Genomic DNA, 113,290 nt, shown 5'->3' on the forward strand with positions numbered 1-113,290 from the left:
GCCGATGGCCGCCTACGTCATGAAGCCCCGCCGCCGGTCCTCAAACCCCACCACTCCAGGGGACTCTCTTGTCACCGGACACTCACTGCGCGCCGGACACGCCACCACCGCCTCCCGCAACCTCGGCCTATGACAGGTCCAGGGGGAGCGGACCACTGTCTCTCGGCAGCGGCGGCGAACAGCCTCGGGGTCCTGACATCGCGGTGCCTGCGACAGCAGTCGGTGAACGGCCGTGGCGAGGAGGCTGCGCTGCTGCGCCGCGGCATCATCAGGGAGGGCTCTGAAGAGGAGGGGGTACGACCCCAGCCGGCTTCTGGAGCCCACCTCCCCGGCCAGGGCCTTGCCGGCATGAGCCCGAGAGATCCGGGCCGCACGTCGACTGCTTGCGCACTACCCGCGGCGGTGCGGCCCAGCCCCGCAGCGAGACCACCAGTTGTGAGGCGAACCCAGGCGTACGTCCGAAAAGGTTGACGCGGGTGGCTTTTCTGAGGACTGTCAAGGAGTCAAGTCTTCGAGCCGCAGCAATCTTGCCGGTCGCGACCGGATCTCGGGTCACTCGCACCGGGGGCGCGCCTGAGCCGAGGTCGAACTCGCTACCGTCAGGACCGGTACCCCCCCAATGAGCACTGCACCGCAGATGCGGATCACGATCGTCGACGACCACGTGCTGTTCGCCGAATCGGTTGCCTTGACGCTGGAACACCACGGATACGCAGTCCGACGTCTCGACCTGGCGGATCCTCGCGCCACGCTCGCCTCGGTGCTGTCGGCGACACTGCGCACCGTCCCGCGTCTGGTGCTGTTGGACCTGTGCCTGGGCCGGGTCGGTGATGGGACCCGGCTGGTGGCGCCGCTCGCGGCGTCCGGAGTGCTGGTCGTCGTTCTCACGAGCAGCCTCAGTCGTCCGGAGCGGGGCGAGTGCCTACAGCGGCGCGCGCGTGCGGTCCTGGCGAAGTCGGCGTCGTTGCCCATGCTCGTGGGGACGGTCCGGCGGGCGCACGATGGCGTAGCCCTGATGACGCCCGAGGAGCGCGCGGCGTTGATCGATGCCGCATCCCAGCACCGGTTCGAGAACGGGGACATCGCGAGCCGTCTGGAGCATCTCACGCGTCGCGAGATGGAGATCCTCGGGGCTTTGATGCGGGGCATGCAGGTCGGCGACATCGCTCGGGCAGGGGTGGTCTCCGAGGCAACTGTCCGCACCCAGGTCAAGACCATCCTCGCCAAGTTGGAGCTGACCTCGCAGCTGGCGGCAGTCGGCGCCGCCCACAAGGTCGGTTGGCGCTGCCCCCGGGACTGAGCAGCCGCTGCGCGGCGGCTCACCCGCCTCGACGTACCGTGGAGTGAGGAGCTCGTGCAGCACGTCCGGTGCGGTGGTGAGCGCGACGAGAGGCGGCGCCATGGGTGCGCTCAAGTTCCACTACCCGCACAGGTACCCCGACGCGCTCGGTCTCTTGCGGCTGCGCTTGGCCGATCTCCCGCGCGGCGCCCTCGCCGACGGGATCTGGCTCGCCTATAGCCGCGACCTGGTGCGCGAGGGAGCGCACCTGGTCGATGAGTTCCCCGCACACCGGGGTCGCATCGACCGCCTCGCCTACGCCCCGGGCGACTGGGAGCAGGCAACGCCGGAGATCTTCACCCGGCACGGTCGGGTCAAGGTGGGTTTCCTGCCGCAGGCGCGCGGTCGAGGGATCGTGCTGATCCGTCTGCACACCTCCGAGGTGCTGCGGATCCGGGTGGTCTGGCCGGGCAGGGTTCTCGAGGAGGTGTTCGACCTGGACGGTTCCGGGTCGAGCCCGGACGGCATCCCGGGGGACGCTGGGGACGCGGGCTAGTGTGGAGGGTGACTGGTCGCCCTGAGGCCTCCATCCGGACACCCGGACCGGTCGAGAGGTGGCCGTCATGACGACGCCAGGCACACCCGTCCCTCCCGCCCGTGATCTCGCGGCGAGCCGAGTTCCCGATCGGCAGCCTCTCCGGCTCCGCACGGGTCCGACCAGGGAGCCGGCCGGCTCCGAGCCGGTGTTCCGGCCGACTGCGAGAGTTCCGCTGCGGATCCTGCTCGACAACGGGTTCCCGTCGGGTCCGCTCGACGGCGCGTGGTGGCCTCAGTCGCGAGACCTCCAGGTCGAGTGTGCTGACCTGGTCGACCACCTCCCCGGCTTGGTCGGTCTGCCTTCCCGACTGCTTTTCTCCCGACCGGACTGGGACGCCATCGCGGAGGGCGCTTCGGAGCGCCTGATCACGGCGAGCCATGGCACTGTCGCGGTTGGCTCCTTCCCCACCGACGACACACACCTGCTGACCGTCGTGACGTCCTCGGGGGAGCGTCTTCACCTGCTCGTGATTCCCAGCGCGACGGAGATCGATGTGGCTGAGGATCTGATGCGTCGAGCCGCCGACGAGCGGAACGTGAGTTCGGCACGTGTCCTCCTGGAGACGGCGCGTAGCCACTTCGGTGGCGTTGTGCCGTTCGAGGTGGATGTGTGGGAGGACGACGGCGGCGCTGGGAGCCGTGATCTCTCCTAGCCTCGGCAGGTCCCCGATCCCTCGGGGCACGGTAGCCATCTGCGGGTGGGACTAGCGAACGCCGCGTTCAGTCCCGGTCCACCTTGTCGCGCCTGGTCATCTGGTCATCTGGTCATCTGGTCATCGGGGGGCGCCGGGTTCGCGCGCCGGGCGATCGAGATCCATGCCGTGGCGACGATCGCGGTCCACAGCAAGGCTCCGAGGATCCACAGCCAGGCGGTCATGCCGGCAACACCCGCGGTTGGTTCCGGGGTGAGCCGGGTGGGCGCCAGGATGCTCGATGGGCGGCGCCTACGGCTGCGATCTGTGATTGCAGCTCGAGCTTGGTCAGGATCGACTTGACCTGGGTCCGCACTGTTGCCACGGCGACGACGTTTGTGCGGGCGATCTCTTGGACCGGGTCGCCGTTCATTAGTGCGCCGAGGACCTCTTTCTCGCGTTGGGTCAGCCGGTCCAGTCGGGCTCGTATGGCCCGTGACTCGTCCCGGTCGGCGCGGGCTGCCTCGATCAAGGTGGCGCGCTGTTCTCTGCTCATCAGCGGCAGGCCGTCACGGACCCGTCGGGCCGTGTCCACCAGCTCCTTCAGCGAGCACGTCTTGTGCAGGACGTCCTTGGCGCCCAGATGCACCGCAGTCCCCCATCGGGCCCGGTCGGTGGTGTCGGTTAGGAGCACCACTGTCGCCCCGGATGCGGTGAGGGGGGCGACGAGTCGGAGTCCGTCGCCCACCAGCCCCAGGCGATGCTCGAGTAGGACGAGCCGGCCAGTGCTACGTAGTGCGGCGGCCAGCACGGTGGCCAGCGACGCGTGCTGCTCACCAGGGTCGATCACCGTGACGATGAAGCCCTCGGGGTCCAGCGCCATCGCGAGGGAGTCAGCGAAGAGAACGTGATGGTCGATGACGGTGATCCGCACAGGTCGCGGGTTGCCGCCGTACCGCACTGCCTCCGCGGTCGCCGTCCCGTGGTTCAGTACGTGACCTTCTGGTTGCCGTGAGGCTCGTCCGGACGCCGTCGGCATCAGCCCCGACATCGCCGACAGCTCCGATATACCCGACACGTGATTCCCCCTGGCGTTCCAGCACGGAACTCGCGGGGTCCAGGCGGGTCTGTATCGACCTTCATATCACCTCAGTTCACCCCTGCGCTAGGAGCTCGCGGAGCGTCGGGCTCGAGGCAGGGTCCGTCCGGCGGGTGCGTGGGTCGTGCCATCGCGATCAGGGACGGGTGAGCAGTTCCTACCCGACGGGCACTCCCGAGCAGCAGGCGCGGCCTGCCAGTCTCGGCTCTGTCCGCTCGACAGCGCGGTTGTCAGTCAGGCGTAGAGTGGTGGTGACTGCCCAGTTCCGGACCCTACCGGCGTGGAGCAGTCCGAGAGGCGGACGTCATGACGACGTCGAACTGTCCCGTCCATGCTTCCTTGCCTGCGCGTGGGTCGGTGCGGCTCCGGATGGTGGAGCACCCCGGACGAGACCGTGTGGATGGCGGGTGGTGGCCTCGTAGCCACGACCTGGTGGTCGAGTTGGCCGATCTGGTCGACCACTTCCCGGCGCGGTTCGGCAAGGTGGGGTGGGTGTCGGCGTCGCGCCCGGATTGGGCCGTGGCATCGACGCGTGTCGCTGTCGCCGATGGTTATGTGAAGGTGGGTTGGCTTCCCCAAGCCGACGATCACGTCGTGACGCTCAAGACAGCAGAGCGAGCCGTGTTCTACCTGCTCGTGGTCCCGCCCGACTTCACCGATGACCAGGGCGCGGAAGCGCTGCTGGCCGCGTCGACGAACGGAAACAAACATAGTGCCGCGGACATTCTTGACCTCGTCACCGAACACCCCGACGTCGATCCTGCTGATCGTTGGACCGACAACGGCGCGACATGGTGGGGGCCCCACGTCGTGGCACCGTCATTCCGGTTAGGAAGGTAGCCCGTGTCCTACCTGATGCTTTACGGGAGCGGCTGGACCCAGCGGTGGAGGATCGCCGCGGGTATGGAGGACGACGTCCGGTCGCAGATCTCCCAGGTCGGCAACGAGACGACCGGAGTGCTCAAGGTCCTCGATCCTGGCTCGGACAACGAAGCAACACTGGTGGTGTCGTGGGCCCGGGTCGCGGCGGCCGTCGTCCTCGACACGGCAGCCGAGGAGACGAGGAGCTCGACCGGGCAGTACGCGTGAGGTGCGATCGATCGGTACCGGGCGTAGTGATCCGGTGTAGACACTGGAAGCGGTGACGAGCCGCGACGTTGCGGGCGGAGAGAACCCGCTTTTGACGAGCTGCCCCCGATGAGCTGCCCCCGATGAGCTGCCCCCGATGAGCTGTCTCAGATGGTGGCTGTTTCGATCAGGTTCGCGCCGCGTCAGGAGCGGCGTAGGTGCTCCACGCTCAAGGTGCGGTTCACGACCTGGCGGGCGACGTCCTTGACCGGGTGGTTGTTGCGGCGGCTGTATTCGCGCATCAACCGGAATGCTTGGTCGACGTCGATCTCTGCGCTTGCCATGAGCACGCCCTTGGCCTGCTCGATCAGGACCCTGTTGTCGAGTGCGGTCTGGAGTTGCTCGGCGATCAGCCCGGACTGGCGGACGGCGCGCTCCTGGAGGAGCCCGATGGTCGCGATGTCGGCGAGCGCTTGGCCCATGGCGACGTCGTCCTCGCTCAGGTGGGAGCCGGCCGCGCAGAACAGGTTCATCGCACCGACCACGGAGTCGCGTAGGCGCAGGGGGATCGCGTGGGCGGACGCGAAGCCGACCTCGGCGAGGGCAGTGCTGAACCGCGGCCACCGCTCCCGGGACTCTCTGCCGCCCACGTTGACGACCGGACGCGCGCTCTGGAGGCAGTCGAGGCACGGGCCCTCGTCGTTTTGGAGTTCGAGGAGCTCGAGGAGTTGGGCCTGGTCGCTCGTGGACGCGACCACGTGGAGGACGCCTTGAGCGTCGGCCAGGATCACACCGGCGGCATCGGTGTTGAGCAGCTCGACGCTCCGCTCGGTCAGGGTGGAGAGGAAGTCGAGCGTGTCGAACTCGTCGACGAGCGTGTCGGCGAGCTCGACGAAGACTCTTGCCAGCCTCTGCTCACTCGTCATGGTCGTCTCCTCCACTGTCGCGACCCCGGCAATGGTGCGCCGTTGCCTGTGTCAATCATCCTCGTTCTCCTCGGGGTGGATGCGAAGTCGTCCCGCGAGGACGTCGCGGGCAACCTCGAGCAGCGAGCGGTCAGCGGCGAACGCGTGGGCGCGCAGGAGCAGCATGGCCTCGGTCATGCCGACTGAGGCCTTGACCGAGAGGAAGCCCGTGGCTTGGTGTATCTCGGCGCGGTGCGTGACCGGTGCACGGAGGTCGGGGTGCAGACCGTCGAGGGGGTCGTGGGCTGGGTCGGGGGACGGGATGCGTTCTTGCAGGTGGAGGAGCACGACCACGGCGGCGCCGCTGTAGGCGTGGGCGGTCGCTCGTTGGTGCTCGTCGAGGCGTCCGGGGGAGGAGCGGTACATGCTCAGGCTGCCGAGCCGGACCCCGTGGACGCTGAGTGGGACCGCCGTGACGGCGTTGATCCCGGCCGTCAGTGCGGCCGGGGCGAAAGCCGGCCAGCGCGGCAGCATCCCGTCCTTGAGTTCGTCGTGGAGGTTGTCGCTGCCGACGGTGCGGTTCGTGCGTGAGGCGTCGAAGTTCGGGCCCTCGCCGAGGTCGAACTGGATCTCCTCGAGACGGGAGGCGACGGCGCCCGAGGTACCGATCACCGTCTGGTGGCCGGCTGCGTTCATGAGTGTCATTCCTACGCCGGCCAGCCTCAGCGACTCGTTGCAGTCGATACACAGGAGGTCAGCCAGCGACTGCCCGGCGCGGTGCCGCGCGCCGATGGCCGCGAGGATCTGCATCGTCGTCGTCACACCGTGCCCACCCTCTGCCCCTAGGACTGCAGGAGTAGCCTCGAAACAAAGGCCACCTCGGACCCCGGCGGCGCGATCTGCGACAACCGGGAGTAGTCATGTCGACCAGTGATCCTCGAGGCGCGGTGCTCCGCAGCGACTACGGCGAGTTGGTGCGGGAGATCCGGCAACGAGGACTACTCCACCCTAGACCCGCCTTCTATATTCGCCTCGGCATCCTCGCGCTGGGGGCGCTCGTGGCCCTCGTGCTGCTCCTGTTCCTGCTGCGCGACTCGTGGTGGGCCCTCCTGCTCGCGCCCGCGTTCGGTGTCGTCTCGGCACAGATCGCGTTCCTCTCCCACGACGCCGCGCACCACCAGGTCGTCCGCAGCCGCCGGCTCACCACAGCGCTGTGCCTGACCCTCGGCAACCTGCTCAACGGGCTCAGCTACGGATGGTGGACTGCCAAGCACGACGCGCACCATGCGCACCCCAACGACCTGGACTCCGATCCGGACGTCGCCGCCGGGGTGTTCGTCTTCGACGCAGACCAGGCGGGCGGACGCCGCGGTGGGTCAGCTTGGATGACCCGGCACCAGGCCGCCCTGTTTTTCCCGCTGCTCACGCTCGAGGGGTTCAATCTGCGGGCCGAGGGCATACGTGCGCTCCTGCGGCCCGGCATCGCGCACCGATGGGCCGAGGGCCTGTTGCTGTTCGGCCACCTTGTGCTCTACCTGACCCTCGTTGTCAGCGCCCTGACCTGGCTCCAGGCAATCGTCTTCGTGGTCATCCACCAGGCCGTGCTCGGCGTCTACCTCGGCAGCTCCTTCGCCCCGTCCCACAAGGGAATGCCGGTGCCCACCGCCGAGGAGGCCGCGGACCCGCTGCTGCGCCAGGTGCTGTGCTCGCGCAACATCCGCGGCGGCCCGTTCACCGACCTGGCACTCGGCGGGCTCAACCTGCAGATCGAACACCACCTCTTCCCCAACATGCCTCGCCCCAACCTCAGGCTCGCCCGGCCGGTCGTGCGCCAGCACTGCCAGGAACGAGGGATCCCCTACGCCGAGACGACCCTGCTCGCGTCGTACGGGCTGGCGCTGGGGCACCTCCACCAGGTCGGGCTCGCCGCACCTGGACCGTCAGCACCACGAAAGAAGGCAACGCCATGACCACCTCCGACCGGGCTCCGCTCAGAATCTCGATCAACCCCAGCTCATCTACCCGGCGTCTCGACGGTGCCTGGTGGCCCCAGTCGCGCGACCTCCAGGCCGAGGGGGCCGACCTGATCGACAACTTCCCGAGCAACATCGGCCGCCCGGCGCGCCTGCTGTTCTCCCCGCCCGACTGGGACACAGAGCCCGACCGGCCTTCCCCCCGCCGGATCAAGGCGCGGCGCGGGCTCGTCAAGGTTGGCTCGTTCCCCGAGGATGACACCCACCTGATGACCGTCATCTTGTCCTCGCGCGAGCGCCTCGAGCTGCTCGTGATCCCCAGCGGCACGGACGCCGCGACCGCGCGGACCCTGATGGAGGAGGCCACCGACGAACGCAACATCCTCTCGGCCGCCGGCCTGCTGGCGACCGCAACCGCCCGTCGTGCCGGCGGACGAGAGGGGGCCGCGGAATCGACCTGGGAGAACGAGGGCGGCACCCGCCGTCAAGTGTCCTGAGCCGACGCCCCGGTCAGTCGCGGGGGAACTGCCGCTCGGGCACCTCGGCGTTGGGGTGCCACACTCACGATGGCGCGCGTGAACGGCCATGGCCATGGCCATGCGGAAAGGAAGAAGGGGGTGACGACCAGTCGGCGGAATCCCACGAAAGTCCGAGATCAGCAGGTTCAGATGTGGCGCCTGCGGTGAGTCCTGGTGAGATTCGACATCAGGCCGCGTCGCCGACGACAAGGGGAGTAGAACGCCCGACTGAGGTGAATGGTCGCGGGCAGCATCTGCCGCGCTAGGGACCAGCGCCACACCCTCAAACTCCTCGTCAACCGCTGATCCAGGTCGGCTCGTGCTGCCGGACCGGCGACAAATTCGACCGCAGCCTCGAAGTCGACTGTCATCGCCGTGGTCGCGAAAATGGCCCAGTTTGGCGTCACGAACACCATCGAGGCCGGACCAGAGCGGCCAAGCTTCAACGTACAATCAGTGGCGTCTTTGTTCCTCGCTCGGAGCGAAAGCCCTGGTCACAGCGATGCAGGCCGAGGATCGGCAAGATCGGTCGAGACCTGATCGCCGTGCAGACCGGTCCAGGGGGTCAGGGGTTCGAGTCCCCTCACCTCCACCGAGAGTCAGACAGAAGGCCGGACCCGCCAGGGTCCGGCCTTCTGCGTTCCGCCTGACCACCCGCCGGGATCCGTGGGAGGATCAGCCTCCCGTCGGCCCCTCGGGCCAGTAGTAGTGGTCGGGGGTCGAGCGGGCGCCGAAGATCGCCTGGCCCACGCGGACGCAGCCGGCCCCCTCCTCGACGGCGACCTCGTAGTCGCCGGACATGCCCATCGACAGCTCGCCGGGGCCGATCAGGGCTGGGTCGGTCTCCCGGGCCCGGTCGCGCAGCGTGCGCAGCAGCCGGAAGCAGGCCCGGACCCGGGCGGTGTCGGTGGTGAAGACGGCCAGGGTCATCAGCCCGCGCACCCGGAGGTGCGGGTAGCGGGGGAGTGCGGCGAGGAACGCCGGGAGCTCCTGGGGCGGCATCCCGAACTTGGAGTCCTCGGCCGAGGTGTTGACCTGGACGTGGACGTCGAGGGTGCGCCCCGCCGCCTCGAGCCGTCGGTCGAGGGCCTCGGCGACCTTGAGCCGGTCGAGGGCCTGGAACTCGGCCGCGAACGCGGCGACGTCCCGGGCCTTGTTCGACTGGAGGTGGCCGATCACCGACCACGCCACGGGCAGGTCGGCGAGCGCGCGGTGCTTGCGCAGGGCCTCCTGCACCTTGTTCTCGCCGAGGAGCGTCACGCCGGCGGCGACGGCGAGTCGCACCCTCTCCTCGGGGACGGTCTTGCTGACGGGCAGCAGCCGGACCTCGGCCGGATCGCGTCCGGCGCGCCGCGCCGCCACGTCGAGACGTCTGCGCACGACGGCGAGGTTGCGCTCGACGTCGGCGACCGTGTGGGCCGTCGGGTAGTCCGGGGAGGGGGTGGAGGGCGCTGGCATAGGTCATATGTTAGCTTTGACCTATGCCAAAAGAGCAGGATCTCGGAGGGCGGCCCAGCGTCCCGATCACCGGTGCCACCGCGGGCGAGATCGCGGCGAGCGTCCGGGACCACGTCGACAGCGGCGCCCTCGCTCCGGGCGCCCCGTTGCCGCCGGTGCGCCAGCTCGCCGAGGTCCTCGGCGTCAACCGCAACACCGTGGTGGCGGCGTACCGGCAGCTCGTCCAGGCGGGCGTCGCCCAGACCCACGGCCGCGCCGGCACCACGGTCGCCGAGCCCCAGGAGAGTGCCGAGGAGGGCTTCGCTCGCGACACCGTGCTGCGCGACGTCGGGCACGGCAACCCCGCGCCCGGCCTGCTGCCCGACCTGTCCGCCGGCCTCGCGACGGCGTCCCGGCCGCCGACGCTGTACGGCGAGCCGGTGATCGATCCCGAGCTCGCCGAGTGGGCGACCCGGTGGATCGCCAGCGACCACCCGCGCGACTTCCGGCTGACCCTCACCCACGGCGCGGTCGACGCCGTCGAACGGCTCCTCGCCCAGGCGCTCACCCAGGGGGACGCGGTCGCCCTGGAGGATCCGTGCTTCCTGGCCAGCATCCACACCGTGCGCCTGGCCGGCTACCGCACCGTGCCGGTGCCGATCGACGAGGAGGGGATGACCGTCCTCGGCCTGCGTGCGGCGCTGCGTGCCGGTGTACGCGCGGTCGTGTGCACCCCGCGCGCCCACAACCCGACGGGGGCGAGCCTGAGCGCGGCCCGCGCCGCCGAGCTGCGCGCCGTCCTCGCCGAGCACCCCTACGTGCTGGTGATCGAGGACGACCACTACTCCCGGCTCGCCACGACCGGCTACCACAGCATCATCGGCGCGGAGCACGCCCGCTGGGCGCTGGTCCGCTCCGTCTCGAAGTTCCTCGGCCCCGACCTGCGCCTCGCCTTCGTCGCCTCCGACCCGGAGACCGCGCGCCGGTTGGCCACCCGGATCAGCCCCGGGACGACATGGGTCAGCCACCTGCTCCAACGGCTGGCGCGCACGTTGCTCCTCGACCCCGCCGCCGGCCACCAGGTGGCCGCCGCTGCCGCGCACTACGTCGAGCGCAACGCCGCCTTCGTCGCCGCGCTCGCGGAGCACGGCATCACCGCCCGGGCGGGCGACGGCCTCAACGTGTGGGTCGACGTGCAGGGCGACGCGGCAAGAGTGGGACGGCGCCTGATGCGGCGGGGCTGGCTGGCCCGGACCGGGAGCGACTTCGCGCTCGGCACGGCGGGGAGCGCCGCCCGGCACCTGCGGCTGACCGTGCACGACCTCGACGCCGACGCGGCCGACCGGCTCGTGGCCGATATCGCGGAGGCGGTGACCGGCCGCCCGACGGCGGGCCCGGCGGCCTGAGCGTCACCCCGGTGGAGTGGCCGAGTGGCGAGGCCGCGGTCCGCAGCACCGTGCACGCAGGTTCGACTCCTGCCTCCACCTCGACATCCCCCTGCCCGGAGAGGACACCATGACCGTCGCCGAACCCCGCCCCACCACCCGCGTGCTCACCGCCGATCTCGGCGAGCTCGACCCCGCCATCGCCGACGTGCTGGACGCCGAGCTGCGCCGCCAGCGCGCCGGACTGGAGATGATCGCCAGCGAGAACGTCGCGCCTCGCGCCGTCCTCCAGGCGCAGGGGTCGGTGCTCACCAACAAGTACGCCGAGGGCTACCCCGACCGGCGCTACTACGGCGGCTGCGAGCACGTCGACGTGGCCGAGAAGCTCGCCATCGAGCGCGCGCAGGCGCTCTTTCGGGCCGCCCACGTCAACGTGCAGCCGCACTCCGGCGCGCAGGCCAATGCCGCGGTGCTCGCCGCCGTGGCCCGGCCCGGCGACGTGCTGCTCGGCCAGGAGCTCTCGCACGGCGGCCATCTGACCCACGGCATGCCGGCGAACTTCTCGGGCAAGCTCTACGCCGCGCGCTCCTACGGCGTCGACCCCGCGTCGTACCGGCTCGACATGGAGCACGTCCGGGAGCGCGCGCTCGCCGAGCGGCCCCGGGTGCTCGTCGCGGGCTGGTCGGCGTACCCGCGCCACCTCGACTACGCCGCGTTCCGGTCGATCGCCGACGAGATCGGCGCCGTCCTGTGGGCCGACATGGCCCATGTCGCCGGACTCGTCGCGACCGGGCTGCACCCCGACCCGGTGGCGTACGCCGACGTCGTCACCACGACCACGCACAAGACCCTCGGTGGACCGCGCGGCGGGCTGATCCTGTGTGGTGCCGACCTGGCCCGCAAGGTCGACGCGGCGATCTTCCCCGGCCAGCAGGGCGGCCCGCTCATGCACGTCATCGCGGCCAAGGCGACGGCGCTGCTGCTCGCCGGCACGCCGGAGTTCCGCGAGCGCCAGGAGCGTGTGCTGCGCGGCGCGCGGATCGTCGCCGAGCGGCTCACCGCGCCCGACCTGGCCGCGGCCGGGATCATGGTGCTCACCGGCGGCACCGACGTCCACTTGGTGCTGCTCGACCTGCGCGACGCCGCCCTGTCCGGGCTCGACGCCGAGCGCCGTCTCGGCGACCTCGGCATCACCACCAACCGCAATGTCGTCCCCCTCGACCCGCGCCCGGCCGCGGTGGCGTCGGGGCTGCGGCTCGGCACGCCGGCGCTCGCCGCGCGCGGCTTCGACGACGCGGCGTTCACCGAGATCGCCGACATCGTCGCCCGAGCGCTCCTCGGCGCCGACCCCGACGTCCTGCGCACCCGTGTCGACCGGCTGGTCGCCGAGCACCCGCTCTACGACGCTGCCTGAGTCTTCCCGAACACCCACGACCCCCGGAGAACCGCATGTCCCTCGTCAACACCACCGTCCCGCCGTTCCGCGTCCACGCCTATCAGGACGGCGCCTTCCTCGAGGTCACCGACGACGACCTGCGCGGGCAGTGGAGCGTGCTCGTCTTCTACCCCGGCGACTTCACCTTCGTCTGCCCGACCGAGCTCGAGGACCTCGCCGACCGGTACGACGAGTTCCGTGCGCTCGGCGTCGAGGTCTACGGCGCCTCGACCGACAGCCACTTCGCGCACAAGGCCTGGCACGCGTCGTCCGCCGCCGTCGGCAAGGTCCGCTACCCGCTGCTGGCCGACCCCACCCTCCGGCTCTCCCGGGCCTTCGACGTGCTCGTCGAGGAGGACGGACAGGCGCTGCGCGGCACCTTCGTCATCGACCCCGAGGGCACCATTCGCACCGTCGAGGTCCATGACGCGGGCATCGGCCGCGACGCGGCGGAGCTGCTGCGCAAGGTCAGGGCGGCGCAGTACATCACCGCGCACCCGGGCGAGGTCTGCCCCGCCAGGTGGGACGACGGTGCCGACACCCTCACCCCGTCGCTCGAGCTGGTCGGGAGGATCTGATGCTCGACCCCGCGCTGCTCGCCCAGATCGGTACGCACCTCCAGCGGCTGCGGACGCCGGTCGAGCTGGTCGCCGGCCTGGACGACGGCGCGGCCTCCCGACGCACCTGGGAGCTGCTGGGCGAGCTCGCCGCAGCGAGCCCGCTGGTCAGCGCCGTGCGCGCGGATCCCGAGCCGGGCCGGCGGGTCCCCTCCTTCCTGGTCACGCGACCCGGCGAGGACACCGGCGTCCGCTTCGCCGGCCTGCCCCTCGGCCACGAGCTCGGCTCCCTCGTGCTGGCGATCCTGCACGTCGGCGGGCACCCGCCGAAGGAGGGGGACGACGTCCTGACCCGGGCGCGGGCGCTGCGCGGGCCGCTGCACTTCGAGACCTACTTCTCGGTGACCTGCCAGAGCTGCCCGGACGTCGTGCAGGCCCTCAACACCCTGGCCGCACTGCATCCGGACGTCACGCACACTGCCATCGAGGGCAGCTCCTTCGCCGCCGAGATCGAGGAGCGCGGGGTGCTGAGCGTGCCGTCGGTCTTCCTCGACGGCGAGCCCTTCGGTCAGGGGAGGATGGGGCTGCCGGAGATCCTCGCCCTCCTCGACGGGCCGGCGGGGACGGGCGACGTCGCGGACCTCACCGGCCGCGCGCCGTACGACGTGCTGGTGATCGGTGGCGGCCCGGCCGGCGTGACCGCGGCGATGTACGCCGCCCGCAAGGGCATCCGCACCGGGCTGCTCGCGGAGCGGCTCGGCGGTCAGGTCCTCGACACCGCCGGCATCGAGAACTTCCCGTCCGTGCCGCGGACCGAGGGGACGCACCTGGGTGCGGCCCTGGAGCGCCACGTCCGCGGGCACGATATCGACGTGGTTGCGGCGCACCGGGCGACGGCGATCCGCCCACCCGCCGTCACGGGCGACCCGATCGCCGTCGAGCTGAGCAATGGCGCGACCCTCGCCTCGCGCGCCGTCGTGATCGCGACCGGTGCGCGCTGGCGCACGCTCGGGGTGCCTGGGGAGGAGGAGTACCGCAATCGCGGCGTCACCTTCTGCCCGCACTGCGACGGGCCGCTGTTCCGCGGCAAGCGGGTGGCCGTCGTCGGGGGCGGCAACTCCGGGGTGGAGGCCGCGATCGACCTGGCCGGTCTGGCCGCGCACGTCACGCTGCTGGAGTGGGACGAGCGCCTACGCGCCGACGAGGTGCTGCAGCGCACCCTGCGCGGGCTGCCCACGGTCGAGGTCGTCACCGGTGCCGCGACGGAGGAGGTGCTCGGCGACGGCCGCCGGGTCACCGGCCTGCGCTACGCGCGCCGCGACGACGGCAGCGTGCACGAGGTGCCGGTGGACGGGGTGTTCGTCCAGATCGGGCTGCAGCCGGCCACGGAGTGGCTGGCCGGGGTCGTCGGGTGCAACGAGCGCGGTGAGGTGCTGGTCGACCATCGCGGTCGCACCGACGTCGTCGGCGTGTTCGCGGCGGGGGACTGCACCGTGGCGCCGTACAAGCAGATCGTCACCTCCGCCGGCGACGGGGCGACGGCCGCGCTGTCGGCCTTCGACCACCTGATCCGCTCGGCCTGAGCCGCCTCTCGTCTCCTATCCTCGACGCCGTGGGTATACAGGCGGCGTACACGCTGGTCGATGAGGCGACCCTCGACCGCCTGGTGGCCTCGGCGCCGGAGGAGCTGGGCGCTGCATTGGAGGCGCTGGAGGCCGGAGGAGCGCCCACGGTCTACCTCGACAAGCTGTGGGACGGTCTGCACTTCCTGTTGACGGGGGAGTCCGCCGACGTGCCGATCGCCGGGGATCCGCTGAGTGAGGCGGTGGTCGGCGTGCACGTCTTCGAGGCGGAGGACTACGTCGGCTGCACGGAGCACGACGAGCTGTCGGCGGTGGTGGCGGCGCTGGAGGCCGTCGATCTCCCCGCGGCGCTGGCGGATGCGCGTTTCGAGTCCTTCAGCGCGGCGGACGTCTATCCGCGGATCTGGTCGGGCGATCCCGGTGCCCTGCGTGCCGAGTTGGCCGAGGCGTTCGGCGTGCTCCTCGACGTGCACCGTGCCGCCCTCGCCGGCGGGCAGCACGTCGTGGTCAGCATCCTCTGAGTCCGCGGTCTAGGCCGTGTCTCCCAAGTCCCCGCCTGCTCCGCGACGTTTCCGACTCGATCTGGCTGCGTTGGCGTCGCTCGAAGGGCGATCCGGCACGACATCGCTCCGCCGCCTTGCCAGATCGGCCGGAAACGCCGCTCGCGACGGCGCTGACTTGGGAGACACGCCCTAGCTGCGACGGGCTACTAGGCTCGCCCGGTGAGCAGCGCGCGCAGGACCGGCGGGGTGTCGTACTGGTGGGCCGACCTCGGCCTCCCGGAGCCGCGGGACCCGCTCGCGGGCGACGAGGAGGTCGACGTCGCCGTGGTCGGCGCGGGCTACACCGGGCTGTGGACGGCGTACTACCTGCGTGAGCTGCGCCCCGACCTCGACATCCGGGTCGTCGAGCAGCGGTTCGCCGGCTACGGCGCGTCCGGGCGCAACGGCGGCTGGCTCTCGGCGTCGGTGACCGGCGGGCTGGACGGCTACGCGCGCACGCATCCCCGCAGCGAGGTGGCGCGCTTCCAGCTCGCCATGAACGATGCCGTCGACGAGGTCATCCGGGTCGTCGAGCGGTACGGCATCGACGCGGAGGTACGCCGCGGCGGCACCTTGCTGGTCGCGCGCAACGCCGCGCAGGCGACCCGGGCCCACGCCGCGGGCGCGACCGCGCGGCGGTGGCCGGAGACGGGGGCGCGACTGCTGGACGCGGACGCGGCGGACGCCAGGATCCGGGTCGCCGGCACGCAGGTGGCGCTCTGGGAGCCGCACTGCGCGCGGATCCATCCGGCGCGTCTGGCCCGGGGTCTGACCGACACGGTCCGTGCTCGAGGGGTCCGGATCCACGAGGGCACGACGGTCCGGGTGATCGCCCCGGGCCGGGTGGAGACCGACCGCGGCACCCTCCGTGCGCGTCACATCATCCGCGCGACCGAGGGGTTCACCGCCCGACTGGCCGGCGAGCGGCGCACCTGGGTGCCGATGAACTCCTCGATGATCGTGACCGACCCGCTGCCCGAGGACGCCTGGGCCGCCATCGGGTGGGAGCACCACGACACGCTCGAGGACTTCGCCCATGTGTATTCGTACGCCCAGCGCACCGCCGACGGCCGGATCGCCATCGGCGGCCGTGGCCACCCCTACCGCTTCGCCTCGCGCACCGACCTCGACGGCGACATCCCCGACCGCACCGTGCAGCACCTGCGCGACGTCCTGTGCGCGTGGTTCCCGCCGCTGCGCGAGATCGGCGTCGCCCACGCGTGGAGCGGAGTGCTCGGCGTGCCGCGCAACTGGCGCGCGACCGTCGGGTACGACGCCGCGAGCGGTCTCGGCTGGGCCGGCGGGTACGTCGGCACCGGCGTCACGGCGACGAACCTCGCCGGCCGCACCCTCGCCGATCTCGTCGCGGGGGAGCGGACCGAGCGCACGACCCTGCCCTGGGTCGACCAGCGGGCACGGACGTGGGAGCCCGAGCCGCTGCGCTGGCTGGGCATCCACGGCCTCTATCGGGCCTACGGCCTCGCGGACAGGCGGGAGGCGCGGGGCGCTCGGCGTACCTCGTGGATAGCCCGGATGGGTGACCGGATCAGCGGACGGGGCTGAGCCGGCCACCCCGACCGCGTGTGAGGTGCGTCATGTCGACTGGACCTCAAGTGTGCTTGAGGTTCTATGCTCACTCCGTGTGAAGGGAGAGTCGATGACGCACGCCGCCTCGCATTCGTTGGCCGACCAGTTCAAGGCCGGCTTCCGCCGCCACGCGGCGGGGGTCGCGATCGTGGTCGGGGAGACCGCGGAGGGCCCGGTCGGAGCGACGGTGTCCAGCGTCGCGTCGGTCAGCGCCGCCCCACCGCTGCTGTCGTTCTCGCTCGCCCGCGCCAGCACTGTCGGCCCGCAGCTCGTCGGCTGCGACGACCTCTCCGTCTTCCTGCTCGCCGAGTCCCAGGTCGATCTCGCCCGGGCGTACGCCGACCGGCGGGCCGAGCGCTTCACCGCGGCCCAGGGCTGGGTCCGCGAGGAGGGCGGCCTGGTGCTGCCGGAGGCCGTGGCGACCTTCCACGGCCGCCCCACGCGCGTCATCCCTGCCGGCGGCTCCTGGCTGCTGCTGCTCGAGGTCGACCGGGTCGACGAGGGCTCCGCGGCGGCGCCGCTGGTCCACCACGACCGCGACTACTGGATGCCCACCCCGCTGCCCGAGGTCCGCGCCCTCCGCGCGGTCGAGGGCTGATCCCGCGCTTCGGCCGGGTCCCGCCGTTCGTGCCCGCGCTCGTTCCCACCACCCGCACCCATCGAGAGGAAACACGCATGCGCCTGTTCGCCCCGACCGTCGAGGTCTCCGCCCACTGCGACCTGCCCTGCGGCGTCTACGACCCCGCCCAGGCCCGCATCGAGGCCGAGTCCGTCAAGGCCGTGATCGCCAAGGCCCTCGACAGCGACGACCCCGACTTCCGCACCCGCGCCATCCTCATCAAGGAGCAGCGCTCCGAGCTCGTCAAGCACCACCTCTGGGTGCTGTGGACCGACTACTTCAAGCCCCCGCACTTCGAGGCCTACCCCCAGCTCCACACCCTGGTCAACGAGGCCACCAAGCTCGCCGGCGCCACCGGCACCAAGGGCACCCTCGACCCGGCCAAGGCCGACGAGCTGCTCGCCAAGATCGACGAGATCGCCGAGATCTTCTGGGCCACCAAGAAGGCCTGACCCGCAGAACGTCCCGACGGCACACGGCCGGCCCCGCCGATGGCGGGAGCCGGCCGTGTTCCTTGTCGGGAGGTGGTCAGGTGTCGCTCGGGCGCCGGTGCTGCGGGTCGACGTGGAGCCGCTCCCGGCCGGGGTCGGCAGAGTCGGCCGGGTCGGCCGGATCGGTCGGCGGGGTGTGATCGGCCCGGTCGGCGTCGGGCTCGACGCGCTCCGGGTCGTGGGCGACCTCCTCGTTGCGGCGACGGTCGGCGACGAACGCCCAGACCAGGCCCAGGACGATGAACGCCGCGACGACGACGCCGATGATCAGCCAGCCAGGTGACATGTCCATGCCGAGGCGGTACCCGCGGGCCGCCGCCGCAGTCGGGGTGGTCGCGCCGCGACACACCCTCCGGGATCTTGACTGATTCAAGAAAAGTGGCATGCTGGACCTATGCCCGCGCCCGACTTCCAGCAGCAGCTGCGCGAGGTGGCGCTGCGGGTCACCCGGCCCCGCCTGGCGGTCCTCGAGGCGGTGCACGCACACCCGCATGCCGACACCGAGTCGATCATCGCGGCAGCCCGGGCGCTCCTGCCGGAGGTCTCCCACCAGGCGGTGTACGACTCGCTGCACACGCTGACCGGCGCCGGCCTGGTGCGCAGCATCAAGCCGGCCGGCTCGGTCGCGCGCTACGAGACGCGCACCGGCGACAACCACCATCACGTCGTGTGCCGCTCCTGCGGCGAGATCGCCGACGTGGACTGCGCGGTCGGCCACGTGCCGTGCCTGACCGCCTCCGACTCCCACGGCTTCGTGATCGACGAGGCCGAGGTCATCTATTGGGGCCTCTGCCCCGACTGCACCACCCGCCCCCAGTAGGTACGACAGGTCCCCGGAAAGGTTCCCGAATGCCCGACAACAACCAGCACACCGAGCCCCTCGTGACCGAGGAGCCGCAGGACGCTCAGCAGGCGGCCGGCAAGTGCCCGGTCATGCATGGTCTGACCCACCCCACCCAGGGCTCGGCCAACCAGCAGTGGTGGCCCAACAAGCTGAACCTGAAGATCCTCGCCAAGAACCCGGCCGTCGCCGACCCGTTCGCCGGTGACTTCGACTACAAGGCCGCCTTCCTCGCCCTCGACCTCGAGGCCGTGAAGGCCGACATCAAGACGGTGCTGACCGACTCCAAGGAGTTCTGGCCGGCCGACTTCGGGCACTACGGCCCGCTCTTCGTCCGCATGGCCTGGCACGCGGCCGGCACCTACCGCGCCACCGACGGCCGCGGCGGTGCCGGGCACGGTCAGCAGCGGTTCGCACCGACCAACTCCTGGCCGGACAACGGCAACCTCGACAAGGCGCGCCGTCTGCTGTGGCCGGTCAAGAAGAAGTACGGCAAGTCCCTGTCGTGGGGCGACCTGATGATCCTGGCCGGCAACGTCGCCCAGGAGGACATGGGTCTGCCGATCTTCGGCTTCGGCGGCGGTCGCCCCGACGTGTGGGAGCCGGACGACGACATCTACTGGGGTCCCGAGGCCGAGTGGCTCGAGGACGAGCGCTACACCGGTGAGCGCGACCTCGAGGACCCGCTGGCCGCGGTCCAGATGGGTCTCATCTACGTCAACCCCGAGGGCCCGAACGGCAACCCCGACCCGCTGGCGTCGGCCGTCGACATCAAGGAGACCTTCGGTCGGATGGGCATGACGGTCGAGGAGACCGTCGCGCTCATCGCGGGCGGACACACCTTCGGCAAGACCCACGGCAACGGCCCGGCCGAGGCCGTCGGTCCCGAGCCGGAGGCCGCACCGATCGAGGAGCAGGGACTGGGCTGGAAGAGCTCGCACGCGTCCGGCAAGGGGATCGACGCGATCACCTCGGGCCTCGAGGTCACGTGGACCTACCACCCGACCCGCTGGGACAACGAGTTCTTCCACATCCTCTTCGGCTACGAGTGGGAGCTGTTCGAGTCGCCCGCCGGTGCGAAGCAGTGGCGCCCGAAGAACGGCGGCGGCTCCGACATGGTGCCCGAGTCGTTCGGTGACGGGAAGCGCGAGCCGCGCATGCTGACCTCCGACATCGCCCTGCGCGAGGACCCGGAGATGCGCGCCATCTCGCTGCGCTTCAAGGACGACCAGGACGCCTTCACCGACGCCTACGCCCGCGCGTGGTTCAAGCTGACCCACCGCGACATGGGCCCGAAGTCGCGCTACCTCGGCGCCGACGTCCCGGCCGAGGACTTCATCTGGCAGGACCCGGTCCCGGCCGGCACGGCCCTCACCGACGCCCAGGTCGCCGAGCTCAAGAAGGCGATCGCCGGAGCCGGCCTGACCGTGTCGCAGCTCGTGTCGACGGCGTGGGCCTCCGCGTCGACGTACCGCAGCTCCGACAAGCGCGGCGGCGCCAACGGCGCGCGCATCGCACTCGAGCCGCAGCGGTCGTGGGCGATCAACCGGCCGGCCGAGCTGGCGCCGATCCTGGCGACGCTGCAGGAGATCGCTTCCGCCCAGGGTGCCTCCCTGGCGGACACGATCGTGATCGCCGGCTCCGTCGGCGTCGAGCAGGCCGCCGCCGCGGCGGGCGTGAACGTGACCGTCACGACCACCACGGGGCGCGGCGACGCCACCCAGGAGCAGACCGACGTCGAGTCGTTCGGCTACCTCGAGCCCAAGGCCGACGGCTTCCGCAACTACCTGCCGAAGTCGAGCAAGTTCCCGAGTGAGTTCGCCCTGATCGACCGCGCCAACCTGCTGGGCCTCAGTGCGCCGGAGCTCACCGTCCTCATCGGCGGTCTCCGCGTGCTCGGCACCAACTGGGACGGCTCGGACCTCGGTGTGTTCACCGACAGCCCGGGCGTGCTGACGAACGACTTCTTCGTCAACCTGCTCGAGCTCGACACCACGTGGACCGCCACCGACGCCTCCGAGGAGGTCTTCGCCGGCACCACCGCCGACGGCCGCACCTGGACGGGCAGCCGCAACGACCTGGTGTTCGGGTCCAACTCCGAGCTGCGTGCCCTCGCCGAGGTCTACGCCAGCGACGACGCCCGGGAGAAGTTCGTCCGCGACTTCGTCGCCGCCTGGACCAAGGTCATGGACGCCGACCGGTGGGACCTGCGCTGACCGCGTGACCCGTCGACCGGAGGCCGCCCCCGTGGGGCGGCCTCCGTGTCTTTTCTCCAGGCGACCGGCAGGATGGGCACCATGACCGACGCTCCGGACAACAGCGGCATCACCTACGTCCACGTGCCCGAGAAGCACCGCTACGAGATCCGCGACGGCGAGACGCTCGCGGGATTCACGCAGTACCGCCTGCCCGACGACGTGCACGTCGACTTCGTGCACACCGAGGTCGACGACGCCTACGGCGGCCGCGGGCTGGCCGGCGAACTGGTGGCGGCGGCGCTGGCCGACGTCCGAGAGCGGGGCAAGCGGATCATCGCGCACTGCCCCTACGTCGCGAAGTGGCTCACCAAGCACCCCGAGTACGACGACATCAACGACCCCGTGGCGTGAGCCGGTGAGCGCACCCCTCTACCTCGACAAGGCCGTCCCCGCCGCCTACGCCGCCGCGACCGATCTCGCCCGCGAGGCCGGAGTCGCGGCGGAGGCGGCCGGCCTCGACCGCATCCTCGTCGAGCTGGTCAACCTGCGGGTGTCCCAGATCAACGGCTGCGCGTTCTGCATCGACCTGCACCAGCGGCGCGCCGTCCGCTCCGGCGAGTCGGAGCGGCGTCTCGCACTCCTGCCGGCCTGGTCGGAGACCGACCTGTTCACCGTTCAGGAGCGAGCGGCGCTCGCCCTCGCCGAGTCGGTCACCCTCCTGCCGGATCCGGACCGGCGCCGGCGCACCGAGGCGGAGAGCCGGACCGTCCTCGGCGACGACGCCTTCGCCGCGGTCGCCTGGGTCGCGCTGACCATGAACACCTTCAACCGGATCTCGATGACCAGCCATCACCCCGTGAGATAGCGGCCCACGCCGACCGCCGCGCCGACGGTCCTTCACGGGTGCGTCACCGACGGGTCGGGCGGCGTTCACCGGGCTCTGGTCGCCTACCGTCATGACCTCTGTGCGCCCCGAGAACCGGCCGTTGCTCGCCCTCGCTGCCGAGGGCACCCGGCACGGTTCGCGCTCCCACATGACCTGCTTCTTCCGGTGCGGCAACGCCTGCGACCAGCCGGAGCCCAACCCGACCGATCACGTCCACGTCAGGGACGAGATCGCGAAGGCCGTCGGCCGCCGCAGCTTCCTGCGCGGCGGCACCATCACCGCCGGAGCCCTCGTCGTCGGCGGTGTCGTCCAGTCCGGCGGTCTCGCCGCCGCGGCGACCCGGGCGCCCCGCCGGCCGGGCGCGCCGAGCGGGCACGGCTCGCTCGGCCAGGCCGTCTTCGCGCCCGTCGAGCCCAACAAGCGCGACGCCTTCGTCACCGCGAAGGGCTTCGACCACGAGGTCGTCATCCGGTGGGGCGACCCGGTGGTCAAGGGCGCACCCGAGTTCGACCCGCATGCCCAGTCCGTCGCCTCCGCGCGCCAGCAGTTCGGCTACAACTGCGACTACGTCGGACTCCTGCCGCTGGACGGCGACGAGGCGCTGCTGGTGGTCAACCACGAGTACACCGACGAGAACCTCATGTTCCCGACCGGCGCCTACTCCGCCGACGACATCAAGCGGATCGCGATCGCCAGCCACGGCATGTCCGTCGTCAAGCTGCGCCGGCACAAGCCGGCCGGCTCCTGGAAGCGCGCGGGGCTCGGACACTCCCGGCAGAACCGGCGCCTCCACGACGCCACGGTCTTCGAGCTCACCGGCCCCGTCGCCGGCGACGCGCGGGTGCGCACCAGCGCCGACCCGACCGGCAGGAAGGTGCTCGGCACGCTCAACAACTGCGCCGGCGGCACCACGCCGTGGGGCACGGTCCTGTCCGGTGAGGAGAACTTCAACCAGTACTTCGACAAGGGAGCCGGTCTCGATCCCCGCTACGCCGCCCAGTACGCGCGCTACGGCATCAACGGCTCGGGCAAGGGCTGGGCGAGCGTGGACCCGCGCTTCGACCTCTCCAAGGAGCCGCACGAGCCCCACCGCTTCGGCTGGATCGTGGAGGTCGACCCGTACGACCCGACCTCCACGCCGCGCAAGCACACCATGCTGGGCCGCTTCAAGCACGAGGGCGCGAACATCGCCCTCGCCGACGACGGCCGCGCCGTGGCCTACCTGGGCGACGACGAGCGCGGTGACTACCTCTACAAGTTCGTCTCAGCCGGCCGGTACGACGGCCGGGGCACCCGGGCGGCGCGGGCGCACAACCTCGCCCTGCTCACGACCGGCACCCTGTACGTCGCCCGGCTGGTCGGCGACGGCACCGAGGACGGACGGTTCGACGGCACCGGCAGCTGGATCCCGCTGGCCAGCGACACCCAGTCGTTCGTACCCGGCATGTCGGTCGCCGACGTCCTGCTCTTCACCCGCCTCGCCGCGGACAAGGTCGCCCCGACCAAGATGGATCGTCCCGAGGACGTCGAGCCGAACCCGGTCAACGGCAAGGTCTACGCGGCCCTCACCAACAACTCCAACCGGGGCAACGCCGCGATGCCGGTCGACGAGGCGAACCCGCTGGCCGCCTCGCAGGTCCGGGCCAGCATCGGCGCACCGCTGTCCAACGCCAGCGGCAACCGCAACGGCTACGTCCTCGAGATGACCCCGGACGGCGGCGACCACGCGGCGACCACCTTCACCTGGGACCTGTTCCTCGTGTGCGGGGACCCGGCGGCGCCGGAGACCTGGTTCGGTGGCTTCGACAAGTCCAAGGTCAGCCCCATCAGCTGCCCGGACAATGTCGCCTTCGACAGTGCCGGCAACCTGTGGATCTCCACCGACGGCAATGTGCTCGGGAGCAACGACGGTGTCTTCCGGGTGCCGGTCGCGGGCCCGAACCGCGGCCAGGTGCAGCAGTTCTGCACGGTGCCCAAGGGGGCCGAGGCGTGCGGACCGCTGATCGCCGACGACGACCGATCGCTGTTCGTGGCGGTGCAGCACCCGGGGGAGATCGACGGTGCCACCTTCGAGAACCAGGCCAGCACCTGGCCGCACACCGACGCGTTCCCGCGCCCGTCGGTGGTGGTGGCCTTCAAGGCCCGCTGACGGGTCGATCAGGTGATGGTGAGCCCGCCGTCGACGGCGAGGGTCTGGCCGGTGACGTATCCGGCCGCGTCGGAGGCGAGGTAGACGACCGTCGCGGCCAGCTCGCGCGCGTCGCCCTTGCGGCCGGCCGGGATGCGCTGCTTCTGGGCGTCGAGGTAGCCCGGCGGGTAGGTGTCGGTCATCTCGGAGGCGAAGAAGCCCGGCGCGATCGCGTTGACCCGGATGCCCTTACGGCCCGTCCACTGCTGCGCGAGATCGCGGGTCAGGCCGATGATGCCCGCCTTGGATGCGGCGTACGCGGCCTGGGGCAGCCCCGCGGTGGTGATGCCGAGGACCGAGGAGATGTTGATGATGCTCGAGCCCGGCGCCATCACCCGGCCGCAGGCCTGGGCCATCCAGTAGCTGCCGTTGAGGTTGATGTCGATGACCTGACGGAACTCGTCCGGGGTCTCGCGGGTCGCGGGCACCGCGGTGCCGATGCCGGCGTTGTTGACGAGGATGTCGACCTTGCCGAACTCGGCGACGGCGGCGTCGACGAGGGCCTGGCACGACGCGGGGTCCGCGACGTCGGTCGCGACGCCGAGGGCGCGCCGGCCGGCCGCCTCGACGAGGGCGGCGGTGTCGGCGAGCCGGTCGACCCGGCGGGCGCCGAGGGCGACGTCGGCGCCGGCCTCGGCGAGGGCCTTCGCGAAGTCGACGCCCAGGCCGGAGCTGGCGCCGGTGACGACGGCGACCTTGCCGTCGAGGCGGAAGAGGTCGGTAACGGTCATGTCCGCACGGTAGTGGGTGGCGACGCGACCGGCAGGCGGACCCCCGCGCCGGCGCCGCGCCGAGGGTCCCTAAGGTATGCCTCACCTCAGCATGCGGCAGCGCCGACGTGGTCCGCCGGCCAGGACCGCAAGGAGATCCGATGACACGGCACACGCACGGCCCGGCGTACGACGGCTCGCGGGGTCTGCTGCGTACCGCCGTCACCGCCCAGCCCTGGCGGGTGACACTCGCGACCCTCTGTGCGATCGGCCACCAGTCGGGCGAGGCGCTCGTGCCGGTGGTCGTCGGCCTCGCGCTCGACCGCGGCGTCAGCGCCCGCGACGACCAGGCCCTCCTGCTGTGGCTGGTCGTGCTCGCCGCCACCTTCGCGCTCCTGTCGTTCTCCTACCTCTGCTTCGACCGGACGGCGACCCGGGTGGTCGCCGACGCCGAGGTCGCCCTGCGGGACCGGGTGACGGTCCACCTGCTCGACGTCCGCGGCGTCGGACCGCACGAGGCCGGCTCCGGCGGCCTCGCCGAGGTCGCCTCGTCCGACGTCCGGGCGGTGGCGGAGACGTCCGGGGTGATCCAGATGTTCGTCGCCGGCCTCGCCGGGATGGTCGTGGCCGTCGTCGCCCTCCTGCGGATCCATCCGGTCGTGGGCATCGTCGTCGTGGTCGGTGTCGTCGTCGTGGCCGCGCTGCTACACCGGGCGTCCGCGATCCTGGAGCGCCGGATCGTCGCCGACCGCCGGGCGGGTGCCGACGCGGCCGACGCGGCCGCCGACCTGCTCACCGGCCTCCGCGTCCTCAAGGGACTCTCCGCCGAGGACGCCGCGGGTCGGCGCTTCCGGAGGGTCAGCGCGCGCGCCCTCCTCGCCTCGCTGCGCAGTGCCCGAGCGAACGCCGGCTTCGAGGCACTGGCGGCCCTCGCGCCGGCCCTGCTGGTCGCGGCGACCGTCGCCGTCGCCGGGGCTCTCGCCCTCGACGGGCGGCTGAGTCTCGGCGCCCTCGTCGCGGCGCTGGGCCTGGCGCAGTTCCTCGCGGGTCCGTTGCAGATGGTGGCCTACACCTTCGCCGAGCTGGCGACCGTGCGGGCCGCCGCGGCGCGGGTCGCGGCCGTGCTCGAGACCGCACCGCCGGCGTACGGCGACATCGAGGTGCCGTCGCATCCGCAGCCCCTCGAGGTGGACGGTGCGGTCGTGGGGCTGGCCGGGCACACGCTGCGCCTGCGGGCCGGGGCGACGACCGGCGTGGTCGGCAGCCCCGAGCAGCTCGAGCGGCTGGCCGCCGCGCTGACCGGGGAGCCCCGCCCCGACGGCGACCGGGCTCGCCTCGGGGGCCTGCCGCTGAGCGCTGCCGAGCCCGCTGCCCTGCGCGCGGCGCTGGTCGTCGCTCCGCACGACGTGCGGCTGTTCACCGGCACCCTCGCGAGCAACGTCGACGGGGTCGGCCGGGACCCGGCCGCGGTCGAGGCCGCGCTCGCGGCGGCCGCGGTCACCGACGTCGTCGAGGTGCTGCCGGGCGGTCTCGACGCCGAGGTGGGGGAGGGCGGGCACCTGCTCTCCGGCGGGCAGCGGCAGCGGGTGGGTCTCGCCCGCGCGCTCGCACTGCAGCCTCCGGCCCTGGTCCTGCACGAGCCGACGAGCGCCGTCGACTCCGTCACCGAGGCGCTCGTCGCGGAACGCACGGCCGCGCTCCGCGCCGGCCTGACGACCGTGATCCTGACGACCAGCCCCGTCCTCCTCGACGCCTGCGACGAGGTGGTGTGGCTCAGCGACGGTCTGCCCGTCGACACCCACCACGCCCTCCTCGACCGCGCCGGCTACGCCGCGGCGGTGCTGCGATGACGGCCGCGGAGAGCGCGCCCGCGACGGCCCTGATCGGCGTCGCGTCGGGCCGCGCGACGCTCCGCGCGCTGCGCCGGGTCCTGCGTCCGCGCGCCGGCATCGCCGTCGCCGCCCTGCTGATGATGGTCGTCGCGGCAGCTGCCGGCATCGCGGTCCCCGTCGTCATCGGCCGGGTCGTCGACGACGTGTTCGCACCGGGTGCGGCCGGCGGCTCCGTGGTCGGGCCAGTCGTCGTGCTGGTCGGCCTCGCGGCGCTCGCCGGCCTCGCCGGGCTCCTCGCCGAGCTGCTCATCGCACGGGTCGGCGAGCCCGCCGTCGCCGAGCTGCGGGAGGAGGTGCTCGACCATGCCCTGCACCTGGAGTACGGCGTCGTGGAGGACTCCGGCACCGGCGACCTGCTCGCCCGGGTCAGCCAGGACGTCCGGGCTCTCGCCGACGTCGTCCGCGCCGTGCTCAGCCGGTTCGGCGGCGCGGCGATCACCCTGCTGCTGAGCCTGGTCGGTCTCGCGGTGGTCGACTACCGGTTCGCGCTGGCCGCGCTGCTCGCCGTACCGATCCAGGTGTGGGCCACCCGCGGCTACCTGCGCCAGGCCGGCCCCACCTACCGCGCCCTGTCCCGCGCCGAAGGTGCCGAGGTGCAGCAGCTCCTCGAGTCCGTCCAGGCCAGCGCGACGGTGCGCGCGCTCGGGCTCGGCCAGCGGCATCGCGCGTCGGTCAGGGACCGGGCATTGACGACCAGGGGGCTGCGCCTGGACGCGGTGCGGATGCGGACGGTCTTCTTCCAGCGCCTCAACCTCGCGGAGTACGTCGGCACCGGCGCCATCCTCGCCGTCGGCGGTTGGCTCGTGGCGCGTGACGCGGTGACGGCGGGCGCGGCGACCGCGGCGGCGCTGATGTTCATCCGGCTCTTCAACCCGATCAACATCGTGCTCGCACTGCTCGAGGACGTCCAGTCGGCGGCGGCCGGCCTCGGCCGTCTGGTCGGTGTCCTCGAGGTGCCGCGCCGCACGGTGCCGCCGGGCGAGGTCGTCGTGGCCGACCGGTCGGTGCGGTTCGACGCGGTCGGCTTCGGATACCACCCCGATCATCCCGTGATCCACGACCTCTCGCTCGAGGTCGCGCCGGGGGAGCGGCTGGCGGTCGTCGGACCGAGCGGAGCCGGCAAGAGCACGCTCGGTGCGCTCGTGACGGGCCTGAGGCTGCCGACCGAGGGCAGGGTCTGGCTGGGCGGCGCGACGACGGCCGACCTGTCGCCCGAGGCGCTGCGGCACACCGCAGCCCTGGTGACCCAGGACGTCCACCTCTTCCGCGGCAGCCTCCGAGAGGACCTGCTCCTGGTCGCCCCGGACGCCACCGACGCCGACCTGTCCGCCGCCCTCGACCTCGTCGGCGCGCGGGCCTGGGTCAGCGCACTGCCCGACGGGATCGAGACCGCCATCGGCGCCGGCGGACACCCGCTCACCGCGCTGCAGGCCCAGGAGGTCGCGCTGGCCCGGCTCGTGCTCGCCGACCCGCCCGTCGTCGTGCTCGACGAGGCGACGGCGGAGGCCGGCAGCGCCGGCGCCCGACAGCTCGAGACGGCCATCGAGCGGGCCACCGCCGGGCGGACGACGATCGTCGTCGCGCACCGACTCAGCCAGGCCGCGCGGTGCGACCGGATCGCCGTCATGGAGGACGGTCGCCTCGTCGAGCTCGGCACGCCCGAGGAGCTCGTCGGCGCCGGTGGCGTCTACGCCCGGCTCTGGGCGGCCTGGGCCCGCGGCGCGGCGGAGCCGGGCGACGGGACGGAGTGACCCGCCGGCGTACGTCCGCCCACGGCGCCGCGCGGAGCAGGCCGGGGTGCGCGGCCGCGCGAGCAGCTGGGAGGAAGGCGGCCGGGAGGAGAGCGGCCGGGCGGAGGAGTAGGATGAGCGCGTGCGGATGATCCTGCTCCTTACCTAGCCGCGTCGGCGACCAGACCGGTCGACGCGGCGGCCCCTCCCTGTCGAGGGGCTTTTGCATGTCCGGAGCGTGGTCTGCGCGGCAACGGGTGCGGGACCGAGACGAGAGAGTTGAGATGAGCAGCGAGAACGACGTCCACTACGACGTCCACGCCGTCGAGGAGAAGTGGCTGCCGGTCTGGGAGTCGCTCGACCCCTTCCGCGCCGACGACCACGCCGTCGTCTCGGGGGAGCGGGAGAAGCGCTACGCGCTGACGATGTTCCCCTACCCGAGCGGCGACCTGCACATGGGCCACGCCGAGGTCTTCGCGATCCACGACGTGATCGCCCGCTACTGGCGGCTGCGCGGCTACGAGGTCCTCAACCCGATGGGCTGGGACTCCTTCGGACTGCCCGCCGAGAACGCCGCCATCAGGAACGACGAGCACCCGGCGACGTACACCTACGCCAACATCGAGACGCAGTACTCCTCGATGAAGCGCTACGGCGTCAGCTTCGACTGGTCGCGGCGGCTGCACACCTCCGACCCCGAGTACTACAAGTGGACCCAGTGGCTGTTCCTGAAGTTCCGGGAGCGCGGCCTGGCCTACCGCAAGAACTCGCCGGTCAACTGGTGCCCCAACGACCAGACCGTGCTCGCCAACGAGCAGGTGCTGGCCGACGGCACCTGCGAGCGCTGCGGCGCGGTGGTGACCAAGCGCGAGCTGACCCAGTGGTACTTCAAGACCACGCAGTACGCCCAGGAGCTCTACGACTGCCTGGACGATCTCCAGGGCTCGTGGATCGGCAAGGTCGTCAACGCCCAGCGCAACTGGATCGGCCGCTCCGAGGGCGCCCACGTCACCTTCGAGGTCGAGGGCCACGAGCCGGTCACCGTCTTCACGACCCGCCCCGACACCCTGTTCGGAACGACCTTCATGGTGGTCGCCGTCGACGCGAAATTGGCCGACCAGCTGGTCACCGACGAGCACCGTGCCGCCTTCGAGGCCTACCGCGACGAGATCCGCAAGGCCAGCGACATCGACCGGCTGGCCACCGACCGGCCCAAGACCGGGGTGTTCCTGGGTGTCCACGCGACCAACCCGCTGACGGGCGCGAAGCTGCCGATCTGGGCGACCGACTACGTGCTGGCCGACTACGGCACCGGCGCCGTGATGGGCGTGCCCGGCGGCGACCAGCGCGACTGGGAGTTCGCGACCGCGTTCGACCTGCCGATCGTCCGCACGACCCAGCCGCCGGCCGACTGGGAGGGCGAGGCGTTCAACGGCGAGGGACCGGCGATCAACTCGCCCGCGCCCGGCGTCGACTCCGCGCTCGACATCAACGGCCTGCCCGTCGCCGAGGCCAAGCGCGCGACCATCGCGCACCTGACCGAGATCGGGGCCGGCGACGGCACCGTGAACTTCCGGCTGCGTGACTGGCTGCTGTCCCGCCAGCGCTACTGGGGCGCGCCGATCCCGATCGTCCACTGCCCGTCCTGCGGCGAGGTGGCCGTCCCCGAGGACCAGCTGCCCGTCGAGCTGCCCGAGCTGCGCGGCGCCGACCTCAAGCCCAAGGGCACCTCGCCGCTGGGCGCGGCCACCGAGTGGGTCAACGTCTCCTGCCCGCAGTGCGGTGGCCCGGCGACCCGCGACACCGACACGATGGACACCTTCGTCGACTCGTCGTGGTACTTCTTCCGCTACCTGTCGGCCCACGACTCCACCCAGGCGTTCGACCCGGCGCTGGCCAAGGCCTGGGGCCCGATCGATCTCTACATCGGCGGCGACGAGCACGCCGTCCTGCACCTGCTCTACGCACGCTTCTTCACGAAGGTGCTGCGCGACATGGGCCTGATCGACTGGGACGAGCCCTTCTCGGCCTACCTGTCGCAGGGCAAGGTCATCAACAACGGCCGCAAGATGAGCAAGTCGCTGGGCAACGGCGTCAGTCTGGGGGGACAACTCGAGGAGTTCGGTGTCGACGCCGTCCGGCTGACCCTGGTCTTCGCGAGCCCGCCCGAGGACAACGTCGACTGGGCCGACGTGTCGCCGACCGGCTCGGCGAAGTTCCTGCAGCGAGCGTGGCGGCTGGCGGGCGACGTCGCCTCCGCTCCGGGCACGGATCCGGCGGCCGGCGACATCGCGCTGCGCAAGGTCACCCACAAGACGATCAACGACGCGCAGCAGCTCCTCGAGTCGTACCGCTTCAACGTCGTGGTCGCGCGCGTGATGGAGCTGGTCAACGCCACCCGCAAGGCCATCGACTCCGGCTGCGGCCCCGAGGACCCCGCGGTGCGCGAGGCCGCCGAGACGGTCGCCGTCCTGCTCTCGCTGGTGGCGCCGTTCACCGCCGAGGAGATGTGGGAGCGGCTGGGTCACCGGCCGTCGGTCGCCCAGGCGCCGTGGCCCGCCGTCGAGCCCGAGCTGCTGGTCGACGACGCCGTCACGGCCGTCGTCCAGATCCAGGGCAAGGTGCGGGGGCGGCTGGAGGTGTCGCCCGACATCAGCGAGGCCGACCTGGAAGCCGCGGCGCTCGCCGACCCGGCGGTGGTGAAGGCGATCGACGGTCGCGCCGTGCGCAAGGTGATCGTCCGCGCGCCGAAGCTGGTCAACATCGTCGTCTGACGCGGCCGGGCGCGCTGAGTCCGGCCGGCTGGGTCCGGCCGGCTGGGTCCGGCCGGCTCAGCCGGGCGTCGCGGCTGCCAGGGCTTGGTCGCGAGCCTGTCCTCTCGGGCCGGGAGCGCCCGAGCCGATAGCCTCTGCGACATGTCGATCGTCGTGGTCACCGACTCCACCTCGACCGTCCCGGCGGAGGTGGCCGCGGCCAGCGGCGTGCATGTCGTTCCGCTGCAGGTGGTCATCGACGACGACGTCTACGACGAGGGCGCGGAGGAGGTCACTCCCGAGCGCCTCGCGGTGGCCCTGCGGGAGAAGCGTGCCGTCAGCACCTCGCGGGCGGCGCCGGCGGTCTTCGCCGACCTCTACGCCCGGCTCGCGGCCGAGGGCGCCACCGCGATCGTCTCGGTGCACCTGTCCGCGGAGGTCAGCGGCACCTTCGAGTCGGCCCTCGTCGCGTCCCGGGACGCTCCGGTGCCGGTGACCTGCGTCGACACCCGGCAGGTCGGGGTCGCCACGGGGTACGCCGTCGAGTCGGCCCTCGACGTCATCGGGTCGGGCGGCACGGCGGTGGAGGCGGCCGAGGCCGCCCGCCAACGGGCGGAGGCGGCGACCTCGCTGTTCTACGTCGACACCCTGGAGTACCTCCGGCGCGGTGGCCGCGTCGGCGCGGCCGCGGCCGTCTTCGGCGGGGCGCTGGCGGTCAAGCCGCTGCTCGGCATCGTCGACGGCGTGATCTCTCCCCAGGCGAAGGTGCGCACCGCGGCCAAGGCGATCGCGCGGCTCGAGGCGCTCGCCGTCGAGGCGGCGGGGGAGCAGCGGGTCGAGGTCTGCGTCGCCCACCTGGCCGCCGCGGAGCGCGCCGAGGCGATGGCCGCCCGACTCGTGGAGCAGGTCGGCGAGCGGCTCGTCCCCGCCCGGTCCGGTGAGCCGGTGCGCTGCGTCGAGCTCGGCGGGGTGCTCGGCGCGCACGTCGGTCCCGGCATGCTCGCGATCTGCGTCGCCCCCGTGCTGCCGTAGGCGGGCGCTGCGCCGCGTCGCGGCGGCGGAGCTCCCTGAGCTGCTGGACCTGCTGGGGTCGGCCCGGGCGCACCGGTCCCGGGAGTCACGGCGCGTGACCTCGTTCCTCCCCAGGCCCACTCCGCCGGGTGCCTGTCCACAGGACGACCGGCCGTGGTCGCCCCGGTGAGCGGCCGCGAACCTAGCGTGCCCCCATGCCCGTCCGCCGCCCTGCCCCTCGCCCCGACCCTCCCGGTGCCGACGCCGCTGCGCGCCGCCTGGCCCTGATCGCGGCGGACCTCGGGGTCGCCCGGCCCACGCCGCCGGCGGAGACGGGCGGCGGGGCGGCCGAGCCGTGGTGGGCCGACCACACCAGGGTGGCTCCGCGACGCGCCGTCGCGGCTGAGGAGACCGGGCCCGGGCGGACCGAGCCGGGACGGACCGGCCCCGCCCGGATCGGGCCCAGTGCCGCCGGCGAGGGCGACGCGGTGCCGGAGCTCCCGCTGCCGGGGCGCCACGCGGCCCGACGTCGCCGTGGGCGGGTCCCGCGGTCCTCGCTCGGCCCCCTCGCCGACCGGCTGCCCGCGCTCGGCATGCCGCAGGTCGCGGTCGTCGCCATCGCGGTGGCGCTCGGGTTGGCGGTGACGACCTGGTGGGTGCTGCGCGACCGGCCCGGTCCGCTGGCGCCCGTCTCCGCGGCGCCGGCCGCGCCCCTGGTGACGCCGCCGCCGACCGCAGTGGGCTCCCCGCCCGCGCCGTCGTCCTCGCCGGCGCCGGGCTCTGCGGGAGCGGCGCGGGGCGCCGCGGCGACGGTGACGGTCGACGTGGCCGGCAAGGTGCGCCGGCCCGGGATCGTCGTGCTCGACGCCGGTGCCCGGGTCACCGACGCGATCGAGGCGGCCGGCGGCGCCCGCAAGGGGGTCGACCTGACGCCGCTCAACCTCGCCCGGGTGCTCGTCGACGGGGAGCAGGTGGTGGTCGGTGCTCCGGCGGCCGCGGCGTTCTCCGGGGGCGCGGGTGCGAGCGGCAGTGGCCCGTCCGGCCCGCTCGTCAACCTCAACACCGCCGGCCAGGCCGAGCTCGAGTCATTGCCCCAGGTCGGGCCGGTCACCGCCCAGGCGATCATCGCCTGGCGGGAGTCCCGCGGGGGCTTCACGAGCGTCGACGAGCTGCTCGAGGTCGACGGCATCGGCGACAAGACGCTCGCCCAGATCTCCCCGCACGTGACCGTATGACCGGGCAGCAGCCGGCGGGCGCACCGGCCGACAGCCGGCTCGCGGAGCCCGCGCCCGACCTGCGGATGCCGCTGTTGGGCGCGGCGGCGTGGCTGGGTGGCATCGCCGCCCACCGCGTCGACGCCACCGCCTACGCCGGGCTCGCGGTGCTGGGCGCCGTCACGGCGTTGCTGCGCCCGCGGCTGCCGGCCGGGGCCGTGCGCCTGGCCGCGGCCGGGCTGCTCGTCGCCGGCGCGGCGGTCACCGGCACGATGCTGCGTCACGACGCGGTCCGCGGGTCGCCCCTGCGCGACCTCGCGAGCGACCGGGCGAGCGCCGACATCGTGGGCACCGTGGCGTCCGATCCGCGTGCGATCGACGGGCGCAGCGGTCCCCAGGCGGTGCTCCGGCTCCGGGTGCGCGAGGTGACCGCACGGGGTCACCGGTTGCGCGCCGGCGGCGTGATCGTGGTCATCGGCGACCCCGCCTGGGCCCGGGTCGGCCTCGGGGAGCGGGTGCTCGCCGAGGGCAGGCTCGCGGCCGCCGACGACCCCGCGACCGCCGCACTGCTGGTCGGAGCGCGCGCACCGGTGCGGATCCGCGGGCCCGATCCCTGGTGGCGCGCGTCGGCGGCCGTGCGGGCCTCGATCCGTCGTGCCGTCGAGCACTGCCCGCCGGACCAGGCGGGGCTGGTGCCGGCGCTGGTCGACGGTGACGACGCCGGACTGCCGGAGGAGGTCGAGCGGGACTTCCGGACCACCGGGCTCACCCACCTGACGGCGGTGAGCGGCACCAACCTCACCCTCGTCGTCGGATCGGTGCTGTTGCTCGCCCGGGCGATCGGGGTGCGCCGGCGCTGGCTGACGCTGGTCGGTCTGGCCGGGATCGCCGGATTCGTGCTGCTGGCGCGCACCGAGCCGAGCGTGCTCCGGGCGGCGGTGATGGGGACGGTCGGGCTCTTCGCGTTCGGCCCGGACGGGCGTCGGCGGGGCCTGCGCGCCCTCGGTGTCGCCGTCGCCGGCCTCGTGCTGGTCCAGCCCGGCCTCGCGGTCACCGCGGGGTTCGCCCTGTCGGTGCTCGCCACCGCGGGGATCGTGCTGCTCGGCCCCGCGCTGGCCCGGTCCCTCGGCCGCTGGCTGCCGCGCGGCCTCGCCGAGGCGGTCGCGGTGCCGACCGCCGCCCAGTTGGCCTGCACCCCGGTGATCGCGGGCCTGTCGGGCGAGGTGAGCCTGGTGGCGGTCGGTGCCAACCTGCTCGCGGGACCGGCGGTCGGTCCGGCCACGGTGCTGGGCCTGGCCGGTGGGCTGATCGGACTCGTGTGGCCCTGGGCCGGACGGCTGTGCGGCATCCTCGCCGGGGTGAGCGTCGGCTGGATCATCGCCGTCGCCGAGCGGGGTGCCGACCTGCCCGGCGCGGCGATCGGGTGGGGGAGCGGCGCGCCGGCGATCGGCGTGCTGACGCTGCTCTGCCTGGCGATCGGGCTCGGCCTGCCGCGACTCGCCCGCTCCCGGACGGCGGGGGTGCTCCTCGCCGTGGCCCTGCTCGTGGTCGTGCTCGGCGTCCCGGAGCGTCTCCGGTCGACGGTGGCCGGCTGGCCGCCGCCCGACGGGGTGCTCGTGGCGTGCGATGTCGGCCAGGGCGATGCGTTGGTCGTCCCCGTCGGTCCGCGGTCGGCGATCGTGGTCGACGCGGGACCCGACCCACGGCTGGTCGACGACTGTCTCGACGACCTGGGTGTCGAGCGCGTGCCGTTGGTGGTGCTGACCCACTTCCACGCCGATCATGTGGACGGGCTGCCCGGAGTCCTCGACGGGCGCCGGGTGGGCGGGGTGGAGACAACCGCCGTGGCCGACCCGCCGGGCGGGGTCGGGCTGGTCCGGCGCGTCGCGCAGGAGGCCGGGATCCCGGTGGCGGTGGCTCCGTACGGCACGACCAGGCGCATCGGTGCGGCGGTCGTGCAGGTGCTCCATCCGGCCCTCCCGGCGGTCGTGGAAGGACCGGGCGACGGCAGCACCGCCAACGATGCCAGCGTGGTCCTGTTGGTCGAGGTGGCCGGTCTGCGGCTGCTGCTCACGGGCGACCTGGAGCCGCCCGGACAGGCGGAGGTCGCCGCCCTGACACCGGGACTGGACGTCGACGTGCTCAAGGTCCCGCACCATGGCAGCTCCCACCAGGCTCTCGACTGGCTCACCGCGTTGCGCCCCGAGGTGGCGTTGGTGTCGGTCGGCGCGGACAACGACTACGGCCACCCGTCCCCCGAGATCGTGCGGGGGCTGGAGAGGGCCGGCGCGCGGGTGCTGCGGACCGACCGGGACGGCGCCGTCGCGGTGGTGCCCGACGGCTCCGGGGGCGTCCGCACGCTCACCCGGCGCTGACCGGGTGGAACGCCGCGCGCTGACGCCTCGAGCTGGGCAGCGGGCGCTCCGTGACGGCGACGCGAGGTCGCGCGGATCGTGTCGGCGGGGTGTGGGAGGCTGGTCGCATGCGGGCCGAGGACGTGTTGGGGCGGGTCACCCTGGTCACCGGCAAGGAGGAGTTCCTCGGCGCGCGGACCGTCGACGACGTCCGGGCGGCGGTGCGCGGCCACGATCCCGAGGCCGAGTTCGCCGACAGCGCCGCGTCCGACCTCACCCTCGCCGCGCTGGGCGAGATGGCCGCGCCGTCGCTGTTCTCCGCGGTGCGCTGTGTGGTCGTCCGCGGTCTGGAGAACCTGCCGGACGAGTCGGTCGACGGCCTGGTGGCCTATGCCGGCGCGCCGGTCGAGGACGTGGCGCTGGTCCTGGTGCACGGTGGCGGCCAGAAGGGCAGCGGCGTGCTCACCAAGCTGCGCAAGCTGCCGGCGGTCACCGAGCACAAGTCCGAGGAGCTCAAGGCGTCGGACTACCCCGGGTTCGTGGCCGCCGAGGTGCGCCGTCTGGGCGCCGGGATCGACCGCGAGGCCGCGGATGCGCTGATCGAGTCGATCGGCCGCGACCTGCGCTCGCTGGCCGGTGCGGCCCACCAGCTGACCAACGACTTCCCGGGCGAGCGGATCAGCGAGGCACAGGTCCGCCGCTACTTCGGCGGCCGGGCGGAGGCCAAGTCGTTCGCGGTCGCCGACGCCGCCTTCGCCGGACGCGACCGGGTCGCCCTGGAGGAGCTGCGCTGGGCGCTCGACTCCGGGACGGCCGCGGTGCTGATCACCTCGGCGTTCGCGGGCAGCGCCCGCGGCCTGGCCCGGCTGGTCAGCGCGCCGCGGGGGATGCGGGACGCGGACCTCGCTCGCGAGGTCGGTGTCCCGCCGTGGAAGCTGCGCTCGCTGCGCGACCAGGCCCGCGGGTGGAGCGACGCCGGCCTGGCCCGCGCGATCCGCGCGGTCGCCCAGGCCGACGCCGACATCAAGGGCGCCGCCAGCGACGCTTCCTACGCCCTGGAGCGGCTGGTGCTCACCGTGACCGGCCTGCGTCGCGGCTGACCGCACCGCCGCAGGCGTGGCCCGGGCCCCTGGGCGGGCCGCTGGAAATCACGAAGGGAGTCCCCGGACGGGGACTCCCTTGTCGTGATGGCTCAGGACCGAGAGCCAGCAGGGTGGTCTCAGAGAGAGGCGGCCTGCTTCGCGATCGACGACTTGCGGTTCGCGGCCTGGTTCTTGTGGATGACGCCCTTCGAGGCCGCCTTGTCGAGCTTCTTGCCGGCCTCGCGGGCCAGGGCGACGGCGTTGTCCTTGTCGCCGGCCTCGGCGGCCTCGCGGAACTTGCGGATCGCGGTCTTCAGGCCGGACTTGACGGCCTTGTTGCGCTCGTGGCGCTTCTCGTTCTGCTTGTTGCGCTTGATCTGGCTCTTGATGTTCGCCACGTTCTACTCGCCTCTGTGTCAGGTGGGGGATGCTGGTTCTGGTCCGGAGCGCGCCTCGGTCGCCGTGGTCCTGACCCCGGCTTCGTCACCGAAGGGCGGGCAGGCGGGAACGCGGAGACGCGACCAGCAAGGCTAACAGCGGGTCGACATCCCGCCCAAATCAGCGTCCGCCCGGCCAGCCGCGGCGCTCGGCCAGCCAGTGGTCGATCACGTCGCGCTGCCAGGCCTGCGCCGCTCGGATGTGGGGCGAGGTGGGCGGGACGGGCTGCTCGGCGCTCGCGGTGAAGTAGCCGAGGACGAGGGCGAGAAAGACGTCGATGTGGTCGGCGGGCACGCCGGCGAGCAGGGGATGTGCCGCGATGTGGGCCTCGACGTCGAGCCCGTCGCCCCGCGGCCCGATGAGCAGGAGCAGCGAGTCGAGCCAGGCGGCGCCGACGATCGGCCAGTTCCAGTCGCACAGCAGCGCAGTGCCGTCGGGGCGGAGCAGGATGTTGTCGTCGCGGATGTCGGTGTGGACCAGCGTGTCGCCGGCGACGATCTCGGCGTACCGCTCGGCCAGGGCCTGGATCTCGGCTCCCCGAGGGTGGGCGATCCGGTTCCACAGCCCCGGCCAGGAGGCGAACTCCTCGACCGCGCTGTCGAGCCCTCCGGGAGCCGGGGTGAGGGTCTCCGCCATGGAGACGGCCATGGCCGACGCCGCGGCCAGGTCGCCGTCGCGCCACGGGCGGTGCGGTGCCCGGGCCTCGACGTACTCCGTGGCGAGCAGGAACCACTCGGCGACCTCGTCGGTCCACAGCAGGCGGGGAGCCGGTACGCCGGCCGGCAGGACGGCGAGCTTGCGCGCCTCCTCGCGGTAGGCGTCCGCGAACACGCGCTGGGCCTTGACCGAGGCAGCCTTCACGAAGATCCGCGTGCCGTCGGCACCGGTGAGCACCGAGGCGAAGCCGGGCGTGAACCCGCCGTCCTGCGAGACCGCCTCGGCGACCCGGGTGCCGAGCCGGCGTTCGATCGCGCGCCGGACGAGCGGCGGCAGGTGTGCCCAGGCCAGGCGCCGGGCGGTCCGGCCGTGGGGGATGACGGTGGGGAACACGCGCCCCATCATGGCCGACCGGTCGTGACCCGCCGCGACGGTGCGGCTCCGGGTTTAGCGAACCGGAGCGGCATCCGGGACAATGGGCGGCACCATGCCAGCCTCCGTCCCGCAGCCGGGTCACACCGACCCCGCGATCATCCGCAACTTCTGCATCATCGCGCACATCGACCACGGCAAGTCGACGCTTGCCGACCGGATGCTGCAGCTGACCGGCGTCGTCGGCGAGCGCGAGGCGAAGGCGCAGTACCTCGACCGGATGGACATCGAGCGCGAGCGTGGCATCACCATCAAGAGCCAGGCCGTGCGGATGCCGTGGACGGTCGACGCCGACAACGAGGCGGGTGCCGAGCCGGGCACCTACATCCTCAACATGATCGACACCCCGGGGCACGTCGACTTCACCTACGAGGTGTCCCGCTCCCTGCAGGCGTGCGAGGCCGCGATCCTGCTCGTCGACGCCGCCCAGGGCATCGAGGCGCAGACGCTGGCGAACCTCTACCTGGCCATGGGTGCCGACCTCCACATCATCCCGGTGCTCAACAAGATCGACCTGCCCAGCGCCAACGTCGAGAAGTACGCCGCCGAGCTGGCCAACCTCGTCGGCTGCGAGCCCGACGACGTGCTGCTGACGTCGGCCAAGACCGGCGTCGGCGTCGAGCGGCTGCTCAACGAGATCGTCAAGCAGGTCCCGCCGCCGGTCGGCGACGCCACGGCCCCGGCCCGCGCGCTGATCTTCGACTCCGTCTACGACACCTACCGGGGCGTGGTGACCTACGTCCGGGTGGTCGACGGGGAGCTCTCGCACCGCGACAAGATCAAGATGATGTCGACCGGTGCGCTGCACGAGATGCTCGAGGTCGGCGTGATCAGCCCGGAACCGATGAAGGCGGCCAAGCTCGGCGTCGGCGAGACCGGCTACCTGATCACCGGCGTGAAGGACGTGCGCCAGTCGCGGGTCGGTGACACGGTCACGGTCAACGCGCGCCCGGCGGCGGAGCCGCTCGGCGGCTACGAGCACCCGAACCCGATGGTGTTCGCCGGCCTCTATCCCATCGACGGCGACGACTACCCGACGCTGCGCGACGCGCTGGAGAAGCTGCAGCTCAACGACGCGGCGCTGACCTTCGAGCCGGAGACCTCCGGCGCGCTGGGCTTCGGCTTCCGCTGCGGCTTCCTCGGACTGCTGCACATGGAGATCACCCGCGAGCGGCTGGAGCGCGAGTTCAACCTCGACCTCATCTCGACCGCCCCCAACGTGGTTTACGAGGTCGTCATGGAGGACGGCACCCAGTTCACGGTCACCAACCCGAGCGAGTACCCCGACGGCAAGATCGCCGAGGTGCGCGAGCCGGTCGTCGACGCCACCGTGCTCGCCCCGGCCGACTACATCGGCACGATCATGGAGCTGTGCCAGCAGAAGCGCGGCAGCCTCCAGGGCATGGACTACCTCTCCGAGGACCGGGTCGAGATGCGCTACACGCTGCCCATGGGCGAGATCGCCTTCGACTTCTTCGACCAGCTCAAGTCCAAGACCAAGGGCTATGCCTCCCTCAACTACGAGTTCTCCGGCGACCAGGCCGCCGACCTGGTGAAGGTCGACATCCTGCTCCAGGGCGAGCCGGTCGACGCGTTCTCCGCGATCGTCCACAAGGACGCTGCCTACTCCTACGGCGTGATGATGGCCGGCAAGCTGAAGGAGCTGATCCCGAGGCAGCAGTTCGAGGTGCCGATCCAGGCCGCGATCGGCGCTCGGGTGATCGCGCGCGAGAACATCCGCGCCATCCGCAAGGACGTGCTCGCCAAGTGCTACGGCGGTGACATCACCCGCAAGCGCAAGCTGCTCGAGAAGCAGAAGGAGGGCAAGAAGCGGATGAAGATGGTCGGCCGGGTCGAGGTGCCCCAGGAGGCCTTCGTCGCCGCGCTGTCCACCACCGGTCCCGCGGGCGACAAGCCCAAGAAGTAGCCGGCAGCCGGGTCAGGGCTCCCACACGGCCGCGTCGTGGGCGAACACGACGCGGCGCGGGTCGAAGGCCAGGAGCCGCTCGAGCCACGGGCTCGGTGCGGGCAGCGGCGACGCGTGGCCGAGCTCCCGCGCCCTGGCGGCGAGGACGTCGGCCGAGAACGCCGACGCCGTGTCGTGCGCCTGCCCGGCCAGCACGACGCTGCCGTCCTCGCACACCACGACGACCGACTGGTGGCCGTCGACGTGCCCCGGCGTCGGTACGACGTGCACACCCGGGGCGATCTCGGCCTCGCCGTCGAGCTGCTCGTAGCGAGCGCCGGCGAAGTCGACGAGCGCCGGCACCGTGTAGTCGTCGACCGTACGCGCGGTCGCGAGCTCGGCACGCTGCGCGACGATCGGCGTCCCCGGGAAGCGCGGGTTGTTGCCGACGTGGTCGAAGTGCAGGTGGCAGTTCACGACGACCGCGACGTCGGCGGCCGTCAGGCCCACGGAGCCCAGCGCGCGCTCCACGGGGACCCGCCGCGGCCGGTACCACTCCTCGACCTCCGGGCCGGCGTCACCGAGCCCGGTGTCGAGCAGCAGCGGTCCGGCAGAGGTGCGAACGACGTACCCGTAGACCGCCTCGACGCGCGGTCGACCGGTTCCCGTCTCGGCGGCCGGGCGCACGAAGGAGCCCAGGTCGATGCGCCGGACGTCGTCGATCCGCATGACCCGCACGGTAGCTCGGTTGGTCCGCCCTGGTGGGATGATCGCGTGCGTCCCGCCGTCGTCGTCCCCGCCGAGCTCGACGGCCAGCGCGCGCTCGGACCGACGTGGGCGGCCTGGTTGGACCGGCTCCCGGCGATCGCGCGGTCCGTCCTCGACGACTGGCGGCTCACGCCCGAGGCGGACAGCTGGCACGGCTTCTGCTCGCTGGTCCTCCCGGTCACCACCGACGACGGCACGCCCGCCGCGCTGAAGATCGGCCTGCCCGACGACGAGTCCGAGCACGAGCACCTCGCACTGCAACGGTGGAGCGGTCGTGGCGCGGTCCGGCTGCTGAGGGCAGACCCCGGCCGCCGGGCCCTGCTGCTCGAGCGGCTGGACCGCGAGGACCTCACCGAGAGCTGGGACCTCGAGGCCTGCGAGGTGGTCGCGCGGAGGTATGCCGACCTACACGTCGCGCCGATGCCGCAGCTGCGTGCGCAGGCGTCGTACGTCGAGAGCTGGCTGACCGCGCTCGAGCGCGACGCCCAGGACGTGCCGATCCCGCGGCGACTGGTCGAGCAGGCGCTCGGCCTCGGCCGCGAGCTGGTCGCGGAGCCGGCCACGGCGGTGATCCACGGCGACCTGCATTACGGGAACGTGCTGCGCGGGCGGCGCGAGGGGGAGGAGACCTGGCTGGTCATCGACCCGAAGCCGACCAACGGCGACCCGCACTACGAGCTGGAGCCGATGCTGCGCGACCGGTTCGAGGAGTACGCCGCGCCGTGGGCGGCCGGGTCGGTCCGCGACGGGATCCGGCGGCGCTTCCACGCCCTGGTCGACGCCGCCGGCTTCGACGAGGGACGCGCCCGCGACTGGGTCGTGGTCCGCTCGGTGCTCAACGCGCACTGGGCCCACGAGGACGCCGTCCGCGCCGACCGCCCGCTCGACGCGGACGAGCGCGAGCACGTCACGGCGTGCATCACCGTGGCCAAGGCCGTGCAGGACTGACGCCCGGGGCCGCCGCCGGGCGGAAACGGGCAGGACCCGCCGTCGGCCCGCCGGTAGTCTCCCCGCATGGCGTTCGTTCGGACCATCAGCGTCGGCATGCCGAAGGACAGGGAGTGGGCCGGCATCGGGCGCACCTCGATCGACAAGCGTGCCGTCACCGGGCCGGTGGCGGTCCACCCGCTCGGCATCGAAGGGGACCAGGTCTCCGACACCCGGCACCACGGTGGCCCGGACCAGGCGGTCTACGCCTACGCCCGCGAGGACCTGGACTTCTGGGAGCAGGAGCTCGGGATGCCCATCCGCGACGGCCTGTTCGGCGAGAACCTCACCACCGAGGGCATCGACGTCAACGCGCTGGAGATCGGCAGCCGGCTGCGGATCGGCGAGCCGGGCGTGGGGATCCTCGTCGAAGCGGTCTACGTCCGGACCCCCTGCAACGACTTCAAGGGGTGGATGGGGGAGTGCGGCTACGACCCGCGCGCCTGGGTCAGGCGATTCACCGCCGAGGCCCGCCCCGGGCCGTACCTGCGGGTGCTGGAGCCGGGCACCATCGCGCCCGGCGACACGGTCGAGGTCGTCCACCGGCCGGGCCACGGCCGGACCATCCGCGACCTGTTCGTCGCCCTCAACACCGACCGGGCCCGCCTGCCCGACCTCCTCGTGGTCGACGGCCTGCTGCCCAAGGTGCGGGCGAAAGCGGAGGAAATCGCGGCGAGGACGTCCGGATCCCTACCCCCCGCGGAGCCGGTGGCTTAGGTTACTGCCCAGTTGCCCACGACCCGCGGGTCGTGGACACGACGGTCTCGGACGAGCAGACGCAGGGAGCGCCATGCCCATCAACCACGACACCACCTTCCTCGAGCGGATGCCGAGGAACTGCGCGGTGCAGTTCCTCGACCGGGTCGAGCAGAGCGCGGACCGGGAGGCCTTCCGGTTCCCGCGCGGCGACGCCTGGGAGTCGGTGACCTGGCGCCAGGCGGGCGACCGGGTACGCCGCCTCGCCGCGGGCCTGCTCGCGCTCGGCCTCGAGTCCGAGCAGCGGGTCGGCATCGCGTCCGCCACGCGCTACGAGTGGATCCTGGCCGATCTCGCCGTGATGTGCGCGGGCGGTGCCACCACGACCGTGTACCCGTCCACGGGAGGCGACGACACGGCGTACATCCTCGGAGACGCCGAGTGCCGGTTCGTCTTCGCCGAGGACGAGACCCAGCTGGCGAAGCTGCGCGAGCACCGCGCGGAGCTGCCCGCCCTGGCGAAGGTCGTCAGCTTCGACGACGCCCTGGCCGACGGCTCCGACGGGGACTGGGTGATCTCCCTCGACCAGCTCGCGGAGCTGGGGGCCGCCCGCCTGGCCGAGCAGCCCGACGCGGTCGACACGGTCGCCCAGGGCATCGAGCCCGACCAGCTCGCGACGCTGATCTACACCTCGGGCACCACGGGCAAGCCCAAGGGCGTGCGGCTCCTGCACCGCACCTGGGTCTTCGAGGGCGAGGCGATCAAGGCCCAGGACATCCTCCACGAGGACGATCTGCAGTTCCTCTGGCTGCCGATGGCCCACTCCTTTGGCAAGGTGCTGCTCTCGACACAGCTCGCCTGCGGCTTCGCGACCGCGATCGACGGCCGCGTCGACAAGATCGTCGACAACCTGGGCGTGGTGAAGCCGACCTTCATGGGCGCGGCGCCGCGGATCTTCGAGAAGGCCTATGCGCGCATCGTCACCATGCAGGCCGCCGAGGGCGGTGCCAAGGAGAAGATCTTCCTCAAGGCGTTCGAGGTCGGCCGCAAGGTCGATGAGCTCGAGCTCGCGGGAAGGTCCGTCCCGCTGCCGCTCAGGCTCCAGCACAAGCTGTTCGACAAGCTCGTGTTCAGCAAGGTGCGCGAGCGCTTCGGCGGCCGGGTGCGCTTCTTCATCTCCGGCTCGGCGGCGCTCAACGCCGACATCGCCGCCTGGTTCCACGCGGCCGGCATCCTCATCCTCGAGGGCTACGGCATGACCGAGAACGCGGCCGGTGCCACGGTCAACCACCCCGACGCCTACAAGCTCGGCACCGTCGGCCAGCCCTTCCCCGGCACGGAGGTGCGCATCGGCGACGGTGGCGAGGTCCAGCTCAAGGGCCCGCACGTGATGGCCGGCTACCACAACCGCGCCGACGCCACGAAGGAGGCGCTGACCGACGACGGCTGGCTGCGCACCGGCGACAAGGGCGAGCTGGACGCGGACGGCTTCCTCACCATCACCGGCCGGATCAAGGAGCTCTTCAAGACCTCCGGCGGCAAGTACATCGCCCCGCCCGCGATCGAGGCCAAGTTCAAGGCGATCTGCCCCTACGTCAGCCAGTTCATGGTCTTCGGCGCGGAGCGCAACTTCGTCTCCGCGCTGATCACCCTCGACCCGGACGCCATCGCCGGCTGGGCCGCGGAGAACGGCAAGGAGGGCAAGGACTACACCGCCCTGGTCAACGACGACGCCGTGCAGGCGATGGTCGGGGAGTACGTCGACGAGCTCAACGCCCAGCTCAACCGCTGGGAGACCATCAAGAAGTGGAAGCTCCTCGACCACGACCTGAGCATCGAGTCCGGCGAGCTCACCCCGTCGCTGAAGGTGAAGCGCAACGTCGTCGAGTCCAACAACGCCGATCTGATCGCGAGCTTCTACAGCTGAGGTCGGCGGGGGACGAAAAGACAGATTCACCGGCCGGCCGGTGAAACTCATGCTTGGACGAGGAAGTTTCCTCGTCCAAGCATGAGTTTTGTCGTCCAACCCCCGACAGTTTCACCGGCCGGCCGGTGAAACTGTCACGGCGTCGCGGACCGACAGCCGCCCCACAGGACCCCCACAGATCCGCCGCCCACACTGGCCGCCATGAGCAACCACGGAGCCGACGAGACCCACGAGCACGACCTCGGGCTGTCCCACGACCTGCCGCGGATCATGGCGCGTCGTGGGCTGCTCGGGCTCCTGGGCGGGGTGGGGGCGATCGCGGCGCTGAGTGCCTGCGGTGCCGACGACACGACCGCCCCGTCCGGTACGGCGACCGCGCGGGCCACCCCGCCGAACGGCCTGGGCGGTGACGCGGGCGTCGAGGTCGCCGAGGGCGAGATCCCTGAGGAGACCGCGGGCCCGTACCCCGGCGACGGGAGCAACGGCCCCAACGTGCTCGCCGAGTCCGGCGTCGTGCGCAGCGATCTCACGTCCAGCTTCGGCACGGCCACCGGCGTCGCCGAGGGGATCCCGACGACGGTCAGGCTCAAGGTCTACGACCTCGACGGCGACGAGGTGACGCCCTTGGCGGGCGCGGCGGTCTACCTGTGGCACTGCGACCGCGAGGGCCGCTACTCGATGTACGACGACGAGATCGCCGACGAGAACTACCTGCGGGGCGTGCAGGAGGCCGACGCGGACGGCGTCCTCACGTTCACGACGATCTTCCCGGCCTGCTACGCCGGGCGCTGGCCGCACATGCACTTCGAGGTGTACGAGAGCCTCGCCGCCGCCACGGGCGCGGCGAGCAAGCTGCGCACCTCGCAGCTCGCTCTGCCCGAGGACGTCTGCGCCGACGTCTACGCGACCGACGGCTACGAGCAGAGCGTGAACAACCTGGCGCAGCTCAGCATCGAGACCGACGGGATCTTCGGCGACGGCTACTCCCTGCAGTTGGCCGCGGTCACCGGCTCGGTCGACGAGGGCTACACGGTGACCCTGAACGTCCCCGTCTGAGGGCGCGCCTGGGACACTGGGGCGGTGCCGTCCGCCCTGCCCGAAGGCGATCCCGTCCCCGCCGACGGGTCGCTCCCGACCGAGGCTCTCGCCGAGCTCGGTGCCCGCCCGTTCGCGTTCTACGTCCACGTCCCGTTCTGTCGGGTGCGGTGCGGCTACTGCGACTTCAACACCTACACGGCCGAGGAGCTGGGGCCCGGGGTCTCCCGGGCGTCGTACGCCGACCAGGCGGTCGCCGAGGTGCGGTGGGCCCGGCGCGTGCTGGGTGAGCGCGACCTACCGGTCGCGACGGTGTTCCTCGGCGGTGGCACCCCGACGCTGCTGCCGCCCGAGGATCTCGGGCGCATCGTGCGCGCGATCGACGACGAGTTCGGCCTGGCGCCCGGAGCGGAGGTCACCACCGAGGCGAATCCGGACTCGGTGGATCTCGGCTACCTCCAGCGGCTGCGGGAGGCGGGTTACACCCGGGTCTCCTTCGGCGTGCAGTCGGCGGTGCCGCGGGTGCTGGCCGTGCTCGACCGGACCCACGACCCGCTCCGGGTTCCCGGGGTGGTGGACGCCGCCCGGTCGGCCGGCTTCGACCAGGTGAGCCTGGACCTGATCTACGGGACGCCGGGGGAGAGCGCCGACGACTGGGAGGAGACGCTCGAGGCCGCGCTCGCGTGCGCGCCCGACCACGTGTCGGCGTACTCGCTCATCGTCGAGGACGGGACGGCGCTGGCCCGCCGGGTGCGGCGCGGCGAGCTGCCGATGCCGGACGACGACGACCTCGCCGACAAGTACGTCCAGGCGGACGAGCGGCTGGGTGGGGCGGGTCTGGGCTGGTACGAGGTGTCGAACTGGGCGCGCGACGACGCGGCCCGCTGCCGGCACAACCTCGGCTATTGGGCGGGCGGGGACTGGTGGGGGACCGGACCGGGCGCCCACTCCCATGTCGGCGGCGTGCGCTGGTGGAACGTCAAGCACCCGGCGGCGTACGCCGGCCGGTTGGCCGAGGGTGCCACGCCCGCCCACGCGCGGGAGCTCCTCGACGCCGGGACCCGGCGCGTCGAGCGGGTGCTGCTTGAGGTGCGGCTGCGCACGGGCCTGCCGGTCGACGTCCTCGACGCCGCCGGCCGTGCCGCGCTGCCGGGGCTCGTCGCCGACGGGCTCGTCGAGAACCGGACGGATCGCGTGGTGCTGACCCTGCGCGGTCGGCTGCTCGCCGACGGGGTCGTGCACCGCCTCCTGGCGTGAACCTGTATTAAATCTAGTGTTACACTCGACTTTATGAAGAAGTCGGGTGAGGTCGGCGACGTCGTCGGCCCCGTGATCGGGTACGTGCCCGGTGCCTTCGACCTGTTCCACGTCGGACACCTCAACGCCTTGCGGCAGGCCCGGCAGTGGTGCGACGTGCTGGTCGCCGGCGTGGTCGCCGACGACGTCTGCGTCGCGACCAAGGGCGTGCTGCCGACCGTTCCACTGGCGGAGCGGATCGAGATCGTCGAGGCGATCGGGATCGTCGACGCCGTCTACGCCGAGAGCACGGCGGACAAGGCCGACTCCTGGCGCGACGTGGGCTTCCACCGCATCTTCAAGGGCGACGACTGGCAGGGGACCGCCAAGGGACGGCGGCTCGAGGAGCAGATGGCGACCCTCGGCGTCGAGGTCACCTACTTCCCCTACACGCTCCAGACCTCCTCCACGGCGCTGCGCAAGGCGCTCGCCCATCGCGGGGCGTCATGAGCCGGTCCACGACGTCCCCGTCGTCCGCTCCGCCATCCCGCGCGCCATCACGGCGGCCCCGGGGCGCGGTCGACGTGTCCGACGACGGCCTGCTCGTCCCGCCGGGCGTCCGGCCGCTCGTGGTCGAGATCGACGGCCACTACGTGTGGTCCCTGACCCCGGCGCGCGACGGCCGACCGAGCGCGGGCGGCGTCCTGGTGCCGTGGCCGACGGTGCTGCGGCCTCATCTGAGCGGTCGCGGCCGGGTCCGGGTGAGCGACGCGGCCGGCCGTGACGTCCTGTACGACGACGAGGTCCGCCTCGGCGCCGGCGAGGGCGTGCTCGCCGTGGTCGACGCGGCCGGTCACCGGCTCAGCGTCGACAAGGTCGGCCACCTCGCCCGCACCTTCGCCGCCACCGACGAGGCGGTGCGCGACGAGATCCTCGCGGGGACCCGCCGCGCCGTCGACGACCTGCGTGAGCACGCCGGCGTGGCGGCGTACCTCAACTACGGGGCGCTGCTGGGCGCCGTGCGCGAGGGGCGGATGCTCGCCCACGACTCCGACACCGATCTGTGCTACCTGTCGGCGCACGCGTCCCCGGCGGACATCGTGACGGAGTCATACCGGATCACCCGGGCGATGCGCGGCCGGGGCTGGCGCGTGCTGCGGATGTCCGGCGGCGACGTCAAGCTCCTGCTGCCGCTGTCCGACGGCCGGGTCTGCCACATCGACGTGTTCGCGGCGTTCCACGTCGGCGCCACCTTCTTCCAGCTCGGCAACCGCAGCGGTCGGCTGCCGCGTTCGGCGATCGAGCCGTTCTCGACGATCACGCTGCACGGACACGAGTTCCCGGCCCCGCGTGACCCCGAGGCGATGCTCGCGTTCCTCTACGGGCCGCACTGGCGCACGCCCGACCCGTCCTTCAAGTACGCCGACCCGCCGGCCGGCGTCCGACGCCTCGACGGATGGCTACGGGGCTTCCGCACCGACATGGGACGCTGGACCGAGCTCTACAACGGCCCGCGGCGCGCCGCGATCCCGCGCGGCCCGTCGGCGTTCGCGCGATGGGTGGAGCCACAGCTCGGCGACCTCCCCGTGCTGGACATCGGCGCGGGCACCGGGCGCGACGCCCTGTGGTTCGCACGCGCCGGGCGTCGTACCGGTGCCGTCGACTTCTCCCGCGGCAGCCTCGGCGTGATCCGCCGCCGGGCCCGCCGCTCGCGGCGCGCGATCGAGGTCGACCAGCTGATCCTCGGCGAGCTCCGCTCCACGCTCCTGCACGGCACCCGACTGGCCCGCGATCCGCACCATCTCTACGCCCGCCACCTCGTCGACCATCTCGACCCGGCCGCGCTGGGCCAGCTCTGGCTGCTCGCCCGGATGGCATTGCGCCCCGGCGGCGGACGGCTGTTCCTGGAGTTCGCGGTCACGCCCACCGCGTCGCCGGTCGCCGTTCGCGCGGCCATCGAGTCCGCCGGCGGTCGCGTCGAGCGCCTGACGACCGGCCGCGGCGAGGACATGTTCGACCTTCCGGTGCCGGAGGTGTGCCGGATCCGTGCCGCCTGGCGGGCGGCTGAGCGTGAGGAGCTGCGATGACGACGACCGAGCTGGCCCGCCGGGTGCGCTCCCGGATCCGTGAGCGGGGCACGCTGCGTGAGCGGGTGCGGGCGCTGGAGGCCGAGGTGCAGGAGAACCGGCAGCTCAACCGGCGTATCGCCGAGCTCACCGATGTCGTCGCCGAGCTGCTGATCCCGCTGGACGCCCGCGATCAGGCGCGGGTCGACGAGGTGCTGGATCGGTTCCGGGCCGGCCTGTGAGCATGCGGTTTGGTCCCAAACCGCAGGAAATCGGCCCGGATCGTTGCGGTTTGGGACCAAACCGCGCCCTGGTCAGACCAGTGTCACGAAATCGATGAGCTCCTCGACCCGCCCGAGCAGCGCGGGGTCGAGGTCCTGGAAGCCGCGGACGCCTCCCAGGATGTGCTTCCACGCGCGGGCGATGTCGGCCTGGTCGCGATGCGGCCAGCCGAGCTGCTGACAGGTGCCCTTCTTCCAGTCGATGCCCTTGGGCACCGTCGGCCACGCCTCGAACCCGAGCCGCTGGGGCATGACCGCCTGCCAGATGTCGATGAACGGGTGGCCCACGATCAGGACGTCCTTGCCGACGGGCGATCGCATGATGTTCTGCGCGATCCGGCTCTCCTTGGAGCCGGGGACCAGGTGGTCGACCAGCACGCCGACGCGGCGGTTGGGCGCGGGCTTGAAGTCGCGCAGATGGTCGGCGAGGTCGTCGACGCCGCCGAGGTACTCCACGACCACGCCCTCGATCCGCAGGTCGTCGCCCCAGACCTTCTCGACGAGCTCGGCGTCGTGGCGGCCCTCGACGAAGATCCGGCTGGCCCGCGCCACCCGCGCCTTCGCGTCGTGCACGGCGATCGACCCGCTCGCCGTACGCGTCGGCTTCGCAGGAGCCGTCCTGGTGACCGGAGCCGTGAGGATCACGGGCCGGCCCTCGAGCAGGAACCCGGTCCCGAGCGGGAACGTGCGCCGCTTGCTCCGCCGGTCCTCGAGGGTCACCGTGTCGAGGTCGCGGTCGACGGCGACGATCTCGCCGCACCAGTCGGTCGTGACCTCCTCGACCACCAGCCCGAGGTCGGCGGGGGTCTCCACGGCGTGGCCCCGCTTCGGGACCTTCCAGTCGCCGGCCAGTACGTCGGTCCCGTAGCGATCCACGACGGACCACCCTACGGACCCGCGACCGGGTCTGCGCACGCTGACACACCGTCGTACGGACGATTCGGTCGTGGATTCGGCCGATGTGGAGCCGATCTGTCCGGTACGACGCCGGGGCGGGTCAGGCGAGCGGCAGCTGACGCCGGGCGCGGGGCACCTGGGCGTACCCGCGGGCGATCGCGTGGTGCAGCGCCTCGGCGGGGAAGGGCCACTCCGCCGCCGCGTAGGCATCCGCCTCCGGCACCCCGCGGGTGGCCAGGTCGCGGATGGTCTCGGCCACCGCGCGCAGGTCGTCGCACTGCTGCTCGACGAAGCGCCGGTCCACGACGCCGCCGTGGCCGGGCACCACCACCGAGCCGGGTGTGAGCAGGCCGAGCACGAGGTCGAGCGACTGCGGCCAGTCCAGCGGCCACGAGTCGGCTCCGAGGGAGGGCGGCGCGGACTCCTCCACGAGGTCGCCCACGAGCAGCACGTCGGCGTCCGGGACGCGGACGACGAGGTCGCCGGCGGTGTGACCGCGTCCGGGATGGACCAGCTCCACCTGCCGGTCGCCGAGGTCGATCACCGCCGCGCTGGAGAAGGTGCGGTCGGCTGGCGGTGCCGCCGGATCGGTTCGCGCCGCGGCCTCCTCGGTCGCGTGCACCGGCGGGTCGTCGTACCGCTCCCGGAAGGTGGCGTTGCCGAGGACGTGGTCGAAGTGGTCGTGGGTGTTGACCACGGCGACGACCGCCCCCGCCCGGAGATCGCCGATCGCCGCGATCGCGGCCCGGGCCTCCGCGGCGCTGGACAGCGTGTCGACCACCACGAGACCGCGCTCACCGCCGACGACGGTCAGGTTGACGTCGTACGACGGGACGCGGCGCACCCAGACCCGGTCCGCTACCTCGGTGAAAGCCGGCACGGGGTCAGGGTACGGGGGTCGGCCGGCGCGCGGGTGCCGGTCGCCCCGGCCGATCTCAGCACAGCCCGGCGTGCAGCTCCGTGCGCAGCAGGTCACCCAGCTCGGCCGCGGACGCGGCGGGGCGAGGGAAGCGCAGCTGCGCGCTGTGGGCGCCGGTGAGGTCGACCCAGTGGAGGGTGACGCCGGCGGCGTGCAGGTCGGCCAGCTGGACGCCGACCACCTCCCCGAGCCGGGTGTGGGTCATCGAGGAGACGGCGCGGCGGAGCTCGTCTTGGTGACAGAGGTTGGCGTGCTCGGTCGAGCGCTGGAGGAAGCCGCGGTTGAGGTCGTGCTCGGTGTCGGCGAAGGCGCCGAGGGGCACCCGGACACGCGTCTCGTCGGGCGCGTGCTCCGGGGCGCTCGCACGGGAGAGAAGGGCGAAGTCGAGGTGGATGCCGACCCGCATCCGGACCTCGTCGCAGCACTCGCACTGCTCCAGTCCGAGCGCCTCGAGACGCCCGGAGAGGGTCAGCGTCGCGTCGCGGTCGGCCGAGCCCGGCGCCCCCAGGCCGCTGGTCAGGGTCAGCAGGGCGCCCCGCCGGTCGGTGGCCGCGGTGGCGAGCGCCGAGTCGGCGGGACAGGAGAGAAGCGGCCGGCCGCCGTGGTCCTGCATCTCCAGGCCGGCCGGGTCGAGGCCGCCGGCGATGGTGTCGGGGTCGTCGATGCCGTCCACGACCAGCTGGACCTCCGCGGGACAGGCCAGGATGCTGCGCGCCGCGGCGGCGATGCGTCGTACGTCGAGACCGGGGTCGACCGTCATGACCTCTCCTTCGCCCGGACCTGGTCCGGGCTCCTCCAGAAGTTTAGGTGAGCCTAACCTACTTGATCGCGGCGCGGTGCGGAAGGGCGGCCTCCCCTGGTAGGGGCGCAGCGTGCGCGGCGCGGGGCACGCGGCACGGAAGGCGGCGGTCGCGGGCGCGGGCGCTAGGATTGGCACTCACGGCGACGGAGTGCCAGATCCGGCCGTGCCCGCCCGAGACGACAGCCAGGAGGTGGCCATGCAGGAGGACCGCAGGCTCGCCGTACTCCGCGCGATCGTCGAGGACTACGTGGCGACCGAGGAGCCGGTCGGGTCGAAGGCGCTGGTCGAGCGCCACCACCTCAACGTGTCGCCGGCGACGATCCGCAACGACATGGCGGCGCTCGAGGAGGAGGGCTACCTCCATCAGCCCCACACGAGTGCCGGGCGGGTGCCGACCGACAAGGGCTACCGGCTCTTCGTCGACCGGCTCTCGACGGTCAAGCCGACCTCGTCGGCCGAGCGTCGCGCCATCGCCGGCTTCCTCGAGGGGGCCGTCGACCTCGACGACGTCGTGCACCGCTCGGTGCGCCTGCTCGCCCAGCTGACCCGTCAGGTCGCCGTGGTGCAGTACCCCACGCTGTCGCGCTCCACGGTGCGCCACATCGAGGTCGTCGCGCTGACGCCGACGCGGTTGCTGCTGGTGCTGATCCTCAGCTCCGGCCGGGTCGAGCAGCGCCTCGTCGAGCTCGACGCCGACATCGGCGACGACGAGCTCGGCACCCTGCGCTCCCGGATCAACCTCGCCGCGACCGGAGAGGTGATCGCCGACGCCGTCGCCGCGCTCCACGCACTCGTCCCCGACGGCGAGGGAGCCGAGCCGGCGACCCCGCCGACGGTCGCCGTCGTCGAGACCCTCGTCGAGGCGATGAGCGACCACCGCTCCGACGAGCGCGTCGTGGTCGGCGGCACCGCCAACCTGGCCCGCTTCGGCGACAGCTTCGAGACCTCGATCCGACCCCTGCTCGAGGCGTTGGAGGAGCAGGTCGTGCTCCTTAAGCTGCTCGGCGAGGCCACCAGCGGCGGCGCGGTCACGGTGCGGATCGGCGCCGAGGGGCCGATCCAGGAGCTGGCCTCGACCAGCGTCGTCGCCACCGGCTACGGCCCCGACGACGCGCTCGCGGCGCTCGGGATCGTCGGCCCCACCCGCATGGACTACCCCGGAACGATGGCGGCGGTGCGCGCCGTGGCGCGCTACGTCTCCCGCATCCTCGACGAGAGCTGAGAGAGCACATCACGTGAGTCAGGACCCCTACGAGCTGCTCGGCGTCGGCCGCGACGCCGACGCCGACACCATCAAGAAGGCGTACCGCAAGCTCGCTCGCCAGCTGCACCCGGACGTCAACCCCGACCCGGAGAGCCAGGAGCGGTTCAAGCAGGTCACCGCCGCCTACGAGGTGCTGTCCGACCCCGACAAGCGGGCCGCCTACGACCGCGGCGGCGACCCGTTCGGCGGCGGCTTCGGCGGTCAGGGCGCGGGCTTCTCGTTCACCGACATCATGGACGCCTTCTTCGGCGGCAACGCCGGTGCGGGCGCCGGACGCGGGCCGCGGCCACGGATGCGGCGCGGCCAGGACGCGCTCATCCGGATCGAGGTCGAGCTGGCCGAGGCCGCCTTCGGCGTGTCCCGCGAGCTCAAGGTCGACACCGCCGTGCGCTGCACGACCTGCGGCGGCGAGGGCGCCGCGCCCGGCAGCCACCCCGTGCCCTGCGAGTCCTGCCGTGGAGCGGGTGAGGTCGCCCACGTGCAGCGCTCCTTCCTCGGCGAGATCCGCACCCTGCGGCCCTGTGCCGCCTGCCGCGGCTTCGGCACCGTGATCCCCGACCCGTGCCGTGAGTGCGCGGGCGACGGCCGGGTCCGCTCGCGGCGCACCCTCACCGTCAAGATCCCGGCCGGCGTCGACAACGGCACCCGCGTGCAGCTCAGCGAGCAGGGCGAGGTCGGGCCCGGCGGCGGTCCCGCCGGCGACCTGTACGTCGAGATCCACGTCGCGCCGCACGAGGTCTTCGAGCGGCACGGCAACGACCTGCACTGTGCCGTGACGGTGCCGATGACCGCCGCCGCCCTCGGGACGACGATCGAGCTGCCCACCCTCGAGGCCGACCTCCCGGCCAGCGAGGACGTCGAGCGCTCCTTCGACCTCCAGGTCCCGCCCGGCACCCAGTCCGGCCACCAGGTCGTGCTCCGCGGCCGCGGCGTCCCCGGCCTGCGCGGCGGCCGGGGCGACCTCGCCGTCACGATCGCCGTCGACACCCCGACCCGGCTCGACCCGCGCCAGGAGGAGCTGCTGCGCGAGCTCGCCGCGATCCGCGGCGAGGAGCGGCCGACCGGGGACGTGCGGCCCGCCCACAAGTCGGTCTTCGGCCGCCTCCGCGACGCCTTCACCGCCCACTGACCGCCGATTCCCAACGACTCCCGAACGATGACCCTCCCGCAGCACCTGGTGCCGGCGCTCGACGAGGTGCGGGTCGGCGACGCCGTCACCGTCGAGGGCGACGAGGCGCACCACGCGGTCGTCGTACGCCGGCTGCGGGTGGGGGAGCGGCTCCTGCTCGCCGACGGGCGGGGGCGGGTCGCGACCGGTGAGGTCGCCGCCACCGCGAAGCGCGCGTTCACCGTCACGGTGACCGCCGTGGACGACCAGCCGGAGCCCCGGCCCTCGGTGACGGTCGTGCAGGCGCTGCCCAAGGGCGACCGCGGCGAGCTCGCCGTCGAGGTGCTCACCGAGATCGGCGTCGCCCGGATCGTCCCGTGGGCGGCCACCCGCAGCGTCGCGGTCTGGAAGGGCGAACGGGCCGCGAAGGCACACGCCAAGTGGCAGGCCACGGCCCGCGAGGCCGCCAAACAGGCCCGCCGGTCCTGGCACCCCGAGGTGCTGCCCCTGGCGGACACGAACGAGGTCGCCGCCCTCGTGGCGGGAGTCGACGTCGCCGTCGTACTCCACGAGGACGCCACCGAGCCGCTGGCCGCCCTCGCCCTCCCGGCGGACGGCGACCTCCTCGTGGTGGTCGGGCCCGAGGGCGGACTCACCGACGACGAGGTGAGCGGGTTCGTCGCGGCCGGCGCGGTGTCCGTCCGGCTCGGGGCCGAGGTGCTGCGGACCTCGACCGCCGGCGTCGCCGCCGTCGCCGCGCTGCTCTCGCGCACCCCGCGCTGGGGTGGTCTGACCACCTAGCGATTGGGCACAAACCGCACGCCAACCGGCCGGAATTGCGCGGTTTGGTCCCAAACCGCATCACCTCAGCGGGCCAGCAGAGCCTCGACCCGGGCGATCTCCTCGTCGAGCTCGGCCTGTTCGGACCGGGTCAGGTCCCGCACCATCTCGACGAGCACGACCCGACCCTCCTCGGCCCGCCACAGGCCGGCGAACCAGCCGTCCACGTGGACCGACATCGCCTGCGCACCGTTGACGCCCATCCACAGCCGCCGGTGCCCGGGATCCATCACCCGGTCGCGGGCGGCGTGGGAGAGCCAGAGGTTGTCGTAGGTGCCGAAGAGGCGGACCGGTGCCGCCGCGTCCTCGTCGGCGAGCGGGGCACCAGCGACGTCGTAGAGCGGGCGGCCGTCCTCGTCCTCGTGCACCTCGAGGTCGTCCATCGACTTCACCACCGGTCCGAGTCGGGTGATGCCGGACCAGGCGGTGACGTCGGCGGCGGTGCCCGGTCCGTAGGCGCGCAGGTAGCGGCGGACGATGTCGGGGACGTCGGGCTCGGCCAGGGGCAGGCCCGTCCAGCGTGCGGCGAAGTCGTAGGCGACCGCGGTCGATCCGGCCGGCTTCCAGCAGCCACGCGGGGGCAGCTGCGCCAGCACCTCGAGCAGCCGGGCGACACCACCGAGCTGCGTCGCCGCGTGCGTGGGGAAGCGCTCCGCCAGCGCCGCCGCGAGCTGTCGCTGGGGGAGTGGGCCGTCGGCCAGGACCTCGCGCACGGCCGCGGCGAACGCGACCCGGTCGACGGTCCGGGCCTCACCGATGGTCTGGCTCGCCCTCATCTCCCGCTCGCGCACGGGAGCCGCCCACACCGGCAGCGTGACGGCATCGGCGGGCAGGTGCAGGTGCACGGTGTCGCGCAGGCTCAGTACGCGCACCAGCGAGGCGTCCTCGATCGCCGCGCTCACGGCGTACGGGTCGAGCTCGGTGAGGCGCGCCGCCAGGGAGAGGTACGGCGGCAGCGGCTCCTGTGCCTGGAGGCCGATCAGGTGCCCCACCATGGCGGCGGGCGACATCGCCGCCCGCTCGAGGAGGTGCTGGCGCAGCAGCAGGGTCCGGTTCAGCCGGCGGCGGGAGAGCCTCACCGGACCGAGATCCGCTTCGTGTCCTCCGTCGGTCCGCCGCCCTCGCCGCCCGAGGGGTCGTCGGTCCGGGCGACGAAGGTGTAGTTCCCGGCGGGCAGGCTGCTCACGTCGACCTCCGCCGACCACGGGTAGAGGCGCTCGATCCAGCCCTCGGCGGTGGCGAATCCCTCCAGGACGACGGAGCCGGCGGCGTCCTGCACCTCCCAGGGAACCGTCGCCTCGAAGGAGCTGGCCATGCCGGTCGCGGTGAGGGTGTCGTCGACCTCGGCTCCGTCGGCCGGGGCGGTGACGTTGACCGACGCGAGCACGTCGAGCTCGGCAGCCGCCCGGACGCCGCTCGGTACGCCGAGGTAGCTGACCTCCTCGCCGTCGAGGAAGAAGTCGACCCGCGCCCCGGTGCGAGCGCTCGGGTCGGCGGCCGCCGCGCCCCGCACGGAGTTGAGGGTCCACACGATCTGCTGGACCGCGAGGCGAGCCTCGCGGCGGCTCATCCCGGCGGGGCGCTCGGTCCAGGACGCGTCCGTGAGCTCGACGCCGAAGGTGCCGTCCGCGTCGATCCCGTCGAAGCTGAAGTCCGGCTCGATGCTGCCGGTCGGCATCAGCGTGCGGTAGTCGGGATCGAGCGGGCCGTCGAGCAGGAGCCGGAGCGGGTCGTCGGACCCGACGCGGTCGTGCGGCTCGCCGTACAGGGCGCTGCTCCGGGGCGTGTCGCCCACGTAGTAGGCCACGACCGACAAGTCGCCCTCCGGCTCGTCGCTCGCGCCGGGGGTGTCGGACGCGACGGGGGAGGTCGACGGGGTGAGCGAGGGTGTCTCCTCGGCGTCCGGCTCGGAGTCGTCGCCGCAGGCGGCGAGCAGCGACGCCGTCGCGGCGAGGGCGGCGACGAGGAGGTGCGGACGGCGGGGGCGGGTACGCATCCGCCGATGGTGGCATGGTTGTCCCCGTGACTGCCGCACCCGACTGCCTGTTCTGCAAGATCGTCGCGGGGGAGATCCCCGCCGAGGTCGTCCACGAGTCCGCGCGCACGCTCGCCTTCCGCGACATCAACCCGCAGGCGCCGCTGCACGTCCTCGTGGTCCCGCGCGACCACGAGCCCAACGCGGCCGCCTCGGCCGAGGCCGATGCCGCGATGTTCGCCGAGATCGCCACGTCCGCGCGCGCCGTCGCCGCCGGCGAGGGGTACGACGACTACCGGTTGGTGTTCAACACCGGTGCCGGCGTCGGGCAGACCGTCTTCCACACCCACGGCCACGTGCTCGCCGGCCGCCCGATGGGCTGGCCTCCCGGATGAGGGTGACATAACGCGAACTGGGACGAGGAAACTCATGCTGGGACGAGGAAGCTTCCTCGTCCCAGCATGAGTTTCACCGGCCGGCCGGTGAAACTCACGCACCCCCGCAAACCGGTGGGCGCCACGAGCCCCCGCCCCGTAGCATGGAGGTGCCGCATCGTCGTACCTGAAAGGCCGCCCGTCCGGGCATCCATGACCGACTCACCCACCACCGTCACCGCCGCCACGCAGGCCGCCCCCGCCCGCCACACCGTGGTGGTGCCCAACAGCATCGACATGGTCACGCTGTTCGGCCCGGGCGACGAGCACCTCGGCATCATCGAGAAGCGGTTCGGCGTCGAGGTCCACGTCCGAGGCAACCGGATCACCCTGGCCGGCGACGTCCACGAGATCGAGCTCGCCGAGAAGCTGATCGACGAGCTCGTCGCGATCCTGCGCACCGGCCAGGGCATCACGCCCGAGGTCGTCGAGCGCGTCGAGGCGATGCTGCGCGTGCAGACCGCCACCTCGGAGCGGCCGGCCGACATCCTCTCGCTCAACATCCTGAGCAACCGGGGCCGCTCGATCCGCCCCAAGACGCTCAACCAGAAGCGCTACGTCGAGACCATCGACCAGCACACCATCACCTTCGGCATCGGGCCGGCCGGCACGGGCAAGACCTACCTCGCCATGGCGAAGGCCGTGCAGGCGCTGCAGGCCAAGCAGGTCAACCGGATCATCCTCACCCGGCCGGCGGTCGAGGCAGGTGAGCGGCTGGGCTACCTCCCCGGCACGCTGAGCGAGAAGATCGACCCCTACCTGCGCCCGCTCTACGACGCGCTGCACGACATGCTCGACCCCGAGTCGATCCCCAAGCTGCTCGCCGCCGGCACGATCGAGGTCGCGCCCCTGGCCTACATGCGCGGACGCAGCCTCAACGACTCCTTCATCATCCTCGACGAGGCGCAGAACACCACGCCCGAGCAGATGAAGATGTTCCTGACCCGGCTCGGCTTCGGCTCCAAGATCGTGGTGACCGGCGACGTGACCCAGGTCGACCTGCCCTCGGGCACCAACTCCGGACTGCGGGTCGTGGAGACGATCCTCGACGGCGTCGAGGACCTCGCCTTCGTCCGGCTGACCAGCCACGACGTCGTCCGGCACCAGTTGGTCGGCCGGATCGTCGCGGCCTACGACGAGTTCGACGCCAGGTCGGAGAAGCAGAAGGCGGCCCGCCGGGCGGCGAAGAAGGGCGAGCAGTGACCATCGAGATCCTCGACGAGTCCGGCAGCGGGCTCGACGTCAAGCACTTCTCGCGGCTGGCGCGGTTCGTCATGGACCAGATGCGGGTCCACCCCCTCGCCGAGCTGTGCATCAAGGCGGTCGACGAGGACACGATCGCCGAGCTCAACGAGAAGTGGATGGAGAAGGAGGGCCCGACCGACGTGCTCGCCTTCCCCATGGACGAGCTGCGCCCGGGGCTGGTGACCGAGGAGCCCGAGGAGGGTGTGCTCGGCGACCTCGTGCTCTGCCCGGCGGTCGCCGAGCGCCAGGGAGCGACGGCCGGTCACGGCACGCTCGCCGAGCTGGAGCTGCTCACCACCCACGGCATCCTCCATCTCCTCGGCTACGACCACGCCGAGCCGGAGGAGCACAAGGTGATGTTCGGCCTCCAGGACCAGCTCCTGGCCCAGTGGCGCGCCCACCTGGCCGCGTCCTGACGCCGGAGCAGCGGGGATGATCGCCGACAGTCTGTGGCCGCTGGGTGCAGCGGCCGTTCTCGTGGTGCTCTCGGGGCTGTTCGCCGCGGCGGACGCCGCGCTGGCGGGCTTCTCGCGGGCCCGCGCGCAGGAGATGGTGGGCGAGGGGCGCGCCGGCGCGCCGCGCCTGGTCGTCCTGCTCGAGGACGCCCCTCGTCACCTCAACACCGCGCTGCTGCTGCAGCTGCTGTGCGAGATCGCGGCGATCGTCGTCGTGACCCTGTACGTCGACGACCGGCTCGACGCCTCCTGGTGGGTCCGCGCCGGCGTGGCTCTCGGCGTGATGCTGGTTGTGTCGTTCGTCGTGATCGGCGTCGCGCCGCGCACCGTCGGCAAGCAGCACGCCGAGACCGTCGCGATCTGGTGCGCCTGGCCGCTGTCCGCGCTGACGACGGTGCTCGGCCCCCTCCCGCGGCTGCTGATCCTCGTCGGCAACGCGATCACCCCGGGACGCGGGTTCCGCGAGGGGCCGTTCCAGACCGAGACCGAGCTGCGCGAGCTGGTCGACATCGCCGAGGCCACCGAGCTCATCGAGGCCGACGAGCGGAAGATGATCCACTCCGTCTTCGAGCTCGGCGACACCACCGTGCGGGAGGTGATGGTCCCGCGCGGCGACGTCGTCTACATCGAGCACCACAAGAACCTGCGCCAGACGATGTCGCTGTTCCTGCGTTCGGGCTTCTCCCGGGTGCCCGTGGTCGGCGAGAACCTCGACGACGTGCTCGGCATGGCCTACCTCAAGGACGTGGTGCGCCGGGACTTCGAGGCGCCGGACGTCGAGCTCACCCAGAAGGTCGAGGAGGTCATGCGCCCGGCCGTCTGGGTGCCGGAGTCGAAGCCGGTCGACGACCTCCTGCGCGAGATGCAGCTGCGCCGCCTCCACGTCGCCATCGTCGTCGACGAGTACGGCGGCACGGCGGGGCTGATCACGATCGAGGACCTCCTCGAGGAGATCGTCGGCGAGATCACCGACGAGTACGACGAGGCGGAGGTCGAGGTGGAGCGGCTCGGCGACGGCCGCGACGACGAGGTCCGGGTCTCGTCGCGCTATCCGGTCGACGACCTCGACGAGATCTTCGGCTTCGCGATCGAGGAGGAGGACGTCGACTCCGTCGGCGGCCTGCTCGCCAAGCACCTCGGCCGGGTACCGATCCCGGGCTCGGTCGTCGAGGCGCACGGCCTGCGCTTCGAGGCGGAGCAGGCGGCCGGTCGCCGCAACAAGATCGGCACCGTGCTGATCTCCCGGGCCGCCCAGGCCGAGCCCGCCGACGACTGACGGCTCCGGGCCCCGCCGGCGGTCGCTCAGCCGCTCAGCCGAGCAGCGCCCAGGGGTTCTCCCGGCGCCACACGGTCGGGAAGTGCAGGCCGACGCCCTGGCGCTCGGCGAGCGGCGCGAGCACCGCCATCGTGGCGTCGAGGTCGTCGCCGAGGTAGGGCAGGGCGCGCAGCGGACGGTCGAGCGGCCGGAAGAAGTCGTCCCAGTGGATGAGGACGACCTGGCGCGCTCCCACGGTCTCGACGGTCTCGGCCCAGTACTGCCGGACGTAGCCCGGGTCCTGGACGCCGAGCTGTCCGACGCCGAGGTAGGCGACCTCGGCCCGCCGGCCGGCGAGGGCGCCGGGCCGGAAGCCGGCGCTGCCCTGGACCAGCGCCGTGCGTCCGCTGTCGTGCTCGAGGAGGATCGACCAGGCCTCCCCGCACTGGTACGCCGTGGTGCGCACCGGCGGGACGACGGGAGCCGTGATCATCCCCGGGTAGCGGTCGGGCGGGCAGTGCTCGCCCTCGATCCAGGTCAGGGTGAACCCGCCGGCCCGGACCGGCTCGCCGGGGACGACGACGCCGATCCGGTCCTCGGGCAGTCCGCCACCCCGGCCGATCTGCGCGGCCGAGGAGCCTCCGAGCAGCCGGGCGCCAGTCCGGCCGGCGACGACCGCCGAGTCCAGGGCGTGGTCGTAGTGGGTGTGCACCGGCGTGACGACGTCGAGCCGGTCGATCCCGGCGCGGCTGAGGACGCGCGCGATCCGTGCCTCGTCGGGCGCGATCCGGCCCAGGGCGACCCGCGCGAGCGCGGGCCTGCTGAAGAACCCGTCGGTCAGCACGGCCGACGCACCGTCCTCGATCAGCAGGCTGGCGACGCCGAGGAAGGTGACCCCCACGCCGTCGCTCGCCTGCGGGACGCCGAACCGCCCGGCGTACCGCCCGAGGTCCGGCCGCCCGAGCCGCGGTCGCAGGCCGAGCGCCATGTCAGGCGCCGGGGACGATCCGGATGTCGCGCTCGGCACCGTCGCCGAGAGCGGCCAGCGCCTCCTGGTAGGCCGGGGAGTCGTGGGCCGCGCGCGCCGCTTCGACGCTGTCGAACTCGATGAGCACGGCGCGCTCCGCCAAGCCGGCCTCGTAGACCTGCTCGGGCAGGCCGCGGGCGAGGAAGCGCCCTCCGGCCGCGGTGAGAGCGGGCAGCGCGAGGGCCGCGTAGGCCGCCATCCGCTCGGTGTCGGTGACGGCGCGGTAGCTGCTGATCCAGTAGGCGGGCATGGCCCCATCCTGCCGGACCGTCCGGGAGGACTGAGAGGATGGACCCATGTCCGACCTGTCCGCCGAGGACCAGAAGCTCGTCACCCTCGCCCGCGCCACGCGGGCCCGGATCCGCGCCGCGGAGGGCGCGGCCGTCCGCGACACCGACGGCCGCACGTACGCCGCCGCCACGGTCGAGCTGCCGTCCCTGCGGCTGACCGCGGTCCAGGCCGTCGTCGCCATGGCCGTCGCGTCGGGCTCGACCGGCGTGGACGCCTGCGTGCTGCTCGGCGACGCGCAGGACCTCACGGAGCCGGACGCGGCCGTGCTGGCCGACTTCGCCGGCGCCGCGGGCGTCGTGATCCACCTGGGCGACGCCCGCGGCACCATCGCCGCCACGCTCACCCGGCCCTGAGCCGGACCCGGACCCGCACCTGCCCCACCGGCCCGGGCCCGGATCGCTCGCTCAGACCATCCGCAGCGTGGTGATGCACGTCGGGTCGTCCGCGCCCACCGTGGAGACCGGTGCGCTGCCGGAGCGACCGTCGGAGGAGACCGTGAGGGTCGCCGCGATCCCGCGCGGCACCCACAGGCCGGTGAAGCCGTTGTCGAACGTCCGCCGTCGCTCGTCGAGCAGCACCCGACCGTCGTCGCGGGTGAGCGTCACCCGGACCTCGGCGCCGGGAAGCTCGCCGAGACAGGTCGTCAGGCTGTGGAAGTGGCACTCGTGCGTCCGCTCGCGATACGGCGCCACGGAGACGTAGACCCGGTCCTCGGGCATCGGCATCCGGGCCTCGCGGCCCGCGCCGTCGGTCAGGACCAGGCTGTCCGGCCGCACGGAGGCGATCAGGTCCCCGGGGCGCTCGGCGACCGGCATCGCGTCGAGCCGATCGACCACCTGCATGGTGTCGAGACCGGACAGGCCGTGCTCGGCGAGGAGATCGGCGACCGTGGCGCCGCCGCCCGGTGAGCCGGCGGCCCCGCCGGACGGGGAGGAGCCGGTCGGCCCGGTCGAGGGCGCGGGGTCGTCGGCACCGCATCCGGCGAGGGCGGGCGTCGAGGCGAGTGCGGCGACGGCGGCGGCGACCAGGAGGCGCGTGCGCGAGAGGTGGGGGGAGTGGGTCATCGGGGTTCCTTCAGGGTGCGTCGGAGTCCATGGATCGGGACCGGCGTCGGTGCCGGGGCAGGCGCTGCCCCGGCACCGATCGCCCTCAGGTCAGCGGCTGGCGGCCAGGAGGCCGGGCATCGCGTCGTCCTCGGACGAGCAGCCGGCCAGGAACAGGGCGGCGGTCAGGGCCAGGGCAGCAGGCGCTGCCGTACGTCGCTTCATGGTGTGTGTCTCTCCTCTGTGCACGTCGCTGGGCGCGGGTCCGGACGGCACCGCGCACGGGTGGAGGGGTCAGCCACCCCGCGTGGAGACGCGGCGGTGGCCGTCCCTCACGTGCGACTGACGCAGAGGACGTGCAGGGACGGCGCGCGGGGCTCCGCCCGTTCGAGGAGGCGCACCGGTGCGGCACGCCGCGGCCCGGCGCGGCGCCACCGGAACCGCAGCCGTGGCGGCACGAGCACGAGGAGGACCAGCAGGAGCGCGAGGGTGCACATGACCGCCATGCCCGGGGAGCCGTCCGACCCGCAGCCGACGCAGGCCTCGGTCCCGACGACCCGACGACCGTCCCCGATCTCCTGGCCGACCTCGTGGCCGACCTCGTGGCCGACCTCGTGGCCGACCTCGTGGCCGACCGCGTGACCGCCCGCGTGACCGGCGGCGGGCGAGGCCGCGGCGAGCGGGGCGGCGTGCGCGGCGGCGGTGCCGTGCAGGCCCACGGTGTGCATGGTCACCAGGCCGACGACGACGGCGCCGGCCAGCAGACCGCCCAGCAGCAGGCACCGGACGGCGGCCCACGGGCCCCGCTCGGATCGTGCCGCCGTCAGGACCTCCACCCGGCCCAGTCTACGGACGGCCGGGACACGCGATCGCGACCGAGGGCCTGGCGACCCCTGCGGGCGACTGTCCCCGGAGAGGAGTAGATTCGGAATCATGGCAAACCCTCCCTGGGAGGAGCACGAACGGGCCGTGCAGCGGCTCGCCGCCTCCTACGCGGCCATTCCCGCCGGTCAGCCCGTGCGCCTCGCGAAGCGCACGACCAACCTGTTCCGTGCACGCACCGCCACGGACGCGCCCGGACTCGACGTCAGCGGCCTGTCCGGCGTGATCGAGGTGCTGCCCGACAGTCCGGACGGCCCGGTCGCCGAGGTGCAGGGCATGTGCACCTACGAGCATCTCGTCGACGCGACGCTGCCCCACGGCCTCGTGCCGTACGTCGTGCCGCAGCTGCGCACGATCACCCTCGGTGGCGCCGTGACCGGTCTGGGGATCGAGTCGACCAGCTTCCGACTCGGCCTCCCGCACGAGTCGGTGCTCGAGATGGACGTGTTCACCGGCAGCGGGCAGGTCGTCACCACCCGCCCCGGCGACGACCTCTTCGACGCCTTCCCCAACTCCTACGGCTCTCTCGGCTACGCCACCCGGCTGCGGATCAAGCTCGCCGCCGTGCCGCCGTACGTCGCGCTGCGCCATCTGCGGATGGACGACGCCGACCTCCTCGCCAAGACGATCGCCGAGATCACCGCCACCCAGGAGTACGACGGCGAGCCGGTCCACGGACTCGACGGCGTCTCGTTCGGCCCCGGCGAGCACGTGCTGACCCTCGCCCGCTGGACCGACGAGCCGGGGCCCACCTCCGACTACGCCGGACAGCAGATCTACTACCGGTCGCTGCAGACCTGTGACCGTGACCGGCTGACCTTCCACGACTACCTGTGGCGCTGGGACACCGACTGGTTCTGGTGCTCGGGCGCCTTCGGCGCGCAGAACCCCCGGATCCGCCGGCTTTGGCCGCGCCGCTACCGCCGCTCCGACGTCTACATGCGGATGCTGCACCTCGACCGCCGCTTCGGCATCGCCGACCGCCTCGACCGCAGGGCCGGTCGCCCGCTGCGCGAGCGGGTCGTGCAGGACATCGAGGTCCCCGTCGAGCGGCTGGGGGAGTTCCTCGCCTGGTTCGACGAGGAGATCGGGATGCGGCCGGTGTGGATGTGCCCGCTGGCGACCACGCGCGCGTGGCCGCTCTACCCGCTCGAGACCGGCCGCACCTACGTCAACGTGGGCTTCTGGGGCACCGTCCATGTCGGCCCCGACGCCCCCGACGGGCCGCGCAACCGGGCGATCGAGGCGAAGGTCCACGAGCTCGGCGGTCACAAGTCGCTCTACTCCGACGCCTACTACGACAAGGACACCTTCGACGCGCTCTACAACACCGCCCGGCTCGAGGCGGTCAAGCGCGTCCACGATCCCGATGACCGACTGACGACCCTCTACGACAAGGCGGTGCGAAGCCGATGACAGTCCAGACAGGCAAGGGCATCGCGCCCACGATCGCCTCCCTTTTCCCGGGTGGCCTGCCGCTGTGGCTCAAGGCCTACGACGGCTCGGTGGCCGGCGACCAGTCCCAGCCCTACGGCGTCGAGCTGGTCAGCGAGCGGGGACTCTCCTACATCATGACCGCGCCCGGCGACCTCGGTCTCGCGCGGGCCTACGTCGCCGGCGACCTGGTCCTGCACGGCGCCCACCCGGGCGACCCGTACGCCGCCTTCTCGCTCCTCAAGGACCACACCGACTTCGGGATCCCCGGGCCGCTGGAGCTGGTCGGGGTGCTGCGCTCGCTCGGCCTGAGTCACCTCATCCCGCCCGCACCGCCACCGCAGGAGCACCTGCCGGCCTGGCGGCACCGGCTGGAGGGCCTGCGCTCGCTGCGGTGGTGGGGACGCCACTCGCAGGAGCGCGACGCCGACGCGATCCACCACCACTACGACGTCTCGAACACCTTCTACGAGCACGTCCTCGGTCCGTCGATGACCTACACCTGCGCGGTCTTCCCGACCGAGGAGGCCACGCTCGAGGAGGCCCAGGACTACAAGTACGACCTGGTCTGCCGCAAGCTCGGCCTGCAGCCCGGTCAGCGCCTGCTCGACATCGGCTGCGGCTGGGGCGGCATGGTGCGTCACGCCGCGAAGCACTACGGCGTTCAGGTGCTCGGCGTGACCCTCTCCCGGGAGCAGGCGACCTGGGCCCAGGAGGAGATCAAGCGGCAGGGCCTCGACGACCTCGCCGAGGTGCGCCACGCCGACTACCGCGAGGTCGCCGAGCGCGACTTCGACGCCGTCAGCTCCATCGGGCTGACCGAGCACATCGGCGTCGCGAACTACCCGGCGTACTTCGGGTTCATCCGCGACAGGCTCAGGCCGCAGGGCCGGATGCTCAACCACTGCATCACCCGTCACGACAACGTCGACCGGCGCACCGGTGCCTTCATCGACCGCTACGTCTTCCCCGACGGCGAGCTCGCCGGCTCCGGCACCATCGTCGAGGCCGTCGAGGACGCCGGACTCGAGGTCCAGCACCACGAGAACTTCCGGGTCCACTACGCCCGGACGCTCGCGGGCTGGTGCCGGAACCTCGCCGACAACTGGGACGCCTGCGTCGCGGAGACCGACGAGGGCACCGCCCGGGTGTGGGGTCTGTACATGGCGGGCTCGCGGATCGCGTTCGAGCGCAACGAGATCCAGCTCCACCACGTGCTGGCGACGCGGAGCGACGACGGCGTCAGCGGGTACCCCCTGCGGCACGACTTCGGTGTCTGAGCCGAGCCTCGATAGCCTGGGTCGGTGAGCACCCGGGCCCAGCAGTACGACGCCACGGTCCGCGCCCGCGAGCGGCTGACGCCGCACCTGGTGCGGCTGACGCTCGACGTACCCGGCTTCGTGTCGACCGGGATCGCCGACGAGTGGGTCGGCCTGGTCGTGCCCGGCCAGTTCCAGAGCCGCTACTACACCGTGCGCTCCTTCGAGTCCGGACAGATGGTGCTCGACGTGGTCGTGCACGAGGTCGGCCTGGTCACCGAGTGGGCGTCGGGTGGTCCCGTCGGCCAGCAGGTGGTCCTCACCGAGGCCAAGGGCTCCTTCCTGCCGCCCGACGAAGCGCGCTGGCTGCTCCTGGTCGGCGACCTGACGGCGCTGCCCGCGATGGCGCGGATCGCGGCCGAGCATGCCGAGCGGCTGCCGGTCCGGATCCACGCCGAGGTGCCGGACGACTCCCGGATCGACGGCTACTTCCCGCCCTCGGCCGACGTCACCTGGCTCCCGCTCGGCGCCGCGAGCCGGCTCGCCGAGGTCGTCGAGGAGATCGACTGGCCCGACGGCGAGGGCTACTTCTGGATGGCCGGCGAGTCGGCCCAGATGCGGGCGATCCGCAAGCACCTCATGCGGGAGCGGAGGCTGCCGAGCACCCACTACGACGTCATGGGCTACTGGCGGGCGGTCGCGAAGCGTCAGCCGCGCGCCGTCGACCCCGGCCCCATCTGGCGGGCGGGCAAGGCCGCCGGGAAGTCCGACGAGGAGATCTGGGCCGACTACGACGCCGCCCGGGAGGCGCAGGGATGAACGAGCACGACGACGTCGACACCGACGAGTTCGACACCGACGAGTTCGACGACGACGAGTTCGACGAGGACTTCGGGGCCCTGCCGCCCCCGGCCGTGCCGGTCTTCGCCTCGGGCGAGGTCCCCGAGGGCCACCGCAGCGGCTTCGCCTGCTTCGTCGGGCGTCCCAACGTCGGCAAGTCCACGCTGACCAACGCGCTGGTCGGGCAGAAGATCGTGATCACGTCCGACAAGCCGCAGACCACGCGCACCGTCGTGCGCGGCATCGTGCACCGCCCCGACGGTCAGCTGGTCCTCGTCGACACCCCCGGCCTGCATCGCCCGCGCACGCTGCTGGGGGAGCGGCTCAACGACCTGGTCAAGACCACGTGGGCCGAGGTCGACGTCGTGGCGGTGTGCTTCCCGGCCGACGAGAAGATCGGTCCCGGTGACCGGTTCCTGGTCACCGAGCTGGCCAAGGTGCGGCGGACCACGAAGATCGCCGTCGCCACCAAGACCGACCTCGCCGGACCGGACCGGATCGCGGAGCACCTGCTCGACATCGCCGAGCTGGGGCGCGAGACCGGCACCGAGTGGGCCGAGATCGTGCCGGTGTCGTCGGTCGGCGGAGACCAGATCGGCCTGCTCGGCGACCTGCTCGTCGGCCTGATGCCCGAGGGGCCGCCGCTCTACCCCGACGGCGACCTGACCGACGCCCCCGAGGAGATCCTCGCCGCCGAGCTGATCCGCGAGGCCGCCCTCGACGGCGTCCGCGACGAGCTTCCCCACTCCATCGCCGTCGTCGTCGAGGAGATGGGCCTGCGCGAGGGCCGCCCCGACGACAAGCCGCTGCTCGACATCCACGCCAACCTGTACGTCGAGCGCGACTCCCAGAAGGGCATCATGATCGGTCGCAAGGGCGCCCGGCTCCGTCAGGTCGGCACCGCCGCCCGCCAGCAGATCGAGGCCCTCCTCGGCACCCCCGTCTACCTCGACCTGCACGTCAAGATCGCCAAGGACTGGCAGCGCGACCCGCGCCAGCTGCGCAAGCTGGGCTTCTGACCGATCCGGAGCGTTTGAACGCGCCGGGTCGGCGCCCTCAGCAGGTTCAGATGCGCCGGGTCGGCGCCCTCAGCAGGTTCAGACGCGCCGGGTCGGTGAGACGCGCAGGACGCTCGCGCAGGACAGCTCAGTCGGCCGTCCAGCAGCGGCCGAACTTCTGGCCCATCGCCCACTGCTCCTTCGTCGGCCACTCGTAGCCCCACTTGAAGGTCAGCGGGTCCTCGGCGACATCGGCCGCGGCGTCCTCACAGCGGGTCCGGCCGGCGGCGCGGACCTCCTTCACACCGGGATAGTCGTCGCCCTCGAAGGCGACGACCTGGATGGCGCGCCACGAGTGCTTCGCCGAGCAGCGCACGCGCTCGAAGTCCGGGGCGTCGGGGGCGGCGGTGCCGCACATGGCGTACCGGTCGGGCACGGCCGGCGCGTCGAGCACGCCCTTGAGGTCGCCGTCGAGATCGGCGAGCTTCGCGGCACCGTCGAGGAGTACGGCGTCGCAGCGGTACCAGGAGGCTCCGGCGTCGGACTCCTCCACGGTCGGGGTGAACCAGATGGAGCGGATCATCGACAGGCGGAGGTTGGCCAGTGTCCCGCCGACGTGCTCGAGCAGCCGGTTCGGGCAGGCGGCGGAGACCTGGGCCTGCACGCGATCGGAGTCGACGGCGAGCAGGTGACCGTCGACCACGGCGTCGATCGCGCCGGTCGCGAACGTCACGCTGGTGTGGGGCTGCGAGCAGTCGACGGCCTCGACGGTCGAGGTCGGGGCGACGGCGGCGTCGTAGGGCAGCGCGTAGCAGGCGCCGGCGGCCGGCCCGGGCTCGGGCTCGGTCGCGGTGGTCTGGGTCGACGGGGCCTCCGCGGGCGGCTGCTCCTTCTCGTCACTCCCTCCGCCGCAGGCGGCGAGTCCGGTGAGGGCCAGCAGGGCCGCGGCCACGACCCCCGCCCGCCGGAGCGGGTTGCGGTGGCTCATGTCGTCACTCACTCGTCCTCGCCCAGCACACGGACCGGCGTACCCCGGCCTCCCACTCGGCCTTGTGGAAGAACGTGAAGCCGTACTCGTACTCTGCCGGGTAGTTGAGCCACGCCTGGACCGACGTCGAGCAGAACGACCGCGTCCGGCTCTCCATCACCCGGTCGCCCGGGTAGGGGTCCTCGGGCTGCCCGAGCTTCACCGTGGTCACCGCACGCCAGTCGTGCTTCTGCGAGCACGGCACCTTCTCGCCCTCGGCGACCGAGGGACCGCGGGCACAGCTGAGCCACACGTCCGGCGGGCGTCCGGCGAGCATGCCCTTCGCCGTCTCCGGGAGGGGCCGGTACGTCGTGCTGGCGGTGCTGCCGCCGAGCACGTCGCAGCGGTACCACCGCGCTCCCTTGTCCCACGCCTTGGCCGACGGGCGGAACCACGCCCAGCTGAGCGTGGTGCGCAGCACCAGGCTCTCGTCGGCGCCGACGAACGTCGCGAACTCCGTCGAGCACGTCCGATAGGCGAAGTGACCCAGCTCCGCGTCGTCGTAGTCGGTGTCGTCGAACTCCTCGGGGAGCTCGCCGGTCGCGAAGGTCTCGGCGGTGTGCTCCTCCGAGCAGGGGACCGTCGCGGTCGCGTTCGCGGGCAGCGCGACGTCGTCCGGGGTCAGGTTGCGGCACACCCCGCTCTCGGGGACCTCGAGGGAGTCGACCTGGTCGTCGTCGGTGTTCTTGCCCTGGCTCTCGCTGCCGCAGGCCGCGAGCAGGGGCACCACGAGCAGGAGCGCGAGGATCCCGGCCACGCGGACGGCACGATGCAGCATCCGGTGTCAGAGCCCCTCTCGTGACGTCGGCATCCAGGTCGGAGAACAGGTCGGTCGCAGGTCGGTGATCAGTCGGTCAGGAGTGCCGCGATCGTAGCGCCCAGCGCATAGGCCGCCTCCAGCGCGGCGTCGTCGACGGGACCCAGCACGGCCAGCACGTCGTAGCCCTGGCGCCAGTCGAGGGCACCGACGATCGACTGCACGGACCGCTCGGCGCCGGTCAGGTCGTAGCGGCCGTGCAGCCACAGGCCGTACGGCCGCCCGGCCGTCTCACCGCCGCCGTCGGCGGGCGCCCCGGTCGGGTCCAGGGCGCCGCCGACCGCGAGGAAGGTGGAGTCGAAGAAGTGCTTGAGCGCACCGCTCATGTACCCGAAGTTCGCGGTCGTGCCGAGGACGTAGCCGTCGGCGCCGAGGACGTCGTCCGCCGTGGCCTCCAGCGCGGGACGCACCACGACGTCGACCGCTGTGTCGGCCTGCACGTCCTCGTCCTGCGCGCCGGCGACCACCTGCTCGAGCAGCGCCTGCATCGAGCGGCTGGGGGAGTGGTGGACGATCAGGAGCGTCGGCACCCGACCAGGCTAGACGGTGTCCTCGACCTCGGTGGCGAACCGCTCCCAGGTCCGATGGGTGCCCAGCAGGTCCTGCACCTGAGCGAGGACGTCGGGGCCCGCACTGGCGGTGGCGACGCCCGGGGCGTCGACCGGCACGGCCGCCACCCCGAGGGCGTCGAGCCCCGCGCCCCAGGCCCCGATCGCCTTGGCGTGGCGGAAGGCCTCCTCGAGCAGCAGGACGACGCGCGGGTCGAGGGTCGGGCTGTCGGCGGCACCGGCCTTGGCGTCGCTGGCCGGGAGTGCGTCGGGGGCCGGCGGTGGGCACCCGGCGACCAGGAGGGCGTCGTACTCCACGGAGCGGGCCGTGGCGAACGTGCGCTGGACGTCGAGGTCGCCGACCGTGCCGCCGTGGGGGCCGATCAGCAGCGGCACCATCCCGGCCGCCAGGACGGTGGCGCGGACGTCCGCGACGTCGTCGAGTGCGCCGCCGGGGTCGACCACGATCCCGAGCACGCGGCCGTCGGCGGGCCACGGTCCACCGGTGAGCTGCGAGAGCGCCGGACTCGGTACGACCTCCGCCGGCTCCCCGTCGGACTCGGGCTCCGGCGCGGGCAGCCCCAGCGCCGTCGCGACCTCGCGGCAGAGGGTGGCGTCGATGCGGGCCAGCGCCTGCAGCTGGCGCTCCTTGACGGCCTGCTCGAAGCACTTGCCGAGCTCGAAGGAGTAGGCCCGGACGATGTGCTCCTTCTCGACCGGGCTCATGCTCGCCCAGAACAGCCGGGCCTGGCTGAAGTGGTCGTCGTACGACGCGGGCTGGGCGCGCACCTTGCGGCCCTCGACGTCCCGGGCGGCCTCGACGAAGGCGCGGGTCTCCTCGTCGGAGAGGTCGGTGCCGGCGTGGAACGGGCAGCCACCGTCGAGCGAGTTGGGCCGGTACGGCGCCACGCCGGCGTGCACCGCGTGCTGGTGGAAGCCGTCGCGGAGCATGTCGTTGACCGGCGCGTGCGGCCGGTTGATCGGGATCTGGTCGAAGTTCGGCCCGCCGAGGCGGGTGAGCTGCGTGTCGACGTACGAGAAGAGCCGGGCCTGCATCAGCGGGTCGTCGGTGACGTCGATGCCGGGGACGAGGTGCCCGACGTGGAAGGCGACCTGCTCGGTCTCGGCGAAGAAGTTGGTGGGGTTGCGGTCGAGCACCATCCGGCCGATGGGCTGCACCGGCGCGAGCTCCTCGGGCACGATCTTCGTCGGGTCGAGCAGGTCGATGCCCTCGAACATCTGCTCCGGGGTGTCCTCGAACACCTGGACCCCGAGCTCCCACTCGGGGAAGGCGCCCGACTCGATCGCGTCGGCCAGGTCGCGCCGGTGGAAGTCCGGGTCGAGGCCGCCGATCAGCTGCGCCTCCTCCCAGGTGAGCGAGTGGATGCCCAGCCGCGGCTTCCAGTGGAACTTGGCCAGCGAGGTCGTGCCGTCGGCGCGGGTGAGCCGGAAGGTGTGGACGCCGAAGCCCTCCATCATGCGGTAGGAGCGCGGGATGCCCCGGTCGGACATGTTCCACAGTGCGTGGTGCTGCGCCTCGGTGTGGAGTGACACGAAGTCCCAGAACGTGTCGTGTGCGCTCTGCGCCTGCGGGATCTCGCGGTCCGGGTGCGGCTTGCCGGCGTGGATGACGTCGGGGAACTTGATGCCGTCTTGGATGAAGAAGACCGGGATGTTGTTGCCGACCAGGTCCCAGACGCCCTCGTCGGTGTAGAACTTCGTGGCGAACCCGCGGGTGTCGCGCACGGTGTCGGCCGAGCCGCGCGACCCGAGCACGGTCGAGAAGCGGACGAAGACCGGCGTCCGCTTGCCCTTCGCGAACAGCCCGGCGCAGGTGACGGTGTCGGCGGTGCCGTAGCCCTCGAAGTAGCCGTGGGCGCCGGCGCCGCGCGCGTGCACGACCCGCTCGGGGATGCGCTCATGGTCGAAGTGGGTGATCTTCTCGCGCAGGTGGTGGTCCTGCAGCAGGGTCGGCCCACGCTCGCCGGCCTTGAGGGAGTGGTCGGTGTCGTGCACGCGGACGCCGGTGGCCGTCGTCAGCCACCGGCCCTGCTGGCCGAGCGCGCGGGGGTCGGCGCCGGTCTCGGCGCCGGTGGGCGTGCGGGTCTCGGGCGTGCCCTGGTCGGGCTTCGGGGGCAGGGGGTCGACTGGGTCAGTGGGCTCGGCCAGGCTGGGGGGCACCGCGGCGGGGGCGCCGGGGATCGGGTCCTGCTTCGGGTCCTTGGCGTTCATGGGGGGCTCCTCGGGTTGCGGACCCCCGCGCGGTACCCGGGCACCGCCGCGGGACACCGGGGGGCGCCGAGGCCGCGGGCTGCTAAGGTGGCTCCCATCATGACGCGAGCCCTCCTTCTTAGCGGCCGCAGCGAGGTCTGATCAGCCGGACCCCCTCGCTGCGGAGTGAGTCGCGCGCCCGGCGCCCCATCTCGTCACTCACGTACCCGAGGAAGTCATGAGCACCCAGCGCGTCACCATCCCCAGCCAGCAGTCGAGCGGGATGCCCTATCACCGCTACACCGCCTTCGAGCCGGTCACCGTGCCCGACCGCACCTGGCCCGACCGGAAGATCACCCGCGCCCCCCGGTGGCTCTCCACCGATCTGCGCGACGGCAACCAGGCGCTCATCGACCCGATGAGCCCCTCGCGCAAGATGAAGATGTTCGAGCTCCTCGTCCAGATGGGCTACAAGGAGATCGAGATCGGCTTCCCGGCCGCCAGCCAGACCGACTTCGACTTCGTGCGCCAGCTCGTCGAGGAGGACCGGATCCCCGACGACGTACGGGTGTCCGTGCTCACCCAGGCCCGCGAGGACCTGATCGCCCGCACCGTCGAGTCGCTGAAGGGCGCCGACAAGGCGACCGTCCACCTCTACAACGCGACCGCGCCGCTGTTCCAGCGCGTGGTCTTCAACGTCACCGAGGCCGAGTGCATCGCGATCGCCACCCGCGGCACCGAGTGGGTGATGAAGTACGCCGACCAGATGCTCGACGGCACCGACTTCGGCTACCAGTACAGCCCCGAGATCTTCACCCAGACCCCCACGGACTTCGCCATCGAGGTCTGCGAGCGGGTCTCCGACGTGTGGCAGCCGGAGGAGGGGCGCGAGATCATCCTCAACCTGCCGGCGACCGTCGAGATGTCGACGCCCAACACCTACGCCGACCAGATCGAGTACTTCTCCCGCCACCTCACCCGCCGCGCCCACTCGGTGATCAGCCTGCACCCCCACAACGACCGCGGTACGGCGGTCGCGGCCACCGAGCTCGCCCTGATGGCCGGCGCCGACCGGGTCGAGGGCTGCCTGTTCGGCCACGGCGAGCGCACCGGCAACGTCGACCTGGTCACCCTCGGGATGAACCTGTTCAGCCAGGGCATCGACCCGCAGATCGACTTCTCCGCGATCGACGAGGTGCGCCGCACCGTCGAGTACTGCACCCAGCTGCCCGTGCACCCGCGCCACCCGTGGGCCGGCGACCTGGTCTACACCGCCTTCTCCGGCTCCCACCAGGACGCCATCAAGAAGGGCCTGGAGGACCTCGACCGGATCGCGGCCGAGCAGGGCAAGCCGGTCGGCGAGATCCCGTGGGAGGCGCCGTACCTGCCGATCGACCCGAAGGACGTCGGCCGCACCTACGAGGCGGTCATCCGGGTCAACAGCCAGTCCGGCAAGGGCGGCGTGGCCTACGTCCTCAAGGCCGAGCACAGCCTCGACCTGCCGCGCCGCGCGCAGATCGAGTTCAGCCGGGTCATCCAGCAGCACACCGACGCCCAGGGCGGTGAGGTGACGCCGGAGGACATCTGGACGATCTTCCGCAAGGAGTACCTCGACCGCGAGACTCCCTACAGCCTGGTCTCCTTCTCGTCGGTCACCAGTGAGGACGGGGACGACCGCCAGGAGGTGCGTCTGGTCGTGCGCGGCGAGGAGCAGACCTTCACCGGCATGGGCAACGGCCCGGTCGCGGCATTCGTCGACGGCATGCGCCAGGCCGGCGCGGACATCCGGGTCCTCGACTACGCCGAGCACGCACTCTCGTCGGGCGGCGACGCCGTCGCGGCGGCGTACGTCGAGTGCGAGGTCGCCGGCGAGATCGTCTGGGGCATCGGCCTGCACCACAACATCGTCACCGCCTCGCTGCGGGCGGTGGTGTGCGCGGCCAACCGGGCGCGGGCGACCACGATCCCGGCCGCGCCGGTCGAGCCGATCGGCTGATCCGGCCATGGGTCGCGCCGCGCTGGCCTCCGAGAAGGTCGGACAGGTCCTCGTCTCGGGCCGGCGCGGCCGCGACCGCCTCGAGTTCACCGAGTACGGCGCCGGGGAGGCCTGGGTCGTGCTCGTCCCGCCGCTGCTCGTGCCGCGCCGGGTGCACGACCGCACGGCGCGGATGCTCGCCTCGAACGGCCTGCACGTGGTGGTGCTCGACCCGCTCGGCCACGGCCGCTCCGATCGCCCCGCCGACCCGCTGTCGTACTCGGTGACCGCGTTCGCCGAGCAGGTCGTCGCGCTCCTCGACCACCTCGGGGCGCCGCGCGCCGTCGTCGGCGGCAGCTCGCTCGGCGCCAACGTCGCGCTCGAGGTGGCGGCGATCGCCCCGGAGCGGGTCACCGGCCTGCTGCTCGACGGCCCGGTCCTCGAGAACGCCCTCGGCGCCCAGCTCGCGCTGCTCGGCCCGGTCCTCGCCACGGCCCGCTTCGCGCCGTTCGCGCTGGCGGCGCTGCGACTGGCGACCCGGCCCCTGCCGCGGCGCCTCGCCCCGGAGTGGGTCCGGCTGTCCCTGGAGACCCTCGACGCCCGGCCGGGCGAGGTCGCCGCCGTGGTCCGCGGCGTGCTCTTCGGTCGGTTCGCTCCCACCGGCGCCGAGCGCGCGGCGCTCGCCGTGCCCACGCTCGTCCTCGCCCGGACCGCCGAACCGTTCCACCCGGCCGGCGACGCCGAGCTGGTCGCCGGCGAGATCCCGGGCGCGGTGCTCGAGCGCGCGGCCGCGCCGCTGGAGTGGCGCCGGCGGCCCGAGCGGCTCGACCTCGTCGTCACCCGGTTCGTCCGGGAGTGTGCGCGCCCGGCCCGGCGGGGGCGTCGTACCCGATCCTCCTGACGCTGCCCCATCCGCGTCGGTCGCATCGCACCCGGCATCGCGGCCGCTCCCGGGTCCGATCCGCGACCCGGGTTGCGGGTACGACGCCGAGGACCGGGCCCGGGCTGACGGGGTGGCGCCGGGCTTTCGCCCGGCCGAGGCAGCACAATGGAGGGGTGCCGCTCTACCGTGACGAGGCGATCGTCCTGCGCACCCGCAAGCTGGGTGAGGCGGACCGCATCGTCACGCTGCTGACCCGCGACAACGGGGTGGTCCGCGCGGTGGCCAAGGGCGTGCGCCGGACGACCTCGCGCTGGGGCTCGCGGCTGGAGCCGTTCACCCACGTCGACCTGCAGCTCGCCGAGGGGCGCAACCTCGACACGATCACCCAGGCCGAGACCCGGGCGGCCTACGCCGCGCCGCTGGGTGCCGACTACGACCGCTACACCGCGGGCACCGCGATGCTGGAGACCGCCGAGCGCCTGGTCGTCGAGGAGCGCGAGCCGGCCCGCCAGCAGTTCGCGCTGCTGCTCGGTGGGCTCAACGCGATGGCCGCGGGTGCGCGCAACCCCTGCCATGTCCTCGACTCCTACCTGCTGCGGGCCCTGGCCATCGCCGGCTACGCGCCCGCCTTCGTCGACTGCGCCCACTGCGCCCGCCCGCCGGTCACCGCGACGGGCGAGCTCGGCCACCACCGCTGGTTCAACCCGTCGATGGGGGGAGTGCTGTGCTCCACCTGCCGCATCCCCGGCTCCGCCACGCCGGCCCCGGAGACGCTGACCCTGCTCGGTGGACTGCTCGCCGGCGACTGGCCGGTCGTCGAGGCCGCCGACCCGCGCCATGTCCGGGAGGCCAGCGGCCTGATCGCGGCGTTCGTGCAGTGGCAGCTGGAGCGAGGACTCCGCTCCCTGGCGTATGTCGAGCGCTGAGGTCGCAGGAATCGCCGGTCGACCGGCGATTCCGTCACTTGTCGGCCGTTGCAACGCCCGACAAGTGACAGAACTGCCCGTCAAGTGTCACCGGTGATGCCCAGGTGACGCGCCAGGTGCGCCTGACAGACTGCTCCCCGTGACCCGCTCCACCCGTCGTACCCGCGCCGCCGCGGCGGCCGCCGCCACTCGCGGCCCGGTCCGCCCGCCCACGCCGCACCCGTCCGGTGTCCGCCCGCCGGCGATCCCCGCCGAGCTGGTCCCGCACCACGTGGCCATCGTGATGGACGGCAACGGCCGCTGGGCCAAGGAGCGGGGCCTGCCGCGCACGAAGGGGCACGAGGAGGGGGAGTCCAGCCTGTTCGACGTGGTCGAGGGCGCGATCGAGATCGGCGTGAAGGCGATCTCGGCGTACGCCTTCTCCACCGAGAACTGGTCGCGCAGCCCCGACGAGGTGAAGTTCCTCATGGGCTTCAACCGCGACGTGATCCGCCGGCGTCGCGACGAGATGCACGAGCTCGGAGTCCGGGTCCGCTGGGCCGGGCGCGCTCCCCGGCTGTGGAAGTCGGTCATCACCGAGCTGCAGGTCGCCGAGGAGATGACGCGGCACAACGACGTCCTGACCCTGACGATGTGCGTCAACTACGGCGGGCGCTCCGAGCTGGGCGACGCGGCGAAGGCGCTCGCCCGCGACGTCGCCGCCGGGAGGGTCAACCCCGACAAGGTCGACGAGCGCACCCTGGGGCGCTATCTCTACGTCCCCGAGCTGCCGGACGCCGACCTGATCTGGCGCACCTCCGGCGAGCAGCGGCTCTCCAACTTCATGCTCTACCAGGCGGCGTACGCCGAGTTCGTCTTCTCCGACGTGCTCTGGCCCGACGTTGACCGCCGCCACCTCTGGGCGGCCATCGACGCGTACGCCCGGCGGGACCGCCGCTACGGCGGCGCCGAGCCGAACCAGCTCTGACTCCGGCCGAGCGTCATCCCTTCAGCCGGTCATCGCGGAGCGAAGCCGGCCCGGAGCCGCAGGGAGCGAGGAACGAGCGACCGGAGGTGCAGGGAGGCGCCGTTCCGCGAGCCGGCGGTCTTGCCGCCAGCGGAAGGCAGGACCTATGCAAGCCGACTGCGCGGCCGGCAGCGTGGCGCGAGGAACGAGCGACACGCTCGGCCCATCGAACTAGTGCTCGTCGTAGTGGGAGCCGTGGACCGCGTGCCGATGCCCGTCGTGGACATAGTCGACATGGTCGTCGTGGGGGACCGCGAGGTGCCCGCAGCCGGGGCCGTGGGCGTGCGGGTGCTCGCCGCACGCGTCGTGCTCGGGAGCCGCCTGGCCCGAGGCGAAGGGCTCGCGCAGACGGGCACGCCGACGCAGCCAGATCCCGACCGGCCAGGTGAGCGCGTAGAGGGTGAGGGCGAGGAGCACGATCGTGGGTCCCGGCTGGACGGTGACGCCGCTGGGCGCGAGCGCCGCGAGCGTGAGGCCGCCGACGGCGGCCAGCGTGCCGAGGAGTACGGCGGCGGCCATCGTCGCGCGGAACGAGCGTGACACCTGCTGGGCGGTCGCCACGGGGATGACCAGCAGCGCGGAGACCAGGAGCAGTCCGACCGTGCGCATCGCGACGGTCACGCTCACGGCGGCCAGCGCCGCGACCAGCAGGTTGTAGGCACGCACCCGCAGCCCGGCGACCCGTGCGAAGTCGGCATCCTGGGCGATGGCGTAGAGCTGGGGGGCCAGGCCGACGCAGAGCACGACGACGACCGCCGCGAGGACCATCGTGGTCAGCACGTCGCCGACCGAGATCGCGGTCAGCGAGCCGAACAGGTAGCGGCCGATGGTCTGCGTGCCCTGGCCGTCGAGCCCGGTGATGAGCAGGCCGCCGGCGAGCCCGCCGTAGAACATCAGGGCGAGGGCGACGTCGCCGTTGGTGCGGCCCTTCTCCCGGATCAGCTCCATCAGGAAGGTGGCGAGGACGGTGATCACGACCGCCGTCCAGATCGGCGAGGCCCCGGTCACCAGGCCGATCGCCACGCCGGTGACGGCGACGTGGCCGATGCCGTCGCCCATCAGCGCCATCCGGCGCTGGACGAGGTAGGTCCCGATCATGGGAGCGGCGATGCCGGTCACGAGGGCGGCGATCAGGGCCCGCTGCATGAACGGCAGGGAGAAGAGCTCGGCCGGGCTCACGGGCGTTCCGTTCCGGGAGTGTCGACGGGGGCGGAGATCTGCGGCGACCGGTCGCCGGCGCGCGGCTCGGCCACCGGGTGATGGTGGTGGGTGTGCGGCTCGGCGAACCACGACGAGTGGACCTCGTGGTCGGCCAGCGGGGCGCCGTCGTGCGCGATCCTGCCGTCGCGCATGACGACGCACCGGTCGACCAGGGGCGCGAGCGGCCCGAGCTCGTGGGCGACCAGCACGATGGTGGCGCCGTCGTCCTTGAGGTGGCCGAGGGTGTCGGCGAGGATCTGCTGGTTGGGCAGGTCGACGCCGGCGGTGGGCTCGTCGAGGAAGAAGAGATCCGGCTCACCGGCGAGTGCCCGCGCGATGAGGACCCGTTGCTGCTGACCGCCGGACAGGTCGCCCACCGACTCCCGGCGCCGGTCGCTGAGCCCGACGACGTCCAGCGCCCGCTCGACCGCGGCCCGGTCGGCCCGGCTCAGCGGCCGCAGCAGGCGGCGGCGGGTGAGCCGGCCGGAGGCGACGACCTCCCAGACCGAGGACGGTACGCCGGACGCGGCCGAGGCGCGCTGCGGGACGTAGCCGACACGCTGCCAGTCGGCGCGCCGGTCGAGCGGTGCCCCGAACAGGCGCACCTCGCCCGTGGTGAGCGGGTTCAGGCCGACCAGGGCCCGGACGAGCGTCGACTTGCCGGAGCCGTTCGCCCCCATCAGCGCGACGAACTCGCCGTCGCGCACGACGAGGTCGACCCCGCGCAGGATCGGGCGTCCGCCGAGCGCGACGCTGCCGTCGTGCAGCGCGACGGCAGCATCGGCGACAGGAGCGGAGGCAGTCGTCATGAGCACCCGTTGGCGGCCCGCAGGGCCGACAGGTTGGAGCGCATGAGGGACAGGTAGTCGAGGTCCGCGGTCTCCTCGGTGAGGCCCTCGATCGGGTCGAGGACCTTGCTCTCGATGCCGAGGTCGTCGGCGAGGGTGTCGGCGAGCTTGGGGCTGACGAGCGTCTCGCTGAACACCGTGGTGATCCCCTCCCGCTCGATCAGCTGCTGGAGCTCCGCGATCGCGGCCGGGGTCGGCTCGGCGTCGGGGGTGAGGCCAGCGATCGGTGCCATGTGCAGACCGTACTTCTCCAGGTAGCCGAACGCGTCATGGGACACCACGATCGTGTCGCGCTCGCACGTGGCCAGGCCGGTCGTGAACTCCTCGTCCAGGGCCTCCAGGTCGCCGCGCAGGTCGGCGGCGTTGGCCGCGAAGTCGTCGGCGTGGTCGGGGTCGAGCTCCGCCAGCGAGGCTGCCACGGCGTCGCCGTACGCCGCCACCCGGATCGGGTCGTGCCAGAAGTGGGGGTCGGACTCGCCGTGGTCGTGCGCCTCCTCCCCGTCCTCGTCCGCGTGCTCGCCCTCCTCGGCGTGCTCGCCCTCCTCGGCGTGCTCGCCCTCCTCGGCGTGCTCGCCCTCCTCGTCCGCGTGCTCGTCGGCGTGCTCCTCGAACGGCTCGAGCTCGACCACGTCGGTGACGTCCAGCGTCGCGCCGCCGGCGTTCTCCGCGACCGTCTCGTCCACGGCGGGCTGGAACTCGCTCTCGAAGACCACGAGGTCGGCGTCGGCGATCCGGGCGGTGTCCTGCACGTTGATCTCGAGGTCGTGCGGCTCGACGCCGGCCTTGGTGAGCGAGGTGACCTTCGCGTGGTCGCCGGCGACCCGCGCGGCGACGTACTCGAGCGGGTAGAAGGCGGCGACGACGTCGATCGTGCTCCCGCCCGCATCGGACCCCCCGTCGCCGTCGTCCGACAGCGCCGAGCAGCCGGTGGCGGAGAGGGCGAGGGCGGTGACGGCGGCGAGGGCCTTCCAGGAGCGCATGAGAATCATTCTCATCCGAGGCGGCGTCGCCGTCAAATCGCGCCGGGCCGCTCCGGCGTCCCGTCCTGCGTAGAGTGCGGCCGTGCTCGTCGTGAACCGCTTCCGTGCCGGGACCGATCCGGTCGGGCTCCGCTCCGATCTCGAGCTCGTCCACGGCCTGCTGGCCGCGCAGGCCGGGTACGTCGACGGCTGGGTCGGGCGCAACCTGGACGACCCGGACCTGTGGACGCTGACCACGCGCTGGATCAACGTCGGCGCCTACCGACGCGCCCTGTCGACGTACGACCTCAAGCTGCACGGCGTCCCCGTGCTCAGCAGGGCGCTCGACGAACCCGGCGGCTACGAGGTGGTCGAGCCCGATGCGGTCCTCAACGTGGTGGAGTCTCGCGTAACCTAGGTGGTTGCTCCGCGAGTCAGCTCACAAACCCGCTCGGCAGCCAGCCGGGCTCGTCCCATAAGGAAGTCCCGTGGCCAAGCCGCCCCCGTCCACCGTCGACCAGGTCGTCTCCCTCGCGAAGCGCCGTGGCTTCGTCTACCCCTGCGGGGAGATCTACGGAGGCACCCGCTCCGCCTGGGACTACGGCCCGCTCGGCGTCGAGCTCAAGGAGAACATCAAGCGGCAGTGGTGGCGCTCCATGGTCCAGAGCCGCGACGACGTCGTCGGTCTCGACTCCAGCGTGATCCTGCCCCGGCAGACCTGGGAGGCCTCGGGCCACGTCGCCACCTTCACCGACCCGCTCACCGAGTGCCAGTCGTGCCACAAGCGGTTCCGCGCCGACCACCTGCAGGAGGCCTACGCGGAGAAGAAGGGGATGGACAACCCCGACGACGTACCGATGTCCGACATCGCCTGCCCCAACTGCGGCACCCGGGGCGCGTGGACCGAGCCGCGTCAGTTCTCCGGCCTGCTCAAGACCTATCTCGGCGTCATCGAGGACGAGACCGGCCTGCACTACCTGCGCCCCGAGACGGCGCAGGGCATCTTCCTCAACTTCGCCAACGTCGTCACCTCCCAGCGGATGAAGCCCCCGTTCGGCATCGCGCAGATCGGCAAGAGCTTCCGCAACGAGATCACGCCGGGCAACTTCATCTTCCGCACCCGCGAGTTCGAGCAGATGGAGATGGAGTTCTTCGTCAAGCCGGGCGAGGACGAGGAGTGGCACCAGTACTGGATCGACGCCCGCACGAAGTGGTACACCGACCTCGGCATCGACCCGGCCAACCTGCGCCACTACGAGCACGCCCAGGAGAAGCTGTCCCACTACTCCAAGCGCACGGTCGACATCGAGTACCGCTTCAACTTCGCCGGCTCCGAGTGGGGTGAGCTCGAGGGCATCGCCAACCGCACCGACTTCGACCTGTCGACGCACTCCGAGGCCTCGGGCAAGGACCTGTCCTACTTCGACCAGGCGTCCAACACCCGCTACGTGCCCTACGTCATCGAGCCGGCAGCGGGGCTCTCCCGCAGCCTGATGACCTTCCTCGTCGACGCCTACGCCGAGGACGAGGCGCCCAACACCAAGGGCGGCGTCGACAAGCGCACCGTGCTCCGGCTCGACCCGCGCCTGGCCCCGGTCAAGGCCGCGGTGCTGCCGCTGAGCCGCAACGAGGACCTGACGCCGCGGGCCAAGGCCGTCGCGACCGAGCTGCGCGCGCTGTGGAACGTCGACTTCGACGACGCCGGTGCCATCGGCAAGCGCTACCGCCGCCAGGACGAGATCGGCACGCCGTACTGCGTCACCGTCGACTTCGACACCCTCGACGACCAGGCCGTCACGGTCCGCGACCGCGACACCATGTCCCAGGAGCGGGTGGCCCTCGACAAGCTGACGACCTACTTCGCCGAGCGGCTCGTCGGATGCTGACCGTCGTCCGGCCGCTCGCCGTGCCGGCGCTCGCCCTCGCGGTGGCCGTCGGCCTGTCGGCGTGCGGATCGGACGACGGCGAGGACGCCGACCGGGCCCAGCCGAGCCACTCCGCCACCAGCGCGGGCCCGGAGACCTATCTCCCCGTGCCCGACGACGTCACCCTCACCGAGCCCGGGACCGCCCTCGGGCTCGGTGAGCAGGGCGTCGTCGCGTTCCAGCGACGCCAGGACGAGATCGGTGTGCTCGCGGTCGACGTGCGCAGGGTCGAGCGGACCTCGTTCGAGGAGTCCTTCCCGGGCTGGAACGTCGACGACGTGACGGCCGCGCGGACGCCGTACTTCGTGCGGGTCGAGGTCACCAACGTCGGTGACGTCGACCTCGGTGGGATGCGCCTCGACAACGTGCTGTGGGGTGACGACGGCGCCACGCTCGAGGCGCCCAACTACTACACCGCCGACCAGCTGCCGGTCTGCTCCGGCGACCCGCTGCCGACGCCCTTCGCGGCGGGTGCCACCGCCGAGCTGTGCCAGGTCTACTTCATCGCCCCGAACCGGGCGCTGGAGCGGGTCTCGTTCTCCCCGTTCGGCGGTCTCGACGCCGTCACCTGGAGCGGCGAGCTGAGCCCGGTGAGCAAGCCCGGCGCGAAGGGCAAGGGCGGCAAGGGCGCGGGCGAGAAGGGCGCGGGCGAGAAGGGCACGGGCGAGAAGGGCACGGGCGAGAAGGGGGCCGGCGGGGCCTCCGCGTCGGCCCCGCCGTCCGGCGACGCGTCGTGACCGGGCTGCGTCTGGGCTCCCTCGAGGTGCCCACCCCGGTCGTCCTCGCCCCGATGGCGGGCATCACCAACGCCGCCTACCGCCGGCTGTGCGCCGAGCACGGCGCCGGCCTGTACGTCTGCGAGATGATCACCAGCCGGGGCCTGGTCGAGGGCGACGAGACCACCCGCCGGATGCTCGTGTTCGACGAGGCCGAGAAGGTCCGCTCGGTCCAGCTCTACGGCACCGATCCGGTCTACGTCGGCCAGGCGACCAAGATCCTGTGCGAGGAGTACGCCGTCGCCCACGTCGACCTCAACTTCGGCTGCCCGGTGCCGAAGGTCACTCGCAAGGGCGGCGGGGGCGCGCTCCCGTGGAAGCGCAACCTGCTCGGTCGCATCCTCGAGGAGGCGGTGGCCGCCGCGGCGCCGTACGGCGTGCCGGTGACGATGAAGACCCGCAAGGGCCTCGACGACGACCACCTGACCTATCTCGACGCGGGGCGCATCGCCCAGGAGGCCGGCTGTGCGGCGATCGCGCTGCACGGTCGCACCGTCGCACAGGCCTACTCCGGCCAGGCCGACTGGGACGCCATCGCCGACCTCGTCGCGCACGTCGACATCCCGGTCCTGGGCAATGGCGACATCTGGGAGGCCGCCGACGCGCTGCGGATGGTCGAGGAGACCGGCGCTGCCGGAGTCATCGTCGGTCGCGGTTGCCTGGGCCGTCCGTGGCTGTTCCGCGACCTGGCGGCGGCCTTCTCCGAGGAGGGACCCGGCGTGACCACCCTGCCCACGCTGGGCGAGGTGGCCGCGATGATGCGCCGGCACGCCGAGCTGCTGTGCGAGCACATGGGGGAGGAGCGGGGCTGCAAGGAGTTCCGCAAGCACGTCACCTGGTACCTCAAGGGCTTCCGCGCCGGCGGCGAGCTGCGCCGCTCGCTGGGGCTGGTCGACTCGCTCGCCGCCCTCGACCGGCTCCTCGCCGAGCTCGACCCGGCCGAGCCGTTCCCGGCCTCCGAGCTGGGCGCCCCCCGGGGCCGACAGGGCGCGCCCCGGCACCGGGTCGTGCTCCCGGAGGGCTGGCTCGACGACACCGACGGCCTCAGCGGCGGCGGGATCGGGGTGCTCGAGGAGGTCGACGAGACCACCGGCGGCTGAGGCTCCGGCTCCGGCTCCGGGTGGCCCGGCTCACGTCGCCGAGCGGTCTCACCAATTGGTTGAAGGCTTGATCTCTGTGCTCTACTCGCACGATGCTCTGGCGCAGGTCAGAGTCCTCGGGATGAATCTGTAAGCGACAGCAAAGGAATCAGCGCGTGGCCACCAGCCACAAGCGGGAAACCGCGCGACGTACGCCCCGAGCCGCCGTCCTGGCCGGCTCCCTCGCCGCCCTCGCGACCACCGCGGTCGTCACGGGGGGCGTCCTCAACTCCCCGGCGCCCGACGCCGACCTGATCGCGGTCGACCGGTCGAAGTCCGCCGCCGGCTCCGTCGGCGACAGCGGCGCCCGGGTCCCGGTGCTCTCCCGCAGCACCGACCGGTCCGCCGATGCCATCGGCACCAAGCTCGACGCACTGCTCGCCGAGAACGCGACCGCCCAGGCGATCGCCACGGCCGAGAAGCGCCGCTGGACCTCCGCGCCCCTCAACCTGTGGACCCGGCCCGACCAGCAGGCCAAGGAGGTCGGCGAGATCGAGGAGGGCGAGAAGGTCCTCGTCACGGGCCGCACGTACGGCGAGCGCGCCGAGGTCGTCGTCGAGGGCAAGTCCCGGTGGGTCACGGCGGGCTACTTCACCGACGAGAAGCCGCCGACCCTGGGGGGCGCCTGCACCAACGGCACCTCGGTCCCCGCGGCGGTGAGCGAGAGCATCAAGAAGGTCCACGCGGCCGTCTGCGCGAACTTCCCGCAGGTCAGCGTCTACGGGACGCTGCGCGGTGGCGGCGGCGACCACCCGCGGGGCAAGGCCGTCGACATCATGATCTCCGGCGCCGTCGGCTGGGAGATCGCGGAGTTCGTCCGCGCCAACTACGCGGCCCTCGGCGTCTCCTACGTCATCTACGCCCAGAAGATCTGGTCGGTCGAGCGCTCCGGTGAGGGGTGGCGGGGCATGTCCAACCGCGGCTCGGCGACGGCGAACCACTACGACCACGTGCACGTCTCGGTCTTCTGAGCCCTGCCAATCGCGTCGGATGGAGACTACGGGCGCGATGCGGCGGTATCGATCGTGGCCGGCGCTGGTGTGCCCGGCCACCACGTGCGATCTCCGAGGAGCCTCACGAGGGCAGGGAAGAGGAAGGTGCGGACGACGAGGGCGTCCATCAAGACACCGACGGCGACCGCGATGCCGACCTCGGCGACCGTGACGTCTGGGAGCTGGGCCAAGGTGAAGAACGTCCCGGCGAGTACCAGACCGGCGGCGGTGATCACCCCGCCGGTGTGGGTGAGCCCGTGCCAGATGGCTCCGGTGGTGTCCCTCCGGCGCCGTTCCTCGCGGATCCGCGCGGCGAGGAAGATGTTGTAGTCCACGCCGAGGGCGACCAGGAAGACCAGAATGTAGACGAACAGGTCTGCCGCGACCGGTCCGTATCCTCGCACATGCTCGAAGATCGCCCATGAGATGCCGAAGGACGCGACCAGGCTGAGCAGCACGGTGCCGAGCACGAGCAGGGCGGCGACGACCGAGCGCAGCAGCAGCCCGATCACGAGGGAGACGACGAGCAGCAGGAGCGGTGCGACCAGCAGTACGTCGTCCAGAGCCGCATCCTTGTAGTCGAGCTGCACGGCGGGCATGCCGCCGACGATGGTGCCGGGAACGGCGTCTGCGGCGTCGGATCGCAGGTTGTGCAGGAGGTCGTGTCCTACGTCGCCGTAGGCGGGGATCGAGAGATCGACACGCAGGCTCGCGCGGTCACCGGGAAGCTCCTCGCTGGGAGTGACGGCGCCGACGCCGACCAGCTGCTGCGCCACCGCGGTGACCTCGTCCACCTCCGCCGCGCCCGCTCCTTCGGGCATGACGACCGTCAGCGGCGGCTGCAGACCTTCGCGGAAGTGCTCGTGGGCGACGGCATAGCCGTCGACGGACTCGCTGCCCGGCGGGACCTTGTCGATGGGGTCCGCGCTCACCGAGACGCCGGTGGTGAGGAACGCGAGGGCGACCAGCGCTGCGGTCACGAGGGCGGCGATCGGCCTGGGCCGCCGGACGACTAGGTCGGCTGCACGGGCCCAGATCCGGTGCCGGCCGACGCGCTCGGGGTGTTGGGGCGAGGGCACCCGGGGCCAGAAGACCCCACGCCCGAGGACCGCCAGTAGTGCCGGGAATGCTGTGAGCATGGCGGCGAGGGCGATCACCACGCCAGCGGCCGCGATCGGGCCGAGGCCACGGAGTCCAGCCAGGCTGGCCACGAGCAGGCAGAGCAGGCCGAGTACGACGGTGCCGGCGCTGGCGAGCAGAGCGGGCGCGGTCCGCTGTACCGCGACCATGATCGCATCGTGGTGATCCTCGTAGTGGACGAGCTCCTCGCGGTAGCGGTTGAGGAGCAGCATCGCGTAGTCGGTGGCCGCGCCGAAGACGAGCACGATCAAGATCGCCGAGGACAACTCGGTTACGGTCACTCCGGCATCACCGAGCAGGTAGATGGCTCCCCGGGCGACCTGGACCGCCAGCACCGCGGCGAGGAGCGGCAAAAGCCACAGCACCGGGCTCCGATACGTGACCAGCAGCAGGACCGCGACGATCAACATGCTGGTCAGCAGCAGTGCCGCGTCGACGTCGCCGGCGTTGTTGTCCACACTCAGGGCGGCCTCGCCGCTCACATAGACGTCGACGTCAACGCTGGGCTCGGCCACCATGTCGCGAAGCTCCGGGACCACGTCCTCTGCAACGTCCTCGGATAGCCCGTCCACGACGATCAGCGCGGCGGCACCGTCGTCCGAGATCTCCACTCCCGACACCGATATCCCGTCGGCGTCCTGCAACTCGGCCGCGACCTGAGCACGCTGGTCCGCGATCGCGGCCAGATCGCCGTCGGTGAGTCGGTCCGACGCGGCGTAGACAACCAGCGCGGTGCTTGTCTCCTCTCCGCCAGCCGACTCGATCAGCGCGGCGACCTCGGTCGATTCGGCGCCGGTGGGCAGGAACGCCGCGATGTCCTCGCGCTCGACGTCGCCGATCTTCTCGGCCAGCGGAGTGGCAAGGACCGCCATCAGAACCCAGCCGAGCAGCACGATCCACTTCCACCGACGCAGTGCGACTCCACCGCGGGCTCGGACGGTCGTCGTGCTGGTGGCCGGGCGCGTGTTCCTCATGCGTCCAAGTCCATCCGAGCCGACCGTCTCGGACATCGCCGCCGACGGCGATCTGTCGCAGCGTGCTGTCGCCGCTACGGGGTAGGCCGAGCCGGCCGAACTCACTCTCGAGAGTGAGTCTCCGCCTCGTGCCGATGCCTAGCATGGTGGCTGTGACCCGGTCGACAATGCTGCTCGCCCTGCGAGTCGGTGTACCCGCGGCGGTCGGTGTGCCAGCCCTCCTTGACCAGGCCAACGAGGAGAACAGTCCCGAGGCGTGGGCGCTGTGCGTCCTCGTCGTCGTGCTCAGCACAGCCGGCTCTTTCGGCCGAGACCGTGCGCCTGTCCGGTCGTTCCTGGCCGTCCTGGCGGCAGGCGTGGCCACCCAGCTAGCCGCGGCTGCCGGCGGAGTCGACGTCACCACGCTGGTCGTTCTCCCGCTCGGGTTCGGGTTCTACTTCCTCGGCCGGTTCGCTGCGACCAGACCGTCTGCGATCACGGCCGTGGCGTCGATCCTCCTCATGCTGGGAGCTCTCGCGCTCAACCAGGTGACCGCCGCTCCCGAGCGTGGTGGCGGCCTCGACGTCGTCGCCGTCGTCCTCGCACTACCTCTCGGCTGGGCCGTCGGTCTAGTCGTGCGCACCCGGGAGCAGGAGCTCGATCAGGCGCGCCGCGACCGGGAACACCGACTCGACCTCGAGGATCGCCGGGTCGCCGACGCCCGCACCCAGGAGCGGCTCGCGATCGCCCGCGACATGCACGACGTCGTCGCGCACTCGCTGACGACACTCACCGTCCATGCTGAGGTTCTCCGGTCCCGAGCCGGTGAGCTTCCTCCGTGGGTCAACGACCGCGTCGATGCACTGGCCACCGCTGGCCGGCAGGCGAACTGCGAGTTGCACGGACTGCTCACCACGCTCCGCCAGGAACGCCCAGCCGTGGAGTCCCTTGGGCATCGGCCCCCGGAGCCGGCGCCCCGGCTCGGCGACCTGTCCCACCTGGCCACCGCCGTCGAACAGTCCGGTCAGCACGTCACTTGGGACATCGGCGGCGCCGGAGACCTCTCCCGATTGCAGGAAGCAGCCCTCTACCGCGTCGCACAGGAGTGCCTCAACAACGCCCGACGCCATGCCCCCGGCGCAACCACCCGCGTGCGCGTCGCGCGGGAGGCCGGGGTGCTCGTGTTCGAGGTGACCAACGAGCCGCCGAGATGTGGCCCGCCGGCTTCGCAGGACCGGCCAGGCTTGGGATTGCTCGGCATCGAGGAGCGGGTGACTGCCCTCGGCGGTGAGGTGCGCCACGGCCCCACCGCAGAAGGCGGGTTTACCGTCGTCGGGCGCGTGCCCGTCCTGCCCGCCTCCGCTGGAATCGGGGCGGCGTCATGACCGTCGCGGAGACGCAGGTCACCGTCGTCATCGTCGATGACGACGCACTGGTCCGCGACGGCATCGCCGCGATCCTGGACGGCCAGCCGGGCATCGCCGTCATCGGCCGCGGGGGCGACGGGCGCGATGCGGTCTCGCTCTGCAATGAGCTCGAACCCGACGTTGTCCTGCTCGACATTGAGATGCCCCGACTTGACGGATTGCAGGCACTCGAGGAGATCAAGCGCAGCGCTCCGCATGTCGCCGTGGTGATGCTGACCACCTTCGACACGGGTCCGTATATCGACCAGGCGCTCCGCGGGGGTGCCGTCGGGTTCCTGCTGAAGAGCTCCACCTACGAGCAGTTGGTCGCCGCCGTCCGGTCGGCGCGTGACGGCCATACCATGCTGAGTCCGTCGGTCACCCGTCATGTCGTAACGGGGTACCTCGCCGCCCGGCGTCCTCCCGACTCCGACGATCTCTCCCGAGTCCAGAAGCTGACCCGTCGCGAACGAGAGGTGCTCGAGCTCATCGCCACCGGCGCGCCGAACAGCGACATCGCGGCCGCGCTCCACCTGAGCGAACACACCGTGAAGACACACGTATCGCACATCCTGACCAAGACCGGATGCGCGGATCGAACCCAGGCCGCCGTCCTAGCGCATCGGATCGTGCGTGACTCGTAGTCTGCGGTGTCGAGGTACGGCACTCCGCGCGCGCTGCCCTGTGGATAGCCGTTCGCCCGGTGCGCCACCGCGGGTCATGCTGCACGCATGATCCGACGCGATGCTCGGCCGCGTATCCGCAACCAACGCGACCTGGACCGGACCTGGCGCGATTGGCTCCGCCGCCGCGACCATCCGCCCGCCGGCACCACCTGCCTGTTCGTGTTCGTCGACGGGAGGGCCACGCGGCGCGCGGTCACGTTCACGGACCTCGACGGCCCGCTGGACGACCTGCAGGTGTGTCGTCTGTCCCGGTGGATCCGGGGTGTCCTCGAGGACACCGACGGCTGGCGCGTCGCCTTCCTGATGTCCCGGTCCGGCGACGGGGCCGTCGACGAGCGCGACCAGGACTGGGCGACGTCCCTGTACGCCGCGGCGCGCCGCGCGGCCGTGGCGTGCGACGTCGTGCACCTCGGGGTCGGCGCCGAGGTGCGCCCACTCCCGCTCGACGCGCTGCCGGCGCGCGCCTTCGACATCTGAACGACCGGTCGGCCCGGCGGCGGACCCGTCGATAGGGTCGGCCCGTGGACCAGGTCGAGCGGCGGTACGACGCGCACGCACGGGAGCGGATCGTGCCCGAGCCGCCGAAGCGCGTCGAGGCGCCCGAGCGGCTGCCCTTCGAGCGGGACCGGGCGCGGGTGGTCCACGCGGCGTCCTTCCGGCGTCTGGCGGCCAAGACCCAGGTCGTCGGGCCGCAGAGCGACGACTTCGTGCGCAACCGGCTGACCCACAGCCTGGAGGTGGCCCAGATCGCGCGTGACCTCTCCCGCGCGCTGGGCACCCATCCCGACATCACCGAGACGGCCGCGCTGGCCCACGACCTCGGTCACCCGCCGTTCGGCCACAACGGGGAGCGCGCGCTGGCCGAGCTGGCGGCCGGGTGCGGTGGGTTCGAGGGCAACGCGCAGACCCTGCGGCTGCTGACCCGCCTCGAGGCCAAGACACCCGGTGCCGGCCTCAACCTCACGCGGGCGACCCTCGACGCCTGCACCAAGTACCCGTGGGGCCGCCACGAGGCGCCCGAGCACGCCGGCAAGTTCGGCGTGTACGACGAGGACCGGGCCGCCTTCGACTGGCTCCGCGCCGGTGCGCCCGCGGGCGGGCGCTGCGTCGAGGCGCAGGTGATGGACCTCGCCGACGACGTGGCCTACTCCGTCCACGACGTCGAGGACGGCACGGTCGCCGGCAAGGTCGACCTGACCCGCCTCGACAGCGCCGCCGTGTGGGACACCGTGCGGGTCTGGTACCAGCCTGACGCGACCGACGCGGAGCTCGACGACGTCCTCGACCGGCTGCGGGCGGTCGGCAGCTGGCCGCGGGCGCCGTACGACGGTGGTCGGGCGGGCCTCGCCGCGCTGAAGAACCTCACCAGCGACCTGATCGGACGCTTCTGCGGCGCGGTCCAGCAGGCCACCTTCGCGGCTGCCGAGGGGCCGTTCGTCCGCTATGCCGGCGACCTGGTGATCCCGGAGGCGACCTGGTCGGAGATCACGGTCCTCAAGGGCATCGCCGCCCACTACGTGATGGAGGACGCCGACCGGGTCGCCCTCCAGGTGCGCCAGCGCGAGCTCCTCGCCGCCCTCGTCGAGGTGCTCCTCGACCGCGGTCCCGACGCCCTCGACGAGATGTACGCCGCCGACTGGCACGCCGCCGCCGACGACGCGGCCCGCACCCGGGTCGTGATCGACCAGGTGGCCTCGCTCACCGACGCCAGTGCGGTCGCCTGGCACCAGCGCCTGCTCGGCTGACCACCCGCGGACGCGCTGGCTCGAGCTGGGCCCGGTCGAAATGGGATCGACCCGTCGCGTTTGAACGCGACGGGTCGATCGGATGGAGCGGGAAGGGTCAGCCGGTGACCGGGACGTGGTCCTTGACCGGCTTCGGCGACGGAGCGTCGTCCGGCGCGGGCGCCCGGTCGCTGGTCACAATGCCGCAGGTCGCCGAGGCGACGGTCAGCTTGATCTGGTCGAGCACGTTCAGGTAGAGCGCGTCGACGGTGAAGGTCCCGTCGGCGTTGGCCGTCTGGCGGTTCACCACGAGCTCGACGATCGGCGGGACACCCGCGACGTCGGGGATCTTGATGGCCTGGTTGGCCTGCTTGGTGTCGATCTTGACCGGAAGGCCCAGCGCGCTCAGGTCGGCGATCGTGGTGGTGCCCGTGTTGCCGTTGCAGCGCGCCTCGACGGCGCCGGCGCCGACGACCTTCAGCTTGCCCCGGAGCACGTCGCACAGGCCGCTGAGCTCGAGCTTGGTGAGCTTGCTGATGTCGAGGGCGCCGAGTGCGCCGAGGTTGAGCGGGGTGTCCTTGGTGGCCGAGCCGACCTGGTCGAGGACGCCCTGCAGGTTGGTGAGCAGCGGCGCGAGCACCGTGGTGTCGAGCGGCTCGGTCAGCTGGCCGAGGGCGGCGGTCAGGTCGTCGCAGGCCGCGCCGAGCGGTTGGGTCAGCGCGTCCAGCTGCGGGATCGCCAGCAGCCCGTCGCCGACCGCGAGATCCGTCACGCTGGCGGTGGCCGCGCCGTTCTGGGCGGACGCGTTGATGATGCCGCCGCTGGCGACCGGGTTCTTCGGGAGGCCGACGAGGGAGTCGCTCTTGAGGGAGCCGTCCGTCGAGGTGACGGTCGGCAGCGGCTCGATCACCGCGTTGCCGGCGATCGAGAGCTCGAGGCCGAACGCCGAGGACGGCGTGCCGGCCGCGGTCGCCGAGCTGCCCGCGAGCAGGGAGACGGACGCCGCCGCTCCCGCGACCAGGAGGAGCGCGCCGGCCGCCGGAGCCAGGTGCCGCTTGTTCTTCATCGGTGTTCCCTTCGTCATCATCATGTGTCCCCGAGAGCGGGTGAGAGGTCGAGGTCAGGCCTCGTCGACCAGGACGACGGTCCCGAGCGGCACCGTGCGCAACAGTTCGAGGGCGTCATCGGGCACCCGCACGCAGCCGTGGCTGATCGCCTTGCCGAAGACCGACGGGTCCGTCCAGCCGTGCAGGGCCACCGTGCCGGGCCCGCCGCCGTAGGAGTCGAGCGTCTCGCTGTGACTGCCCAGCGGCAGGATCACCGGCGAGAACGGCTGCTTGTCGTCGATGATCTGCCCGAGCACGAAGGTCCGGCCGACCGGCGTCGGAGTGCCGCTCGCCCCGATCGCCACCGTCCAGGTGCCGACCAGCGCGTCGTCCTCGAACAGCTCGAGGGAGCGCTCGCCCAGGTGCACCTTGATCAGGAACCGGCTGCGCGCCTCGGTCAGCTCCGAGCCGCGGATCCACCCCGTCGACCCGTTGGGCTTCGAGGGCAGCAGCACCTGCACCCAGTCGCGGTTGCGGGTGATCACCGGAAGCCAGGTGTCGCCGAACTGCGTCGCCTTGATCTTCGCGAACGGCGTGCCCTCGGGCTCGTCGTACAGCGCGGTCGTCCGCTTCGGGTGCACCACCGTGCCCTTCGGCACGTTCATGGGCCGCGGATCGGGCGGCGCGTCCGCGATCGTGGTCATGGTGGAGCTGGTCGGCAGGTCCTTCAGGTCCAGGTCGACCGAGGAGATCGGCGCCGCCCGCGGCGTCGTGTCGTCCTCGCCGTCCTTGAGCACCATGACGAGGGCGGAGACGGCGAACAGGAGAACGACGAGCGTGACCGGCCAGCTGGTGCGGCCGCGCGCCGGCGCCTGCTCCATGCCCGGTCCCTCCCCGAACGCTCATGACCCGTGACCCCTTCGTACGGTCCTCCCGTCAGGCCAACGAGCCACCTGTGGGCGAGGTCACGGGTGTCACCTGCGGAGTCTCCCTGCGGGGCCCGCCTCCCAGCACGCTCCACGGCTGTCTCCCGCTCCGCCTCGACTGCCGCCTCGACTGCCGCCTCCACTGCCTGCGTTCGGGTCGCACCCCGTCAGTAGGATCACGAGCATGGCCGGACGGATTCGTGACGAGGACATCGCCGCGGTCCGCGAGCGGGCCAAGATCGACGAGGTCGTGTCGTCCTATGTCACCCTCCGCAACGCCGGCGGTGGCTCGATGAAGGGCCTGTGTCCCTTCCACGACGAGAAGTCCCCGTCCTTCCATGTGACCCCGAGTCGGGGGTTCTTCCACTGCCTGGCCGGGGAGACCCGCGTGCTGACCTGGGACGGGCCCCGCGAGATCCGCGAGCTGGCGGGCGGCACGCACCGGATCCTCGGTGCGAGCGGCGACTGGATCGAGGCGCCCTTCAAGTCCTACGGCGTCCAGCGGCTGCACCGGATCACCGTCACGCGCAACCACCAGCGCAAGGAGCTGTACGCCACCGACGGGCACCGCTGGTTCATCCGGTCCGGCAAGACCCAGAGGAACGCGCGCGAGGTCCTCACGACCGCGCTGAAGTCCGGTGACCGGCTGGTCGCGAAATTCCCCCGGTCTCGGATCCGGCGGAGCACGCCGTCGCCGTTCGGCATCGCGCACGGCTTCACCTACGGCGACGGCACCCTCGACGGCACCGGGGCGATGGCGCTGATCTGCCCGCCCAAGGACGAGGCGATGCTCAAGTGGTTCCCCCACAGCCACACCACCGCTCGCGGCGACGGCAACCTCCTCGTCCACCACCTGCCGAGGTTCTTCAAGGACCGACCGTCGCTGGACGAGTCGGTGCCCTATCTCTACGGCTGGCTGGCGGGCTACTTCGCCGCCGACGGGTGTGTCGCCGCCGACGGCACGGTGATCATGAACTCCGCCGATCGCGACGATCTCGAGTTCGTCCGCACGGTCTGCACCCGTCTCGGCATCGCGACCTACGGCATCACCGGGCAGACCCGGCTCGGACTCGGCAAAGAGCCGACCGAACTGTTCCGGATCCACCTCGTCAACGAGGATCTCGAGCCCGACTTCTTCCTCCTCGAGCCGCATCGCCGTCGGTTCGAGGAGAACACCAAGGCCTTCGCCCGCCGCGGCTGGGTCGTCGAGAGCGTCGAGGAGACCGACCGGGTCGAGGAGGTGTTCTGCGCGGAGGTCGAGGATGGTCACGCGTTCACGCTGGAGGACAACATCCTCACCGGCAACTGCTTCGGCTGCCAGGAGGGCGGGGACGTCTTCACGTTCCTGATGAAGATCGACGGGCTCAGCTTCGGCGAGGCCGTCGAGCGGATGGCCGACAAGTATGGCATCCACCTGCGTCGCGACGAGACCGGCCACGACGACCGGCCGAAGGGGCCCCAACGGCGGCGTCTGGTCGAGGCGCACGCCGCGGCCCAGGAGTTCTACGCCGAGCAGCTCGGCACCCCCGACGCGCTGGCGGCGCGGCAGTTCCTGGCCGAGCGCGGGTTCGACCAGCAGGCCGCCCTCAGGTTCGGCATCGGCTTCGCCCCCCGCGACGGTGAGGCGCTGTGGCGCCACCTGAGCGGCCGGAAGTTCACCTCCGAGGAGCTGATCGCCGCGGGCCTGGTGGCGATGGGGCGTTCCCTCTACGACAAGTTCCGCGGGCGTCTGCTGTGGCCGATCCGGGAGACCAACGGCGACACGATCGGCTTCGGGGCCCGGCGGATCTTCGACGACGACCGGATCACCGCCAAGTACCTCAACACCCAGGAGACGCCGATCTACAAGAAGAGCCAGGTGCTCTACGGCATCGACCTGGCCCGCAAGCCGATCGCGCTCAAGTCGCAGGCCGTCATCGTCGAGGGCTACACCGACGTGATGGCCTGCCATCTCGCCGGCGTCGAGACGGCCGTCGCCACCTGCGGCACCGCGTTCGGCGACGACCACGCCCGCGTCCTGCGCCGCTTCCTCGACGACCACGCCGAGCTGCGCAGCGAGGTCGTGTTCACCTTCGACGGCGACGAGGCCGGTCAGAAGGCCGCGCTGCGGACCTTCGAGGGCGACCAGCGGTTCGTGTCGCAGACCTACGTCGCGGTGGCGCCGGAGGGCCTCGACCCCTGCGAGCTGCGGATCCAGCAGGGCGACGACGCCGTCCGCGAGCTGATCGCCAGCCGCCGGCCGCTCTACCGCTTCGTGCTCGAGAATGTCATCGGCCGCTACGACCTCGACCGGGCCGACAGCCGGGTCGACGCGCTCCGGGCCGGCGCCCGGCTCGTCGCCAGCGTCCGCGACAGGTCCAAGGTCGACGCCTTCGCCCGCGAGCTCGCTGGCATGGTGGGCGCCGACATCGACCAGGCCCGCGCCGAGGTGCGCCGCGCCGCCGCCCGCGGCAGCGCTCCCGCGGGCCGGCCCGAGCGCAACGGCGCGGCGCAGGAGCCGGCGGTCGAGCCGGCGCCGCGCTCCGCCGTACCCGACCTGCGGGATCCGCGCTTCGGCATCGAGCGCGAGACCCTCAAGCTGGTCCTGCAGGCGCCGCTGGCGATCGGGCGGACCACCGCCGACATCGGCAGCAACGACTTCACCCACCCGACCTACCGCGCGGTCTGGGACCTCGTCGCGGCGGCCGGCGGCACCGTGGCCGGCCAGAACGACCCCGGCTGGGTGGCCCGGCTGCGCGACGCGGCGACCGATCCGGCGGTGTCGTCGTTGGTCAGTGCGTTGGCCGTCGAGCCGATCCCGGTCAACCGCGACATCGACGCCGGCTACGTCGCCCATCACGTCCACCGGCTCCAGGAGCTGACCGCACTGCGCCGCATCGACGAGGTCCGCTCCCGGCTGCAGCGCACCAACCCGCTCGACAACCCGGCCGACTACAACAAGATGTTCGGCGAGCTCGCGGCCCTCGAGCAGCATCGACGCACTCTGCGCGAGAAGATCGTGGGCGCTCCGTGAGGCCGCGCCGATGAGGTGGGCCCGGCTGCCGGCGCGCCGGCCGTCGCTCCCCGTCGGGCCGGGGGAGCGGTTGCTCGCGTGGGCCGAGGTGCGGCGACCGGACGCCGGGCCGGCGCTCGTCGGCGGGACCCGCGACGCGCTCTACCTGCCCGACCGGCTGCCCTGGGAGCAGGTCGCGAGTGCGGAGTGGGACCAGGACGAGGCGACCCTGCGCGTCGTCCAGGTCGCCCGTTTCGGCGAGTCGACACCCGTCCACCTGCTCCGGCTCGCCGATCCCGGCCGCCTCCTGCAGCTGGTGCGCGAGCGGGTCACCGCGAGCATCGCCGTCCAACGCCACGTCGCGGTGTCCGGGCGCCGCTCGGTGCGCATCCTGGCGCGCCGCGCGCCCGGCACCCGCGGTGACCTCTCCTGGTTCGTCGAGTACGACGACGGGCTGGACCCGGCCGATCCGCGGGTCGACGCCGTGGTCCAGGAGGCCCTTGCCGCCGCCCGGGCCGACGTCGAGGTCTGAGACCCACAGCCCCGGAGGCACCTCGATTTCTGGGGGCAGCCACCGCCTTGCTAGGGTTTCCCCGCTCCACCTCGCGGTGGAGCCGAGCATTCCCCCGTAGCTCAACTGGCAGAGCATTCGACTGTTAATCGAAGGGTTACTGGTTCGAGTCCAGTCGGGGGAGCCGAAGAGGGCCCCTGACCCGCGCTGACGCGGGTCAGGGGCCCTTCTGCATCTCCGGGGTCGCCCGCGCCGCCCCCGGCGCGCCGCTGTCCCGTCTTCGTCGCGCCGAAGCCACACCCGGTCCGGCCCGGTCCGCGTCCGGCACGGCGCGCCGGCGTCGCGCGGTCCCGTGCTCGCGAACTGCCCATTGACTTCTGTGGTGGCCCCACTCTACGTTTTGTGAAACGACCATTCCATCTAGTAGAACACGGTGGTTATCCGATGCGCTCGAGGATCACGATGGGAGCAGGGCTCCTCGCCCTGACTCTGTTCGCAGCCTGCTCGCCGACCGGCGGCTCCACGGACGAGGCCGGCGGCCGCGCGGACGGCGAGGTCAGGTTCCTGATCGCCGAGAACTTCTGGGCCGACTGGACGCCCTACGCCAGCACGGCGCAGAGCCAGCACCGCCTGAACCGCCAGATCTACGACACCCTGATGGACTTCCCGAGCGGCCGGCTGGACGCCCCGGAGCCGATGCTGGCGACGTCCTGGGAGCAGGTCGACGAGCGCACCTGGGAGTTCGAGCTCCGCGAGGGCGTGACCTTCCACGACGGCCAGGAGTTCGGGCCCGACGACGTGAAGGCGTCCTTCGAATGGGCCTCCGGCGCGACCGGTGAGGAGTCGATCCTCGTCGACCGGTGGGTCCCCACCCAGGTCGAGGTGGTGGACGAGAACACCGTCCGGCTGGTCACCGAGACGCCGCTCGCGTCGATCTTCGACGCGATCCGGCAGACCCCGATCATCGCGGCGGAGGACGTCGAGGCCGGCGCCGACGCGATGGCCTCCGAGCCGAACGGGACGGGCCCCTTCAAGCTGGAGAAGGAGACGCCGACCAAGAAGACGATGGTCGCCAACCAGGACTACTGGCGCGACCCGGCGACGATCGACACCCTCGTGTGGGAGTACGTCGGTGACGCCCAGACGAGGGTGAACGCGCTCAAGGCCGGTCAGGCCGACGTGATCGACCGCGTCCCGGCCGAGCACCACGAGAGCCTCGCGTCGACCGACGGCATCGCCGTGGAGTCGATGACCGCCGCGGAGCAGGTGAACCTGTGGTCGATCCCCGGCCGCGTGGCCGCGTGGGACGAGAACCCCGACCTGCGGCGGGCGGTGATGCTGGCGATCGACCGGGCGTCGCTGACCGAGAACCTCGTGCAGGGCGAGAGCAAGCCGGCGATGAGCCACATGCCGAGCGAGACCCTGTACTACGTCGAGAACCAGCCGAGCTACGAGCAGGACGTCGAGGAGGCCACCCGCCTGGTCAAGGAGTCCGGCGCCGAGGGCCTCGAGTTCGAGATCTGGGCCGCCCCGGGCTTCCTGCCCGCGGCGGACAAGGTCGGCCAGGCGATCGTGTCCATGCTCGAGAAGGTCGGTCTGAAGCCCAAGCTGGTGACCGCCGATGTCGCGGGGCTCGTGGACGACTCCACCAAGAAGAACGGGACCGGCCTGCTCTACCACATCAGCTGGGCGAGCGGCGGCGAGCCGGCCTCCGCCGTCGGCATCTACACCAGCGCCAACCGCTGGCACCTGACCGACCCGACCGTCGACGACCTGGTCGCCGAGGGCAAGGCGACGGTCGACCCGGCGCAGCGCGAGGCCGTCTACGCCCAGCTCCAGGCACGCCTGTGGGAGACGCTGCCGTCGCTGCCGCTCTACTACAGCGACTTCACGGTCGCCCGATCCGAGCGGGTCGAGGGGCTGCAGGTCCTGCCCAACTACGACACCTACTTCTACCCGGCCACCCTCGGCGAGTAGTAGGCGCCCGTCCATGCTGTCACTGATCCTGCGCCGCGTGGCACAGATGGTCGCGGTCGCCCTGGCAGTCGTAGCGCTCGTGTTCTTCCTGCTGCGACTGGCGGGCGACCCCGCCCGGCTGCTGAACTCCGCCGACGCATCGGAGGCGACCATCGCGGCGACCCGCGAGCGGCTCGGCCTCGACGATCCCGTGATCGTCCAGTTCTTCCGCTTCCTCGGCGAGGTGCTCCGCGGCGATCTGGGCAGCTCCTACCTCGGCGGGTACGACGTGAGCTCGATCGTCTTCGGCGCACTGCCCAACACGATCATGCTGGCCATCGCCATCATCGTGTGCTCGACGCTCCTGTCGCTGGTGCTCGGGATCTCCTCGGCCCTGGCTGCCGGTTCGTGGTGGGACCGATGCGTCCAGGTGTACGTCGCGCTCGCGCAGGCGACGCCGAACTTCTGGCTGGCGGTGATCCTGGTGCTGATCTTCGCGGTCAACCTGGGCTGGCTCCCCGCGGTCGACTTCACCGGCCCGGTCAGCTTCGTCCTCCCGGTGACCACCATGACGGTGGTGCTCACCCCGATCCTGATCCGGACCGTGCGGCAGTCCTTCCTGGAGACGCTGGATCAGGACTACGTCCGGGCGGCACGGGCCCGTGGGATCGCACCGCGCCGGATCATCGGGATCCACGTGCTCAAGGTGGCCTCCCTGCCCCTGGTGACGCTGATCGGCATGCAGCTCGGCGTGGTGCTGGCCGGCTCCTACGTGATCGAGGTGATCTTCAACTGGCCGGGCATCGGCAAGCTGGCGGTCGACTCCCTCAACTCCCGTGACTTCCCGATGGTGCAAGGAGCGGTGCTGGTCGCCGCGGTCACCTTCGTCCTGGTCAACTCGCTGGTCGACCTGACCTACAGCGTGCTCGACCCGCGCGTCCGAGCGGAGAACACCTGATGAGCGCCCTGATCGAACAGGCCGAGGGAGCGGCGGCGCCCGCCGCTCCCGGCGTACGCCGGCGCCGCCTCCCGCGGGGACTGCGCCTGGTGGGCTGGGTCGGGATCGTGGCCCTGCTCCTGGTGGCCGCCCTCGCCCCGTGGTTGGCGCCCCACGACCCGCATGCCCAGGACATCGCCCACACGCTGCGGCCGCCGGTGTGGGACGGCGGCAGCTGGTCGCACCCCTTCGGCACCGACTCCCTCGGTCGGGACGTGCTGTCCCGGATGCTGCTGGGAGCCCGCTCCTCGGTGGTGATCAGCGTCTTCGCGATGCTCCTCGGGGCGAGCCTCGGGGTCCTGACCGGGATGGCGGCCGGCTTCCTGGGCCGGGTGGTGGACACGGTGCTCATGCGCCTCGGCGACGTCCAGCTGGCGCTGCCGTTCATCCTCGTCGCCATCGTGGTGCTCGGGATGATGACCGATCGGCGGCCGATCCACCTGATCCTGGTCCTGGGCCTGCCCGCGTGGATCGTCTACGCCCGGGTGGTGCGCAGCCGGGTCCTCGCGGAGCGCTCGCAGGACTACGTGCTGGCCGCGCGGACCCTGGGCGCCAGTCGGCTGCGGCAGATGACGACGTACGTGTGGCCGCAGGTCCGGTCGGTCGTCCCGCCGATCGCGCTGGTGGACCTGAGCCACCTGATCATCATGGAGTCGACGCTGAGCTTCCTCGGCTTCGGCCTCACCGCGCCCGCGGTCTCCTGGGGCCAGATCCTCGCCGAGGGGCGTCAGAACATGGAGAGCTCGCCGTGGCTCCCCGTGCTGCCGGGCGTGGCCATCATGCTCGCCGTGCTCGCGATCAACCTGGCTGCCGAGCCGGGGGAGCGGCGCCGTCGCCGTGCCCGTCCGCGTCGTACGGTCTCCCGGGCCGCCGCTGTCGCACCCGAGGCGACCGCCGCGGACGATGGCACCGACGCCGACGTGGTCCTGTCCGTCCGCGACCTGCGCGTGGAGTTCCCCGGGCGCGACGGGCGGCCGGTGCAGGCCGTGCGCGGCGTCTCGTTCCAGGTCCGTCGCGGCCGCATCGTGGGCATCGTGGGGGAGAGCGGCTCGGGCAAGTCGGTCACCGCCTACGCCGTGATGGGACTGCTCTCCGGCGGCGGCGCCGTCACCAGCGGCACGGTGCGATTCGACGGGGTCGACCTGGTCGGCGCCTCCGAGGCCCGCCTGCGGCCGCTGCGTGGACGCCGGCTGGGGATGATCTTCCAGAACCCGTCCAGCTCGCTCAATCCGGTGCTGACCGTCGGCTACCAGCTCGTCGAGGCGCTCCGCAGCGCCCAGCAGGTGTCGAGGTCGGAGGCGGTCACGCGATCGGTCGAGGCGCTGCGTCGGGTGGGCTTCGGTCATCCGGAGGCGGTGATGGCGCAGTACCCGTTCCGCCTCAGCGGCGGGCAGAACCAGCGGGTGATGATCGCGATGACCATGCTGACGGCGCCGGACCTGCTCCTGGCCGACGAGCCGACCACGGCGCTGGACGTGACGACCCAGGCGCAGGTGCTCGACCAGATCGCCTCGATGCGCGACGACCTGGGCACCAGCGTCGTCCTCATCTCGCACGACCTGGGTCTGATGGCCGAGGTGGCCGACGAGATCGTCGTCATGTACGCCGGCGAGGTCTGCGAGGCCGGCCGGACCGAGGAGGTGCTGGCGAGTCCGGCCCATCCCTACACGCGTGCGCTGCTGGCCTCCGCTCCCGGGGCAGGTCGGCCCGAGGGCGGCGTGCTGGCCACGATCCCCGGCGACCTGCCGGACCCGGCGACGACGCGGCAGGGGTGCGCCTTCGCCGAACGGTGCCCCGAGGCCATGACGATCTGCCACAGCGTCGTCCCGGCGGCGGTGGAGCATGCGCCCGCATGGGCGGTGTCCTGCCATCTGCACACGCCGCAGAGCGAGAGCGCGCGGACGAAGGGGAAGGTGGGGCTGCGATGACGCCTCTGCTCGAGCTGCGGGGAGTGGACTCCCGCTACACCGTGCGCCGCGGCCTGCGCGCTCCGGTCACCGTGCACGCGGTCAATGGCGTCGACCTGACCATCCGGCCGGGTGAGACGGTCGGGCTGGTCGGCGAGAGCGGCTGCGGCAAGTCGACGCTCAGCCGCACCATCCTGCGGCTGAAGCAGCCCACCGCGGGGGACATCCTCTTCGACGGACGCCCGCTGCGGGAGATCGACGAGGCGGCCTACCGGCGCCAGGTCCAGATGGTGTTCCAGGATCCCTACGCCAGCCTGCCGCAGCACATGAAGGCCGGCCGGATCGTCGCCGAGCCGATGCTCATCCACCGCACGGTGAGCGACAAGGAGGCCGCCCTGCGCCGTGCGGCCGAGCTGATGCGCGACGTCGGCCTGCCCGCCGGCACCGAGGAGAAGTTCCCGGGGCAGCTGAGCGGTGGCCAGCGTCAGCGTGTCGGCATCGCCCGTGCGTTGGCGCTCGACCCGTCGTTGATCGTCGCCGACGAGGCGGTCTCGGCGCTCGACGTGTCGGTCCAGGCGCAGATCCTGAACCTGCTGGCCGAGCTCCAGCGGGAGCGGCGGCTCGCCCTGCTGTTCGTCTCCCACGACATCGACGTGGTGCGGTTCCTGTGCCAGCGGATCGCGGTGATGTACCTCGGTCGCATCGTCGAGGTCGGTCCGGCCGCGGCGGTGCACGACCATCCCCACCACCCCTACACCCGGGTGCTGATGGACGCCGTCCCCACCATCGCGCGACGTGGCCGACCGCGGATCGAGGTCCGCGGCGACCCGCCCGACCCCCTCGATCCGCCGACCGGCTGTGCCTTCCACCCGCGCTGTCCGTTCGCCCAGGACATCTGCCGCACGGAGCGGCCCGCCCTCACCGCCCGGCCGGGCGGTGGCATGGCCGCCTGCCACTTCGGTCCGGAGGAGCTCGCATCGATGGAGGCTCGACGCGACCCGGGCAGCGCCGCGGGAGACACCCTCGGACAGGTGACCCGATGACGCCGGTGACCGACCGGCCGGCTCCGGTCGGCGTGGCCGTCGTGGGCCTGGGGTTCATGGGAACGCGGTGGGTGCGGGCGCTGGCCGACCACGACGGTGCCCGGGTCGTGGCGGTCTGCGACGTCGACGACGAGCGTGCCAGGGCGGTGGCGGACACCTGCGGCGCCCGGTGGGCCACCGGGCTCGACGCCCTGGCCGACCCACGGGTCGACGCGGTCGTCGTCTGCACGCCCGACCATCTGCACCGCGACGCCGCGCTCGAGGCGGTGCGGCTCGGACTCCCGGTCGCGGTCGAGAAGCCCTTCGCGCACGACATCGCGACGGCCGAGGAGATCCGGGACGCCGCGGAAGCCGCCGGCGTACCGGTCCTGGCCGGGCACATCCTCCGGTTCGAGCCACGCTATGCGGCCGCCCGGGCGGCGGTCGCGGACGGACGGATCGGTCGTGTCCTGGCGATCCGCAGCGAGCGGATCGGACTGCTCGCCGACCAGCAGGTGCTGGGCGGCCGGGTCAGCGTCCCGCTCTACTACGGCACCCACGAGATGGACATCGCCCGCTGGTTCGCCGGGGACATCGCCGCGGTCGACGCGGTCAGCAGCGGTGGCGTGCTGCGCTCCCGGGGCTTCGACGTGGACGACCTGTACTCGGTGTGCCTGCGATTCGCCTCGGGCGCCCATGGGACCTCGATGCTGGGCTGGGTGCTGCCGGACGCGTCCCTGGGCGCCGGGCTGACCGGCTTCACGGTGATCGGGGAGCACGGCTACCTCACCATCGACCAGGGCGGCACCGGGCTGTCCGTCCAGGGGGCGACGGGGCCGGTGCCGGTGGACAGCTGGTACGCGCCCACGATGCACGGGCGGATGTCCGGGGCGATCGGCTACCAGGTCCGCCATCTCGTCGAGGTGGCGCGGGGCGAGGCCGAGCCCGTGTGCACCGCGGTCGACGGGACCGAGGCGGTCCGGGCCGCCCTCGCCATCGAGCGATCGGCACGGAGCGGAACCCGCATTCGACTGGAGGAGGCAGCACGGTGAGAGAGATCCTGCTGGCGATCGGCGGCAAGCGCCTGCCGGCCGCCGACGGCACGACCATGGACGTCCGCAGCCCCGCCACGGGGGAGCTGGTGGCGCGGATGGCGTGCGCGTCCCCGTCCGACGTGGACGCCGCGGTCGCGACCGCGGCGGAGGCGGGCGCGGCCCTGGCCGAGCTCGGGCCGCGGGGCCGGGCCGGGCTCGCCGCCCGGGTCGCCGACCTGCTCTGGGAGCAGCAGGAGTCCATCGCGCGGGACCTGGCCTCCGAGCAGGGCAAGCCGATCGGCGAGGCCAGGGGCGAGATCGCGGCGGCCGTGGAGATGTGGCGCGACGCCGCCGAGCTGGTCCGCCATCGCACCGAGGAGATCCTCCCGAGCGACGACCCGGCCCGCGCGATCGTCGTACGACGCCGGCCGCATGGCGTGCTCGCGGTGGTGACGCCGTGGAACTTCCCGGCGACGATCCCGACCGAGTACCTCTGCGCCGGGCTCGCGATGGGCAACGCCATCGTGTGGAAGCCCTCGGAGCTGACCCCGGTCACCGCCGACCGGATCCTGCGGTGCATCGAGGAGGCCGGGTTCCCGGCCGGAGCGGTCAACCTGGTGACCGGCACCGGCGGCTCGGTGGGGGCGGCGCTGGTCGGCCACCGCGGGGTCAACGCTGTCGGCTTCACCGGCAGCCCGGAGACCGGTGAGGCCATCTCCCGGTCGGCGGGCACCAAGCCCCTGCTGCTCGAGCTCGGTGGCAACAACGCGACGGTCGTCCTCCCGGAGACCGACATCTCCCGGGCGGCGGAGGCGCTCGCCGAGGCGGCCTTCGCCAATGCGGGCCAGATCTGCAGCTCCACCGAGCGGATCCTGGTGCACGCGTCGATCCACGACGACCTGCGTGACGCGCTGGCTCAGGCCGCGCGGAGCCGTCGGGTCGGACCGTCGCTCGACGAGACGACCCAGATGGGTCCCCTCAACAACGCGGCGGTGCTGGAGAAGGTCCAGCGGCATGTGCGTGAGGCACTGGACGGCGGCGCCGTGGCCGTGGCCGGGGGCCGGCGGCTGGACGGAGCCGCGACCGAGCTGTTCTACGAGCCGACCGTGCTCAGCGGCGTGCGCCCGGACCTCGAGGCCTTCACCGAGGAGACGTTCGGCCCGGTCGCGATGCTGGTGCCGTTCACCGATGACGCGCAGGCCGTGCGGATGGTCAACGACCACCGGCTCGGCCTGATCGCGGGGATCATCGGTGACGACCTGGACCGGGCGCTCGAGATCGGACGGCGGCTCGAGGTCGGCATGGTCAACGTCGACGCGGTGGCGACCGCCTGGCAGCCGCACACGCCGTTCGGCGGGTTCTCGGGCCGGCGCAGCGGCGTCGGCCGGCTCGGCGGCGCCTACACGCTGGACGCGCTCAGCCAGCTCCAGACGTTCGTGCTGCCGGCCAGGAGGCTGCCATGAGCGGGCACGTCCTGGGCGAGCTGACGACCGAGGACGTGGCGGCGGCGGACTTCCGGATCGCCATCCTCCCGGTCGGCGCGGTCGAGCAGCACGGGCCGCACCTCTCGGTGCTGACCGATGCGCGGATCGCCGAGCGGTTCGCGCAGCTGCTGGCCGAGAGGCTCGGCGGGACGGCTCTCCTGTGCCCCCTGCTCCCGTACGGCCTCTCCGAGCACCACGCGGCCTTCGCCGGGACGGTGACGCTGCGGCCGGCCACCTTCATCAGTCTCGTCGGCGACATCGTCGACTCGCTGGCCGCCCAGGGGTTCGACAAGGTCGTCGTGGTCAACGGGCACGGCGGGAACATCGAGGCCCTGTCGCTCGTGGCGCGCGATCAGCGCGTCCGCAACCGGGTCCGGGTCGGCTCGTTGATGTGGGCGAAGCTGGCGCACGACGTCTGTGCCGAGGGCACCGCGGGCGCCGCCTACGGACACGCCTGCGAGAACGAGACGTCCCTCGCGATGGTGCTGGCCCCCGAGCTGCTCCGACCGGACCGGGTGCGGGCCCCGGAGGGCGCCCGCATCGACGTACCGCACGCGATGCCGCCGCGCGCGCTCGTGGACACCGCCTACGCCTTCGACGAGCTCACCGTCGACGGCGTGTGGGGAGATCCGCGCGCGGCCGGCGTGGAGCGCGGCGAGCGGATCCTCAGCACGGCGCTGGCGCGCGCCGAGGAGTACTGCCGCGCGCTGGCGGAGGAGCCTCCGCCCGCCGGCTGACGACGCCGGCCCACCGCCCCGATCGCGCGCGCAGGCCCGCGGTCCTGAGGACCGCGATCACCCAAGTCGACTCAGTCAATCAAGCAACTGCCAAATGAAAGGGAAGTCATGTCAGCAAGACGAACCGCCGGCCGCATCCTCGGCCCGGCCCTGTGCTTGGGGTTGGCCGCGACGGCCGTCCCCACCGCCGTCGCCGAGGTCGATGACCCCGCGGCCGCGCCGACGGAGGCCGTCCTGGTCGACCAGACACGGGAGAAGGGCCTGTGGGAGCCCCTGCTGGGCATGTTCGCCCACACCGCCGCGTCGGCGGACGTGAACGGCGACGGCTACCTCGACCTCTACGTCGGGGGCTTCTACCAGCAGATGCCCTGGGACAAGTTCTTCAGGTTCGGCACCCGCGGTGCCACCGAGATCTCGCCCGACCGGCTGCTGTTGGGTGGGCCGGACGGCTTCACCCCCGACGACACCTTCCCCGAGCTGCGCGACGGCAACTCCAGCGGCAGCTCGTTCGCGGACTTCGACGGGGACGGCGACCTGGACCTCCTGGTGAGCCAGTACTACCCCTACGAGTACGTGAACAACGTGCCGCCGCCGACCAACGGGCAGAGCGTCGTCGTCCTGGAGAACGTCGGCGGCAGCTTCGCCGAGCCGCGCCGGGTCGCGCCCGAGATCGGCGCCCGCACGGTCGCCGTGGCCGACTACGACGCCGACGGCAACCTCGACTTCTTCGTGGTCGAGGACATCTACTACCAGCCCCAGCTCGGCCCGTCGTCCAGTCGGCTCTACCTCGGCAACGGCGACCTCACCTTCGACGAGGCCACCGCCGAGTCCGGCCTGCCCGCCAACATCAGCGGACTCGGCGCGTCCGCGACGGACCTGAACGGCGACCACGCACCGGACCTGCTGGTCAGCGGGACGCTGCGCAAGCAGTCCGACCCCGCCGGGGCCGGCACCTACGGCCGGGCACGGCTGTTCGTCAACGACGGCTCCGGGAGCTTCACGGAGGCCGACGCGAGCATGTTCGCCATGCGCACCGGCGGCTGGAACGACGAGTCGGCCGGGATGGCCGTCGCCGACCTCAACCGCGACGGGCGGTCGGACGTGGTCATCGGCGCCCACCCCTATCCCGGGCTGACCACGGTGTGGCCGCAGCCGATCCACATCTACCTCAACGAGGGCAACGACGCCGACGGCAACCCCCGCTTCCGCGACGTGACCGCCGAGACCGGCATCGGGGCGATCGACAGCAAGTCCGCGCACATCACGCTGGCCGACACCGACCAGGACGGCTGGTTGGACATCGTCTCCGGCGTCTCCGTCAAGGACGGCACCACGCCTGCGGTGTTCAAGCACCTGGGCCTCTCCGACGGCGTACCGCAGTTCGCCACGCCTGCCGGACTGGGCTCCGAGCGGGTGCCCACGCCCGAGATCAGCCAGTGGGAGAACGCCAAGATCCCGCGCTACTGGCCGACCGGCGTGAACGGCGACTTCGACCGCGACGGCGACGTCGACGCGTTCATGGCGGAGTGGTTCCCGGAGCTGCCCTCGCGCTACTTCGACAACCGCACCGAGCGCAACGGCAACTGGCTGACCGTGAAGCTGCCCACGACCGACCTCGCCCCCGGCACGACGGTGCGGATCTACGACCGTCCGGGCAACCGGCCCAAGGCCCGCGACCTCGTCTACAGCCGCGAGTTCACGCCCAACGAGAGCTACGGCGGCGGCGTCCCGTACGAGCTGTACGCCGGGGTCGGTGACGCCCGAGTGGTGGCGGTCGAGCTGATCGCCCCGCACACCGGTGAGCGCACGCTGCTCAAGGCGGTCCGCACCAACCGTGAGGTGACGGTGACGCTGCCGTGACCCCCACCGTCACCCTCGCCGTCCTCGGACTGGGGCACGAGACCAACACCTTCTCCTCACAGAAGGCCGACCTGGCGCTCTACCAGGACGGCGGCCTGCATCGCGGAGCGGAGCTGGTCGCCCACCACGGGGACGCTCAGACGACCTTCGCCGGGTTCCTGGAGCCCGACGGACTCGAGACATCGGTCCGGCTGGTGCCGCTCCTCAGCGCCTGGGTCAACCCGCGGGGCCCGATCACGGCGGAGGCGTTCGACGCGATCGTGGGCGAGATGGTGACGATGCTCGCCGAGCAGGGCCCCTTCGACGGGGTCCTGCTCGGCCTGCACGGCGCGGCCGTCGCCGACGGCTGCGCCGACGCGGACGCCGAGATCACCCGGAGGGTCCGCGAGGTCGTCGGCGGCGACGTGCCCGTGGGCGCGGTCGTCGACATGCACGCCAACCTGTCCCAGGCGATGGTCTCGAAGCTCGACGTCTTGTTGCCGTACCAGACCAATCCGCACGTGGACGCCCGTGGACGTGGCCGGGAGTGCCGCGACCTCGTGCTGGAGATCGTCCGGTCCGGGCGGCGTCCCGGCCTGGTCCTGGAGCGGCTGCCGCTCGTCGTCGGCATCACCAGCCAGGACACCGCCCACGGGCCGATGGCGGACCTGCTGGCGATCGCCGCCGACCTGGAGGCCGAGGACGGCGTCCTCGACTGCAGCCTCGTCGAGGGCTTCCCCTACGCCGACGTGCCCCAGATGGGGATGTCCGTGGTCGCGTGCCATCGGGACGGGCCGGACGCGGCGCGCGACGTCGCCCGCCGCCTGGCCCGCGAGGTGTGGCGTCGGCGCGAGGACCTGCGCGGAGACGGCGTCGCCATCGACACCGCGATCGACAAGATCCTCGCGCATCGCGACGAGCGGCCGATGCTGGTGCTCGACGTCGGCGACAACGTCGGCGGGGGAGGCCCGGGCGACTCCACGGTGCTGCTCGCCGAGCTGGTACGACGCGAGGTCGGCGAGGTGGCCGTGGTGATCCACGACCCGGTGGCCGTGGCCGCGCTCGCCGCCGCCGCGGTGGGCGAGCAGGTCGACGTCGAGGTCGGCGGGCGCAGCAGCGAGCAGGAGGGCAGCCCGGTGGCGCTGCGGGCCCACCTGGTCGGGCGCTCCGACGGCCGCTACCAGGAGCCGCGGATGGCGCACGGCGGGCTGCGGTACTTCGACGCCGGCGCGATGGTCGCGCTCCGCGACCACAGCGGCGTCCTGGTCGTGCTGACCTCGAAGCTCGTGCAGCCGATCACGCCCGCGCAGCTGACCGCGGTCGGCCTGGACCCGTCGCGACTGCGCGCCGTCGTCGCCAAGGGCGTCAACGGCCCACGGGCCGGCTACGCACCCGTCTGCGGCGAGGTGCTGGTCGTCGACACGCCCGGGATCACCCGCCTGTCCGTCCACGAGTTCACCTACTCCCACCGCACCCGACCCATGTACCCCTACGAGCCGGAGGCCAGCTATGTCTGAGGCGTCCCTTCCCTCCCGACCGGGAGCCAGCACCACCATCACGACCACCGCCGAGCGTGCCAACGGAGCGGTCAACATCGGGGAGGGGCCGGTGCCCCACCTGTATCCCCCCGCCGTCCGCGCCGGAGACTTCGTCTTCGTCTCCGGGCATGCCTGCGTCGACGAGGAAGGGGCCTACGACCCCCGGCCGTTCGCGGAGGAGATGACCTTCGCGATGGGCAAGGTCGCGCACGCCCTGGCCCTGGCCGGCTCGGGGATGGACGACGTCGTCCAGGTGCGCGCCTACCTCGGGGATCCGCGCCACAAGGACGAGTACAACGCGCTCTTCCCGACCTTCTTCAGCCGCCCCGGCGCGGCCCGAACGACGATCCAGCACTGCCTGGGCGAGATCAAGTTCGAGGTGGACGTCGTCGCGTACTCGCCGCGACGCCGACCCCCGGAACCGATCTAGTGGCACGTCCGGAAAGTTCTGATGCGCTTCGCGCACCCACAGCACGCACCTCGCGGCGTTGCCGACGCTTGCGAGACGACCCGGTATGGCTGCGCGCCGGCGCCTTGCGATCCACGCACCGTGAGCACGCCAACCGTTCCACAACTTCCCGGACGCACCACTAGCCCGCGTGCCACCGCCCACCTACCCAAGGAACAGAAGGACTGAGATGCCGATCACCTCATGGCCCGCCTCGGCCGAGGCATGGGAACGAACCAAGCGTTCAGTGGGGGGAGGTGTATCCACCGGGCTCCGCGCACAGATGAAGCCGCACCCCCTCTTCTTCCGCGGGGGAGCCGGCGCCCGGCTGACCGATCTCGACGGCCACGACTACCTCGACTACGTGCTCGGCTGGGGCCCGGTGATCCTGGGGCACGGCCACCCGGGCCTGACCGAGGCGGTTGCCCGGCAGATCCCGCGGGGGGCGTCCTACGGGGCGGGCCACCTGCTCGAGCCGGAGGTGGCCGAGCAGGTCCTGGCCCGGATCCCGGGGGCGGAGCGGCTGCTGTGGACCAACACCGGCTCCGAGGCCGCCCAGGTCGCGCTGCGGTTGGCGCGGGCGGCCACGGGCCGTCGTCGCTATGTGCGGTTCGCCGGGCACTACCACGGCTGGTCCGACCCGTTCCTGGTCGGCTACCGGCCCGGGGCCGACGGCGAGCTCGGTCTGGGCAGCCTCGGCCAGCCCGCCGGCGTCCTGGACGACGTGGTGATCGTGCCGTGGGGCGATCTGGAGTCCGTGCGCAGGGTGCTGACCGATCCCGACAACGACTGCGCGGCGGTCTTCTGCGAGCCGGTGCTCTGCAACTCCGGGGTGCTGGAGCCGCCTCCGGGCTTCCTGGCCGGCCTGCGCCGGCTGTGCGACCAGAGCGGCACGGTGCTGGTCTTCGACGAGGTGATCACCGGCTTCCGGATCGACTCCGGGGGCGCGGTGAGCCGGTACGGCGTACAGCCGGATCTGATCACGCTCGCCAAGGCGATCGCCGGCGGCTACCCGCTGGCCGCCGTCGCGGGCTCGGCCGACCTGATCGACCAGACCCAGCGCGGCGTCGTGCACGCCGGCACCTACAACGGCAACCCGGTGGTGCTGGCCGCTGCCGGCGCCACCATCGAGGCGCTGTCCGCCCCGGGCGTCTACGAGACGTTCGAGCGGCTCGGCGAGCGGCTCGCCGACGGCCTGCGCTCCGCTTTCGCCGAGCAGGGCCTGGCCGCGTCCGTGCGTCAGGTGGGGCCGGTCCTCCAGTGCTCTCCCGGCGTGAGCGAAGCGGACACCTTCGACGGCTTCCTGGCGACGGACCAGGGGTTCTACGACCGGCTGACCGTGCAGCTCCTGGGGCGGGGGATCTTCGTGCTGCCCGGCGGCCGGTGGTACCTGTCGACCGCCCACACCGAGGCAGACATCGACCAGACCCTGGCGGCGTTCGGTGAGGCGCTGGCGTCGACGGTCGCCCAGCAGCCGGCGGAGCTGGCCGGATCCAGGAAGGGGGCCTAGGCATGCGCATCACCGCGATCGAGGTCGACGGCGCCCGGAGGTACGCGGCCGTGGACGGCGAGGCGCTGCGTCTGCTGGGAACGAAGGAGGCGCCCGCCCCCGACCTGGTGTCGGCCGCGTCCGCCACTCCCGGCGACGTGCTGTCGGGGAGCGGCCGGCGTCTGGTTCCGGTGACGCCGGGGAAGATCGTCGCGGTCGGGTTGAACTACCTCGACCACGTCCGGGAGACCGGCATGGCTCTGCCGACCGAGCCCCTGCTGTTCGCCAAGTTCCCCTCGTCGGTGATCGGCGACGGTGACCGGATCCGATTCGACCCCGGTCTGACGACGCGGGTCGACTGGGAGGTGGAGCTCGGCGTGGTGATCGGGCGCACGGCCCGCGACGTGAGCGAGGAGGTGGCGCTCTCCCACGTGCTCGGCTACACCGTCGTCAACGACGTCTCGGCGCGGGACCTGCAGTTCGCCGACGGTCAGTGGACCCGCGGCAAGAACCTGGACACCTTCTGCCCGGTGGGCTCGGAGGTGGTGACGGCCGACGAGGTGCCGGACCCGCAGCGGCTGCGGATGGGGACCGACGTCAACGGGGAGCGGGTTCAGGACTCCTCGACCGCGGAGATGGTCTTCTCCGTCGCCCGCATCGTCGCGCACTGCTCCCGTGCCTTCACCCTCGAGCCGGGCGACCTGATCCTGACCGGCACGCCCTGGGGCTGCGGAGAGTTCATGACCCCGCAGCGGTCGCTGCGCCACGGTGACCGGGTGACCGTCTGGGTGGAGGGGATCGGGGCCGTGACGAACACGGTCGACGCCGCGCCGCGCGTGGGGTGAGTCGCGGACCGTCCGGTCCCCGCGGGTCGCGAGGCTGAGCCCGCCCGTTTCAGCAGGCGGAAATGACGTACCATTCACGAGGGAGGTCAACGAGTGAAGGACGTGGCGACGATGAGCGGTGACTCCGACAACGGGACGGCGACCTACCCCATCCGGGCGGTGGACCGGGTCTGCGACATCCTCGACACGCTGGCGAACAGCAAGGACGGCGTCTCCCTGTCCGATCTCGCCGAGGCGACCGGGATGCCGAAGAGCTCGACGTTCCGCTATCTGACCGCGTTGGAGGCCCGGCACTACGTCGAACGCTGCGACGACGGCGCCAGCTATCGCCTCGGACTGGCCTTCCGGCCGCAGGACACGCGAGGGCTGGAGAAGCTCGCCGAGCTGGCGAAGCCCGCGTTGGACCGGCTGCGCGACCAGTTGGGGGAGACCGCCAATCTCGGTGTCCTCGACGGGGGATCGGTGGTGCACACCGTCGTCTCCGAGTCGCCCCACATGATGCGGCTGGCCGCCCGGGTGGGCGAGCGCGGTGCCGTGCACTCCACGGCGCTGGGCAAGGCGATGTGCGCGGGCCTGCCCGAGGAGCAGGTGCGCGCCATCTTGCAGATGGCGGGGATGCCCGCGGCCACGGAGACGACCATCACCGACCCGGACCGCTACCTCGAGGAGCTGGCACGGACCCGCGAGCTCGGCTACGGCGTCGACGAGGGCGAGAACCAGGCGTCGGGCCGGTGCGTCGCGGTGGCGATCGAGGGCCTGTCCTTCCCCGCCGGCGTCAGCATCAGCGCACCCACCGACCGGCTCCCGGTCGACCGGATCCCCGAGGTGGCTCGCAGCCTGAAGAAGGTGGCCCGGGCACTGAGCAGCCAGATGCGGTCCTAGGACCGCCCCCTGGCCGACCGGGCGCCCGGAGCGCGCGTCCGCACGAGGAGGAGGAAGATGTCCGTGTCCAGCGATCTCGTCGGCCGGGCCCCCGACCTGTCGGAGCTGGTCGACTCCCTGGGCGAGGGCCAGGTGATCGTCGATCCCGACCGGATGGCGAGCTATCGATGGGACCGCGCCCACGACCTGGACGCGGGGGTCCCGCTCGTGGTCGTGCGCGCGGAGTCCACGGACGACGTCCAGCGCGCCGTCCGGTTCGCGGCCGCGCACGGGATCGCCATCGTCCCGCGCGGAGCAGGTTCCGGCCTCTCCGGCGGCGCGTCGGCCGTCGACGGCTGCATGGTCGTCTCCACCGAGCGGATGCGCGACATCGAGGTCGATCCGCAGACGTCCACCGCGACGGTGGGGCCCGGCCTGTTCAACGCGGAGGTCAAGGCGGCCGCCGCCGAGCACGGGCTCTGGTACCCGCCGGATCCGGCGTCCTACGAGTTCTGCAGCATCGGCGGGAACGTCGCGACGAACGCGGGCGGCCT

Annotated in this window: 105 protein-coding genes, 2 tRNA genes and 1 pseudogene (1 of these 108 cut by a window edge); 80 read left to right on the forward strand and 28 right to left on the reverse strand. The window is 72.3% G+C overall.

Annotated elements, in window-relative coordinates; translation table 11 throughout:
• Window positions 1-637 precede the first annotated feature (637 nt).
• The 3 genes from ACPZVR_RS19130 (at window position 638) to ACPZVR_RS19140 (ending at window position 2,529) form a co-directional block, all read left to right on the forward strand.
• Entirely contained in the window at window positions 638-1,300 is a 663-nt protein-coding gene (locus ACPZVR_RS19130) for a LuxR C-terminal-related transcriptional regulator (RefSeq protein ID WP_436701271.1), read from the forward strand.
• A 76-nt stretch (window positions 1,301-1,376) separates the two neighbouring features.
• The gene (locus ACPZVR_RS19135) at window positions 1,377-1,835 is read left to right on the forward strand and encodes a DUF5994 family protein (RefSeq protein WP_436701272.1); all 459 of its coding nucleotides are present in this window, start codon (window positions 1,377-1,379) and stop codon (window positions 1,833-1,835) included.
• A gap of 67 nt (window positions 1,836-1,902) precedes the next feature.
• On the forward strand, window positions 1,903-2,529 hold the full coding sequence (locus ACPZVR_RS19140; protein WP_436701273.1) for a DUF5994 family protein: 627 nt from the start codon (window positions 1,903-1,905) through the stop codon (window positions 2,527-2,529).
• A 220-nt stretch (window positions 2,530-2,749) separates the two neighbouring features.
• Here ACPZVR_RS19140 and ACPZVR_RS19145 read toward each other — a convergent pair whose 3' ends face one another.
• A complete protein-coding gene (locus ACPZVR_RS19145; protein ID WP_436701274.1) occupies window positions 2,750-3,442 on the reverse strand; it encodes a LuxR C-terminal-related transcriptional regulator in 693 nt (230 codons plus the stop codon).
• Window positions 3,443-3,976: 534 nt separating this feature from the next.
• On the opposite strand from ACPZVR_RS19145, the gene ACPZVR_RS19150 reads away from it, so the two are divergent.
• Both ACPZVR_RS19150 and ACPZVR_RS19155 read left to right on the forward strand, forming a co-directional pair.
• Window positions 3,977-4,447, forward strand: coding sequence for a DUF5994 family protein (locus ACPZVR_RS19150; protein WP_436701388.1), 471 nt, complete (start codon window positions 3,977-3,979; stop codon window positions 4,445-4,447).
• Between the two features lie 3 nt (window positions 4,448-4,450).
• Entirely contained in the window at window positions 4,451-4,696 is a 246-nt protein-coding gene (locus tag ACPZVR_RS19155) for a hypothetical protein (protein WP_204838751.1), read from the forward strand.
• Between the two features lie 182 nt (window positions 4,697-4,878).
• Here the strand turns inward: ACPZVR_RS19155 and ACPZVR_RS19160 are convergent, their stop codons facing one another.
• Window positions 4,879-5,601: an ANTAR domain-containing protein gene (locus tag ACPZVR_RS19160; protein WP_436701275.1), complete on the reverse strand. Its 723-nt coding sequence runs from the start codon at window positions 5,599-5,601 to the stop codon at window positions 4,879-4,881.
• Window positions 5,602-5,652: 51 nt separating this feature from the next.
• Complete coding sequence (locus tag ACPZVR_RS19165) at window positions 5,653-6,276, reverse strand: GAF and ANTAR domain-containing protein (RefSeq protein ID WP_436701276.1); 624 nt, start codon at window positions 6,274-6,276, stop codon at window positions 5,653-5,655.
• A 251-nt stretch (window positions 6,277-6,527) separates the two neighbouring features.
• Between ACPZVR_RS19165 and ACPZVR_RS19170 the strand changes: the two genes are divergently transcribed.
• On the forward strand, window positions 6,528-7,550 hold the full coding sequence (locus ACPZVR_RS19170) for a fatty acid desaturase family protein (protein WP_436701277.1): 1,023 nt from the start codon (window positions 6,528-6,530) through the stop codon (window positions 7,548-7,550).
• Window positions 7,547-8,050 carry a DUF5994 family protein gene (locus ACPZVR_RS19175; RefSeq protein ID WP_436701278.1) on the forward strand — a complete coding sequence of 168 codons (504 nt, stop codon included), beginning with the start codon at window positions 7,547-7,549 and terminating at the stop codon, window positions 8,048-8,050. The genes ACPZVR_RS19170 and ACPZVR_RS19175 overlap by 4 nt, the downstream gene beginning before the upstream one ends.
• 696 nt (window positions 8,051-8,746) lie before the next feature.
• Here ACPZVR_RS19175 and ACPZVR_RS19180 read toward each other — a convergent pair.
• Window positions 8,747-9,529, reverse strand: a complete 783-nt coding sequence (locus ACPZVR_RS19180; protein ID WP_436701279.1) for a YggS family pyridoxal phosphate-dependent enzyme — start codon at window positions 9,527-9,529, stop codon at window positions 8,747-8,749.
• 23 nt (window positions 9,530-9,552) lie between these two features.
• On the opposite strand from ACPZVR_RS19180, the gene ACPZVR_RS19185 reads away from it, so the two are divergent.
• The 9 genes from ACPZVR_RS19185 (at window position 9,553) to sodN (ending at window position 17,668) form a co-directional block, all read left to right on the forward strand.
• Window positions 9,553-10,914 carry an aminotransferase class I/II-fold pyridoxal phosphate-dependent enzyme gene (locus ACPZVR_RS19185; protein WP_436701280.1) on the forward strand — a complete coding sequence of 454 codons (1,362 nt, stop codon included), beginning with the start codon at window positions 9,553-9,555 and terminating at the stop codon, window positions 10,912-10,914.
• Window positions 10,915-10,924: 10 nt separating this feature from the next.
• A tRNA-Cys gene (locus ACPZVR_RS19190) sits at window positions 10,925-10,995 on the forward strand.
• A 28-nt stretch (window positions 10,996-11,023) separates the two neighbouring features.
• Window positions 11,024-12,307 carry a serine hydroxymethyltransferase gene (gene glyA, locus ACPZVR_RS19195; protein WP_436701281.1) on the forward strand — a complete coding sequence of 428 codons (1,284 nt, stop codon included), beginning with the start codon at window positions 11,024-11,026 and terminating at the stop codon, window positions 12,305-12,307.
• A 35-nt stretch (window positions 12,308-12,342) separates the two neighbouring features.
• Window positions 12,343-12,906: an alkyl hydroperoxide reductase subunit C gene (gene ahpC, locus ACPZVR_RS19200; protein ID WP_436701282.1), complete on the forward strand. Its 564-nt coding sequence runs from the start codon at window positions 12,343-12,345 to the stop codon at window positions 12,904-12,906.
• Window positions 12,906-14,468: an alkyl hydroperoxide reductase subunit F gene (ahpF, locus tag ACPZVR_RS19205; protein WP_436701283.1), complete on the forward strand. Its 1,563-nt coding sequence runs from the start codon at window positions 12,906-12,908 to the stop codon at window positions 14,466-14,468. The genes ahpC and ahpF overlap by 1 nt, the downstream gene beginning before the upstream one ends.
• Window positions 14,469-14,497: 29 nt before the next feature.
• Window positions 14,498-14,989 carry a DUF1877 family protein gene (locus tag ACPZVR_RS19210; RefSeq protein WP_436701284.1) on the forward strand — a complete coding sequence of 164 codons (492 nt, stop codon included), beginning with the start codon at window positions 14,498-14,500 and terminating at the stop codon, window positions 14,987-14,989.
• 201 nt (window positions 14,990-15,190) lie between these two features.
• The gene (locus ACPZVR_RS19215) at window positions 15,191-16,573 is read left to right on the forward strand and encodes an NAD(P)/FAD-dependent oxidoreductase (RefSeq protein WP_436701285.1); all 1,383 of its coding nucleotides are present in this window, start codon (window positions 15,191-15,193) and stop codon (window positions 16,571-16,573) included.
• Window positions 16,574-16,667: 94 nt separating this feature from the next.
• A complete protein-coding gene (locus ACPZVR_RS19220) occupies window positions 16,668-17,195 on the forward strand; it encodes a flavin reductase family protein (protein WP_436701286.1) in 528 nt (175 codons plus the stop codon).
• Between the two features lie 77 nt (window positions 17,196-17,272).
• Window positions 17,273-17,668 (forward strand): superoxide dismutase, Ni, encoded by a 396-nt coding sequence (gene sodN, locus ACPZVR_RS19225; protein WP_436701287.1) that lies wholly within the window; start codon window positions 17,273-17,275, stop codon window positions 17,666-17,668.
• 76 nt (window positions 17,669-17,744) lie between these two features.
• Here sodN and ACPZVR_RS19230 read toward each other — a convergent pair whose 3' ends face one another.
• Complete coding sequence (locus tag ACPZVR_RS19230) at window positions 17,745-17,999, reverse strand: hypothetical protein (RefSeq protein WP_436701288.1); 255 nt, start codon at window positions 17,997-17,999, stop codon at window positions 17,745-17,747.
• Between the two features lie 102 nt (window positions 18,000-18,101).
• Here ACPZVR_RS19230 and ACPZVR_RS19235 point away from each other — a divergent pair, with 102 nt between their 5' ends.
• The 5 genes from ACPZVR_RS19235 (at window position 18,102) to ACPZVR_RS19255 (ending at window position 23,781) form a co-directional block, all read left to right on the forward strand.
• Window positions 18,102-18,527 carry a Fur family transcriptional regulator gene (locus ACPZVR_RS19235; RefSeq protein ID WP_436701289.1) on the forward strand — a complete coding sequence of 142 codons (426 nt, stop codon included), beginning with the start codon at window positions 18,102-18,104 and terminating at the stop codon, window positions 18,525-18,527.
• Between the two features lie 29 nt (window positions 18,528-18,556).
• The gene (katG, locus tag ACPZVR_RS19240; protein ID WP_436701290.1) at window positions 18,557-20,764 is read left to right on the forward strand and encodes a catalase/peroxidase HPI; all 2,208 of its coding nucleotides are present in this window, start codon (window positions 18,557-18,559) and stop codon (window positions 20,762-20,764) included.
• A gap of 81 nt (window positions 20,765-20,845) precedes the next feature.
• Window positions 20,846-21,157, forward strand: coding sequence for a GNAT family N-acetyltransferase (locus ACPZVR_RS19245; RefSeq protein WP_436701291.1), 312 nt, complete (start codon window positions 20,846-20,848; stop codon window positions 21,155-21,157).
• Window positions 21,158-21,161: 4 nt separating this feature from the next.
• Window positions 21,162-21,611 carry a carboxymuconolactone decarboxylase family protein gene (locus ACPZVR_RS19250; RefSeq protein ID WP_436701292.1) on the forward strand — a complete coding sequence of 150 codons (450 nt, stop codon included), beginning with the start codon at window positions 21,162-21,164 and terminating at the stop codon, window positions 21,609-21,611.
• 91 nt (window positions 21,612-21,702) lie between these two features.
• Window positions 21,703-23,781: a PhoX family protein gene (locus ACPZVR_RS19255; protein WP_436701293.1), complete on the forward strand. Its 2,079-nt coding sequence runs from the start codon at window positions 21,703-21,705 to the stop codon at window positions 23,779-23,781.
• A gap of 8 nt (window positions 23,782-23,789) precedes the next feature.
• Here the strand turns inward: ACPZVR_RS19255 and ACPZVR_RS19260 are convergent, their stop codons facing one another.
• A complete protein-coding gene (locus ACPZVR_RS19260) occupies window positions 23,790-24,551 on the reverse strand; it encodes an SDR family NAD(P)-dependent oxidoreductase (RefSeq protein WP_436701294.1) in 762 nt (253 codons plus the stop codon).
• A 140-nt stretch (window positions 24,552-24,691) separates the two neighbouring features.
• Between ACPZVR_RS19260 and ACPZVR_RS19265 the strand changes: the two genes are divergently transcribed.
• The 7 genes from ACPZVR_RS19265 to holA all read left to right on the forward strand — a co-directional run bounded on the left by ACPZVR_RS19265 (window position 24,692) and on the right by holA (window position 36,584).
• Window positions 24,692-26,380, forward strand: coding sequence for an ABC transporter transmembrane domain-containing protein (locus tag ACPZVR_RS19265; RefSeq protein WP_436701295.1), 1,689 nt, complete (start codon window positions 24,692-24,694; stop codon window positions 26,378-26,380).
• Window positions 26,377-28,173, forward strand: coding sequence for an ABC transporter ATP-binding protein (locus ACPZVR_RS19270; RefSeq protein WP_436701296.1), 1,797 nt, complete (start codon window positions 26,377-26,379; stop codon window positions 28,171-28,173). Before ACPZVR_RS19265 ends, ACPZVR_RS19270 begins: the two co-directional genes overlap by 4 nt.
• Before the next feature lie 263 nt (window positions 28,174-28,436).
• Entirely contained in the window at window positions 28,437-30,926 is a 2,490-nt protein-coding gene (gene leuS, locus ACPZVR_RS19275; protein WP_436701297.1) for a leucine--tRNA ligase, read from the forward strand.
• 141 nt (window positions 30,927-31,067) lie between these two features.
• Window positions 31,068-31,937 (forward strand): DegV family protein, encoded by an 870-nt coding sequence (locus tag ACPZVR_RS19280; RefSeq protein WP_436701298.1) that lies wholly within the window; start codon window positions 31,068-31,070, stop codon window positions 31,935-31,937.
• A gap of 194 nt (window positions 31,938-32,131) precedes the next feature.
• Window positions 32,132-33,151 (forward strand): ComEA family DNA-binding protein, encoded by a 1,020-nt coding sequence (locus ACPZVR_RS19285; RefSeq protein WP_436701299.1) that lies wholly within the window; start codon window positions 32,132-32,134, stop codon window positions 33,149-33,151.
• A complete protein-coding gene (locus ACPZVR_RS19290) occupies window positions 33,148-35,505 on the forward strand; it encodes a ComEC/Rec2 family competence protein (RefSeq protein ID WP_436701300.1) in 2,358 nt (785 codons plus the stop codon). Before ACPZVR_RS19285 ends, ACPZVR_RS19290 begins: the two co-directional genes overlap by 4 nt.
• Window positions 35,506-35,612: 107 nt before the next feature.
• Window positions 35,613-36,584 carry a DNA polymerase III subunit delta gene (holA, locus tag ACPZVR_RS19295; protein WP_436701301.1) on the forward strand — a complete coding sequence of 324 codons (972 nt, stop codon included), beginning with the start codon at window positions 35,613-35,615 and terminating at the stop codon, window positions 36,582-36,584.
• Between the two features lie 119 nt (window positions 36,585-36,703).
• Here holA and rpsT read toward each other — a convergent pair whose 3' ends face one another.
• Window positions 36,704-36,964: a 30S ribosomal protein S20 gene (gene rpsT, locus ACPZVR_RS19300; RefSeq protein WP_282404124.1), complete on the reverse strand. Its 261-nt coding sequence runs from the start codon at window positions 36,962-36,964 to the stop codon at window positions 36,704-36,706.
• Between the two features lie 160 nt (window positions 36,965-37,124).
• Complete coding sequence (locus tag ACPZVR_RS19305) at window positions 37,125-38,054, reverse strand: phosphotransferase family protein (RefSeq protein ID WP_436701302.1); 930 nt, start codon at window positions 38,052-38,054, stop codon at window positions 37,125-37,127.
• Between the two features lie 94 nt (window positions 38,055-38,148).
• Here ACPZVR_RS19305 and lepA point away from each other — a divergent pair, with 94 nt between their 5' ends.
• Window positions 38,149-40,020, forward strand: a complete 1,872-nt coding sequence (lepA, locus tag ACPZVR_RS19310) for a translation elongation factor 4 (protein ID WP_436701303.1) — start codon at window positions 38,149-38,151, stop codon at window positions 40,018-40,020.
• 12 nt (window positions 40,021-40,032) lie between these two features.
• Here the strand turns inward: lepA and ACPZVR_RS19315 are convergent, their stop codons facing one another.
• The gene (locus tag ACPZVR_RS19315) at window positions 40,033-40,728 is read right to left on the reverse strand and encodes an N-acyl homoserine lactonase family protein (RefSeq protein WP_436701304.1); all 696 of its coding nucleotides are present in this window, start codon (window positions 40,726-40,728) and stop codon (window positions 40,033-40,035) included.
• Window positions 40,729-40,773: 45 nt separating this feature from the next.
• On the opposite strand from ACPZVR_RS19315, the gene ACPZVR_RS19320 reads away from it, so the two are divergent.
• The 8 genes from ACPZVR_RS19320 to ACPZVR_RS19355 all read left to right on the forward strand — a co-directional run bounded on the left by ACPZVR_RS19320 (window position 40,774) and on the right by ACPZVR_RS19355 (window position 48,956).
• Window positions 40,774-41,715: an aminoglycoside phosphotransferase family protein gene (locus ACPZVR_RS19320; RefSeq protein ID WP_436701305.1), complete on the forward strand. Its 942-nt coding sequence runs from the start codon at window positions 40,774-40,776 to the stop codon at window positions 41,713-41,715.
• Between the two features lie 66 nt (window positions 41,716-41,781).
• Window positions 41,782-42,471, forward strand: coding sequence for an MOSC domain-containing protein (locus tag ACPZVR_RS19325; protein ID WP_436701306.1), 690 nt, complete (start codon window positions 41,782-41,784; stop codon window positions 42,469-42,471).
• A 73-nt stretch (window positions 42,472-42,544) separates the two neighbouring features.
• A complete protein-coding gene (locus ACPZVR_RS19330; protein WP_436701307.1) occupies window positions 42,545-44,377 on the forward strand; it encodes an AMP-dependent synthetase/ligase in 1,833 nt (610 codons plus the stop codon).
• 201 nt (window positions 44,378-44,578) lie between these two features.
• The gene (locus tag ACPZVR_RS19335) at window positions 44,579-45,433 is read left to right on the forward strand and encodes a dioxygenase family protein (protein ID WP_436701308.1); all 855 of its coding nucleotides are present in this window, start codon (window positions 44,579-44,581) and stop codon (window positions 45,431-45,433) included.
• A 24-nt stretch (window positions 45,434-45,457) separates the two neighbouring features.
• On the forward strand, window positions 45,458-46,669 hold the full coding sequence (gene hemW / locus ACPZVR_RS19340) for a radical SAM family heme chaperone HemW (protein WP_436701309.1): 1,212 nt from the start codon (window positions 45,458-45,460) through the stop codon (window positions 46,667-46,669).
• 33 nt (window positions 46,670-46,702) lie between these two features.
• Entirely contained in the window at window positions 46,703-47,158 is a 456-nt protein-coding gene (locus tag ACPZVR_RS19345; protein ID WP_436701310.1) for an FAD synthase family protein, read from the forward strand.
• A gap of 74 nt (window positions 47,159-47,232) precedes the next feature.
• Entirely contained in the window at window positions 47,233-48,735 is a 1,503-nt protein-coding gene (locus ACPZVR_RS19350) for a LicD family protein (protein WP_436701311.1), read from the forward strand.
• The gene (locus tag ACPZVR_RS19355) at window positions 48,732-48,956 is read left to right on the forward strand and encodes a DUF6752 domain-containing protein (RefSeq protein WP_436701312.1); all 225 of its coding nucleotides are present in this window, start codon (window positions 48,732-48,734) and stop codon (window positions 48,954-48,956) included. The genes ACPZVR_RS19350 and ACPZVR_RS19355 overlap by 4 nt, the downstream gene beginning before the upstream one ends.
• A gap of 72 nt (window positions 48,957-49,028) precedes the next feature.
• Here the strand turns inward: ACPZVR_RS19355 and ACPZVR_RS19360 are convergent, their stop codons facing one another.
• From ACPZVR_RS19360 to ACPZVR_RS19370, 3 genes are all read right to left on the reverse strand, one after another.
• Window positions 49,029-49,871: a DUF3097 domain-containing protein gene (locus ACPZVR_RS19360; RefSeq protein WP_436701313.1), complete on the reverse strand. Its 843-nt coding sequence runs from the start codon at window positions 49,869-49,871 to the stop codon at window positions 49,029-49,031.
• Between the two features lie 121 nt (window positions 49,872-49,992).
• Window positions 49,993-50,772, reverse strand: coding sequence for an MBL fold metallo-hydrolase (locus ACPZVR_RS19365; RefSeq protein WP_436701314.1), 780 nt, complete (start codon window positions 50,770-50,772; stop codon window positions 49,993-49,995).
• Between the two features lie 55 nt (window positions 50,773-50,827).
• Window positions 50,828-51,571: a hypothetical protein gene (locus ACPZVR_RS19370; protein WP_436701315.1), complete on the reverse strand. Its 744-nt coding sequence runs from the start codon at window positions 51,569-51,571 to the stop codon at window positions 50,828-50,830.
• A 238-nt stretch (window positions 51,572-51,809) separates the two neighbouring features.
• Here ACPZVR_RS19370 and hrcA point away from each other — a divergent pair, with 238 nt between their 5' ends.
• The 3 genes from hrcA to ACPZVR_RS19385 are packed head-to-tail and all read left to right on the forward strand — an operon-like array spanning window position 51,810 to window position 54,786.
• Window positions 51,810-52,835, forward strand: coding sequence for a heat-inducible transcriptional repressor HrcA (gene hrcA / locus ACPZVR_RS19375; protein ID WP_436701316.1), 1,026 nt, complete (start codon window positions 51,810-51,812; stop codon window positions 52,833-52,835).
• Window positions 52,836-52,848: 13 nt separating this feature from the next.
• Complete coding sequence (gene dnaJ, locus ACPZVR_RS19380; protein WP_436701317.1) at window positions 52,849-54,006, forward strand: molecular chaperone DnaJ; 1,158 nt, start codon at window positions 52,849-52,851, stop codon at window positions 54,004-54,006.
• A gap of 27 nt (window positions 54,007-54,033) precedes the next feature.
• Window positions 54,034-54,786: a 16S rRNA (uracil(1498)-N(3))-methyltransferase gene (locus ACPZVR_RS19385; RefSeq protein ID WP_436701318.1), complete on the forward strand. Its 753-nt coding sequence runs from the start codon at window positions 54,034-54,036 to the stop codon at window positions 54,784-54,786.
• Window positions 54,787-54,851: 65 nt separating this feature from the next.
• On the opposite strand, the gene ACPZVR_RS19390 is transcribed toward ACPZVR_RS19385, so the two are convergent.
• Complete coding sequence (locus ACPZVR_RS19390) at window positions 54,852-55,904, reverse strand: winged helix DNA-binding domain-containing protein (protein ID WP_436701319.1); 1,053 nt, start codon at window positions 55,902-55,904, stop codon at window positions 54,852-54,854.
• Entirely contained in the window at window positions 55,901-56,821 is a 921-nt protein-coding gene (locus ACPZVR_RS19395; RefSeq protein WP_436701320.1) for a Gmad2 immunoglobulin-like domain-containing protein, read from the reverse strand. The genes ACPZVR_RS19390 and ACPZVR_RS19395 overlap by 4 nt, the downstream gene beginning before the upstream one ends.
• A gap of 26 nt (window positions 56,822-56,847) precedes the next feature.
• Between ACPZVR_RS19395 and ACPZVR_RS19400 the strand changes: the two genes are divergently transcribed.
• From ACPZVR_RS19400 to ACPZVR_RS19415, 4 genes are all read left to right on the forward strand, one after another.
• Window positions 56,848-57,195: an HIT domain-containing protein gene (locus ACPZVR_RS19400; protein WP_436701321.1), complete on the forward strand. Its 348-nt coding sequence runs from the start codon at window positions 56,848-56,850 to the stop codon at window positions 57,193-57,195.
• A 192-nt stretch (window positions 57,196-57,387) separates the two neighbouring features.
• A complete protein-coding gene (locus ACPZVR_RS19405; protein WP_436701322.1) occupies window positions 57,388-58,437 on the forward strand; it encodes a PhoH family protein in 1,050 nt (349 codons plus the stop codon).
• The gene (gene ybeY, locus ACPZVR_RS19410) at window positions 58,434-58,895 is read left to right on the forward strand and encodes an rRNA maturation RNase YbeY (RefSeq protein ID WP_436701323.1); all 462 of its coding nucleotides are present in this window, start codon (window positions 58,434-58,436) and stop codon (window positions 58,893-58,895) included. The genes ACPZVR_RS19405 and ybeY overlap by 4 nt, the downstream gene beginning before the upstream one ends.
• Before the next feature lie 16 nt (window positions 58,896-58,911).
• Window positions 58,912-60,210, forward strand: a complete 1,299-nt coding sequence (locus tag ACPZVR_RS19415) for a hemolysin family protein (protein ID WP_436701324.1) — start codon at window positions 58,912-58,914, stop codon at window positions 60,208-60,210.
• A gap of 34 nt (window positions 60,211-60,244) precedes the next feature.
• Here ACPZVR_RS19415 and ACPZVR_RS19420 read toward each other — a convergent pair whose 3' ends face one another.
• Together ACPZVR_RS19420 and ACPZVR_RS19425 are read right to left on the reverse strand one after the other, a co-directional pair.
• The gene (locus ACPZVR_RS19420; RefSeq protein ID WP_436701325.1) at window positions 60,245-61,177 is read right to left on the reverse strand and encodes an MBL fold metallo-hydrolase; all 933 of its coding nucleotides are present in this window, start codon (window positions 61,175-61,177) and stop codon (window positions 60,245-60,247) included.
• Between the two features lies 1 nt (window position 61,178).
• Window positions 61,179-61,466, reverse strand: coding sequence for a DUF1330 domain-containing protein (locus tag ACPZVR_RS19425; protein ID WP_436701326.1), 288 nt, complete (start codon window positions 61,464-61,466; stop codon window positions 61,179-61,181).
• Window positions 61,467-61,512: 46 nt separating this feature from the next.
• Here ACPZVR_RS19425 and ACPZVR_RS19430 point away from each other — a divergent pair, with 46 nt between their 5' ends.
• Window positions 61,513-61,860 (forward strand): cytidine deaminase-like protein, encoded by a 348-nt coding sequence (locus ACPZVR_RS19430; protein ID WP_436701327.1) that lies wholly within the window; start codon window positions 61,513-61,515, stop codon window positions 61,858-61,860.
• 51 nt (window positions 61,861-61,911) lie between these two features.
• Here ACPZVR_RS19430 and ACPZVR_RS19435 read toward each other — a convergent pair whose 3' ends face one another.
• Together ACPZVR_RS19435 and ACPZVR_RS19440 are read right to left on the reverse strand one after the other, a co-directional pair.
• Window positions 61,912-62,571, reverse strand: a complete 660-nt coding sequence (locus ACPZVR_RS19435; RefSeq protein WP_436701328.1) for a CueP family metal-binding protein — start codon at window positions 62,569-62,571, stop codon at window positions 61,912-61,914.
• A gap of 311 nt (window positions 62,572-62,882) precedes the next feature.
• Window positions 62,883-63,386, reverse strand: coding sequence for a hypothetical protein (locus ACPZVR_RS19440; RefSeq protein ID WP_436701329.1), 504 nt, complete (start codon window positions 63,384-63,386; stop codon window positions 62,883-62,885).
• Window positions 63,387-63,483: 97 nt separating this feature from the next.
• On the opposite strand from ACPZVR_RS19440, the gene ACPZVR_RS19445 reads away from it, so the two are divergent.
• The 4 genes from ACPZVR_RS19445 to era are packed head-to-tail and all read left to right on the forward strand — an operon-like array spanning window position 63,484 to window position 67,984.
• The gene (locus ACPZVR_RS19445; RefSeq protein WP_436701330.1) at window positions 63,484-64,848 is read left to right on the forward strand and encodes an FAD-binding oxidoreductase; all 1,365 of its coding nucleotides are present in this window, start codon (window positions 63,484-63,486) and stop codon (window positions 64,846-64,848) included.
• Complete coding sequence (locus ACPZVR_RS19450; RefSeq protein WP_436701331.1) at window positions 64,845-66,146, forward strand: class I SAM-dependent methyltransferase; 1,302 nt, start codon at window positions 64,845-64,847, stop codon at window positions 66,144-66,146. Before ACPZVR_RS19445 ends, ACPZVR_RS19450 begins: the two co-directional genes overlap by 4 nt.
• A 24-nt stretch (window positions 66,147-66,170) precedes the next feature.
• Window positions 66,171-66,944, forward strand: coding sequence for a siderophore-interacting protein (locus ACPZVR_RS19455; protein ID WP_436701332.1), 774 nt, complete (start codon window positions 66,171-66,173; stop codon window positions 66,942-66,944).
• Complete coding sequence (era, locus tag ACPZVR_RS19460) at window positions 66,941-67,984, forward strand: GTPase Era (RefSeq protein WP_436701333.1); 1,044 nt, start codon at window positions 66,941-66,943, stop codon at window positions 67,982-67,984. The genes ACPZVR_RS19455 and era overlap by 4 nt, the downstream gene beginning before the upstream one ends.
• A 127-nt stretch (window positions 67,985-68,111) precedes the next feature.
• On the opposite strand, the gene ACPZVR_RS19465 is transcribed toward era, so the two are convergent.
• The 4 genes from ACPZVR_RS19465 to ACPZVR_RS19480 all read right to left on the reverse strand — a co-directional run bounded on the left by ACPZVR_RS19465 (window position 68,112) and on the right by ACPZVR_RS19480 (window position 72,587).
• A complete protein-coding gene (locus ACPZVR_RS19465; protein WP_436701334.1) occupies window positions 68,112-68,951 on the reverse strand; it encodes a septum formation family protein in 840 nt (279 codons plus the stop codon).
• A 4-nt stretch (window positions 68,952-68,955) separates the two neighbouring features.
• Window positions 68,956-69,768, reverse strand: coding sequence for a septum formation family protein (locus ACPZVR_RS19470; RefSeq protein ID WP_436701335.1), 813 nt, complete (start codon window positions 69,766-69,768; stop codon window positions 68,956-68,958).
• A 68-nt stretch (window positions 69,769-69,836) separates the two neighbouring features.
• Window positions 69,837-70,337: a flavodoxin family protein gene (locus ACPZVR_RS19475; protein WP_436701336.1), complete on the reverse strand. Its 501-nt coding sequence runs from the start codon at window positions 70,335-70,337 to the stop codon at window positions 69,837-69,839.
• Window positions 70,338-70,346: 9 nt separating this feature from the next.
• Window positions 70,347-72,587, reverse strand: coding sequence for a catalase (locus ACPZVR_RS19480; RefSeq protein WP_436701337.1), 2,241 nt, complete (start codon window positions 72,585-72,587; stop codon window positions 70,347-70,349).
• Window positions 72,588-72,804: 217 nt separating this feature from the next.
• On the opposite strand from ACPZVR_RS19480, the gene leuA reads away from it, so the two are divergent.
• The 4 genes from leuA (at window position 72,805) to ACPZVR_RS19500 (ending at window position 77,317) form a co-directional block, all read left to right on the forward strand.
• Entirely contained in the window at window positions 72,805-74,562 is a 1,758-nt protein-coding gene (leuA, locus tag ACPZVR_RS19485) for a 2-isopropylmalate synthase (RefSeq protein WP_436701338.1), read from the forward strand.
• A gap of 7 nt (window positions 74,563-74,569) precedes the next feature.
• Entirely contained in the window at window positions 74,570-75,442 is an 873-nt protein-coding gene (locus ACPZVR_RS19490) for an alpha/beta fold hydrolase (protein WP_436701339.1), read from the forward strand.
• Window positions 75,443-75,597: 155 nt separating this feature from the next.
• Complete coding sequence (gene recO, locus ACPZVR_RS19495; RefSeq protein WP_282404167.1) at window positions 75,598-76,350, forward strand: DNA repair protein RecO; 753 nt, start codon at window positions 75,598-75,600, stop codon at window positions 76,348-76,350.
• Between the two features lie 139 nt (window positions 76,351-76,489).
• Window positions 76,490-77,317 (forward strand): isoprenyl transferase, encoded by an 828-nt coding sequence (locus ACPZVR_RS19500; RefSeq protein ID WP_436701340.1) that lies wholly within the window; start codon window positions 76,490-76,492, stop codon window positions 77,315-77,317.
• Between the two features lie 210 nt (window positions 77,318-77,527).
• On the opposite strand, the gene ACPZVR_RS19505 is transcribed toward ACPZVR_RS19500, so the two are convergent.
• From ACPZVR_RS19505 to ACPZVR_RS19515, 3 genes are read right to left on the reverse strand one after another with little or no spacing between them, the layout of a single operon-like run.
• On the reverse strand, window positions 77,528-78,535 hold the full coding sequence (locus ACPZVR_RS19505; protein ID WP_436701341.1) for a metal ABC transporter permease: 1,008 nt from the start codon (window positions 78,533-78,535) through the stop codon (window positions 77,528-77,530).
• A complete protein-coding gene (locus ACPZVR_RS19510; protein WP_436701342.1) occupies window positions 78,532-79,365 on the reverse strand; it encodes a metal ABC transporter ATP-binding protein in 834 nt (277 codons plus the stop codon). Before ACPZVR_RS19510 ends, ACPZVR_RS19505 begins: the two co-directional genes overlap by 4 nt.
• Complete coding sequence (locus ACPZVR_RS19515; protein WP_436701343.1) at window positions 79,362-80,384, reverse strand: metal ABC transporter substrate-binding protein; 1,023 nt, start codon at window positions 80,382-80,384, stop codon at window positions 79,362-79,364. The genes ACPZVR_RS19510 and ACPZVR_RS19515 overlap by 4 nt, the downstream gene beginning before the upstream one ends.
• Before the next feature lie 82 nt (window positions 80,385-80,466).
• Between ACPZVR_RS19515 and ACPZVR_RS19520 the strand changes: the two genes are divergently transcribed.
• From ACPZVR_RS19520 to ACPZVR_RS19540, 5 genes are all read left to right on the forward strand, one after another.
• Window positions 80,467-80,781 carry an antibiotic biosynthesis monooxygenase gene (locus ACPZVR_RS19520; protein ID WP_436701344.1) on the forward strand — a complete coding sequence of 105 codons (315 nt, stop codon included), beginning with the start codon at window positions 80,467-80,469 and terminating at the stop codon, window positions 80,779-80,781.
• Between the two features lie 70 nt (window positions 80,782-80,851).
• On the forward strand, window positions 80,852-82,249 hold the full coding sequence (locus ACPZVR_RS19525; protein ID WP_436701345.1) for a glycine--tRNA ligase: 1,398 nt from the start codon (window positions 80,852-80,854) through the stop codon (window positions 82,247-82,249).
• Window positions 82,243-83,025, forward strand: a complete 783-nt coding sequence (locus ACPZVR_RS19530; RefSeq protein ID WP_436701346.1) for a hypothetical protein — start codon at window positions 82,243-82,245, stop codon at window positions 83,023-83,025. Before ACPZVR_RS19525 ends, ACPZVR_RS19530 begins: the two co-directional genes overlap by 7 nt.
• Complete coding sequence (gene dusB, locus ACPZVR_RS19535) at window positions 83,022-84,164, forward strand: tRNA dihydrouridine synthase DusB (RefSeq protein ID WP_436701347.1); 1,143 nt, start codon at window positions 83,022-83,024, stop codon at window positions 84,162-84,164. Before ACPZVR_RS19530 ends, dusB begins: the two co-directional genes overlap by 4 nt.
• Before the next feature lie 155 nt (window positions 84,165-84,319).
• Window positions 84,320-85,174 (forward strand): VldE C-terminal domain-containing protein, encoded by an 855-nt coding sequence (locus ACPZVR_RS19540; protein WP_436701348.1) that lies wholly within the window; start codon window positions 84,320-84,322, stop codon window positions 85,172-85,174.
• Between the two features lie 26 nt (window positions 85,175-85,200).
• Here ACPZVR_RS19540 and ACPZVR_RS19545 read toward each other — a convergent pair whose 3' ends face one another.
• The gene (locus ACPZVR_RS19545) at window positions 85,201-87,309 is read right to left on the reverse strand and encodes an MMPL family transporter (RefSeq protein ID WP_436701349.1); all 2,109 of its coding nucleotides are present in this window, start codon (window positions 87,307-87,309) and stop codon (window positions 85,201-85,203) included.
• Window positions 87,310-87,461: 152 nt separating this feature from the next.
• On the opposite strand from ACPZVR_RS19545, the gene ACPZVR_RS19550 reads away from it, so the two are divergent.
• From ACPZVR_RS19550 to ACPZVR_RS19565, 4 genes are all read left to right on the forward strand, one after another.
• Window positions 87,462-88,673 carry a sensor histidine kinase gene (locus ACPZVR_RS19550; protein WP_436701350.1) on the forward strand — a complete coding sequence of 404 codons (1,212 nt, stop codon included), beginning with the start codon at window positions 87,462-87,464 and terminating at the stop codon, window positions 88,671-88,673.
• Window positions 88,670-89,338 (forward strand): response regulator, encoded by a 669-nt coding sequence (locus tag ACPZVR_RS19555; protein WP_436701351.1) that lies wholly within the window; start codon window positions 88,670-88,672, stop codon window positions 89,336-89,338. The genes ACPZVR_RS19550 and ACPZVR_RS19555 overlap by 4 nt, the downstream gene beginning before the upstream one ends.
• Window positions 89,339-89,425: 87 nt before the next feature.
• Window positions 89,426-89,857 (forward strand): hypothetical protein, encoded by a 432-nt coding sequence (locus tag ACPZVR_RS19560; RefSeq protein WP_436701352.1) that lies wholly within the window; start codon window positions 89,426-89,428, stop codon window positions 89,855-89,857.
• Between the two features lie 44 nt (window positions 89,858-89,901).
• A complete protein-coding gene (locus ACPZVR_RS19565; protein ID WP_436701353.1) occupies window positions 89,902-91,125 on the forward strand; it encodes a deoxyguanosinetriphosphate triphosphohydrolase in 1,224 nt (407 codons plus the stop codon).
• A gap of 97 nt (window positions 91,126-91,222) precedes the next feature.
• Here ACPZVR_RS19565 and ACPZVR_RS19570 read toward each other — a convergent pair whose 3' ends face one another.
• Window positions 91,223-92,170 carry a hypothetical protein gene (locus ACPZVR_RS19570; RefSeq protein ID WP_436701354.1) on the reverse strand — a complete coding sequence of 316 codons (948 nt, stop codon included), beginning with the start codon at window positions 92,168-92,170 and terminating at the stop codon, window positions 91,223-91,225.
• Between the two features lie 54 nt (window positions 92,171-92,224).
• On the reverse strand, window positions 92,225-93,031 hold the full coding sequence (locus tag ACPZVR_RS19575) for a L,D-transpeptidase (RefSeq protein ID WP_436701355.1): 807 nt from the start codon (window positions 93,029-93,031) through the stop codon (window positions 92,225-92,227).
• 229 nt (window positions 93,032-93,260) lie between these two features.
• Here ACPZVR_RS19575 and ACPZVR_RS19580 point away from each other — a divergent pair.
• From ACPZVR_RS19580 to ACPZVR_RS19665, 18 genes and pseudogenes are all read left to right on the forward strand, one after another.
• A pseudogene (locus ACPZVR_RS19580) lies at window positions 93,261-93,446 on the forward strand (CHC2 zinc finger domain-containing protein); the annotation flags it as partial.
• Window positions 93,447-93,863: 417 nt separating this feature from the next.
• Window positions 93,864-96,089, forward strand: coding sequence for a DNA primase (dnaG, locus tag ACPZVR_RS19585; RefSeq protein ID WP_436701389.1), 2,226 nt, complete (start codon window positions 93,864-93,866; stop codon window positions 96,087-96,089).
• Window positions 96,090-96,099: 10 nt separating this feature from the next.
• Window positions 96,100-96,600, forward strand: coding sequence for a hypothetical protein (locus ACPZVR_RS19590; protein WP_436701356.1), 501 nt, complete (start codon window positions 96,100-96,102; stop codon window positions 96,598-96,600).
• A gap of 90 nt (window positions 96,601-96,690) precedes the next feature.
• Window positions 96,691-96,763, forward strand: a tRNA-Asn gene (locus ACPZVR_RS19595).
• 278 nt (window positions 96,764-97,041) lie between these two features.
• The gene (locus tag ACPZVR_RS19600; protein ID WP_436701357.1) at window positions 97,042-98,556 is read left to right on the forward strand and encodes an ABC transporter substrate-binding protein; all 1,515 of its coding nucleotides are present in this window, start codon (window positions 97,042-97,044) and stop codon (window positions 98,554-98,556) included.
• 13 nt (window positions 98,557-98,569) lie between these two features.
• Window positions 98,570-99,493, forward strand: coding sequence for an ABC transporter permease (locus tag ACPZVR_RS19605; protein ID WP_436701358.1), 924 nt, complete (start codon window positions 98,570-98,572; stop codon window positions 99,491-99,493).
• Complete coding sequence (locus tag ACPZVR_RS19610) at window positions 99,493-101,460, forward strand: dipeptide/oligopeptide/nickel ABC transporter permease/ATP-binding protein (RefSeq protein ID WP_436701359.1); 1,968 nt, start codon at window positions 99,493-99,495, stop codon at window positions 101,458-101,460. The genes ACPZVR_RS19605 and ACPZVR_RS19610 overlap by 1 nt, the downstream gene beginning before the upstream one ends.
• Complete coding sequence (locus tag ACPZVR_RS19615; RefSeq protein WP_436701360.1) at window positions 101,457-102,482, forward strand: ABC transporter ATP-binding protein; 1,026 nt, start codon at window positions 101,457-101,459, stop codon at window positions 102,480-102,482. Before ACPZVR_RS19610 ends, ACPZVR_RS19615 begins: the two co-directional genes overlap by 4 nt.
• Entirely contained in the window at window positions 102,479-103,513 is a 1,035-nt protein-coding gene (locus ACPZVR_RS19620) for a Gfo/Idh/MocA family protein (protein WP_436701361.1), read from the forward strand. The genes ACPZVR_RS19615 and ACPZVR_RS19620 overlap by 4 nt, the downstream gene beginning before the upstream one ends.
• Window positions 103,510-104,958, forward strand: coding sequence for an aldehyde dehydrogenase family protein (locus tag ACPZVR_RS19625; protein ID WP_436701362.1), 1,449 nt, complete (start codon window positions 103,510-103,512; stop codon window positions 104,956-104,958). Before ACPZVR_RS19620 ends, ACPZVR_RS19625 begins: the two co-directional genes overlap by 4 nt.
• Window positions 104,955-105,716 carry a creatininase family protein gene (locus ACPZVR_RS19630; RefSeq protein ID WP_436701363.1) on the forward strand — a complete coding sequence of 254 codons (762 nt, stop codon included), beginning with the start codon at window positions 104,955-104,957 and terminating at the stop codon, window positions 105,714-105,716. The genes ACPZVR_RS19625 and ACPZVR_RS19630 overlap by 4 nt, the downstream gene beginning before the upstream one ends.
• Window positions 105,717-105,824: 108 nt before the next feature.
• Window positions 105,825-107,576, forward strand: a complete 1,752-nt coding sequence (locus tag ACPZVR_RS19635) for an FG-GAP repeat domain-containing protein (RefSeq protein ID WP_436701364.1) — start codon at window positions 105,825-105,827, stop codon at window positions 107,574-107,576.
• The gene (locus ACPZVR_RS19640; protein WP_436701365.1) at window positions 107,573-109,072 is read left to right on the forward strand and encodes a M81 family metallopeptidase; all 1,500 of its coding nucleotides are present in this window, start codon (window positions 107,573-107,575) and stop codon (window positions 109,070-109,072) included. The genes ACPZVR_RS19635 and ACPZVR_RS19640 overlap by 4 nt, the downstream gene beginning before the upstream one ends.
• Window positions 109,065-109,523, forward strand: a complete 459-nt coding sequence (locus ACPZVR_RS19645; protein ID WP_436701366.1) for a RidA family protein — start codon at window positions 109,065-109,067, stop codon at window positions 109,521-109,523. The genes ACPZVR_RS19640 and ACPZVR_RS19645 overlap by 8 nt, the downstream gene beginning before the upstream one ends.
• A 301-nt stretch (window positions 109,524-109,824) precedes the next feature.
• On the forward strand, window positions 109,825-111,051 hold the full coding sequence (locus tag ACPZVR_RS19650; protein WP_436701367.1) for an aspartate aminotransferase family protein: 1,227 nt from the start codon (window positions 109,825-109,827) through the stop codon (window positions 111,049-111,051).
• A 2-nt stretch (window positions 111,052-111,053) separates the two neighbouring features.
• Window positions 111,054-111,875: a fumarylacetoacetate hydrolase family protein gene (locus ACPZVR_RS19655; protein WP_436701368.1), complete on the forward strand. Its 822-nt coding sequence runs from the start codon at window positions 111,054-111,056 to the stop codon at window positions 111,873-111,875.
• A gap of 111 nt (window positions 111,876-111,986) precedes the next feature.
• Entirely contained in the window at window positions 111,987-112,757 is a 771-nt protein-coding gene (locus ACPZVR_RS19660; RefSeq protein ID WP_436701369.1) for an IclR family transcriptional regulator, read from the forward strand.
• Window positions 112,758-112,814: 57 nt separating this feature from the next.
• A protein-coding gene (locus tag ACPZVR_RS19665) for an FAD-binding oxidoreductase (RefSeq protein WP_436701370.1) crosses the window boundary here: on the forward strand, window positions 112,815-113,290 show its beginning. The gene runs 916 nt beyond the window's last position; 476 of the gene's 1,392 nt are visible here — the first part of the coding sequence; the start codon lies at window positions 112,815-112,817; the stop codon falls past the right edge of the window.

This window comes from Nocardioides segetis (assembly GCF_051390595.1).
Taxonomy (GTDB): Bacteria; Actinomycetota; Actinomycetes; order Propionibacteriales; family Nocardioidaceae; genus Nocardioides.

Bases quoted from the DNA above. Each gene is read 5' to 3' on its own strand.
- ACPZVR_RS19130 (WP_436701271.1), top strand. From the start codon at position 638: ATGCGGATCACGATCGTCGACGACCACGTGCTGTTCGCCGAATCGGTT.
- ACPZVR_RS19140 (WP_436701273.1), top strand. From the start codon at position 1,903: ATGACGACGCCAGGCACACCCGTCCCTCCCGCCCGTGATCTCGCGGCG.
- ACPZVR_RS19150 (WP_436701388.1), top strand. From the start codon at position 3,977: ATGGTGGAGCACCCCGGACGAGACCGTGTGGATGGCGGGTGGTGGCCT.
- ACPZVR_RS19160 (WP_436701275.1), bottom strand. From the start codon at position 5,601: ATGACGAGTGAGCAGAGGCTGGCAAGAGTCTTCGTCGAGCTCGCCGAC.
- ACPZVR_RS19165 (WP_436701276.1), bottom strand. From the start codon at position 6,276: ATGAACGCAGCCGGCCACCAGACGGTGATCGGTACCTCGGGCGCCGTC.
- ACPZVR_RS19175 (WP_436701278.1), top strand. From the start codon at position 7,547: ATGACCACCTCCGACCGGGCTCCGCTCAGAATCTCGATCAACCCCAGC.
- ACPZVR_RS19180 (WP_436701279.1), bottom strand. From the start codon at position 9,529: ATGCCAGCGCCCTCCACCCCCTCCCCGGACTACCCGACGGCCCACACG.
- ACPZVR_RS19185 (WP_436701280.1), top strand. From the start codon at position 9,553: ATGCCAAAAGAGCAGGATCTCGGAGGGCGGCCCAGCGTCCCGATCACC.
- glyA (WP_436701281.1), top strand. From the start codon at position 11,024: ATGACCGTCGCCGAACCCCGCCCCACCACCCGCGTGCTCACCGCCGAT.
- ahpC (WP_436701282.1), top strand. From the start codon at position 12,343: ATGTCCCTCGTCAACACCACCGTCCCGCCGTTCCGCGTCCACGCCTAT.
- ahpF (WP_436701283.1), top strand. From the start codon at position 12,906: ATGCTCGACCCCGCGCTGCTCGCCCAGATCGGTACGCACCTCCAGCGG.
- ACPZVR_RS19220 (WP_436701286.1), top strand. From the start codon at position 16,668: ATGACGCACGCCGCCTCGCATTCGTTGGCCGACCAGTTCAAGGCCGGC.
- sodN (WP_436701287.1), top strand. From the start codon at position 17,273: ATGCGCCTGTTCGCCCCGACCGTCGAGGTCTCCGCCCACTGCGACCTG.
- ACPZVR_RS19230 (WP_436701288.1), bottom strand. From the start codon at position 17,999: ATGGACATGTCACCTGGCTGGCTGATCATCGGCGTCGTCGTCGCGGCG.
- ACPZVR_RS19235 (WP_436701289.1), top strand. From the start codon at position 18,102: ATGCCCGCGCCCGACTTCCAGCAGCAGCTGCGCGAGGTGGCGCTGCGG.
- katG (WP_436701290.1), top strand. From the start codon at position 18,557: ATGCCCGACAACAACCAGCACACCGAGCCCCTCGTGACCGAGGAGCCG.
- ACPZVR_RS19245 (WP_436701291.1), top strand. From the start codon at position 20,846: ATGACCGACGCTCCGGACAACAGCGGCATCACCTACGTCCACGTGCCC.
- ACPZVR_RS19255 (WP_436701293.1), top strand. From the start codon at position 21,703: ATGACCTCTGTGCGCCCCGAGAACCGGCCGTTGCTCGCCCTCGCTGCC.
- ACPZVR_RS19260 (WP_436701294.1), bottom strand. From the start codon at position 24,551: ATGACCGTTACCGACCTCTTCCGCCTCGACGGCAAGGTCGCCGTCGTC.
- ACPZVR_RS19265 (WP_436701295.1), top strand. From the start codon at position 24,692: ATGACACGGCACACGCACGGCCCGGCGTACGACGGCTCGCGGGGTCTG.
- ACPZVR_RS19270 (WP_436701296.1), top strand. From the start codon at position 26,377: ATGACGGCCGCGGAGAGCGCGCCCGCGACGGCCCTGATCGGCGTCGCG.
- leuS (WP_436701297.1), top strand. From the start codon at position 28,437: ATGAGCAGCGAGAACGACGTCCACTACGACGTCCACGCCGTCGAGGAG.
- ACPZVR_RS19280 (WP_436701298.1), top strand. From the start codon at position 31,068: ATGTCGATCGTCGTGGTCACCGACTCCACCTCGACCGTCCCGGCGGAG.
- ACPZVR_RS19285 (WP_436701299.1), top strand. From the start codon at position 32,132: ATGCCCGTCCGCCGCCCTGCCCCTCGCCCCGACCCTCCCGGTGCCGAC.
- ACPZVR_RS19290 (WP_436701300.1), top strand. From the start codon at position 33,148: ATGACCGGGCAGCAGCCGGCGGGCGCACCGGCCGACAGCCGGCTCGCG.
- holA (WP_436701301.1), top strand. From the start codon at position 35,613: ATGCGGGCCGAGGACGTGTTGGGGCGGGTCACCCTGGTCACCGGCAAG.
- lepA (WP_436701303.1), top strand. From the start codon at position 38,149: ATGCCAGCCTCCGTCCCGCAGCCGGGTCACACCGACCCCGCGATCATC.
- ACPZVR_RS19315 (WP_436701304.1), bottom strand. From the start codon at position 40,728: ATGCGGATCGACGACGTCCGGCGCATCGACCTGGGCTCCTTCGTGCGC.
- ACPZVR_RS19325 (WP_436701306.1), top strand. From the start codon at position 41,782: ATGGCGTTCGTTCGGACCATCAGCGTCGGCATGCCGAAGGACAGGGAG.
- ACPZVR_RS19330 (WP_436701307.1), top strand. From the start codon at position 42,545: ATGCCCATCAACCACGACACCACCTTCCTCGAGCGGATGCCGAGGAAC.
- ACPZVR_RS19335 (WP_436701308.1), top strand. From the start codon at position 44,579: ATGAGCAACCACGGAGCCGACGAGACCCACGAGCACGACCTCGGGCTG.
- ACPZVR_RS19345 (WP_436701310.1), top strand. From the start codon at position 46,703: ATGAAGAAGTCGGGTGAGGTCGGCGACGTCGTCGGCCCCGTGATCGGG.
- ACPZVR_RS19355 (WP_436701312.1), top strand. From the start codon at position 48,732: ATGACGACGACCGAGCTGGCCCGCCGGGTGCGCTCCCGGATCCGTGAG.
- ACPZVR_RS19370 (WP_436701315.1), bottom strand. From the start codon at position 51,571: ATGACGGTCGACCCCGGTCTCGACGTACGACGCATCGCCGCCGCGGCG.
- hrcA (WP_436701316.1), top strand. From the start codon at position 51,810: ATGCAGGAGGACCGCAGGCTCGCCGTACTCCGCGCGATCGTCGAGGAC.
- ACPZVR_RS19385 (WP_436701318.1), top strand. From the start codon at position 54,034: ATGACCCTCCCGCAGCACCTGGTGCCGGCGCTCGACGAGGTGCGGGTC.
- ACPZVR_RS19395 (WP_436701320.1), bottom strand. From the start codon at position 56,821: ATGCGTACCCGCCCCCGCCGTCCGCACCTCCTCGTCGCCGCCCTCGCC.
- ACPZVR_RS19405 (WP_436701322.1), top strand. From the start codon at position 57,388: ATGACCGACTCACCCACCACCGTCACCGCCGCCACGCAGGCCGCCCCC.
- ACPZVR_RS19415 (WP_436701324.1), top strand. From the start codon at position 58,912: ATGATCGCCGACAGTCTGTGGCCGCTGGGTGCAGCGGCCGTTCTCGTG.
- ACPZVR_RS19420 (WP_436701325.1), bottom strand. From the start codon at position 61,177: ATGGCGCTCGGCCTGCGACCGCGGCTCGGGCGGCCGGACCTCGGGCGG.
- ACPZVR_RS19425 (WP_436701326.1), bottom strand. From the start codon at position 61,466: ATGCCCGCCTACTGGATCAGCAGCTACCGCGCCGTCACCGACACCGAG.
- ACPZVR_RS19430 (WP_436701327.1), top strand. From the start codon at position 61,513: ATGTCCGACCTGTCCGCCGAGGACCAGAAGCTCGTCACCCTCGCCCGC.
- ACPZVR_RS19435 (WP_436701328.1), bottom strand. From the start codon at position 62,571: ATGACCCACTCCCCCCACCTCTCGCGCACGCGCCTCCTGGTCGCCGCC.
- ACPZVR_RS19445 (WP_436701330.1), top strand. From the start codon at position 63,484: ATGGCAAACCCTCCCTGGGAGGAGCACGAACGGGCCGTGCAGCGGCTC.
- ACPZVR_RS19450 (WP_436701331.1), top strand. From the start codon at position 64,845: ATGACAGTCCAGACAGGCAAGGGCATCGCGCCCACGATCGCCTCCCTT.
- era (WP_436701333.1), top strand. From the start codon at position 66,941: ATGAACGAGCACGACGACGTCGACACCGACGAGTTCGACACCGACGAG.
- ACPZVR_RS19465 (WP_436701334.1), bottom strand. From the start codon at position 68,951: ATGAGCCACCGCAACCCGCTCCGGCGGGCGGGGGTCGTGGCCGCGGCC.
- ACPZVR_RS19470 (WP_436701335.1), bottom strand. From the start codon at position 69,768: ATGCTGCATCGTGCCGTCCGCGTGGCCGGGATCCTCGCGCTCCTGCTC.
- ACPZVR_RS19480 (WP_436701337.1), bottom strand. From the start codon at position 72,587: ATGAACGCCAAGGACCCGAAGCAGGACCCGATCCCCGGCGCCCCCGCC.
- leuA (WP_436701338.1), top strand. From the start codon at position 72,805: ATGAGCACCCAGCGCGTCACCATCCCCAGCCAGCAGTCGAGCGGGATG.
- ACPZVR_RS19490 (WP_436701339.1), top strand. From the start codon at position 74,570: ATGGGTCGCGCCGCGCTGGCCTCCGAGAAGGTCGGACAGGTCCTCGTC.
- ACPZVR_RS19510 (WP_436701342.1), bottom strand. From the start codon at position 79,365: ATGACGACTGCCTCCGCTCCTGTCGCCGATGCTGCCGTCGCGCTGCAC.
- ACPZVR_RS19515 (WP_436701343.1), bottom strand. From the start codon at position 80,384: ATGCGCTCCTGGAAGGCCCTCGCCGCCGTCACCGCCCTCGCCCTCTCC.
- ACPZVR_RS19530 (WP_436701346.1), top strand. From the start codon at position 82,243: ATGCTGACCGTCGTCCGGCCGCTCGCCGTGCCGGCGCTCGCCCTCGCG.
- ACPZVR_RS19545 (WP_436701349.1), bottom strand. From the start codon at position 87,309: ATGAGGAACACGCGCCCGGCCACCAGCACGACGACCGTCCGAGCCCGC.
- ACPZVR_RS19555 (WP_436701351.1), top strand. From the start codon at position 88,670: ATGACCGTCGCGGAGACGCAGGTCACCGTCGTCATCGTCGATGACGAC.
- ACPZVR_RS19560 (WP_436701352.1), top strand. From the start codon at position 89,426: ATGATCCGACGCGATGCTCGGCCGCGTATCCGCAACCAACGCGACCTG.
- ACPZVR_RS19570 (WP_436701354.1), bottom strand. From the start codon at position 92,170: ATGAAGAACAAGCGGCACCTGGCTCCGGCGGCCGGCGCGCTCCTCCTG.
- ACPZVR_RS19575 (WP_436701355.1), bottom strand. From the start codon at position 93,031: ATGGAGCAGGCGCCGGCGCGCGGCCGCACCAGCTGGCCGGTCACGCTC.
- dnaG (WP_436701389.1), top strand. From the start codon at position 93,864: ATGCTCAAGTGGTTCCCCCACAGCCACACCACCGCTCGCGGCGACGGC.
- ACPZVR_RS19590 (WP_436701356.1), top strand. From the start codon at position 96,100: ATGAGGTGGGCCCGGCTGCCGGCGCGCCGGCCGTCGCTCCCCGTCGGG.
- ACPZVR_RS19600 (WP_436701357.1), top strand. From the start codon at position 97,042: ATGGGAGCAGGGCTCCTCGCCCTGACTCTGTTCGCAGCCTGCTCGCCG.
- ACPZVR_RS19605 (WP_436701358.1), top strand. From the start codon at position 98,570: ATGCTGTCACTGATCCTGCGCCGCGTGGCACAGATGGTCGCGGTCGCC.
- ACPZVR_RS19610 (WP_436701359.1), top strand. From the start codon at position 99,493: ATGAGCGCCCTGATCGAACAGGCCGAGGGAGCGGCGGCGCCCGCCGCT.
- ACPZVR_RS19615 (WP_436701360.1), top strand. From the start codon at position 101,457: ATGACGCCTCTGCTCGAGCTGCGGGGAGTGGACTCCCGCTACACCGTG.
- ACPZVR_RS19620 (WP_436701361.1), top strand. From the start codon at position 102,479: ATGACGCCGGTGACCGACCGGCCGGCTCCGGTCGGCGTGGCCGTCGTG.
- ACPZVR_RS19630 (WP_436701363.1), top strand. From the start codon at position 104,955: ATGAGCGGGCACGTCCTGGGCGAGCTGACGACCGAGGACGTGGCGGCG.
- ACPZVR_RS19635 (WP_436701364.1), top strand. From the start codon at position 105,825: ATGTCAGCAAGACGAACCGCCGGCCGCATCCTCGGCCCGGCCCTGTGC.
- ACPZVR_RS19645 (WP_436701366.1), top strand. From the start codon at position 109,065: ATGTCTGAGGCGTCCCTTCCCTCCCGACCGGGAGCCAGCACCACCATC.
- ACPZVR_RS19650 (WP_436701367.1), top strand. From the start codon at position 109,825: ATGAAGCCGCACCCCCTCTTCTTCCGCGGGGGAGCCGGCGCCCGGCTG.
- ACPZVR_RS19655 (WP_436701368.1), top strand. From the start codon at position 111,054: ATGCGCATCACCGCGATCGAGGTCGACGGCGCCCGGAGGTACGCGGCC.
- ACPZVR_RS19660 (WP_436701369.1), top strand. From the start codon at position 111,987: ATGAGCGGTGACTCCGACAACGGGACGGCGACCTACCCCATCCGGGCG.